This is a genomic window from Stenotrophomonas sp. AS1, from assembly GCF_048957655.1.
In the GTDB taxonomy this organism is placed as follows: Bacteria; Pseudomonadota; Gammaproteobacteria; order Xanthomonadales; family Xanthomonadaceae; genus Stenotrophomonas; species Stenotrophomonas bentonitica_A.
This window is the reverse complement of the sequence record NZ_JARVXM010000009.1, coordinates 227230-342572: the sequence shown is the minus strand read 5'-3', so window position 1 is coordinate 342572 and position 115343 is coordinate 227230. Positions and strand designations below refer to the sequence as shown.

General features: G+C 66.2%; 96 protein-coding genes and 1 pseudogene (2 of these 97 only partly in view). 52 read left to right on the top strand and 45 right to left on the bottom strand.

Features of this window, described 5'->3' with window-relative positions; all coding sequences use genetic code 11:
- The 5 genes from PV764_RS18620 to PV764_RS18600 form a co-directional block, all read left to right on the top strand.
- Window positions 1-300 carry the 3' portion of a hypothetical protein gene (locus PV764_RS18620; protein ID WP_232418926.1) on the top strand. 489 nt of this gene lie to the left of the window's left edge, so only the last 300 of its 789 coding nucleotides appear in the window; its start codon lies off the left edge, out of view; the stop codon is at window positions 298-300.
- Between the two features lie 118 nt (window positions 301-418).
- Window positions 419-892, top strand: a complete 474-nt coding sequence (locus PV764_RS18615) for an NIF family HAD-type phosphatase (protein ID WP_021204601.1) — start codon at window positions 419-421, stop codon at window positions 890-892.
- 619 nt (window positions 893-1511) lie between these two features.
- Window positions 1512-2813 carry a tyrosine-type recombinase/integrase gene (locus PV764_RS18610; RefSeq protein WP_012478638.1) on the top strand — a complete coding sequence of 434 codons (1302 nt, stop codon included), beginning with the start codon at window positions 1512-1514 and terminating at the stop codon, window positions 2811-2813.
- Between the two features lie 90 nt (window positions 2814-2903).
- A complete protein-coding gene (locus tag PV764_RS18605; protein ID WP_421117259.1) occupies window positions 2904-4745 on the top strand; it encodes a hypothetical protein in 1842 nt (613 codons plus the stop codon).
- Window positions 4746-4789: 44 nt separating this feature from the next.
- The gene (locus tag PV764_RS18600; RefSeq protein ID WP_229302253.1) at window positions 4790-6856 is read left to right on the top strand and encodes an integrase; all 2067 of its coding nucleotides are present in this window, start codon (window positions 4790-4792) and stop codon (window positions 6854-6856) included.
- Here PV764_RS18600 and PV764_RS18595 read toward each other — a convergent pair.
- From PV764_RS18595 to PV764_RS18545, 11 genes are all read right to left on the bottom strand, one after another.
- Complete coding sequence (locus PV764_RS18595; RefSeq protein ID WP_146033496.1) at window positions 6819-7244, bottom strand: hypothetical protein; 426 nt, start codon at window positions 7242-7244, stop codon at window positions 6819-6821. The two genes, PV764_RS18600 and PV764_RS18595, sit on opposite strands and share 38 nt — an antisense overlap.
- Before the next feature lie 244 nt (window positions 7245-7488).
- On the bottom strand, window positions 7489-8910 hold the full coding sequence (locus PV764_RS18590; RefSeq protein WP_421117258.1) for a UvrD-helicase domain-containing protein: 1422 nt from the start codon (window positions 8908-8910) through the stop codon (window positions 7489-7491).
- Window positions 8900-10627, bottom strand: a complete 1728-nt coding sequence (locus tag PV764_RS18585; RefSeq protein ID WP_005414983.1) for an ATP-dependent nuclease — start codon at window positions 10625-10627, stop codon at window positions 8900-8902. Before PV764_RS18585 ends, PV764_RS18590 begins: the two co-directional genes overlap by 11 nt.
- Before the next feature lie 686 nt (window positions 10628-11313).
- The gene (locus PV764_RS18580) at window positions 11314-12648 is read right to left on the bottom strand and encodes an MFS transporter (protein ID WP_005414984.1); all 1335 of its coding nucleotides are present in this window, start codon (window positions 12646-12648) and stop codon (window positions 11314-11316) included.
- Window positions 12649-12813: 165 nt separating this feature from the next.
- The gene (locus tag PV764_RS18575; protein WP_005414985.1) at window positions 12814-13053 is read right to left on the bottom strand and encodes a hypothetical protein; all 240 of its coding nucleotides are present in this window, start codon (window positions 13051-13053) and stop codon (window positions 12814-12816) included.
- Window positions 13054-13092: 39 nt separating this feature from the next.
- On the bottom strand, window positions 13093-13731 hold the full coding sequence (locus PV764_RS18570) for a hypothetical protein (protein WP_012478643.1): 639 nt from the start codon (window positions 13729-13731) through the stop codon (window positions 13093-13095).
- 19 nt (window positions 13732-13750) lie between these two features.
- Window positions 13751-14482, bottom strand: a complete 732-nt coding sequence (locus PV764_RS18565; protein WP_012478644.1) for a HupE/UreJ family protein — start codon at window positions 14480-14482, stop codon at window positions 13751-13753.
- Entirely contained in the window at window positions 14479-17616 is a 3138-nt protein-coding gene (locus PV764_RS18560; protein WP_012478645.1) for an efflux RND transporter permease subunit, read from the bottom strand. Before PV764_RS18560 ends, PV764_RS18565 begins: the two co-directional genes overlap by 4 nt.
- A gap of 9 nt (window positions 17617-17625) precedes the next feature.
- A complete protein-coding gene (locus PV764_RS18555; RefSeq protein WP_005411786.1) occupies window positions 17626-18861 on the bottom strand; it encodes an efflux RND transporter periplasmic adaptor subunit in 1236 nt (411 codons plus the stop codon).
- Entirely contained in the window at window positions 18858-20108 is a 1251-nt protein-coding gene (locus PV764_RS18550) for a TolC family protein (RefSeq protein WP_012478646.1), read from the bottom strand. Before PV764_RS18550 ends, PV764_RS18555 begins: the two co-directional genes overlap by 4 nt.
- Window positions 20109-20198: 90 nt before the next feature.
- Window positions 20199-20591 (bottom strand): hypothetical protein, encoded by a 393-nt coding sequence (locus PV764_RS18545; protein WP_229298500.1) that lies wholly within the window; start codon window positions 20589-20591, stop codon window positions 20199-20201.
- A 397-nt stretch (window positions 20592-20988) separates the two neighbouring features.
- On the opposite strand from PV764_RS18545, the gene PV764_RS18540 reads away from it, so the two are divergent.
- The 5 genes and pseudogenes from PV764_RS18540 to PV764_RS18520 all read left to right on the top strand — a co-directional run bounded on the left by PV764_RS18540 (window position 20989) and on the right by PV764_RS18520 (window position 24043).
- A complete protein-coding gene (locus PV764_RS18540; RefSeq protein WP_012478648.1) occupies window positions 20989-21576 on the top strand; it encodes a cyclin-dependent kinase inhibitor 3 family protein in 588 nt (195 codons plus the stop codon).
- A gap of 120 nt (window positions 21577-21696) precedes the next feature.
- Window positions 21697-22551, top strand: a pseudogene (locus PV764_RS18535) (PA0069 family radical SAM protein); the annotation flags it as partial.
- Between the two features lie 100 nt (window positions 22552-22651).
- Window positions 22652-23014 carry a hypothetical protein gene (locus tag PV764_RS18530; protein ID WP_421117257.1) on the top strand — a complete coding sequence of 121 codons (363 nt, stop codon included), beginning with the start codon at window positions 22652-22654 and terminating at the stop codon, window positions 23012-23014.
- Window positions 23015-23379: 365 nt separating this feature from the next.
- A complete protein-coding gene (locus PV764_RS18525; RefSeq protein ID WP_421117256.1) occupies window positions 23380-23589 on the top strand; it encodes a hypothetical protein in 210 nt (69 codons plus the stop codon).
- Window positions 23564-24043: a hypothetical protein gene (locus PV764_RS18520; protein ID WP_421117255.1), complete on the top strand. Its 480-nt coding sequence runs from the start codon at window positions 23564-23566 to the stop codon at window positions 24041-24043. Before PV764_RS18525 ends, PV764_RS18520 begins: the two co-directional genes overlap by 26 nt.
- A gap of 94 nt (window positions 24044-24137) precedes the next feature.
- Here the strand turns inward: PV764_RS18520 and PV764_RS18515 are convergent, their stop codons facing one another.
- The 3 genes from PV764_RS18515 to PV764_RS18505 all read right to left on the bottom strand — a co-directional run bounded on the left by PV764_RS18515 (window position 24138) and on the right by PV764_RS18505 (window position 27344).
- Window positions 24138-24848, bottom strand: coding sequence for a 2OG-Fe(II) oxygenase (locus PV764_RS18515; RefSeq protein WP_121043760.1), 711 nt, complete (start codon window positions 24846-24848; stop codon window positions 24138-24140).
- A gap of 109 nt (window positions 24849-24957) precedes the next feature.
- Window positions 24958-25974 (bottom strand): class 1 fructose-bisphosphatase, encoded by a 1017-nt coding sequence (locus PV764_RS18510; protein WP_046272251.1) that lies wholly within the window; start codon window positions 25972-25974, stop codon window positions 24958-24960.
- Between the two features lie 167 nt (window positions 25975-26141).
- Window positions 26142-27344, bottom strand: coding sequence for an aromatic amino acid transaminase (locus tag PV764_RS18505; protein ID WP_421117254.1), 1203 nt, complete (start codon window positions 27342-27344; stop codon window positions 26142-26144).
- A gap of 176 nt (window positions 27345-27520) precedes the next feature.
- Here PV764_RS18505 and PV764_RS18500 point away from each other — a divergent pair, with 176 nt between their 5' ends.
- A complete protein-coding gene (locus PV764_RS18500) occupies window positions 27521-29647 on the top strand; it encodes a TonB-dependent receptor family protein (protein WP_421117253.1) in 2127 nt (708 codons plus the stop codon).
- Between the two features lie 10 nt (window positions 29648-29657).
- Here PV764_RS18500 and PV764_RS18495 read toward each other — a convergent pair whose 3' ends face one another.
- The gene (locus PV764_RS18495) at window positions 29658-29999 is read right to left on the bottom strand and encodes a hypothetical protein (protein ID WP_284128591.1); all 342 of its coding nucleotides are present in this window, start codon (window positions 29997-29999) and stop codon (window positions 29658-29660) included.
- A 144-nt stretch (window positions 30000-30143) separates the two neighbouring features.
- Between PV764_RS18495 and PV764_RS18490 the strand changes: the two genes are divergently transcribed.
- The 3 genes from PV764_RS18490 to ligD all read left to right on the top strand — a co-directional run bounded on the left by PV764_RS18490 (window position 30144) and on the right by ligD (window position 34171).
- Window positions 30144-30539 carry a hypothetical protein gene (locus tag PV764_RS18490; RefSeq protein WP_019184068.1) on the top strand — a complete coding sequence of 132 codons (396 nt, stop codon included), beginning with the start codon at window positions 30144-30146 and terminating at the stop codon, window positions 30537-30539.
- A 98-nt stretch (window positions 30540-30637) separates the two neighbouring features.
- A complete protein-coding gene (locus PV764_RS18485) occupies window positions 30638-31579 on the top strand; it encodes a Ku protein (RefSeq protein WP_019184069.1) in 942 nt (313 codons plus the stop codon).
- Between the two features lie 6 nt (window positions 31580-31585).
- Entirely contained in the window at window positions 31586-34171 is a 2586-nt protein-coding gene (ligD, locus tag PV764_RS18480; protein ID WP_421117252.1) for a DNA ligase D, read from the top strand.
- On the opposite strand, the gene PV764_RS18475 is transcribed toward ligD, so the two are convergent.
- The 4 genes from PV764_RS18475 to adh all read right to left on the bottom strand — a co-directional run bounded on the left by PV764_RS18475 (window position 34172) and on the right by adh (window position 37734).
- Window positions 34172-34567, bottom strand: coding sequence for a hypothetical protein (locus PV764_RS18475; protein WP_284128589.1), 396 nt, complete (start codon window positions 34565-34567; stop codon window positions 34172-34174).
- 56 nt (window positions 34568-34623) lie between these two features.
- On the bottom strand, window positions 34624-35001 hold the full coding sequence (locus PV764_RS18470) for a DUF779 domain-containing protein (protein WP_421117251.1): 378 nt from the start codon (window positions 34999-35001) through the stop codon (window positions 34624-34626).
- Window positions 35002-35089: 88 nt separating this feature from the next.
- On the bottom strand, window positions 35090-36118 hold the full coding sequence (gene adhP / locus PV764_RS18465) for an alcohol dehydrogenase AdhP (RefSeq protein WP_019184073.1): 1029 nt from the start codon (window positions 36116-36118) through the stop codon (window positions 35090-35092).
- 86 nt (window positions 36119-36204) lie between these two features.
- Window positions 36205-37734 (bottom strand): aldehyde dehydrogenase, encoded by a 1530-nt coding sequence (gene adh, locus PV764_RS18460; protein ID WP_421117250.1) that lies wholly within the window; start codon window positions 37732-37734, stop codon window positions 36205-36207.
- Between the two features lie 240 nt (window positions 37735-37974).
- Here adh and PV764_RS18455 point away from each other — a divergent pair, with 240 nt between their 5' ends.
- Window positions 37975-39858: a sigma-54-dependent Fis family transcriptional regulator gene (locus PV764_RS18455; protein WP_421117249.1), complete on the top strand. Its 1884-nt coding sequence runs from the start codon at window positions 37975-37977 to the stop codon at window positions 39856-39858.
- A 19-nt stretch (window positions 39859-39877) separates the two neighbouring features.
- On the opposite strand, the gene eda is transcribed toward PV764_RS18455, so the two are convergent.
- Together eda and PV764_RS18445 are read right to left on the bottom strand one after the other, a co-directional pair.
- Window positions 39878-40516: a bifunctional 4-hydroxy-2-oxoglutarate aldolase/2-dehydro-3-deoxy-phosphogluconate aldolase gene (gene eda, locus PV764_RS18450; protein ID WP_421117248.1), complete on the bottom strand. Its 639-nt coding sequence runs from the start codon at window positions 40514-40516 to the stop codon at window positions 39878-39880.
- Complete coding sequence (locus PV764_RS18445) at window positions 40503-41519, bottom strand: sugar kinase (RefSeq protein WP_421117247.1); 1017 nt, start codon at window positions 41517-41519, stop codon at window positions 40503-40505. Before PV764_RS18445 ends, eda begins: the two co-directional genes overlap by 14 nt.
- Window positions 41520-41790: 271 nt before the next feature.
- On the opposite strand from PV764_RS18445, the gene PV764_RS18440 reads away from it, so the two are divergent.
- From PV764_RS18440 to PV764_RS18430, 3 genes are all read left to right on the top strand, one after another.
- A complete protein-coding gene (locus tag PV764_RS18440; protein ID WP_026069920.1) occupies window positions 41791-44547 on the top strand; it encodes a TonB-dependent receptor in 2757 nt (918 codons plus the stop codon).
- Window positions 44548-44810: 263 nt separating this feature from the next.
- Entirely contained in the window at window positions 44811-47990 is a 3180-nt protein-coding gene (locus PV764_RS18435) for a TonB-dependent receptor (protein ID WP_341987033.1), read from the top strand.
- A 151-nt stretch (window positions 47991-48141) separates the two neighbouring features.
- Complete coding sequence (locus tag PV764_RS18430) at window positions 48142-51960, top strand: LamG-like jellyroll fold domain-containing protein (protein ID WP_421117245.1); 3819 nt, start codon at window positions 48142-48144, stop codon at window positions 51958-51960.
- Window positions 51961-51987: 27 nt separating this feature from the next.
- Here the strand turns inward: PV764_RS18430 and PV764_RS18425 are convergent, their stop codons facing one another.
- The 5 genes from PV764_RS18425 to PV764_RS18405 all read right to left on the bottom strand — a co-directional run bounded on the left by PV764_RS18425 (window position 51988) and on the right by PV764_RS18405 (window position 57085).
- Complete coding sequence (locus PV764_RS18425) at window positions 51988-52827, bottom strand: PhzF family phenazine biosynthesis protein (protein ID WP_341987031.1); 840 nt, start codon at window positions 52825-52827, stop codon at window positions 51988-51990.
- 80 nt (window positions 52828-52907) lie between these two features.
- Window positions 52908-53498, bottom strand: a complete 591-nt coding sequence (locus PV764_RS18420) for a cysteine dioxygenase family protein (RefSeq protein ID WP_019184082.1) — start codon at window positions 53496-53498, stop codon at window positions 52908-52910.
- Window positions 53499-53614: 116 nt separating this feature from the next.
- Window positions 53615-54478 carry a rhamnogalacturonan acetylesterase gene (locus tag PV764_RS18415; RefSeq protein ID WP_052727457.1) on the bottom strand — a complete coding sequence of 288 codons (864 nt, stop codon included), beginning with the start codon at window positions 54476-54478 and terminating at the stop codon, window positions 53615-53617.
- A complete protein-coding gene (locus PV764_RS18410) occupies window positions 54478-56100 on the bottom strand; it encodes a carboxylesterase/lipase family protein (RefSeq protein ID WP_421117244.1) in 1623 nt (540 codons plus the stop codon). The genes PV764_RS18415 and PV764_RS18410 overlap by 1 nt, the downstream gene beginning before the upstream one ends.
- Window positions 56093-57085 carry an alpha/beta hydrolase gene (locus tag PV764_RS18405; protein ID WP_341987030.1) on the bottom strand — a complete coding sequence of 331 codons (993 nt, stop codon included), beginning with the start codon at window positions 57083-57085 and terminating at the stop codon, window positions 56093-56095. The genes PV764_RS18410 and PV764_RS18405 overlap by 8 nt, the downstream gene beginning before the upstream one ends.
- A 151-nt stretch (window positions 57086-57236) precedes the next feature.
- Here PV764_RS18405 and PV764_RS18400 point away from each other — a divergent pair, with 151 nt between their 5' ends.
- The 10 genes from PV764_RS18400 (at window position 57237) to PV764_RS18355 (ending at window position 67873) form a co-directional block, all read left to right on the top strand.
- Complete coding sequence (locus PV764_RS18400) at window positions 57237-58058, top strand: 2-keto-4-pentenoate hydratase (protein ID WP_083279831.1); 822 nt, start codon at window positions 57237-57239, stop codon at window positions 58056-58058.
- A gap of 37 nt (window positions 58059-58095) precedes the next feature.
- The gene (locus tag PV764_RS18395; protein ID WP_026069922.1) at window positions 58096-59100 is read left to right on the top strand and encodes a TRAP transporter substrate-binding protein; all 1005 of its coding nucleotides are present in this window, start codon (window positions 58096-58098) and stop codon (window positions 59098-59100) included.
- A gap of 12 nt (window positions 59101-59112) precedes the next feature.
- On the top strand, window positions 59113-59643 hold the full coding sequence (locus PV764_RS18390; protein WP_019184090.1) for a TRAP transporter small permease: 531 nt from the start codon (window positions 59113-59115) through the stop codon (window positions 59641-59643).
- A gap of 3 nt (window positions 59644-59646) precedes the next feature.
- Window positions 59647-60930 carry a TRAP transporter large permease gene (locus PV764_RS18385; protein ID WP_019184091.1) on the top strand — a complete coding sequence of 428 codons (1284 nt, stop codon included), beginning with the start codon at window positions 59647-59649 and terminating at the stop codon, window positions 60928-60930.
- Window positions 60903-62060, top strand: coding sequence for a pectate lyase (gene pelA / locus PV764_RS18380; protein ID WP_421117243.1), 1158 nt, complete (start codon window positions 60903-60905; stop codon window positions 62058-62060). Before PV764_RS18385 ends, pelA begins: the two co-directional genes overlap by 28 nt.
- A gap of 38 nt (window positions 62061-62098) precedes the next feature.
- On the top strand, window positions 62099-63679 hold the full coding sequence (locus PV764_RS18375; RefSeq protein WP_102788785.1) for a family 43 glycosylhydrolase: 1581 nt from the start codon (window positions 62099-62101) through the stop codon (window positions 63677-63679).
- A 43-nt stretch (window positions 63680-63722) separates the two neighbouring features.
- Entirely contained in the window at window positions 63723-64781 is a 1059-nt protein-coding gene (locus PV764_RS18370) for a LacI family DNA-binding transcriptional regulator (protein ID WP_046274231.1), read from the top strand.
- Between the two features lie 219 nt (window positions 64782-65000).
- Window positions 65001-65849 carry a 5-dehydro-4-deoxy-D-glucuronate isomerase gene (kduI, locus tag PV764_RS18365; RefSeq protein ID WP_070426314.1) on the top strand — a complete coding sequence of 283 codons (849 nt, stop codon included), beginning with the start codon at window positions 65001-65003 and terminating at the stop codon, window positions 65847-65849.
- 66 nt (window positions 65850-65915) lie between these two features.
- Entirely contained in the window at window positions 65916-66671 is a 756-nt protein-coding gene (gene kduD / locus PV764_RS18360; protein ID WP_019184096.1) for a 2-dehydro-3-deoxy-D-gluconate 5-dehydrogenase KduD, read from the top strand.
- 101 nt (window positions 66672-66772) lie between these two features.
- Entirely contained in the window at window positions 66773-67873 is a 1101-nt protein-coding gene (locus PV764_RS18355) for a GDSL-type esterase/lipase family protein (protein ID WP_421117242.1), read from the top strand.
- A 79-nt stretch (window positions 67874-67952) separates the two neighbouring features.
- On the opposite strand, the gene PV764_RS18350 is transcribed toward PV764_RS18355, so the two are convergent.
- Both PV764_RS18350 and phhA read right to left on the bottom strand, forming a co-directional pair.
- Complete coding sequence (locus tag PV764_RS18350) at window positions 67953-68603, bottom strand: DMP19 family protein (RefSeq protein ID WP_421117241.1); 651 nt, start codon at window positions 68601-68603, stop codon at window positions 67953-67955.
- 31 nt (window positions 68604-68634) lie between these two features.
- Entirely contained in the window at window positions 68635-69531 is an 897-nt protein-coding gene (gene phhA, locus PV764_RS18345; RefSeq protein WP_019184099.1) for a phenylalanine 4-monooxygenase, read from the bottom strand.
- Window positions 69532-69658: 127 nt separating this feature from the next.
- Between phhA and PV764_RS18340 the strand changes: the two genes are divergently transcribed.
- Window positions 69659-70141, top strand: coding sequence for an Lrp/AsnC family transcriptional regulator (locus PV764_RS18340; RefSeq protein WP_019184100.1), 483 nt, complete (start codon window positions 69659-69661; stop codon window positions 70139-70141).
- 125 nt (window positions 70142-70266) lie between these two features.
- On the opposite strand, the gene PV764_RS18335 is transcribed toward PV764_RS18340, so the two are convergent.
- Window positions 70267-71265: a patatin-like phospholipase family protein gene (locus PV764_RS18335; RefSeq protein ID WP_019184101.1), complete on the bottom strand. Its 999-nt coding sequence runs from the start codon at window positions 71263-71265 to the stop codon at window positions 70267-70269.
- Between the two features lie 240 nt (window positions 71266-71505).
- Here PV764_RS18335 and PV764_RS18330 point away from each other — a divergent pair, with 240 nt between their 5' ends.
- Both PV764_RS18330 and PV764_RS18325 read left to right on the top strand, forming a co-directional pair.
- Complete coding sequence (locus PV764_RS18330) at window positions 71506-73773, top strand: TonB-dependent receptor (protein ID WP_421117240.1); 2268 nt, start codon at window positions 71506-71508, stop codon at window positions 73771-73773.
- Window positions 73773-74360: a hypothetical protein gene (locus PV764_RS18325; protein WP_421117239.1), complete on the top strand. Its 588-nt coding sequence runs from the start codon at window positions 73773-73775 to the stop codon at window positions 74358-74360. The genes PV764_RS18330 and PV764_RS18325 overlap by 1 nt, the downstream gene beginning before the upstream one ends.
- Before the next feature lie 34 nt (window positions 74361-74394).
- Here the strand turns inward: PV764_RS18325 and PV764_RS18320 are convergent, their stop codons facing one another.
- Both PV764_RS18320 and PV764_RS18315 read right to left on the bottom strand, forming a co-directional pair.
- Window positions 74395-75243 (bottom strand): acid phosphatase, encoded by an 849-nt coding sequence (locus PV764_RS18320; RefSeq protein ID WP_421117237.1) that lies wholly within the window; start codon window positions 75241-75243, stop codon window positions 74395-74397.
- A 127-nt stretch (window positions 75244-75370) separates the two neighbouring features.
- Window positions 75371-76201, bottom strand: coding sequence for an ABC transporter ATP-binding protein (locus PV764_RS18315; protein WP_421117236.1), 831 nt, complete (start codon window positions 76199-76201; stop codon window positions 75371-75373).
- 151 nt (window positions 76202-76352) lie between these two features.
- Between PV764_RS18315 and PV764_RS18310 the strand changes: the two genes are divergently transcribed.
- The 7 genes from PV764_RS18310 to PV764_RS18280 all read left to right on the top strand — a co-directional run bounded on the left by PV764_RS18310 (window position 76353) and on the right by PV764_RS18280 (window position 84636).
- On the top strand, window positions 76353-77555 hold the full coding sequence (locus PV764_RS18310) for a DesA family fatty acid desaturase (protein ID WP_019184105.1): 1203 nt from the start codon (window positions 76353-76355) through the stop codon (window positions 77553-77555).
- Window positions 77556-77558: 3 nt separating this feature from the next.
- A complete protein-coding gene (locus tag PV764_RS18305; protein ID WP_421117235.1) occupies window positions 77559-77936 on the top strand; it encodes an EF-hand domain-containing protein in 378 nt (125 codons plus the stop codon).
- A gap of 45 nt (window positions 77937-77981) precedes the next feature.
- Entirely contained in the window at window positions 77982-78602 is a 621-nt protein-coding gene (locus PV764_RS18300) for a hypothetical protein (RefSeq protein ID WP_019184107.1), read from the top strand.
- Between the two features lie 36 nt (window positions 78603-78638).
- Window positions 78639-79451, top strand: coding sequence for a bifunctional DNA-formamidopyrimidine glycosylase/DNA-(apurinic or apyrimidinic site) lyase (gene mutM / locus PV764_RS18295; RefSeq protein ID WP_284128571.1), 813 nt, complete (start codon window positions 78639-78641; stop codon window positions 79449-79451).
- A 65-nt stretch (window positions 79452-79516) separates the two neighbouring features.
- Entirely contained in the window at window positions 79517-80080 is a 564-nt protein-coding gene (locus PV764_RS18290; RefSeq protein WP_019184109.1) for an ECF-type sigma factor, read from the top strand.
- 30 nt (window positions 80081-80110) lie between these two features.
- On the top strand, window positions 80111-82942 hold the full coding sequence (locus tag PV764_RS18285) for a protein kinase domain-containing protein (RefSeq protein WP_421117234.1): 2832 nt from the start codon (window positions 80111-80113) through the stop codon (window positions 82940-82942).
- A 92-nt stretch (window positions 82943-83034) separates the two neighbouring features.
- Complete coding sequence (locus PV764_RS18280) at window positions 83035-84636, top strand: glucan biosynthesis protein (RefSeq protein WP_019184111.1); 1602 nt, start codon at window positions 83035-83037, stop codon at window positions 84634-84636.
- A 73-nt stretch (window positions 84637-84709) separates the two neighbouring features.
- Here the strand turns inward: PV764_RS18280 and PV764_RS18275 are convergent, their stop codons facing one another.
- Together PV764_RS18275 and PV764_RS18270 are read right to left on the bottom strand one after the other, a co-directional pair.
- Entirely contained in the window at window positions 84710-85321 is a 612-nt protein-coding gene (locus PV764_RS18275; RefSeq protein ID WP_019184112.1) for a thymidine kinase, read from the bottom strand.
- A 47-nt stretch (window positions 85322-85368) separates the two neighbouring features.
- Window positions 85369-86094: an SEL1-like repeat protein gene (locus PV764_RS18270; RefSeq protein WP_192814281.1), complete on the bottom strand. Its 726-nt coding sequence runs from the start codon at window positions 86092-86094 to the stop codon at window positions 85369-85371.
- A 125-nt stretch (window positions 86095-86219) separates the two neighbouring features.
- On the opposite strand from PV764_RS18270, the gene PV764_RS18265 reads away from it, so the two are divergent.
- Both PV764_RS18265 and PV764_RS18260 read left to right on the top strand, forming a co-directional pair.
- Window positions 86220-88196 carry a UvrD-helicase domain-containing protein gene (locus tag PV764_RS18265; protein WP_019184114.1) on the top strand — a complete coding sequence of 659 codons (1977 nt, stop codon included), beginning with the start codon at window positions 86220-86222 and terminating at the stop codon, window positions 88194-88196.
- A gap of 152 nt (window positions 88197-88348) precedes the next feature.
- Complete coding sequence (locus PV764_RS18260; protein ID WP_070472700.1) at window positions 88349-88879, top strand: GNAT family N-acetyltransferase; 531 nt, start codon at window positions 88349-88351, stop codon at window positions 88877-88879.
- A gap of 119 nt (window positions 88880-88998) precedes the next feature.
- On the opposite strand, the gene PV764_RS18255 is transcribed toward PV764_RS18260, so the two are convergent.
- Window positions 88999-89661: a YceH family protein gene (locus tag PV764_RS18255; RefSeq protein WP_070426331.1), complete on the bottom strand. Its 663-nt coding sequence runs from the start codon at window positions 89659-89661 to the stop codon at window positions 88999-89001.
- 111 nt (window positions 89662-89772) lie between these two features.
- Between PV764_RS18255 and PV764_RS18250 the strand changes: the two genes are divergently transcribed.
- Together PV764_RS18250 and pyrF are read left to right on the top strand one after the other, a co-directional pair.
- Window positions 89773-90696 carry a 5'-nucleotidase, lipoprotein e(P4) family gene (locus PV764_RS18250; RefSeq protein WP_167390349.1) on the top strand — a complete coding sequence of 308 codons (924 nt, stop codon included), beginning with the start codon at window positions 89773-89775 and terminating at the stop codon, window positions 90694-90696.
- Entirely contained in the window at window positions 90693-91418 is a 726-nt protein-coding gene (gene pyrF, locus PV764_RS18245) for an orotidine-5'-phosphate decarboxylase (protein WP_421117233.1), read from the top strand. The genes PV764_RS18250 and pyrF overlap by 4 nt, the downstream gene beginning before the upstream one ends.
- 26 nt (window positions 91419-91444) lie before the next feature.
- On the opposite strand, the gene PV764_RS18240 is transcribed toward pyrF, so the two are convergent.
- Window positions 91445-91570 carry a hypothetical protein gene (locus PV764_RS18240; RefSeq protein ID WP_261798221.1) on the bottom strand — a complete coding sequence of 42 codons (126 nt, stop codon included), beginning with the start codon at window positions 91568-91570 and terminating at the stop codon, window positions 91445-91447.
- Here PV764_RS18240 and PV764_RS18235 point away from each other — a divergent pair.
- Together PV764_RS18235 and plsB are read left to right on the top strand one after the other, a co-directional pair.
- A complete protein-coding gene (locus PV764_RS18235; RefSeq protein ID WP_070427497.1) occupies window positions 91569-92537 on the top strand; it encodes a hypothetical protein in 969 nt (322 codons plus the stop codon). The genes PV764_RS18240 and PV764_RS18235 overlap by 2 nt on opposite strands.
- Entirely contained in the window at window positions 92537-95251 is a 2715-nt protein-coding gene (gene plsB, locus PV764_RS18230; RefSeq protein ID WP_421117232.1) for a glycerol-3-phosphate 1-O-acyltransferase PlsB, read from the top strand. Before PV764_RS18235 ends, plsB begins: the two co-directional genes overlap by 1 nt.
- Window positions 95252-95554: 303 nt before the next feature.
- Here plsB and PV764_RS18225 read toward each other — a convergent pair whose 3' ends face one another.
- Complete coding sequence (locus PV764_RS18225; RefSeq protein ID WP_019184121.1) at window positions 95555-95749, bottom strand: YdcH family protein; 195 nt, start codon at window positions 95747-95749, stop codon at window positions 95555-95557.
- Between the two features lie 105 nt (window positions 95750-95854).
- Between PV764_RS18225 and ttcA the strand changes: the two genes are divergently transcribed.
- From ttcA to PV764_RS18210, 3 genes are read left to right on the top strand one after another with little or no spacing between them, the layout of a single operon-like run.
- Window positions 95855-96766 carry a tRNA 2-thiocytidine(32) synthetase TtcA gene (ttcA, locus tag PV764_RS18220; RefSeq protein ID WP_421117230.1) on the top strand — a complete coding sequence of 304 codons (912 nt, stop codon included), beginning with the start codon at window positions 95855-95857 and terminating at the stop codon, window positions 96764-96766.
- A gap of 50 nt (window positions 96767-96816) precedes the next feature.
- Window positions 96817-97722, top strand: coding sequence for a recombination-associated protein RdgC (locus PV764_RS18215; protein ID WP_019184123.1), 906 nt, complete (start codon window positions 96817-96819; stop codon window positions 97720-97722).
- Window positions 97723-97779: 57 nt separating this feature from the next.
- The gene (locus tag PV764_RS18210; RefSeq protein ID WP_421117229.1) at window positions 97780-98568 is read left to right on the top strand and encodes a M48 family metallopeptidase; all 789 of its coding nucleotides are present in this window, start codon (window positions 97780-97782) and stop codon (window positions 98566-98568) included.
- Window positions 98569-98683: 115 nt separating this feature from the next.
- On the opposite strand, the gene PV764_RS18205 is transcribed toward PV764_RS18210, so the two are convergent.
- Complete coding sequence (locus PV764_RS18205) at window positions 98684-99556, bottom strand: methylglyoxal synthase (protein ID WP_019184125.1); 873 nt, start codon at window positions 99554-99556, stop codon at window positions 98684-98686.
- Window positions 99557-99730: 174 nt separating this feature from the next.
- On the opposite strand from PV764_RS18205, the gene PV764_RS18200 reads away from it, so the two are divergent.
- Window positions 99731-100027: a hypothetical protein gene (locus tag PV764_RS18200; protein WP_046274226.1), complete on the top strand. Its 297-nt coding sequence runs from the start codon at window positions 99731-99733 to the stop codon at window positions 100025-100027.
- Window positions 100028-100110: 83 nt separating this feature from the next.
- Here the strand turns inward: PV764_RS18200 and PV764_RS18195 are convergent, their stop codons facing one another.
- From PV764_RS18195 to PV764_RS18185, 3 genes are all read right to left on the bottom strand, one after another.
- Window positions 100111-101556: an FAD-dependent oxidoreductase gene (locus PV764_RS18195; RefSeq protein WP_070426335.1), complete on the bottom strand. Its 1446-nt coding sequence runs from the start codon at window positions 101554-101556 to the stop codon at window positions 100111-100113.
- 127 nt (window positions 101557-101683) lie between these two features.
- The gene (gltB, locus tag PV764_RS18190; protein ID WP_019184128.1) at window positions 101684-106138 is read right to left on the bottom strand and encodes a glutamate synthase large subunit; all 4455 of its coding nucleotides are present in this window, start codon (window positions 106136-106138) and stop codon (window positions 101684-101686) included.
- 166 nt (window positions 106139-106304) lie between these two features.
- Window positions 106305-106661 (bottom strand): I78 family peptidase inhibitor, encoded by a 357-nt coding sequence (locus PV764_RS18185; RefSeq protein WP_235319035.1) that lies wholly within the window; start codon window positions 106659-106661, stop codon window positions 106305-106307.
- 179 nt (window positions 106662-106840) lie between these two features.
- Here PV764_RS18185 and PV764_RS18180 point away from each other — a divergent pair, with 179 nt between their 5' ends.
- Window positions 106841-107905 (top strand): DNA topoisomerase IB, encoded by a 1065-nt coding sequence (locus PV764_RS18180; RefSeq protein WP_019184130.1) that lies wholly within the window; start codon window positions 106841-106843, stop codon window positions 107903-107905.
- Window positions 107906-107914: 9 nt separating this feature from the next.
- On the opposite strand, the gene PV764_RS18175 is transcribed toward PV764_RS18180, so the two are convergent.
- Window positions 107915-108256 carry a hypothetical protein gene (locus tag PV764_RS18175; protein WP_421117228.1) on the bottom strand — a complete coding sequence of 114 codons (342 nt, stop codon included), beginning with the start codon at window positions 108254-108256 and terminating at the stop codon, window positions 107915-107917.
- A 207-nt stretch (window positions 108257-108463) separates the two neighbouring features.
- Between PV764_RS18175 and PV764_RS18170 the strand changes: the two genes are divergently transcribed.
- Window positions 108464-109585, top strand: a complete 1122-nt coding sequence (locus tag PV764_RS18170; RefSeq protein WP_421117227.1) for an SDR family oxidoreductase — start codon at window positions 108464-108466, stop codon at window positions 109583-109585.
- On the opposite strand, the gene PV764_RS18165 is transcribed toward PV764_RS18170, so the two are convergent.
- Window positions 109542-109763, bottom strand: coding sequence for a hypothetical protein (locus PV764_RS18165; protein WP_421117226.1), 222 nt, complete (start codon window positions 109761-109763; stop codon window positions 109542-109544). The genes PV764_RS18170 and PV764_RS18165 overlap by 44 nt on opposite strands.
- A 155-nt stretch (window positions 109764-109918) precedes the next feature.
- Here PV764_RS18165 and PV764_RS18160 point away from each other — a divergent pair, with 155 nt between their 5' ends.
- Together PV764_RS18160 and PV764_RS18155 are read left to right on the top strand one after the other, a co-directional pair.
- Window positions 109919-110305, top strand: coding sequence for a BlaI/MecI/CopY family transcriptional regulator (locus PV764_RS18160; RefSeq protein WP_019184134.1), 387 nt, complete (start codon window positions 109919-109921; stop codon window positions 110303-110305).
- Window positions 110306-110320: 15 nt separating this feature from the next.
- On the top strand, window positions 110321-112174 hold the full coding sequence (locus PV764_RS18155) for a M56 family metallopeptidase (RefSeq protein WP_421117225.1): 1854 nt from the start codon (window positions 110321-110323) through the stop codon (window positions 112172-112174).
- Window positions 112175-112254: 80 nt separating this feature from the next.
- Here PV764_RS18155 and PV764_RS18150 read toward each other — a convergent pair whose 3' ends face one another.
- The 3 genes in view from PV764_RS18150 to PV764_RS18140 are tightly spaced (at most 48 nt apart) and all read right to left on the bottom strand, a layout consistent with a single transcriptional unit that may run on beyond the window.
- On the bottom strand, window positions 112255-112590 hold the full coding sequence (locus tag PV764_RS18150) for an I78 family peptidase inhibitor (protein WP_019184941.1): 336 nt from the start codon (window positions 112588-112590) through the stop codon (window positions 112255-112257).
- Between the two features lie 48 nt (window positions 112591-112638).
- Window positions 112639-113745, bottom strand: a complete 1107-nt coding sequence (locus PV764_RS18145; protein ID WP_019184940.1) for a ribonuclease H-like domain-containing protein — start codon at window positions 113743-113745, stop codon at window positions 112639-112641.
- On the bottom strand, window positions 113742-115343 hold the 3' portion of the coding sequence (locus tag PV764_RS18140; RefSeq protein ID WP_026070064.1) for a DEAD/DEAH box helicase. It continues 879 nt past the right edge of the window; 1602 of the gene's 2481 nt are visible here — the last part of the coding sequence; the start codon falls outside the window, past its right edge — the gene reads right to left on this strand; it ends in the stop codon at window positions 113742-113744. Before PV764_RS18140 ends, PV764_RS18145 begins: the two co-directional genes overlap by 4 nt.

The following is a 115343-nucleotide window of genomic DNA, read 5'->3' as shown; positions in this document are numbered from 1 at the left end:
GACAGCGACCGCGCAGTCGCTAAGCAGCGCATCCGGACCATCACTCGTCACGAGCCCGACTTCATGGCAGTCGGATTAGGCGGTTTCAGTGAGTACATCGTTTTTGGGTTCACGGGAAGGAATCGATACGTGTTCGAGAGTCCCGAGTCAGGCAATGCCACTTACATCTTCAGGAACGAGTGGGAGGCGGTGTCTCAGCTCACCAAACGCCAGATCCTTCAAGAGCAGCTGCAGGAGACCAGGATCATCCACACCTCGCGTTGGGCCGTAGAGGTCTCAGAAGCAATCCAACGGAAGTGAAGTGGTTGGGCAAAGTTTCAGAGGGGCGTAGCCCGAACCGGTACCCTGTGACCCACGCCATGGATAGCTACCTACCGATGCGTTTACTCAGGCTTAGAAGCTTAGACAGGAACTCCCAATGAAGCCAACCATCCTGGCACTGGACCTCGAAGGCACGCTCATCTCCAACGCAGTCAGTCAGATTCCTCGCCCTGGGCTTCACCGGTTCCTAGAGGATGTCCGATCGCAGTTCGAGGAACTTGTACTGTTCACTACGGTTCCCGAGGCACTTGCAAGAAGAATTGCCGGACTCCTGGCTAGGGAAGGCAGTGTTCCGGCATGGTTTGTCGAGCTTCGATACATCCACTGGTCTGGAAGGACAAAGGATCTTTCCTATGTCTCCCCCCACGTGGGTGAAGCCCTTCTCTTGGATGACCATGGCCCCTATGTGCATGATGGGCAGGAGAGACTGTGGGTCGAGATCCCGCTGTTCGGCTCCCCGTACTCGTCAGACGATGACGGGTTGCAGATCGCAGCTGAACGCCTGACCGATCGCATCATTGAACTGCAGAGTGCATCCGACCTTGGCCACATGATCGCCGATCATGGCTGAGCAGCGCGTTGTCTCGATGGCTCGTTGAAAGAGCGCGTATGCAGCGGCCGTCCTCTCGCACATTCGGCACAGTTAGGGATCAGCACGCGGGCAGCACTCGAGAAACTCTTTGATAGCGTCGCTCCGGAGAACCCGGAGACGGCCAACCAAAGGTTGCCAGCAATCAAAAGTGGTGCAGTGGCGTTGCGGCAACCTTACCTTTGCCGGCAGCAATTGAATCGGTAGCTCCAGGCGTACCCACTGCCCAGCCAACACGCTTCCCTAAAGAACGCGCAGTAGCAACCGCGGCGTCTCCCGATTGATGATGTCAACTCACTGCCAGCCTTGGGTAGCCATTGACCGCGCGCTACCGATTGCCGCGCCAAGCGGACACCAACATTGGTACTGAAGGAGCAAATCTAGCCTGCGCGACGAACGAACCCACCTCTCTGTTGCGCACTTCCCCCGTACCAGCGAGCAGGTCTTCCTTCACACCGAGCGTACCAGTAGGGTCACGATCACGCGTAAATATATGAATCAATGGAAGTAAAAAGTAGGCATGATTCTCATTTCAGTTGTTAACGTACCGTAAGGCTCACAGCAAAAAAAACTTTCCGTATACCTGATAGCTTTCGGCGCCATGGTCTATGACGTCGAAATATGCACCGCACGTGCAATCGCTTCGGAAGCGACAGGAATCAAGTGTGCGCAAGGCGTACCCTTACCCGAAGGCTTCTGCTTTTTGGTCAGCAGGTCTGATGGAACGATCGTTCAGCCCGCTTTTGAATTCTTTGCAGATGCCCATCTAACGATCGGTCCAAAGCCAAAGCTTGCCTGCAGCAAGAACACAACCGCAGCTATCGCGGCTGACCTCACCGACTTCCATCACTTTCTTGACGCAAGAAAAAAGCTCGTTTCCGACGTAGATGAGGATCTCCTCAGATCCTATGCGGACACCTTGACTGACCTGGACTCTGCGGTGACCTTGGATAAGCTCGCCGCCGCGACTATTCATCGAAGATGGTCGACCGTGACCAAGCTAATCGCATTCTGCGTGAAACGGGGATACCTGAGGAAGGCACCAGCGCTGCTGAGCAAGCAGACGAAGCGAGGAACTGTTCAAGTTCTCGACGTTGGCGTCGACCTTCCCGGGCTGAACGACGCTGACGAACTCATCACTGCGCTCCATCCCGAGACCGTCGTCGGTATTCTTGACGAACTAGGTCCAAACCCTGTGCTCGAGCGAAACGGTCTGGTTGAACTGGCATACGCAACCACGGCGCAGCGATTGATGGCTGAGCTTTGCTATCAAGCAGGACTGAGGCGGGCGGAAGTGTGCGATCTCAAAGCGAAAACCATCCTTCAGGCCCGTACGGAAGGGCGCGATCCTCTCACTGCAGTCGCCATCCCCGTGCTCGGGAAAGGTAACAAGAAGCGCAATGTTCCCGTTCCAGTCTGGCTACTCAACGCGTTGAAGCGCTATGCCAAAGGTGTTCGGCAGCGCCTCGTTGACCTCCGACTGGGATACCACAAGCTCGAGGATCACGGCGTCCTATTCGTCCTCGACGCAAACAACCGCAAGCATGCGGGCAATCCGATAACCCCGCAGATCTTCGACCGGCATTTCGCCCAGGCCAAGGACAGGCTGCTCAAACGGCTCTCCAAAGAGCGTGACCTGGCTCGCTACGAATCCACGCAGCGCGAGCGAATAACCATTCACGCCCTTCGACACACCTTCGCCTTGTACACGTACATGGAGAAGCGCGCAAACGGTGACATGGATGCGATCAAGTATGTTCAGTCGGTACTGGGACACAGTCTCAGGGATACGACTGAGTCCATCTACCTGCGAAGCGCGAACGCATTCGAGAGCGAAACCAGGGAATCGATCAGACTGCACCTTGAAGGTCAACCCTTTATGCGAATCGGCGTCGAGGCCTGACGAGTTGGAGCTCACACGGCTCCACGGCCAGCATACGCACTACTCCTCGCATGTGACCGACTCACCTTATCAAATCAGATTGAACACGGATTGGAGCGTTACGTGGCAGGAAGAAGATCCGCCCAGCTGCGGCACGCCGTAGTAGTTGAGGAAAAGGTAGGCAACACAAAGAAATGGGATGTCCGCGAGAGCGCTGGTCGCCTAGAAGTCGCGTTCAGGCGCGCCGGAGACCTGCGCGACAACATCGTTAATCTCAGCCGGTGGAAGGGCATAGGTGCAGCGGCACCGCTCTTCGCCGAGGCGTTCTGCCGAGCTAACAAGAACAGCAGGGAGACGACTAAATCCTCTTCAGCTAACAACATCGTGAGTGGCCTGGTGCAGTACCTAACCGTAAAAGGGGTAAAGATAAGCGGCCCAGACGACACTCCAATGGATCTCGGCGAGTCCTTTCTAACGTATCTGAAAGGTAGGGATACCACGCACCCGACAGTTCTCTCGGTGGAGACCCAGCGCCACTATTACGGGACCTTCAAGAAGGTCGTTCTTGCGCTGCACGAGATGGATCCACGGTGGAAGGTGATCCGTATTCCGCCAAAGCCGTTCGCAGGACTGCCACGGAAGAGCAAGCCGAAAGAGCTGGACCGTGCGGCTTGGGCCAACGTCATGAAGGCGGCGGTCGAAGAATGCATATCGACAATGGACGAAGTGTGGCCGCTTCTAGATAGGGTTCACAGTGCCCTCGCTCAGAAGAAAAAGGGCGACGCTGTATCGCTAAGCGATCCGGCAGAGGCAATTGCTCAAATATTGGCAAACTTTGACGGTCATCTTCCTCGCCAAGGCGCGGTTCACAAGCTCCCAGGCGTAGGAAAGATCAGCGAAAGCGAGTACTTCCGTCTGAGGAGACTAGCGCACCCGATCGGCGGCGATCTGATCCCATTCTTTCTCGTACTAGCCATGCACTCGGGCTTCAACGAGCAGCCACTTAGAACACTCACCCTGAATGGCATATCGGAGCACTACCCGCTTGGACAAAAGCGAACGGTGATCAAGTCCTCCAAGCGCAGGGCTGGAAGTTCCGCTCAGGGCGCGACACAGCGAGCAGCCTTCCCCGCTAGCGATCACCCGCTAGCGCCTGAAAGATTGATCAGTTTCGTTATTGCTTGGACCAAACGAATCAGAGACTACGCTGCTGGTGAGCTTGCCAATGACTTCTTCCTCCACGCAGTTTCCGAAGGCGGGCGGCACAAGCGCCGAGGAATGCACATCGACTCCTACTCAGCCAGAACCGACGACGTGACCACGCGGGTGACCGGTTACATCACGTTGTTCTGCAAACGAAGGGGGCTTAAGTACTCTGGCTCTCAAGCAAACAGGCTTGCGTTCTCCGAAGCGGTTGATGGGCTGACCGACGGCGACGCCTTCGAGCTCCGAGCAATGCTAGGCCATCGGCTACTGTCAACTGGTCAAGACAGTTACCAGACAACCACGATGCAGCATCGGCAAAAGGAACAGCTGGCAGGAGCCATGACCGCACAGGAGCGCTGGGTGACTTCAAATGGAAAGATCGACACACGCTCCGCCCGAAGTGATCGTGAGCAAACGGCAGCCACGCAGGGCTTCTGCTGTGCAGATCCATTCCAAAGTCCTCAACCAGGGCAGCGCCATGGAAAGCTCTGCACCAGCTATGGTTCCTGTCCTGCATGCCCGCTCGCCGCAGCTGATCCAAACGAAGCCTACGCGCTCGCGCGCTTTCTTCAACTGCAGGAGCTATACGAAGAAGCCAGGGCAGAGCTCGGCAGCGAGATCTGGAGGCGAAAGTTCGAGAATGCCTATCTCGCTCTCCGCGATTCATGGATCCCAGCAGTGAGCACAACTGCGAATCGACAATCAGCGATGATGATCATGCTGACGCCCCTGCCTGGACTTGAATAGTCCGGCTGTACCGCCACTAGCGAATCAATTCTAGAGATATGGCTATGCCCGCAGCAAGAAAGGTCGAAACAGCGCAGGCAGCGACCCTGCATCCTTCCTTCCAAGTTGACTATGACAGTGATGTCTGGACCTTTGCCCAGACCACGGTCGGCCAACAGAAGGAGTTTGTCACAGTTGACTGGGCAATCCCTGTGGCACGCGGAGAGTTGCTCACGGACTACAAGCACAGAGGACTGCTCTCTGAGCTGAAGTGCTACCTCAAGACCGCCATCATTGAGGACACCGTACGTATGACGGTTGGGTCTATCCCTGGCACTTACATGGGCATGAGGGAGCTGGTGAAGTTCATGGGAGAGCGGGAGATCCACTCCCTCTTCGATATCACCACGGCGATGAGCTGGGACTACGTCGAAGGTCTCGAAGAGCAGTACATGACGGCCCGAAGTGATGCCGGTCGAGACAGGGCGTGGACGCATGCGACCGCCTACAAACTCATCCATCCACTTACACAGATCTACGAAATCGCGGACAGCTTGCGCGCCAGAGGCGGACAAGCACCGTGCGAAGCGCCGTTTGACGGAAGAAAGACCTACGACGTCGTGACAGAGCCGCTCGGGCTTGCTCGAACGGGTGGATTGATGCCTGTCCCGGACGAGATCTCGGTACCGATTCTTTCCTACGCATGTGAATGGATTGAGTACGGCTCGGAGGATGTGATCAGACTTCAGGCTGAGGTCATCCCGATGCTGATCGACGCAAGAAGTGCTACGGGACCGAGACGAATCGCCTGCTTTCGTCAGATCAAACGGCACATCGAGGAGTTCCAGATGAGCCCGATCCCAGGGACACTGACACCCTGGCATGAGCCATTGGCCACCATAGATCGGATTGATGACGCTGGTGACGAGCGCGAGATTAGCGGAACTCAGGGCCTGAGACGCCTAATACTAATGACTCAAAGCGCATGCAGTGTCTTGCTGCAGGGATGCACCGGGATTCGAGCTCATGAGCTGATTGGCCTCTCCCTGGACCACGATCCGACGCTACAGCACGGTGTGGTCAAGTCAGTGACGTCGCTAGACGGACTAATGGAGGTGTTCTCCATCTGTGGCATTTCCGCCAAAAGGGAAGCGACTCGCCATGAGTGGACTGCCGGACTGCGCCCGTTGGGCACGAATCACCTGCCGATCGTGCTGAAATCCGTCGAGGTGCTGGTGCGGCTAATGGAGCCTTGGCGAGCACTATCGGGCACTAAGTCACTGATGCTCAGCTTCTCCCACGCCAAGTCCCTTCCATCGGGTCCCGATGGAATCGGCCGAATGACAGCATCCAGAAATTCTCTGCTGCAACGTGAGTTTGCCGTCGAAGCCCTCACGAAGAAGCGTGGCATCGAAACGACGCAAGCTGTTTACGAGGTGAGGTACCTACGCCCGCAGCGATGGAGGATCACCTTTGCGCACTATGTGTTCCGATCCAAGCCGGAACTAATGCCAGCGCTACGGACGCACTTCCGTCACATGAGCGAGCAGATCACGGATCAAGGGTACATTGGAAACGATGCGGCTCTGCTCGAGAACTTGGAAGGAGAGAGAGTCATGGAGACCTCTCGGTTCCTAGTTCAAATCACCCTCGGCAGGCCGATCGGAGGTGGACCGGCGCAGCGTCTTCTCATGCAGCATGCCGAATCAATGACCGAGGCACTGTCCAAGATGGACGGAGAGACGCCGATCGATAAGGCCGTGGCATACGTGAAACTCACCGACCTGCGGATATGGACAGGGACCTACGCAAGTTGCCTGATTGATATGTTGCCTGACCGTTCCAGCTGCAACCCACAAGCAAGCCTCCTCACTGTCCGCGCCTCGCCGAACTTCGGCCTACGGTCGCCCGGCCTGTGCGCGGGGTGCAAGTGCTGCATCATCCTGCCAGAGCATAAGGACTTTTGGGAGGATCGCCTCCTGAAAAATCAGGCCATTGTCCAGATGGAGCGGACCAACTCTAGGGATCAGTATTCCAAGATTGCTATGAGCCGTGTTGTTCAGAGTCGAGCAGTGCTGAGGATGATATCCAACGCTACCGGGGACGCTTCCGATCGTTCCGGCGAAAGTTGACGACATTTGCTCCATCGTCTCTCTTGGTACTCTGCTTCTGAAGCCGGGACACTGCGAGTTGGAGAGATGCGTTGTGGATGTTGGTCTTGTAAAGCAGAGCCTTCAACCTTGCGTTCTCAGCCTTAACCCTGGCGAGCTCTTCAGCTACTGAGCCTCGCCTCTCCTCCTCAGCCAGCTCCTGAATTCTAAGCCAGACGTGCCCAAGTCGAGCGTGCCTTGATCCAAAGCTCCCTCTATTTACTCCTGCCTCTGCCGCGACCGCGGTAGGCGTGATGATCCGATGACCTGCGGCCATCTTTGCCTTCAGCAGTTCATTGGTCGGGCGTCGCTTCACCAGGCGGTCAAGAGCGGCCAATGCCTTATCCTCTACTGAGTTGGGTCTGCTCATTCTGCTGTCCGCTGACGCATCATTGGTAAGCAGATAGCCTACGCCACCTTCGCCGCCCAATCATCTAGGTGGGACAAGGAGAACCTTGAAATCAATCCTGATGCAGTCGCTGCCCGGCGAGACCCACGTTCTTCAGACCCAGATGTTCAGCAACGACTTTGGGACAAGGTCCATTGTGACCATTGCAATGATGAAGCGCCGCAAAGCTTCGTGCCTGATAGGGCGCAGAATGGTTAGGTTGAGGCTATGGGGTCGGGGTCAGCGTTGGGGTACTGGAGCAGATCACCAGCCCTTTCGCACCACGCGTGAGGGCTACATAGAGGTTCTGCACGCTCATGCTCTCCGGATAGAGGACCACGGCAATGTCTGCCTCGAGACCTTTCAGAAGGAGAGTGCTGCCGACTGCTCTGCGCGCAATGGGGCGGCTGAGGTGACGATTTCGCTCGCGGGCATGAAGTGCGGCTCCTAATAGATCTTGCTCTCCGTTGATAACGCTTCGCATGGCTGATCGACAGCAGTGCAGAATCTCGGGCCGATAGACCCGAGTGCCTGTCTGTTCGGCCAAAGCGTCCACCAGCCGCAAGGCGCGCGTCATGGTCCGCTCGGACTCAAAGGCGACTGCCTCAGCTTCTACAGGAGTTGGAGGTGTCCTGGCTCTCCCTCTACGAATGGTACCGACACGCGTCACTAGATTCGCCGTGCCGACGCCCGTCATCATGAGAGCGGAGAAGGTGGCCAAGTCTTGCAGCGCACTAGGAGCCTGAAGATTGAATTGCCTGGCGAAGTTGACGAGGTCTCGCATGTCCACGGCTTCTACCGCCATTGCCCCAGGCGTTTGGCTGGTGAGTTGGTGGCGGCCTTGAACATTCATGGACTCGCCAATTACCAGAACCGTTCCTTGGCTACCAGGCGCATTGGTCCGTGCCGCAGTCAATCTTTGCTGCACTTCACTACCGGCAACCAGCTGGATCCAACGAACGGATGACGGAGCCGTAGTTAGATCAATGGGTAAGCCGGCCGTAAGAGCATGCCTTTGGGATAGCAGCCACTGGCCCAGCTCTTCATTACCTGCAATTTGCCAGCGCCAAGGGGTTCGAAGGCTACCCGCTGCTGGGAAGGACGATTGAACGTCTTGTTCCCAGTGAACCAGCCGATTTCCGCCAAATCCGAAGATGGCCTGCAGAGGGTCACCGAGGACGCACGTGGGCAAAAGCGCAGCGAGGGTGGACACGATGGAGTGCTGAACGGTGCTGCAATCCTGATACTCGTCAACCAAAAGCCGGGCGTAAGTGGCTGCGATGGGTGCAGCGATATGCCCCGAGTCCAAGAGTTGCCGGAATGATTCACGGATCGCGGGGTAGTCGCTACCCGCGTTGTTGAGCTCCAAGAGTTGGGGATGATGGCCACTGCGCGCCGGGAACTTGGCGATGAGACGCATAGCGAATCCATCAATCGTCGACAGCCGATAGGCAGAGCTGGGCCCCCCCGCGCGTTTCAAGCGTGTCCTCAACGCGGTGACGCCAGCATTTGTGTGAGTCAGAACAAGGATCGGTCTGTTCCCAGAGTGGGATGCCAGCGCCTCGGCAATCAGCTGGGTTTTGCCGCATCCTGCTGGGGCGGTGATCGATCCGCGTTGGATAGCTAGCAGATCGATTTCAGGCAGCACGGGTAAAGGCCCAGAGTTGGTCTACTACTGCCTTGAAGCTAGCGTCCGCGTTTGCGTAGCCCCGAGAGACGATATCCAGGACGATTGACTGGTAAGTCGTAAGCGACTTGAACCAGCTATTCTTTTTGATACGGGAGACTTCGCCAAGCAGTACGCGAATATCAGGCGGATAGGGTGAATTCGGCCTCAGCGCTTCGATGGACGCCAAAGTTGTTAGACCGTTCGATTTGGCAACCAGCTGTTGGTTCATAAGATCTTCGCCAACACGCTCTTTAGCCTTCAGGAGCAGGGCATCAATCGATGTGTCAGGAAGGCAGAGGAACAGCTCGTCCTCCAACGTCATTCCTGCCCGCCAAGTCACGAGGCTGCCGCCTGATTGAAGATATGCTTCTGCAACACCTGGAGCGGCAGGTTTGTCAGCGTCTATGAAGACGAGGACTCGGTAACCCAGATCCATAAGCGCAGTCGCTCGGGCAAAAGCGTTGTCCGGAGTGCCTCCGCCTGCATTGACGTATGCACCACCTAAAGCCAAGAAAGAGGATTCTTTGCTGGCTACCCCCCATAGATCGAGGCCACGCACAAACCCTACCTCGCTTGCTCCCTCGCACACAATCACAGACTTCGCCAGAAAGGCCTCCGGGTCAGTGCGCAGCGTGCTTTGAATCTCGTCGGTCGAGCCAGCGGAAATGACGACATGGCCAGCCGGTCGTGGCCGAACTACAAGCAGCTGCTCACCTGAAAGCTCACGAAGTGCCACAGGGGAGTGTGTTGTGAGAAACGCTTGGAGAGGCGGCGGCGTCTCCTTGGCTCCCAAGGAATCCAGCAGCCGCATGAGCCGATGGGGCTCTAACCCATATTCCACCTCATCCACCAAGGCAATCGGCGCTGACTCCGCCGCGGCCCGTTGAAGTCCCGTCACCAAGAGTCGAGAAGAACCCGTACCAAGGGACCGAAGGGGGATGCCTGCCTCGCTGTGAAGCGCGATGGCGCCTTCGCCGATGGAGACGGAGTGCGAGTCGAGTAAGGCCTGCGGCATCGATCCGACGTCAACTCCAAGGCTCTGGGCAGTTGTCCGGACGATTCCGAGTGTCTGACTCAGGTGGGGCGATGCTTGAGCGCCAAAGTTGGCGCGCGCCTGACGCGCTGCTAGAGCGAGCTGGGCTCCCAATTCTGCGCGCTCGTCTGTTAGCCGGTTGAGCACCGACCCGCGGCTCCAAGATAAGTTGGAGCTTGTAAAGCTGCCGATGCGTGCCGGAGCTAACACGATGCGTTCTTTCCAAGGCAGGCTTCGTTCCAAGCCTTGTTGAAGCGACCTATCGGAGATCAGCGTCCAGCTGGGCTCAAGGTCCGCCCCGACTTGAAGCAGCAGCGTAAGCACTGTCTCCAACCCCGCGGCGGGTTCGTCTTCTAGGGTGTCAAATACCGAATCGAATCCTCGCAAGAAGTCGCCATAGACATCAATGTCCATCAGCGATGCCGGCAGTTCCCCGAATGTCACGGCAATACGAATGGGCTCTGAGACATCGAGGTCAAAAAAGTCCATGTCGCCGAAGGAAATGCTTCGTCGAGCACCCAAGCACAGGTCGATGGCATCGAGGATGGTGGACTTGCCACTATCGCCAGGACCGATCAAACAGTTGATGCCCGGGGCGGGCGACCAGTCGAGCGCCTTGATGGATCGAAAGTTCCGAATGGCCAAATGGCGAATTCGAGGCATGGGGCGTCCTGTAAGAGGCTTGGTCAACGGTCCGTGTAGGACGCAGACTGACACCAACTCCTACTACGCCCCTGAGGCAATCCTAGCCCTAAAGCGTTCTGCCAGTCATTGGCTCATTGGTGGAACTTGGCGCCACGCCGAGCTGCTTCGCGAACTTCCCTAACCTGTAACGCGGCAACACTGAGAGAGCGGTTCCAGGTCGCTTCTTCCGTGGTCACCTGCCCGCTTGCAGGCGACGGAGGTCCGTTCATCGCCAACAGCGGACTTCCCTGAGCGAAGGAAATTGGTTCGCGAAGCTGAATAGGCTTGAGCTGGTGTCCGCCCGGCGCGCGGCGGTGCTAGGATTCGGCCATGGACATCGGTCGGACAACCTTAACCGTCGGCGTCGCCATAGTCGCGGTTTCTTGCGGCGGGTCCCAGGGGCGCTGGACTGCCTTTGTCTATCCGCCCGGCGCGTCCACTCAGGAAGTCCGTCACGCTGTTTATGGCGATTACGACACCTTCGAGCATTGCCAGGCGGCTGCAATAGCCGCCCTGAGAAATAGCCCTCCACTGCCAGGGGCGCAGGAAGTGGGATCTTACGAATGTGGGCGCGCGTGTCGATATGACGTCGACATGGACTTGTACGTCTGCGACCAAACTCGCAAGTAGGTAGCTCCGTGCTCGCCGCCCGCCTGGCGCCTTGGTCAGCCTGGCCAGCGTGTGTGAAGTTGATCGATGACAAACCGGTGACGGTGCGTGCCATCCACGTCTCGGTGTGCCAAGAGGTGCGGGTCGTCCTCAGCAAGATGTTCGTGCTTATGCGCTATCTCCTCTGGATCGTGCGCCGGCCATCTGCGCCACGCGGCGACCAAACCGAGTGTGGCCAGAATCCCCAAGGCGGCCAAGGCAACATGCAAGCCGTAGCGCGCACCAACCCACCCGGCGAGTGGATAGGCGATCAACCAGCAAACATGCGATAGGGAAAATTGGGCAGCGAAGAGGAATGGTAGATCGGCGGACTCAGCCGAACGCCGCAGCAGCCGCCCGCCGGGGGTAACCAAGCCGGCATACGCCATGCCCAGCAGCGTCCAGGCCGGAATGACCGCCGTCCACCCGGGATGTCCCTTCAGGGCAAACCAGACGCCAAGGAAGGTAACCAGGACAACTGACATGAACAGTCCTGCAGCCAACATTACTGTCCGGTCCGAAATGCGGTCGAGAACCTTCGGAAGAAGAAGTGCGACCAGCATGGACCCGCCTCCGAAGGCCGCCAGCGCCCATGCAACCTGCTCCTCCGCCCCGCCCAGAACGGTGCGGACCATAACCACCGTATTGACGAACACCATCGCGCCGCCGGCTGCGGCGCAGAGGTTCAACGCGAGCAGGCCCTGCAATCGCGGTGTGCGGAGGTAGATTCGCATTCCACGGATGGCTCGGGCATAGGGACCGTCCTTGGAAGAGACCGCAGCGAGGGCCGGGAAGGTGGTGGACGCGACGAGCAGCGCCGAGAGGATGAAACCTACCGAGGTACCAGCGAACAGCCCGTGGAAGCTAATGATCGTCAGCAGTGCGGCAGCAAGCGCCGGGCTCAGCAGGCTTTCAAGGTCATATGCCAATCGGGAAAGTGAGAGCGCACGGGTGTAATCACGCTCTTCTTGAAGAATTTCGGGGATGGTGGATTGAAACAGCGGCGTGAAACATGCCGATGCCGACTGCAGCACAGCGATGAGGACATACACCTGCCAGATCTCGGTGACGAAGGGCAGGCAGACCGCCACAACCGCACGAACCAGATCGAGTGCGATCAGCACCCGCTTGCGCAGCCGTGCAGGGACCAACGCTCCTGAAACGGGCGCCAAGGTCACGTACACGACCATCTTGATCGCCAGCGCGGTGCCCAACACCGCTCCGGCCTGGCTGCCAGCGAGGTCGTAGGCCAGGAGGGCAAGGGCGACAGTCGCCAAGCCGGTTCCGACCAGGGCGACTATCTGGGCACCAAACAGGCGCCGAAACGCCGGGTGACTCAGTACTTCGAGCATGGGATTGTCCTGGTAGCAACGTTCTGACGGCACCAACCCGTGTGCGCCCTTTTGCCCGGATTCAGGGCAGAGGCGGCAGACAGGCGGAGTGTACGCCCACCACTGTTCGGGTCGAGGTGACGACCCCGCCGGAATGGCAGGGTCGTTGGCTAAATCCGAGTGGATTTACTTCTTCTTCGGAGCTGCCTGTGCGTCGCAACGTTCCTTCAGCGCCTTGGTCTGGGCATCCTTGAGGTCCACCTTGTACTTCGAACGGTCGGCAAGCTGTTCGCAAGTCGTCGGCTTGGCCTTGGGAGCAGCCGGGGGAGCCGGATCGGCATGGAGGGCAGGATCATGAGCGGATGCCGTGGTGAAAAGGGACATGCTGAAAAGCAGGCCGGCAATTACTGCGCTATGAGTTTTCATGTTGTTTCTCCTCGGGTTGGGTCGGCGAAGTGCCGGGTGTTACGGCTGATAGATGTCGGCTTGGTAGCCCACAAGTTCGATGCTCACGGTCACCGGCGTGTCGCTTCGGTTCTGCCAGTACCACCCATGAGTTCCTTCAAATGGCGCGACGAAGGTGCCGTGCGCCTCCCGCTGCGCAGCTTCGACGGCGTAGCTGGTCCATGCACCCTTCACGTCGGGCCGCTCACCATGCATATCGACTGCTACATCACCGGTCGCCTTCCAGCTGAACAGAATTCCCGCGCCAGCAGCCATGTGGGATTTGACCTCTTTGCCTTTCCCCGGCTCCAGCGTGATCGTCATCGCGTCCTGGCGAAGCTCACCGTTGGTGAGCGATACCGCGGCTGGATCAAGCGATTGCCCCTTGTTCGCCCCGAACGCAGCCGCAGCCTTTTCCGCCAAGGTGGTCGCTGCGTCCGATGCTGTCGAGGACGTCGGCGTAGCCGGGTCTGCGGCGGTGCTTCCGCCGTCTGCCAGGGCAGTCAGGCCCAGCGCTCGGCCGATCCCGGTGGGATCAATGCCGTACTCCGCCGGCAGAACGGCCGTAACGAGAAGCGCGCCGGCAATGGCGGCAGCGACAAGGGTCGACTTCAGCAGGCGGCCAGTCGTGGGAAGTGGTTGATTGATAGTGATTGACATGATGGGTCTCGGTCAGAAATCAGGAAGCGAAGTAGCCGGTGAGCTGCATGCCGATGAGCACGAAGCCGGCCGTCATCAAGATGGTGTTCACGCCGTAGGCCTGGCGGTTGAAGGAAGGCAGCCGACGCCAGAAGCCCATCACGATCAAGATGCCGGCAAGCGCCAGAAGTTGGCCGAGCTCAACGCCCACGTTGAACGCAAGCATGTTGGGGACCAGCCCGTCCGGCGATAGCGAGAAGTCCTGAAGCTTCGTGGCCAGGCCGAAGCCGTGGAAGAAGCCGAAGACAAGGACTGCAATCTTGGTGTTGGGTTGCACGCCGAACCACCGCTTGAACGCGCCCATGTTGTCCAAGGCCTTGTAGACCACCGAGAGACCGATGATCGCGTCGACCAGATAGGCGTCGACATGAAAGCCGCCGAGCACGCCGAGCAGCAGCGTCGTGCTGTGGCCAATGGCGAACAAGGTGACGTAGATGCTCACGTCCCGCATGCGGTATAGGAAGAAGATCACCCCGAACAGAAATAGAAGGTGGTCGTATCCAGTCACCATGTGCTTGGCGCCAAGGTAGGTAAACGCGATCAGTTGCCTACCGGTGCTTTCTTCAAGGAAGGCCTGGTCTCCCTCGCTTACACCGTGCGCGAACGCCGCAAACGGCAGGAGGACTGCGGCAAGCATCGAAAGCCAAGCAAAGAGCTTGTTGGAAGAAGTCAAAGACAAGTTCCTTGTGCAGAAAGGGGACGGGTGGTTCATGAGGAGCGACTTTCCAGAACAGAATCTTCGCGGTGAACCAATCGATACAGCGCCGGCAGCACGAGAAGTGTCAGCAGCGTTGAAGAGATGATTCCGCCGATAACAACAGTGGCGAGCGGACGCTGAACTTCCGCGCCAGCACCGACGTTCAGGGCCATAGGAAGGAAGCCCAGACTCGCCACCAAGGCCGTCATCAGGACTGGCCGGAGGCGGGTAAGAGCACCTTCGGTGACAGCCTTGTGCAGGGGGACGCCTTCTTCCCGCAGGTTCTTGATGAAGCTGATCATTACCAGGCCATTGAGCACGGCAACGCCCGAAAGAGCGATGAAGCCCACACCTGCGGAGATGGACATGGGAATGTCGCGCAGCCACAGCGCCACCACGCCCCCGGTCAGTGCAAGCGGCACGCCACTGAATACGATCGCAGCGTCCTTCCCTGAGCCGAATGCCATGAACAACAATCCGAAGATCATCACCAGAACCACTGGCACGACGACGGACAGCCGCTTGCTTGCCGAGATCAACTGCTCAAACGTGCCGCCGTACTCGATCCAGTACCCTTCCGGCAGCTGGACCTCCTGTCCGACCTTGGTGCGCAACTCCTCGACAAAGGACCCTAAGTCGCGCCCGCGCACATTGCTTGTGATCACCACCCTGCGTTTACCATTCTCACGGCTGATCTGGTTCGGACCAGGCGCGATCTCGACCTTGGCCAACTGGCCCAGCGGCACGAAGCTGCGCTCTTGGCCTGTGCTCACCCCGGGCGCGACGGCCACAGGTAGTGACGCCAGTGTCCGGACGTCCTGGCGAAGGTTCTCCGACAGACGAACCACGATATCGAAGCGCCGATCGCCTTCGAACACCTGGCCGACCGATTCACCTCCCAGCGCCACCGAGATGGTCTTCTGCACGTCGTCAATGGCTACGCCGTATCGTGCAAGTGCATCCAGGTCCGGCGTGATCGTCATCAATGGCAGACCGGTGATCTGCTCAAGTTTCACGTCGGCCGCTCCCTGGATCTCACTGGCAACGTTCTCTACCTGGCTGCCGATGGTTGCCAGTTGCTCCAGGTCGTCGCCGTACAGCTTGACAGCAACCTCAGCCCGAACGCCCGCAATGAGCTCGTTCATCCGCATCTGCACCGGCTGGGTGAACTCATAGTTGTTGCCAGGAATGGCGCGAACCACTTTCTCGAGCTCGGCAACAAGCTGTGCCTTCGGCTTGCGCGGATCAGGCCATTGGTCCCGATCTTTGAGCATGATGAAGGTGTCGGCTACGGAGGGGGGCATGGGATCGGTGGCCACCTCGGCAGTGCCGATCTTTGCGACGACTTCATCTACCTCGGGGAACTGTTTGATCGCCGCTTCCAGCTGACGTTGCATGCCGATCGCCTGGGTCAAGCTGGTCCCTGGAATTCGAAGCGCATGCAAGGCGATATCGCCCTCATCCAGGTTCGGAATGAACTCGGTGCCGAGGCGACTTGCAAGCAGGCCCGCCAGGACGGTGAGCACCGCAGCAGAGGCCACCACTACCTTGCGTGCATTGACGGCACGCTCAAGCATCGGGCCATACACGTTGGTGACTCGGCGCATGGCTTTGGTTTCCTTCTCCGAAACCTTTCCCGTTACGAACTGAGCCACAGCGGCAGGTACGAATGTCAAGGACAGTGCCATGGCACCGGTAAGCGCGATGACCACGGTAAGCGCCATCGGGTGGAACATCTTCCCTTCCACGCCGGAGAGGGCAAAGATCGGGATGTAGACCGCCGCGATGATGAAAAGGCCGAACAGGCTTGGCTTGATCACCTCTGCACTGGCACTTGCCGCCAAGGAAAATCGTTCTTCCCGAGTCAACAAACGGCCCTGAAGGTGTTGCCGCTCGCCAAAGCGACGCAGGCAGTTCTCTACGATGATGACTGCCCCATCGACGATCAAGCCAAAATCCAGTGCGCCCAGGCTCATCAGATTCGCAGAGACGCGATTCTGGACCATGCCTGTGATCGTCAGCAGCATCGTCAATGGAATGACCGCCGCAGTGATCAGTGCCGCACGAAGATTGCCCAAAAGCAGGAAGAGCACCGCGATGACGAGCAAGGCGCCTTCGAGGAGGTTCTTCTTCACCGTCTCGATGGTCCGATCCACCAGTTCGGTTCTGTCATACACAGGATGCGCCCGAACGCCGTCAGGCAGCGTAGCGTCGATGTCCTTGAGCTTGGCCGCGGTTCGCTGAGCCACGTCCCGGCTGTTTTCGCCGATGAGCATGAACGCCGTACCAAGGACCACTTCGTTGCCATCCTTGGTTGCCGCGCCTGTACGAAGTTCGGTGCCTTCTACAACTTCTGCCAGATCGCCAACACGCAATGGCATGCCATCACGGTTAGCCACTACGATCTTGCGCAAACCCGCCATGTCGGCCACTTGGCCCGGCACGCGTACCAAGTACTGCTCACCGCTTTTCTCGATGTAGCCGGCACCCACGTTAGTGTTGCTGCGGGCCACGGCTTCGAGCACATCCTGCAGCGTCAGTCCGTATGCTTGGAGCTTCTTCGGGTCCGGCGTGATGTGAAACTGGCGAACATAGCCTCCGACGGTGTTGACCTCGGTTACGCCTTTCAAGTGGCGCATCTGCGGTCGGATCACCCAGTCCTGCAGCGTACGAAGCGCCATTGGTGTCCACGTCTCTTCAGCACCGGACTCCGCTTCCACGGTGTACATGAAGATCTCACCCAGGCCCGTCGCTACCGGTCCAAGGCTTGGCTTTAGTCCCACGGGCAATTGGGATCCCGCTTGCTGAAGTCTCTCTGCGACCTGCTGACGGGCGAAGTAGATATCTGTGCCATCTTCAAACACGACCGTGACCTGAGACAGGCCGTAGCGTGAGATGGAACGGGTGTATTCCAGCTTTGCCAACCCGGCCAACGCTGTTTCGACCGGGAAGGTGACCCGTTGCTCGGCCTCCAGCGGTGAGTAGCCCGGAGCTTCGGTGTTGATCTGCACCTGGACATTGGTAATGTCAGGAACGGCGTCGATGGGAAGCTTGCTGTAGTTCCAGATCCCAAGGCCTGAGAGGGCCAGGACCAGAAGGAGCACAAGCCATCTGTGCGCGATAGACGCGCGAATGATTCGCTCTAGCATGGTGCGTCCTTAGTGGTCGTGGCTTGCGCCGGACTTTTCGATGTCGGCACGAATCAGGTAGCTCTGCTCGGAAACGTACCGGGTTCCCGGCTTAAGCCCTTTCAGTACCTCCACGCGATCGCCATCGCGCCTACCCAGTTCAAGCATCCGCACCTCATAGCTGTTGCCCACTTGGGCGAATACCACGGTGAAGTCCCGAAAACGCTGCAGGCCCGATTCCTTTACTGTTAATGGAACCTCCGTTTCCGCGATGACGACTTCGGCGGATACGGCCATTCCTGGTCGCCACCTGCCCTCGCTGTTGGTAAGGGCCACACGTGCCACCACGGTCTGGCCAGCGCTGGCCAACGGAAGGATGCCCTGCAGCTTTCCCGTTGCTTCCAAACCGCCTGTTGCCGAGCGAATGGTCACCATCTGGCCTGGCGACAGTCGCTCGGCATCGCTTCCCAGCGCACGCAGGTCCACCCAGACCTCCGAAAGGTCGGCAATTTCAAACAGCGTGTTGTCGGCAGCGACATCGCCTACCGACGTGCTGCGCGCGAGTACGACTCCACTGAAAGGTGCCGTGACGGAGTAGGTCCGCATGCTGTCATTGCCCTCGACTGTGGCCAACGTCTGACCAGCCGAGACGCGTTGTCCCATCTCGACCGCCACACTGCGGACCACGCCAGGGAAGCGTGCCTTGACCGCAGCAAATCGGCCGGTGTCGACCGCGACGTTGCCCATGAGGGAAACGGTGTCCCGGATGGTCCCCGGTTCGGCGGACTCGACCACGACACCTGCGTCGGCAGCGGCTTTCGGATCTATCGTGGTGCGCCCTTCATAGGAGGCGTAAGACCAGGCGTAGTTCTTTCCACCCACCACCGCATCGGCTTTGACATCAAAGGAATGCGGCTCGACCACCTCCCCGCTGCCGACCAGGTAGTCCTTCTCTGGAATAAAGCTGAAGTTGTTGACTTCGCCGTCCAGACGCTTGAGTTGTATCGTCGCTTTGACTTCTCCAGGTGCCAGCGGTTTGTCGTTGCGATAGGCATACAGCCGGAAATGAGGCGGGGTATTGGTTTCGTAAACAGTTACTTCAAGGGCGAAGTCGCCGTCGCGAAGCATGCGACCGCGATGCGGCCCTCGCTCATAGTCGCCTGCGGTCGCAGCAGTGTCCTCTGGCTTTGCTCGTTGCGACGATTCGTTGCCACCGCACGCAGCCAGGGCAATTGGAAGCAGGATCAGGAATACGTATCGGTTCATGGGCGAATGTCCAAGGCAGAAGCGGTGAGGCGGTCGGCCTCGACCAGGAGACGGAGATAGCGCGCGGCGGCTTCGACTTCCCGTTCGCGAAGATCGAAGAGCCTTTGCTGAGCCTGGCTGAGTACCAGGAAGGAGAAGCGTCCTTCCTCAAAGCCCCTGCGGCTCTGATCAAAGGCCTGCTGGGCCTTTGGCAACTGACGCTGGCGCACTGACTCCACTTCCGATTGCGCTTGCTTGAGCTGTTGGTAGATGCCAAACAGCTCCTGACGCATTTCCAGCATCTGCGCCTGGCGCCGGTATTTGAGAGAGGTGAGTTCGTAGTCCGCTTCAGCCACGGAGAAGTCCGATCGCCGACGGCTCCCCAACGGGACGGAGACGGACATCACCAGGCCGCTGTCCTTGGTGGCTTCCAGTCGGCGGATGCCGAGGCCAACGCTGACATCCGGCTTGGCGCTAGCGCGGGCGATCTCCCTCCTTGCATCTATAACTCCGGCTTGAGCGTCCAAGGCGCGCTGTTGTGGTGTCGTGGCGAGGCGCCGGCTCAGATCATCAAAATCATCCAGAGGGGGAAGGACCGCGGTATCCCCTGCAACCGAGCCGAAATCCGGACTTGGCGCCCCCCACGTGGCAGCCAGCGACATTCGCGCGCTTTCCAGAGCCTGCAATGCCTGCTCCCGCTTCAGCTCGGCATCGAGCAGGGCGATCTCGGCGGATCTCAGGTCCGAGTCGGGATTGCGGGCGGCCGCGACCCAACGGGCCACTTCACGGCGCATGGCGCTGGCCATTTTGATGCGCTCTTCGGCGTGCTCGACATGCTCCTGGGCGGCCAGCACGTCGACGAAACGCCCTGCGGCCAAAGTTGCGATAGCGATACGGGTGACGTCCGCTTCGCTTCGGGCAGCGTCCACCTCGGCGCCGCCGAGCGCTTGGCGCGCAGCCCGCTTCCCACCCAGTTCTAGAACCTTGGAGATGCGGAAGGTGGATTCGGCGGCGTCTAGGCCGCTCAGGCCGCCTGAGCCAGCCACGTTTTCAAGCTCGCCGCCCAGCACGAGCGGCGTAGGCAATGCCTCCCGGCCCGCCCGGCTTCTGACAGCTTCCAGTCGAGCGGTGTCTGCCTGGACGCTGGGATGGGTGCCGAGGGCGCGGGCGACCACATCCTCCAAGCGCAGCACTTCAGCGGCATGGCCAGGCACGGCCACACCGTAGGCGCCGGCTATGGCGAGCGCCCACAAACTACGTAATTTCACGGAAAATCTCCGACGATGGTCATGACGACGCGCTGCCGGCCAACATTGGGTGGACAGCGCGCTCAGGCCGCTACAGCGCGGCAGGTGTCGTCAGACGATCGGAGGTCTGAATGGCGAGCCGCGATGACCAGAGGGCTCATCGACGGAGTGCAGGCCGGGCAGTAAAGATGCCGGCGGAACAGTTGCTAGGTTCAGATTCGAAGACACCAGCATGCCGGCAAAGCTCACATCGGCCTGGTGAAGGACGCTGTGCACGCCCGATGCATGCTTCGGATCTACGTTGTCGCCAGTTCCAGGACCGTGTGAGTGCCCGTGCTCTGCCGTTGCAGCGATGTCGTGCTCGGCAGTATGGAGCTCGCCCTGTTGGATCACGATCGGCCGAACAACGACGCTCAACAGCATCAGCACGAAAAGGCTGAACCGGATGAGTCGACGGTGGCGGGCCGAGAAGGCGGACATGAAAGGAAGAATAGAGGCAGTCAAGCTGAGTTGTCGAGAGCCCTGAGTTGGAGCCCCCCCTGATCCAGTTATGGCTTGGCGCTCGAGGGAGGGCGTCGCTTAAGCCCACTCCGATCAGATCGCATTGCCTCAGGTATCGCCGCGCCTGCTGCCGCTTCTGGCCGATAGCGGCCGCCCAGTAAGGATGGTGCCGGCCAGAGGCTGGAACTGGGCCTCACTGCTCTCTGGAACCGCGTCCTCCAGGCTCGTTCCAACGTCGAATGGGGCCTGGCCCCTCTCTCAGGCGTTGGGCGATTCTGCGCTGCTTATGGGATTCAGTAAGACCATATCCGTACCACTAGGCTCACCGTTGGACTTTCAGGTTAAAAGGGCGCAGCGTTCGCTTCTCGCCCAACAGGGCCATTGATTTCGGAGAGCGCAGGTGAGCAGAACAAGTAATTCTCATCCACTGCAGATTGCGACGCTGCCTATCGGCGTGAATGGCGGTGCGATCGGCGTTACCTTTGCACCGGGAAAATATCAGGACGTCGCAATGACGGGGTCTTGGGCCCGAGACTTGGATATCGATCTGGCGTCGATAGTCGCGTGGGGAGCACAGCATCTGATCACGTTGATTGAGCCGTGGGAGTTCGAAGAGCTACGAATTACCTCCTTGGCAGAGCGTGCCAAAGCGCATGGCTTGATGTGGCACGGCCTACCGATTAAGGATGGTGCGGCTCCTGATGCACGGCTGCTTCTGCCATGGCAATCCACAGGACCCCAGTTCGCAGCCGAGCTCTTGTCCGGAAGCAGGATCGTGGTGCACTGCAAAGGAGGCCTAGGGCGAGCGGGGACCGTGGCGTCGATGCTTCTCATTGACACGGGCTGCGCTCCAGACGGCATCGATGCGATCGCTAAGGTGCGCTCGGTGCGCCCTGGTGCAGTGGAGACTGCGGAGCAGGAAGAATTCATCCTGAATTGGCCTGCTCGCAGAGCCTCAAGTCTGGGGGTAGTCGCAATGCCCGGCTAACCTACCCTTTACCGCCTTGGGCTGGAATACAAGAGGACGGAACTCCGCAGGTAGTCTGTAGGGAAGCCGCCGTAGGGGACGCAGTGCTGAACACTTTTCCTCGAACACATATAGTGTTGGTGCTCGTACTGTTTTGCCCGACCCTCGCACGCCTATCTCAATCTCTCGCCCGGTCTGGACTTCGAGACCAAGCTGTTCGCCAAGACCAATGCGCCGCAGCTGCTGCGCAAGGAGTTCTCGCGCCCCGGCTACGTGCCGCAGCCGATCGCGCTGGGCATCAATACCGATGCCTACCAGCCGATCGAGCGCAAGCTCAAACTGACCCGCCAGCTGATCGAGGTGATGCTGGAAACCCAGCACCCCTTCTCGTTGATCACCAAGAACGCGCTGGTCGAGCGCGACATCGACCTGCTTGCGCCGCTGGCTGAAAAGCACCTGGTCAGCGTGCACTTCTCGGTGACCTCGCTGGACCCGCATCTGTCGGCCAAGCTGGAGCCGCGCGCCTCGGCCCCGCATGCACGGTTGCGCGCGATGCGTCGCCTGAGCGATGCCGGCATCCCGGTCGGGGTGATGGTCGCGCCGGTGATCCCGTGGATCAACGATGCCGAGCTGGAAGCCGTGCTCGAGGCCGCCCACGATGCCGGTGCCACCACGGCCGGCTACGTGCTGCTGCGCCTGCCGCTGGAAGTGGCGCCCCTGTTCCGCGACTGGCTCGACACCCACCATCCGGACCGCGCCACGCACGTGATGAGCACCATCAACCAGCTGCGTGGCGGCAAGGACTACAACAGCCAGTTCGGCACGCGCATGCGCGGCGAAGGCGTCTACGCCGACCTGCTGTCAAACCGCTTCAAGCTGGCCCGCAAGCGCCTGGGCTTCGACGCGCAGCACAGCCACTGGCCGAAGCTGGACTGCACCCGCTTCCTGCGGCCGTTGCCGCCGCGGGCGGAGTCACCGCAGGGCTCGTTGTTCTGATCAGCAACCGGTGGACATTGGGGCGCGCCCGACCAACAATCGGGGCAAGGCACCGCGCCGCGGTGGCCTGACGTCCATATCGGATATCCAGGGGAACCACATGTCATCGGCAGCCACCTCGGCCGCGTCGAACGCGGCCAACATCGCGATCAACGCCGCCATCACCGCCGCGGTGCAGCAGCAGCGCGACGCGTTGATCGCACACTTCACCGGCCATCAGGCGCTGTCGCCGCAGAGCGCGATCGCGGCGGACAGCATCGACCCTGCATTGCAGGTAGCGCTGAAGTACTACCGCGACAACGGCGTCATCCGCGACGCGGGCGGTGATCGTCTCTATCTCGATCTGGACGTGCTGGCCGGGTTGAAGGCGAAGGCGAAGCGCACCGGGCGCAATGTGCTGATCACCGTGATGGTGTTGGCGGTGCTGGTTGCAGCCGTAGTGGTTGTGCTGGCGACTTGGTAACGCATGGGTCGCCCGTGTCACCCGGTGCCTGCGACTGCAAGGAGACCGCGTTGGGATGAAATGGATTCATCGACTTGGGATCGCCTACCTGTGGATGCTCCCAGTGAACTTCGTGGTACTTACGGGGCTGAAAGTTGCCTACCGTGTTCCTCTAGGCGAACAGGAGCTGGTTGGGTTGTCGTTGGCGATCCTTGGAACTGTGGGAGCGACGGTTTCCACTCGCCGAGGCCGCGCGAGTCGTTCCGATACGGCCGGTGATCGATGACGCGGGTTGGAGCGAAGCTTTGCTCAACCGGCAAGCATTTGGACGGATAGAGTGGAAGGGCGTTGATCGAGACGTTGAACTCAAGCCAAGGAGCAAGCACATGCTGGACCATCACTGGAGGATGGTAAATCTCGTGGTATTCGTCCTGATCACGATTGCGACGGGAGTGAATGCTCTCTGCAGGATTGCAGACGGGAAATTTACCGGCGTGCACCAGTACGCGCTGGCTTTCTTCGGCTTGTTCACTTTGTTCCTGAGTGTCGTCACCATCATGACGATGCTGCGTGCAAGCGCGCACCGCCGAAAGTGATCCAGGCTTCGGAGAGCATCGCGTCGCTTTCAAGATAAGGACAGGTCAATCCGTGGTTGACGAGTACTTCACCGTGTCACTCCGGATATGGCATCCGACACTGTCGGGTGACGCGATTACCGGGGCGCTATGCTTGATACCAGAGGTCAGTCACAGCGTTGGAACGCAGAGGACGACTCCGTTTGGCGATCCCCTTGAGGGCCTCTACCGCTGCACCTACTGGAGCTTTCCGCTCGTCGAGAAGACACCGGGTGTCTTTACGGATGGGCTGAGTGAGCTGCTGAGGCGCATTGAGCGGTATCGCGGATTCTTCGCGCAGACCGCGCTCGACGGTGGCCGCACGGAACTCTTTGTCGGTGTCTTCAAAGAGGATTCGGTCGGGTTCACCCTTGAGCCGCACGTGATGATCGAGTTGGCCAGTCTTTCGTTGGAGCTGTCTGTCGATATCTACTGATATCGGCAACGACGCGCGGCTCGCCCTTTCGCACAGGTTCTGTCCGCTCACGTGATGATTGAACGCGGCAAGAGGCGATCGCCAGGCAGGGCGCTCAATTCCCACCAAACAATTTCTGCGCACTCTGGAAAAGAACCCAGCTCGTTGCAATGAACTTGTCCCCGCCCTGCGGCCGGTTGCCCCGGTGCGTGTGGGTAAACGCCGTCGGTGCGATCAACAGGCTGCCCGTGCGCGGTGCGACCTTGCGGCCCTGGAACAGGAACTCGGTTTCGCCGGCGTCGAAATCGTCGTTGAGGTAGAGCGTCCACAGCAGGTGGCGGTGCAGCGTTTCGCCAGCCGGATCGCGTGGGTACAGCTCGCAGTGCCAGTACGGATAGCCACCCTCGCCCGCGGCATACCATTGCAGATTGATGGCACCGGGCCGCAGGCAGGTGCGGGCCAGGTCGGACAGCGTGGCGTCGTCCATGTCGGGAAAATCCTCGGCTGCCAACCGGCGCGGTTGGCCGTCGCTGTCCTGGATCTGCAACATCAGCGGCGAGATCAGGGCCTGTGGATAACGGCGTAGATAAGTCAGCAAACCCTTGAAAACCGCCTGCTGCAGCACCGCTTCGGCCTGCCGCCACTCGGGGCGCCCGCTGATGCGAAGATCCTTGCTGTGCTTGAGTTCCGGGAACACACCGCTGCCCACTTCGCCCGGCTGCAACTGCGCACTGGATCGCATCTGGGCCTGCAGGGCCGCGCAGACCTCGTTGGGGACGGCGTTGTGGATTACTTCGATGAAATCGAGCGGCGCGTCGGCAGTCATGGGGTCATCCGTGGGCACGAATGGCCGATGGTGACCGCTGCCGTGGCCGATGTCACGCCGTTGCCACGTAGCAACAGGGCTGACCAGGCGGCCAGCCCTGCGTAGGAAATCACCCTGCCGCGCTGTCGTGTTCGCGGTGGTAACGGGTGGCTTCTTCCACTTCATTGCGCGAGCCGAGGAAGACCGGCACGCGCTGGTGCAGCTGATCGGGCTGGATGTCGAGAATGCGCTCGCGGCCGGTGGTGGCGGCGCCGCCGGCCTGTTCGACCAGCAGGCCCATCGGGTTGGCTTCGTACATCAGGCGCAGCTTGCCGGCCTTGGAGGGATCCTTCGTGTCCCACGGGTAGATGAAGATGCCGCCGCGGGTCAGGATCCGATGCACGTCGGCCACCATGCTGGCGATCCAGCGCATGTTGAAGTTCTTGCCGCGCGCGCCTTCCTTGCCGGCCAGCAGGTCCTGCACGTAGCCCTGCATCGGGGTTTCCCAATGCCGCTGGTTGGACATGTTGATCGCGAATTCCTGGGTGTCCGCCGGAATCTGCATGTCCGGCGTGGTCAGCACGAACTCGCCCTTCTCGCGGTCCAGGGTGAACGCGTGCGTGCCGTGGCCGACGGTGAGCACCATCTGCGTGCTCGGCCCGTAGATGCAGTAGCCGGCCGCGACCTGCGCGGTGCCCGGCTGCAGGAAGCTGGCATCGTTGGGCTGTTCGGTGCCCGGCGGGCAGCGCAGCACCGAGAAGATGGTGCCGACCGAGACGTTGACGTCGATGTTGGAGCTGCCATCGAGGGGATCGAACAGCAGCAGGAAGTCACCGCGCGGGTAGGTGTCCGGCACCGGCTGGCAGTGATCCATTTCTTCCGAGGCGCAGGCCGCGAGGTGGCCGCCCCAGGCGTTGGCTTCCAGCAGGATCTCGTTGCTGATCACGTCCAGCTTCTTCTGCGCTTCACCCTGCACGTTGCCGGTACCGGCTTCGCCGAGCACACCGCCCAGCGCGCCCTTGCTGACCGCGATGGAGATGCTGGTGCAGGCGCGGGCAACGACAGCGATCAGCTGGCGCAGATCGGCGTTGATGCGGCCGGCATGTTGCTCTTCGATCAGATAGCGGGTCAGCGACGTCTGGGACATGGAATCAGGCGGCCTTCAAAGGGGAAGCGCCTATTGTCGCCCTTCCCCGGAGCCATTACGAGGCGCGGGCCGCCGTAACCGTTCCCACCGCGCGCAACGCGCTGCCGGCGCGGCAAAGAAAAACGGCCGCACAGGGCGGCCGTTCTTCCTCACGGGGGCGATGCCGCTCAGCCCTTGCTGACGGTCGCCACGGCCTTGGCCACGTACGCCAGGTTGCCCTGGTTCAGTGCGGCCACGCAGATGCGGCCGGTGCCCACCGCGTAGATCGCGAACTCGTCGCGCAGGCGGTCCACCTGGGCGCGGCTCAGGCCTGAGTACGAGAACATGCCGGCCTGGTCGTTGATGAAGGCGTACTCCGGTGCGCCGGCGGCGACCAGGTTCTCCACCAGGCCATGGCGCAGGGCATGGATGCGCTCACGCATCTCGGTCAGTTCCGCTTCCCACAGCTGGCGCAGCTCGACGCTGTTGAGCACGCCGGCCACCAGCGCCGCGCCATGGTTGGACGGGCTGGAGTAGATCGTGCGGATGATGCGCTTGACCTGCGACTGCACCGCCTTGGCCGCGTTCGCATCCGGGGCGACCACCGACAGCGCGCCAATGCGCTCGCCATACAGCGAGAACGACTTGGAGTACGAGTTGGCGACCACGAAGCTGTCGATGCCGGCCTCGGCGATGATGCGCACGGCGGCGCCATCTTCGCTGATGCCCTTGTCGAAGCCCTGGTAGGCCATGTCGATGAACGGGAACAGCTGGCGGTCCTTCAGCAGCTCGGCCACCTGCTTCCACTGCGCGACGGTGAGGTCGGCACCGGTCGGGTTGTGGCAGCACGCGTGCAGCAGCACCACGGTGCCCGGCTGCAGCTTGCCGAGGTCGGCCAGCATGCCGTCGAAGTCCACGCCATGGGTGGCGGCATCGAAGTAGGTGTAATCGACCACGTCGAAGCCGGCCGCGCCGAACACCGCGCGATGGTTTTCCCAGCTCGGATTGCTGATGGCGATGGTGGCGTGCGGCAGCAGCTTGTGCAGCAGGTCCGCGCCGACGCGCAGCGCACCGCTGCCGCCGATGGTCTGCGAGGTGGCCACGCGGCCAGCGGCCAGCAGCGGCGAATCCTTGCCGAAGACCAGCTCGCGGGTGGCCTGGTTGTAGGCCGGCAGGCCGTCGATCGGCAGGTAGCCGCGCGGTTTGGCGTCATTGGCCAGCTGCTGTTCGATCCTGTTCACGGCGCGGAGCAGCGGGATGCGGCCGCTCTCGTCGTAATAGATGCCCACGCCCAGGTTGACCTTGGTCGGACGGCTGTCGGCGTTGTAAGCCTCGGTCAGGCCCAGGATCGGGTCGCCTGGGACCAGTTCCACATTTGCAAAGAAGGACACGGCGGTACTCATTCGGATGACGGAAGGGGGAGGGTGGCGCGACGCAGGATTGGCGGCAGAATCAGCCAAAACCGACCCATCGTAACAAAGCCCTGCCAAGGGCGCCGAGGCCGTCGTCACGTCATCTTCCGTACCATGGCGTGCGGCACGCCCATTTACCGAGGATCCCGCCCCGCATGCTCCGTCTTACCCCGCTGGCCCGCCATTGTGCGCTGGCCTCGGCCGTGTTGCTGCCGTCGCTGGCGCAGGCCCAGAACACCCCCGCTCCCACCGCCCCGATCGAGCGGCTGCCCACGGTCCAGGTCCAGGCTGCGCGCGTGGCGCAGGTGGCCGATATCGACCTGCCCGCCTCGCTGACCACGGTCTGGGTGGATGAAGACCGTACCGGCCCGCTGGCCCAGCTCTCCGAGGCGCTCAACGGCATCCCCGAGGTGGTCGCACGCGATCGTCAGAACTACGCGCAGGACACCCAGCTCTCGATCCGCGGCTTCGGCGCGCGTTCGACCTTCGGCGTGCGCGGCGTGCGCGTGCTGGTGGACGGTGTGCCGGCCACCATGCCCGACGGCCAGGGCCAGCTCTCCCACGCCAGCCTGCTCTCGGCGCAGCGCGTGGAGGTGCTGCGCGGGCCGTTCTCGGCGCTGTACGGCAACTCCTCCGGTGGCGTGGTCCAGGTGTGGAGCGCGGACGGTGCCGAAGGCGACCCGTGGCGCCTGCGGCTGGATACCGGCAGCGACAACACTGTCAGCGCCGGCGCCCAGCTGCGTGGCGTGCAGGGCCCGATCCGCTACAACGTGGCCGCCAACCACTTCCGCACCGATGGCTGGCGCGACCACAGCCAGGCCCGGCGCGAATCGGTCAACGCCCGCTTGGGTACGGATGTCGGCGGCGGCCAGCTGGATCTGGTGCTGAACTACTTCGATGCGCCCGACGCGCAGGATCCACTCGGCCTGACCCGCGCCCAGGTGCGCGAGAACCCGCGCCAGGCCACCGCGGTGGCCACCCAGTACAACACCCGCAAATCCGTGCGCCAGGCCCAGGCCGGGCTGGTCTTCACCCGCACCGAAGGGGCGCAGACCTGGCGTGCGATGGGCTACGCCGGCCAGCGCAGCGTGGAGCAGTACCTGGCGATCCCGCCGGGGCCGCAGGCCAACCCGCTGCATGCCGGCGGGGTGATCGATCTGGACGGCGATTACGGTGGACTCGACGCGCGCTGGGCCTGGCACGGCGACTGGGCCGGACGCCCGCTGGACGTGGTGATCGGCGCCAATGCCGACCGTCAGCAGCAGGATCGCCGCGGTTACGAGAATTTCGTGGGTGATCAGGTGGGCATCAAGGGCCGCCTGCGCCGTGACCAGAGCGACCGGGTCGAGAACCTGGACCAGTTCGCGCAGGCGTGGTGGCAGTGGGCGCCGCGCTGGTCGCTGTTGCTTGGTATGCGCCACAGCACCGTCCGCTTCCGCTCCAACGACCACTACATCACCGCCGGCAATCCCGACGACAGCGGGTCGCGTCGCTACGAAGCGACCACCCCGGTGGCCGGCGTGGTGTTCCGCGCCAGCGATGCGTGGCGGCTGTATGCCTCGGCCGGGCGTGGCTTCGAGACCCCGACCTTCAACGAGCTGGGCTACCGCGCCGATGGCCAGGCCGGGCTGGCGCTGGATCTCTCGGCGGCCCGCAGCCGCAACCTGGAAGTGGGCAGCAAGTGGCACGGCCAGAGTGGCGCACAGGTCGAGGCTGCGCTGTTCCGCGCCGATACCGATGACGAGCTGGCGGTGGCGAGCAACAGCGGCGGCCGCAGCACCTACCGCAACATCGGCCGGACCCGCCGCCAGGGGGCGGAAGCCAGCTATGTACAGCCGCTGGGTACGCAGGCGGATCTATCGCTGGCCTACACCTGGATCGAGGCCACCGTGCGCGACCCGTATGCGCTGTGCGCGGCCAGCGGCTGCAACACGGTTGCGGCCGGGTCACGCCTGCCCGGCGTGCCCAGTCAGCAGTGGAACGCGCGGGTGCAGTACCGACCGGGCCCGTGGCAGTGGGCGGGCGAGGTGGTGGCCTCCAGCGATACCGTGGTGAACGACCTGGCGACGGAACGCGCGCCGGGCTACGCGCTGCTCAACCTGGAAATGTCACGGCGCTGGACCACCACGCAGGGCACGCTGCGTGCCTTCGCGCGGATCGACAACGCGCTGGACCAGCGCTACATCGGCTCGGTGATCGTCAACGATGGCAACCAGCGCTTCTTCGAGCCCGGCCCGGATCGTCGCTACAACGTGGGCCTGCAGTGGCAGTGGGCGCCCTGATCGGAGCGGCTTACCTGGGCGGCTTGGCCGGCACGAACGGTGAGGTCGGGTCGCTGGCCGGGAAGGTCTCTTCCAGCGCCTCGTCCTGGTTGTCGCTGGCGTGTTCCTTGCGCTGGCGGCGCTGGTATTCATCTTCGCGGCGATGATGGCCGGCGGGGCCTTTCTCGCCGGCCGCCGAATCCTTGCGGTCGCGCGGGACGGGATCGGACGTGACGGCCACCGGCAGGTGATCGGGTTCCTCGTCGGGCACGGACATGCCGGCGCCGCGGTCTTCGGCGTCCTGGTTGTCATGTTTGGCGCGCTGCTCGCCGGGGACCGGGGCGGTGGCATCGCGCAGGGGATCGCGGGGCATGGGAGTTCTCCAGTTGCTGTGCAGCCCACTACAGCGCGCGGCGGGTGAAGTCGCTGCGAATCCCGGTGCGTCAACGAATCTGTCACGGCTGGATAACGGCGGCGGGTCTATTCCTGCCTCCCCCACCGCTGTCGGAGTCGTGTCATGCCCCGCCTGGACCGCCGTGCCGCACCTGCGTTGTTCAACGCCTACCTGCAGCCGGAACGGAGCGGGCGCCGCGCGCGCCGCGACCGCGCCGAAGACGCGCAGGCGGTCGCCCAGGACTACCTGCAGTACATGCGCAGTGACTACGAGCAGCGCCGCAGCCAGGGGCGCCGCAGCTGGCGCGACCTGTACCCGGCCTATGCCTTCGCCCTGACCACGCATTACGCCGACTGGCCGCGCGGCGCCGATGACACCGACGGCGAGCTGGCCGAGCACTGGGAACAGATGCGCGGCCAATCGCGGCTGGGCTGGCACCAGGCACGGGCGGTGGTCGAGGATGCCTGGCTGGCGCTGGACCACATGCCGGCGGCGGCGGTGCACGGCCTGCTGCAGTAACCGCGGGCGTGCAGCCACGGCCTGCACAGGCCGGACACAGGCGTTTCACGTGCGCCGCGGTACAGCTGCCCTCCCTGTAGTGTTGGAGTGGCGCCACCATGGCCCGACCGATCTGGACCGGCACGCTGTCATTCGGGCTGCTCAATGTCCCGGTGTCGCTGATGTCCGGCGAACGCAATGTCGACCTGCACTTCCGCATGCTGGATTCGCGCGACCGCAAGCCGATCCGCTTCGAACGGGTCAACGCCGATACCGGTGAGGAAGTGCCGTGGAAAGAGATCGTCAAAGCCTACGAGTACGACAAGGGCAGCTATGTCGTGCTGGAGGAAGACGACATCCGCTCGGCCGCGCCGCAAAGCCATGAGGCGGTCGAGGTGGAGACCTTCGTCGACGCCGCCACCATCGATCCGCGGTACTACGAGAAGCCCTACCTGCTGGTGCCCGCCAAGAAAGCCGAGAAAGGCTACGTGCTGCTGCGCGAAACGTTGCGCAGCACCGGCAAGGTCGGCATCGCACGGGTGGTGGTGCGTACGCGCGAATACCTGTGCGCGGTGATGCCGCACGGCGATGCACTGGTGCTGATGATCCTGCGTTATCCACAGGAACTGGTCGACCCGGACGAGTACAAGCTGCCCAGCGGCAGCCTCGCCGAGTACCGCATCAACAGCAAGGAAACGGCGATGGCCGAGCAGTTGATCGCCTCCATGTCCGGCGAATGGAAGCCGGATGAGTACCACGATGAATTCCGCGAGCGCCTGCACACGCTGCTGAAAAAGCGGATCAAGGCCAAGGGTGGCACCACCAAGGTGGAGGAAGAGCCGGCCCCGCGCGAGGACGATGCGACCAACGTGGTCGACTTCATGTCGTTGCTGCAGAAGAGCCTGGATGCCAAGAAGCGCACGCCGGCCGCCAAAAAGTCAGCGGCGAAGAAGGCCACGGCGAAGGTCGCCAAACCCACTGCGGCCAAAAAGGCGACCAAGACTGCGGGCAAAGCGGCCAAGAAGACCACCAAGCGCGCGCCCGCGCGCAAAGCCGGGTAAGCCGACGTGTCCCTGCAGGAATACCGCCGCAAACGCCGTTTCGACGGCACCCCCGAGCCGGATGCCGAGCGTCGCGGCGCGCCGGCGCGGCGGCCGATCTTCGTCGTGCAGCTGCACCACGCCAGCTCGCGCCATTACGACTTCCGGCTGGAAGCCGATGGCGTGCTCAAGAGCTGGGCGGTGCCGAAAGGCCCCTCGCTGCGCGTCGGTGAAAAACGGCTCGCGGTGGAGGTTGAAGATCACCCGCTGTCCTACGCGACGTTTGCCGGCGATATCCCCAGCGGCCATTACGGCGCCGGGCATGTGGACGTCTACGACCACGGCACCTGGGCCTGCGATGGCGACCCGCTGGAGGCGATCGCGGCCGGCAAGGTGGACTTCGTCCTGCACGGTGAACGGCTCAAGGGCGGGTGGAAACTGGTGCGCACCGCGATGAAGGGCAAGCAGCACCAGTGGTTGCTGATCAAACGCGATGACGAGGAGGCCAGGGATATGGAGGCTGATGATCTGTTGGAGGGGGCGCCGAAGGCAGCCAAGCGCACGAGCGCGAAGAAGGTTGCCGCTGCCAACGCCAGCAAAGCTGCCCCGGCAAGGAAGACCGCGCCGGCCAAGGCCGCGACAGGGGGCCCCGCACGCAAGGCCGAACGCAAGGCCGACGCGCGCTGGTCCAAGCGCGCGCTGGCCCTGCAGGGCGCTCGCACAACGCCCTACCCGCACGACTTCAAGCCCCAGCTGACCGATCACCGTGCCACCGCACCGGACGGCGAGCAGTGGCTGCACGAGATCAAATGGGACGGCTATCGCCTGCTGGCCGATGTGCGCGATGGCGTGGTGTCGCTGCGCTCGCGCGGCGGGCTGAACTGGACCGACGATTTTCCCGAGGTGGTGCAGGCGATCGAGCGGCTGCCGGTGCGCGATCTGCGCCTGGACGGTGAGCTGGTGGTACTGGATGCGCAGGGCCGCAGTGACTTCACTGCATTGCAGAAGGTCATCGATGGCACCGCCAAACAGCCGCTGCGCTATGTGGTGTTCGACATGCCCGGCATCGCCGGGGTGGACCTCAGCCGGGTGCCACTGCTGGAGCGCAAGACCCTGCTCAAGGACCTGCTGGGCGCCACGCCGGGCACCCTGGCCTACAGCGACCACGTGCGCGACCACGGCCCGGCGGTGTTTGCCGCCAGTGGCGAGGCCGGCTTCGAAGGCATCATCAGCAAGCGGATCGACGCGCCCTACGTCAACGCGCGTTCGCGCGACTGGATCAAGATCAAGCACGAGAACACCGATGAGTTCCTCATCGTCGGCTATACCGAACCGAAGGGATCGCGCAGTGGCTTCGGCTCGCTGCTGATGGCGACCCCGGACAAGCGCGGGCTGCGCTATGTCGGCCGCGTCGGCACGGGCTTCGACGATGCCGCGCTGCGCGCGTTGACCAGGCAGCTGACCCCGCTGACGGTGAAGGACGCGGTGGTCGAGCTGCCTTCGCATGTGCCGTTCACCGCACGCAGCGTGCACTGGGTGAAGCCGGTGCTGGTGGCGGAGGTCGCGTTCCGTGGATGGGCCAAGGAAGGGTTGCTGCGCCAGGCCAGCTTCAAGCGGCTGCGCGAGGACAAACACGCCGAGGATCTGGGCGCCACAGCTACGGCCGTCTCCCCTACCGCCTCCACTACCGCGGCCTCCGCCACCCCGGCCGGCACGCGCGGGCGAAAGAAGGCAGCTGCGGCCGCGCAGGACGAGAGCACGGTGACGATCAGCCACCCCGAGCGCGTGGTGTTCGCCAAGGCGAAGATCACCAAGGGCGAGGTGGCCGACTACTACCGCCGCATGGCGCGCTGGATCCTGCCCGAGGTGGCGCACCGCCCGCTGTCGGTGCTGCGCTGCCCGGACGGGGTGGACAAGCCCTGCTTCTTCCAGAAACACCACGGCACCGGCCTGGGCGGTGCGGTCAAGGCGATTCCGCTGGAGCAGAAGAGCGGGCGCGAAGACTACCTCTACATCGAGGACGTGGAGGGCCTGCTGCAGCTGGTGCAGATGAACACCCTGGAGCTGCATCCCTGGGGCGCCACGGTCGATGACCCAGAGCATCCGGACCGGTTGGTGTTCGATCTGGATCCCGGCGAAGGCGTGAACTGGACGCAGATCAAGGCCGCCGCACGCGATGTGCGCGCGCGTCTGCAGGAAGCCGGGCTGGAGAGCTTCGTCCGGCTCTCCGGCGGCAAGGGCGTGCACGTGGTGGTGCCGCTGCAGCCCAAGGCCGACTGGGCGCAGGCCAAGGACTTCTGCGAGGCGTTTGCGCAGGCCATGGCCACCCAGGCACCGGAGCGCTATGTGGCGACGATGAGCAAGGCCAAGCGCGACGGGGTGATCTTCATCGATTGGCTGCGCAATGCGCGCGGCGCCACCAGTGTGAGCTCGTGGTCGCTGCGGGCGCGGCCCGGAGCCGGCGTGGCGGTGCCACTGCGCTGGGAAGAGCTGGGCCGCATCGCGGCGCCGGACGCCTTCCCGATGGCGAAGGCGCTGCAGCGCGCGGAGCGGCTGAAGCAGGACCCGTGGGAAGGCATCGAGCAGGTGAAGCAGGTGCTGCCCGGCAGCTGATCAGGCGTGCGCTGGCCGGAACCGCGTGCCCACCCACAGGCCCACCAATGCCTGCACCGGCAGCGACACCAGCAGGATCACCACGAACCAGAACGGGAAATCGCTGCCGAAATCCCAGGCGGTGTAGATCGAGGCGGCCGCGATCACCGCCCACACCACGCCGCCGTGCACACGTGGCCAGGTGGGCGCATAACGGCTGGCGAAGGCGATCGCAGCGATGCCGCTGAGGATCGTCCAGGCCAGGTCCCAGGCCAGCTGCGGCTCGCCGCCCGGCGGAATGCGCAGCAACGGCACCAGCCAGGAACCGAGGCTGTTGACCAGCACCATCACCGCGAACGCGAACACGACGGCCAGCACGGACAGCAGTGGATTCTTCAGGGCGGACCACACAGGCATGGCAGGGGCGTCACGGCGGGAGAGCCGCCATTATGGACGGGTTGCCGCGGCGTGGTTCAGACCCGGCCGGCGGCCTTGAGCTGCGCGAACTCCTCATCGCTGAACAAGCGCGAGCGGACCAGGAAGCGCACGCCCTCGCCGTTCTCCAGCGAAAACATGCCGCCCCGGCCGGGCACCACGTCGATGATCAGCTGGGTGTGCTTCCAGTATTCGAACTGCGCGGGGCTGATGTAGAACGGCGCTCCGCCGATCTCGCCCATGCGCACGTCGCGGTCGCCCACGATGAAATCGTCCTGGGCAAAACACATCGGCGAGGAGCCGTCGCAGCAGCCACCGGACTGATGGAACAGCAGGTCGCCATGGCGGGCCTGCAATGTCTCGATCAGCTGCAGGGCCGGGAGCGTGGCCATTACCTGGAGCGGGAGGTCGGGCATGGTCGGGATTCTCCGGGAGCCGGCCAGCGAGGCCGGCACTACCGTGGAACAGGCGCTGCCGAGGTACATCGGCAGCGCGCCGTGTGTTCTACGCGTTCATGTCGAGCACCACGCGGCCTTCGATCTTGCCTGCGTGCATGCGCGCGAAGATGTCGTTGATGTTCTCCAGCGAATCGCTGGTGACCGTCGCGGCGACCTTGCCCTGCTCGGCGAATTCCAGCGATTCCTGCAGGTCCAGGCGGGTGCCGACGATCGACCCACGCACGGTGATGCCGTTGAGCACCATGCCGAAGATGTCCAGTGGGAAGTTGCCCGGCGGCAGGCCGTTCAACGAGACCGTACCGCCCCGGCGGACCATGCCCAGTGCCTGCTCGAAGGCCTTCGGCGAGACCGCGGTGACCAGTGCGCCGTGCGCGCCGCCGATCTCCTTCTTCAGGAACGCGGCCGGATCGGTATTGCGCGCGTTGACGGTGATCGTCGCGCCCAACCGCTCGGCCAGCGCCAGCTTGCCGTCATCGATATCCACCGCGGCCACGTTCAGGCCCATCGCCTTGGCGTACTGCACGGCCATGTGGCCGAGCCCGCCGATGCCGGAGATCACCACCCACTGGCCGGGCTTGGTATCGGTGACCTTCAGGCCTTTGTAGACGGTGACGCCGGCACACAGGATCGGCGCGACCTCGATGAAGCCGACGCCCTTCGGCAGCAGGCCGACATAGGCCGCATTGGCCAGCGCATATTCGGCGAAGCCACCGTTCACCGAGTAGCCGGTGTTCTGCTGCGCTTCGCACAGGGTTTCCCAGCCGCCCAGGCAGTGCTCGCAGTAGCCGCACGCCGAATACAGCCACGGGATGCCGACGCGGTCGCCCTCGCGGATGTGGCTGACACCCGCACCCACCGCAACCACGTGGCCGACCCCTTCATGGCCGGGAATGAAGGGCGGGTTGGGCTTGACCGGCCAGTCACCGTCCACCGCATGCAGGTCGGTGTGGCACACGCCACAGGCTTCGATCTTCACCAGGATGTCGCCGGGCCCCGGACGCGGCACCTCGACCTCCTCGATGCGCAACGGCTTTCCGAATTCGCGGACGACAGCGGCCTTCATGGTCTTGTTCATGCGTGGATCTCCGTGGATTGCCAATGACAGCACTGTGGCGCCGGCCGCATGCCGGCGCCTTGATCGGGATCAAGCCCGGCGCGGGCTCAGAAGAAGCCCAGCTTCTTGGGCGAATAGCTGACCAGCAGGTTCTTGGTCTGCTGGTAGTGGTCGAGCATCATCTTGTGGTTCTCGCGGCCGATGCCCGACTGCTTGTAGCCACCGAACGCGGCATGTGCCGGATAGGCGTGGTAGCAGTTGGTCCACACGCGCCCGGCCTGGATGCCACGGCCCATGCGGTACAGGCGCGACGCATCGCGGCTCCACACGCCGGCGCCGAGGCCGTACAGGGTGTCGTTGGCGAGCTCCAGCGCGTCCTCCTCGGTCTTGAACGTGGTCACCGAGACCACCGGTCCGAAGATTTCTTCCTGGAACACGCGCATCTTGTTGTGGCCCTTGAACACGGTGGGCTTCACGTAGAAGCCGCCGGCCAGGTCGCCGTCCAACTTGGCCTGCTCACCGCCGATCAGCACCTGCGCACCCTCCTGCTTGCCGATGTCGAAGTAGGAGAGGATTTTCTCCAACTGCTCGGAGGAGGCCTGCGCACCGACCATGGTGTTGGGATCGAGCGGATTGCCCTGCTTGATCGCGGCCACGCGCTTGAGCGCGCGTTCCATGAATTTCTCGTAGATCGATTCCTGGATCAGCGCGCGCGACGGGCAGGTACACACCTCGCCCTGGTTGAAGGCGAACAGCACGAAGCCTTCGATGGCCTTGTCGAGGAAGTCGTCGTCCTCGGCCATGACATCGGCGAAGAAGATGTTCGGGGATTTGCCGCCCAGCTCCAGCGTCACCGGGATCAGGTTCTGGCTGGCGTACTGCATGATCAGCCGGCCGGTGGTGGTCTCGCCGGTGAAGGCGATCTTGGCGATGCGCGGGTTGGACGCCAGCGGCTTGCCCGCCTCCAAACCGAAGCCATTGACCACGTTGAGCACGCCCTTGGGCAGCAGATCGCCGATCACCTCCATCAGCACCAGGATCGAAGCCGGGGTCTGCTCGGCCGGCTTGAGCACCACGCAGTTGCCGGCGGCCAGGGCCGGGGCCAGCTTCCAGGCGGCCATCAGCATCGGGAAGTTCCACGGGATGATCTGCCCGACCACGCCGAGCGGCTCGTGGAAGTGGTAGGCGATGGTGTCCTTGTCGATCTCCGACAGGCTGCCTTCCTGCGCGCGCACCGCCCCGGCGAAATAGCGGAAGTGGTCGGCCATCAGCGGCACGTCGGCGTTGAGCGTTTCGCGGATCGGCTTGCCGTTGTCCCAGGTCTCGGCATGCGCGAGCAGCTCGAGGTTTTCCTCGATGCGGTCGGCGATCCTGTTGAGGATATTGGCGCGTTCGGTGGTCGAGGTCTCGGCCCAGGCGGTCTTGGCCGCGTGGGCAGCGTCGAGCGCCGCTTCGATGTCCTCGGCGTTGGAACGGGCGACCTCGGTGAACACCTTGCCGGTCACCGGCGTGGTGTTTTCAAAGTACTGGCCGCTGCGCGGCGCCACCCATTCCCCGCCGATGTAGTTGCCGTAGCGCGGCTTGAAGATGGACTGCGGATCGGTGGCGTGCGGCTTGGCGGACGTGACGGCATTCATGGGTGCATCTCCGGATGGCAGTGGACAGGCCCGGTAAGGGGTCTGTTCCATGGCGCAAGGACGATGCCAGGTTCGGTGTGGTGCAGTGCGGCATGGCGCTACACGGCGCACGGACTGGAGAGGGCCACTGAAACTGATGCAGTGCACCACGGCCGGTCATTGCGCGGTAACCCCGGGTGTGGTGTTTATCGGAACAGGCCCCGCTACAACTGTCGCAGATTGCGACACTGGAGAGTCCAGGTGTCCCAGCTTCCGCTCCAGCACCGTGTCGGCAATGCGCGCCGCTCGTTCTTCGAACGTGGCGCGGCACCGGTCGGTATCGTGCCCGACACCATCCTGCAGTCCTGGCAACGCTGCCAGCGCGGTGGGCTCTCGGTGGATGCGCAGCCGGAGGTCGAGCCGCTGCCGGACGCGCGCCTGCGCGAACTGCGGCAGCGCCAGGAAACGCTGTGGCGGCTGGCGCGCCCGGAGCTGGATGGCCTGGCCGCCGACATCGCCGCGACCGGCAGCATCGCACTGCTGACCGATGAAGCCGGCTGGATCCTGGATGCCGAGGGCAACCCGGCGTTTCTGGACAAGGCCGGGCGCGTGGCGCTGATGCCCGGCGTGCGCTGGGATGAAACCACGGTGGGCACCAATGCGATCGGCACCGCGATCGTCGAAGGCCGCTCGGTGGAGGTGCGTGGTGGCGAGCACTACTTCGCCCCACACGCGATCCTGACCTGTTCGGCGACGCCGATCTTCGATCCCTACGGGCAGCGCGTGGGGGTACTGGATATCTCCGGCGATGCGCGCCAGCAGCACCTGCATGCCCGCGTCCTGGCGCGGCAGGCGGTGGCGCACATCGAACACCGTTACTTCGAGGCAGGGCTGGGCGACTGCGAGGTGGTCCGCCTGCATCACGACGCCGGGCTGCTCGGCACCGCGCGCGAAGGCGTGCTGGGCTTCCGCAATGGCCGCCTGGTGGCCGCCAACCGTGCCGGGCTGGCTCTGTTCGGCCTGGACCACGGCGACATCGGCAGGGCGCCCTACGAGGCGTTGTTCGATGGCCCGCTGGCGCGGCTGCACGATGATGGCGCGCTGGTCGACCGCCAGGGACGTGCGCTGTATGGCCACGTGAGCCCGTCCGGTGGCGCCACGGTACGCTCGCCACTGCCCGCGCGGCCGGCCCCCGCGGCACCCGCGCGCGCCGCTGCAGCTGCGGTGCGGGTGGACGCCACGCCGCTGTTCGATGCGGCCCAGCAGCAGGTGCTCGAGCGCGCCTGCCGCGTGCTGGATGCGCAGCTGCCGGTGCTGCTGCAGGGTGAGACCGGTACCGGCAAGGAAGTCTTCGCGCGTGAGCTGCACCGGCGCAGTACGCGTGCCGACAAGCCGTTCGTGGCGGTCAACTGTGCGGCGCTGCCGGAAGGCCTGATCGAAGCCGAGCTGTTCGGCTACGAGGAAGGTGCCTTCACCGGCGCGCGCAAGAGCGGCAACACCGGCCTGCTGCGCCAGGCCCAGGGCGGGGTGCTGTTCCTCGATGAGATCGGCGACATGCCGCTGGCGCTGCAGCCGCGGCTGCTGCGCGTGCTGCAGGAGCGCACGCTGTCACCGCTGGGCGGCGGCAAGCCGGTGCAGCTGGATTTCGCCTTGATCTGCGCCACCCACCGCGATCTGGACCAGGCAATGGCCGCCGGTGACTTCCGCAGCGATCTCTACTACCGCATCGCCGATCACAGCGTGCGCCTGCCGGCCCTGCGCGAGCATGCCGAGCGTGCAGCGCTGGTGCGTGGCCTGTGGCAGCGGCTGGGCCAGGGCCGCGAACTGGAGACCCCGGCGCTGGAGGCGCTGGCTGGATACACCTGGCCGGGCAATGTGCGGCAGCTGTGTTCCTGCCTGCGCACGCTGGTGGCGCTGAGCGATCCGGGTGACGTGATCCGGCACGGCATGCTGCCGGCCTATCTGCAGGCGGCGCCTGCGCCGGTGATGCCGTCCACGGCCGAGGGTCTGGAGGCGATGACCGAAACCGCCATGCGCGATGCGCTGCGCGCCAGCCATGGCAATGTCGCCCAGGCCGCGCGCGCGCTGGGCATCAGTCGCAGCACCCTGTATCGCCGCGTCGGGGCGACGGCCCGCCGCCACTGAGGCGGCAGGCCGTGCGGGCTCAGCCGACCAGCGCGGCCGAATCGCGCGCGAGCTGCTCGATGCCGGCCCAGTCCCTGGCCTGCAGCAGCGCCCGCGTCGTGAGCCACGAACCGCCCACGCACAGCACGTTGGGCAGATGCAGGAAATCGCGCGCGGTCTGCGCGCTGATGCCGCCGGTCGGGCAGAACCGCACATCGCCGAACGGGCCGTTCCATGCCGACAGCATGGCCGCGCCGCCGGCCTGCACCGCCGGGAAGAACTTGAAGGTATCCAGGCCCTGCTCCAGGCCGAGCATCAGCTCCGACGAGGTCGCCACGCCCGGCAGGAACGGCAGAACGGTATCGCGCGCGGCGGCGTACAGGCGCGGGGTCGCGCCCGGCGATACCGCAAAGCGCCCGCCCACCTGCTTGACCTTCTCCATCTGCGCGGCCGTCAACACGGTACCGGCGCCGACCACGGCATCGGGCACGGCCTCGACCATCGCCTGGATCGCCTCCATCGCCATCGGCGTGCGCAGCGTCACTTCGATCACCGGCAGGCCGCCGTTGAACAGGGCACGCGCGACCTCGACCGCATCCTCGACATTTTCCGGGGTGAACACCGGAATCACCGGGGCCAGTTTCAGGACTGCGCGTACGCGCGGATCAGCGCCGGACATCGAATCGCTCCTCGCCCGTGAGGGCCATGATGTCAGCCTCGCTGACAGGGTTGAAATCGCCGGGGATGGAATGCTTCAGGCAGCCTGCGGCCAGGCCGAAGCGCACGATCATGTCCGGCGCGAAGCCGCGCATCATGCCATGCAGGATGCCGGCGGCGAAGGCATCGCCACCGCCAATGCGGTCCACGATGCCGATCATCTCGCGGGTGGGTGCCACGGCGCGGGTGCCATCGCGGCCGATCAGCATCGCCCCGAGCGAATGGGTGTCCACACTGTGCGGGGTGCGCTGGGTGCAGGCCATCCACTGCAGCCGCGGGAAGGCCGCGAAGGCCTGCGCGGCGGCTGCATCGACCCGCTCGTGCACATCGGCCTGCCCGAATTCACCCCCGAGCACCACCCCGATATCGCGGTAGTCCGCGAAGACCAGATCGGCGCAGGCGAACAGCTCGCGCAGGATGCCGGGTGCATCACCCTGCCAGCGCGCCCACAGCGACGGGCGGAAGTTGCCATCGAAGGACACCTTCACGCCCCGCGCGCACGCCGCACGCGCGGCGGCCAGCGTGGCCTGGGCCATGGCCGGGTTGAGCGCCGGGCTCACCCCGGACAGGTGCAGCCAGTCGGCACCGGTCAACAGCGTGTCCCAGTCGTAGTCGGCGGCGCTGCTGTTGGCGAAGGCCGAATCGGCACGGTCGTAGACCACTTCGCTGGCACGCTGCACGGCGCCGGTGGTCAGGAAGTACAGGCCCATGCGGCCCTCGGTGCGGCGCACCGCCGCGGTGTCCACGCCGTGCCGGCGCAGTTCGCCCACGGCGTACTCGCCCAGCGGGTTGGACGGCACCGTGCTGACCGCGGCCACTGCATGCCCCAGATGGGCCAGGGAGACACCCACATTGGCCTCCGCACCCCCGGCGTGCACGGCCAGCTGCGGGCTCTGCAGCAACAGCTCCCGGCCGGGCGCGCTCATGCGCAGCAACAACTCTCCGAAACAGACAACACGACTCATGGTCCTGGATCCTTGTGAGGGCCGCGGACGCCGCGAGGACGTCCAGCAGCAATGGCTAGCGGTGTCATTCTAGCGATGGACGCCGCCCCGTCCACCTGTCCCGAATGTCGGAACCATTGTCCTGCAAGCGTCTGCGGGACATTGAAAGTCTGCTGCGGTGCAAGATGCCGGATCAGTAACGGGCTGTTAACGTCCGCCCTGACCAGCGGTGTCATTGCACTGACATGTCGTTGGATAGCTGTTTCATGTAGCACCTTGGGAGAGGGAAAACATGCAAGTCCAGAACACGCAGAAAAAGACACCGGTTACCTTGCTCGCATTGTCGATCGGCCTGGCGCTGAGTGGTACCGCGCTGGCCCAGGATGCGGGAACCAACCCCACCGATCTGGATACCGTCGTCGTCACCGGCTACCGCGCCAGTGTCGAGAAGGCGCTGGACATCAAGCGCGGCGAAGCCGGCGTGGTCGACGCCATCGTCGCCGAGGATATCGGCAAGTTCCCGGATCTGAACCTGGCCGAGTCGCTGCAGCGCATCCCCGGCGTGGTCATCACCCGCGAAGCGGGCGAAGGCCGCAACATCTCCGTGCGTGGCCTGGGCCCGGATTTCACCCGCGTGCGCATCAACGGCATGGAAGCGCTGACCACGGTCGGTGCCGGTGACCAGAGCGGCGGCACCAACCGCGGCCGCGGCTTCGACTTCAACGTGTTCGCCTCGGACCTGTTCTCGCAGCTGATGGTGCGCAAGACCGCCTCGGCCGACGTCGAGGAAGGCTCGCTGGGGGCCACGGTCGACCTGCGCACCGCGCGCCCGTTCGACTATGACGGCTTCACCTTTGCCGCCAGCGGCCAGGCCGGTTACAACGCGATGGCCGAAAAAGCCGACCCGCGCATGGCCGCACTGATTTCCAACACCTTCGCCGATGGCACCTTCGGTGCGTTGCTGTCGGTGGCCTACTCCGAGCGCCAGGCGCTGGAAGAGGGCTCCAACACCGGCCGCTGGGCCAACGGCCCGAGCAACGGCAACTTCAACGCGGCCTCGCCGTTCGCCGCCGCCCGTTCGGCCGACGTCTACCACCCGCGCTTCCCGCGCTACGTGCAGATGGAGCATGAGCAGAAGCGCCTGGGCGTGACCGGCACCCTGCAGTGGAAGCCGAGCGATGCCACCGAATTCTCGCTGGATGCGCTGTATTCCAAGATCGATGCGACCCGCGACGAGCACTACATCGAAGCGATCTCCTTCAGCCGTGGCACCAGCACCACGCCGCGCTTGGTCGGCAAGCCGGCGATGATCGTCAAGAACGGCGTGATCGAGAACAATGCGCTGGTCTACGGCGAGTTCGACAACGTCGATATCCGCACCGAAAACCGCCATGACGAGTGGAGCACCGAGTTCAAGCAGCTCAGCCTCAATGGCCAGCACCGCTTCGGCGATGACTTCACCTTGTCCGGCAAGGTCGGCATCTCGCGCTCCAAGCACGAGAACCCGGTGCAGACCACGATCATCATGGACAAGTACGACGTCGACAATTACAGCTACGACTACCGGGGCAACAGCCGGTTCCCGACGCTGAACTACGGCATCGACCCGACCAACCCGGCGGGCTGGGAACTGGCGGAAATCCGCCTGCGCCCGCAGTACGTGGACAATGACTTCGATACCGGCCAGCTCGACTTCAACTGGAACATCAGCCCGGGCTTCCGCCTGAAGGGCGGCGTGCTGGCCAAGGACTACACCTTCAAGACCACCGAGCTGCGCCGTGCCAGCGAACTGGCCGTGCCCAACTTCGCCGATGGCACCAAGATCGTGCCGGTGGACATGACCGAGCAGGCCGGCCTGAAGGGCATCAACGGCAGCCCGTCCAACTGGGTGGTGCCGGACCTGAACGCGATTGCCGATCAGTTCGACATCTACAGCAACAGCGGCATCTTCGCCGTCGCCCCGCGCGCCAACAACGTGCGCAGCGTCGAAGAGAAGGACCGTGGTGCCTACCTGATGGGCGAGTTCTCCACCGAACTGGGCAGCCTGCCGCTGTCGGGCAACGTGGGCGTACGCTACGTGCGCACCAAGCAGAGCTCCACCGGCCTGTCCACGTTGGCCACCGGTACGGTTTCCACCACCGAGAACCGCACCTACAACGACACCCTGCCCTCGTTCAACCTGGTGGCTGAAGTCACCCCGGACTTCCTGATCCGCCTCGGCGCGGCCAAGGTGATGAGCCGCCCGGGCCTGGGCAGCCTGACGCCGGGCGCAACGGTGGCCGTGGCCGGTGGTGCGCGCACCATCTCCAGCGGCAACCCGGACCTGGAGCCGATCCGCGCGACCAACGTCGACCTCGGCTTCGAGTGGTACTTTGCCGAAGGCGCGATGGCCGGCATCGGGCTGTTCTACAAGGACATCGAGAGCTTCGTGCAGACCACCCGCGAAGTGCGTCCGTACTCCGACAGCGGCCTGCCCGCCTCGCTGCTGATCGGCACCGGTGCCTCGCCCGCCGATGACTTCACCTACAGCCGCCCGGTCAACACCCCGGGCGGTGAACTGCACGGCGTGGAAGCCAACTACACCCAGCCGTTCACCTTCCTGCCGGGCAAGTGGTCCAACCTGGGCGTGCAGTTGAACTACACCTGGGTGGAATCGCAGATCCAGTACCTCAACGCGGCCGGCCAGCCGGTGATGAAGACCGACCTGACCGGCCTGTCCAAGTCGTCCTGGAACGCCACGCTGTTCTACGAAGGCAAGGTCTTCTCCGGCCGTGTCTCGGCGACCAACCGCGATGACTACCTGACCCAGGCGCCGGGTACGGAAGCCGGCTTCAACCTCGACGGTTACCACGGCATGACCGGCACCACCGTCATCGATGCCTCGATCCGCTACACGATCAGCGACCAGCTCGAACTGAGCCTGGAAGGCATCAACCTGACCAACGAAGCCTCCGACGAGTGGGTCTACTCGCCGGCCACCGGTCGCCTGCCGCTGCAGTACACCGAAACCGGCCGCCAGTTCCTGCTCGGCGTGCGCTACAAGTTCTGATTCAACGGCAGTACCCGCCGGCGGCGTGAGTGATCACGCCGCCGGCTGCGCGCGCGCCGCCATCGTTGCCATCCCACGACTCTCTCCAGCGAATGCACGCTGCTGCGGCGCAAGATGCCGCCGCGTGAAGGGTTTGTTACGTTTCGGATGACCAGCGGTGTCACCGCGGCAATGCGCGCTGGACGCTCCGGGGGAGGCCGGACGTCATGACTCATCAACATCACGGTCGCATGGCGGCGAACCCTGGGAGGGGCTTACACACGATGGAACGACTCGACACCCGTAAAAAGACACCGGTTACCTTGCTCGCGGTATCGATCGCCTTGGCGCTGCAGGGCGTGGCTGGCATCGCCGCGGCACAGCAGACGCCGGAACAGGCCGCGTCACTCAACGCGGTCGATCTGGACAAGGTGGAGGTCAAGGCGACCTACCGCGAAAGCCTGCAGCAGTCGCTGGATGAAAAGCGCTACAGCGTCGAGCAGGTCGATGCGATCTACGCTGAAGACATCGGCAAGTTCCCGGATCTGAACCTGGCCGAGTCGATGCAGCGCATCGCCGGCGTCTCGATCGACCGTGAAGGCGGCGAAGGCCAGCAGATCTCCGTGCGCGGCCTGGGCTCGGACTTCACCCGCGTGCGCATCAACGGCCTGGAAGCGCTGTCCACCGCAGGCAGCGGCACCACCGGCGTCAACCGCAGCCGCGGCTTCGACTTCAATACCTTCGCCTCGGAGCTGTTCAGCCGGGTCAAGATCAACAAGACCCAGTCGGCGCAGACCGATGAGGGCTCTCTCGGCGCCACTGTCGACCTGCGCGGCTCGCGCCCGTTCGATTTCGAGGGCTTCCAGGCCTCGCTCGGCGGCCAGTACGGCTTCAACGAACTCTCCAGGAACAAGGACCCGCGCATCTCCGGGCTGATCAGCAACACCTGGGCCGACGGCCGGGTCGGCGCGCTGATGTCGGTGGCCTACAGCAAGCGCACCATCTTCGAAGAAGGCTACAACCCGGTCCGCTGGGAGCACGGCAACTACCGCAACTCCAACCAGAGCACCGCGGCCAACAACGGCACCTACGGCTTCTGCAGCCCGGCCGGCTACGACCCGCAGACCCCGCGCAACCCGCTGGCCAATGAAACCGCCGCCGGTGTCGGCAGCGCCGCCAACCAGGCGCGCAGCAACGGCTGGGGCAGCTACGGCATCGATGCGACCCACTGCGGCCCCGGCCTGGATCGCCCGGCCGCGACCGCCGAGAACATCGCCGCCTACGAGACCGCGACCAACGCCTGGATCCCGCGTTACCCGCGTTATATCCGCACCGAACATGAGATCGAGCGCCTGGGTGTCACCGGCGCAGTGCAGTTCAAGGTCAGCGACGACACGCAGTTGAACCTGGACATGCTGTACTCCAAGCTCGACAAGAACGTGCGCGAAGACTCCATCGGCGCCAACCTGCATCGCACCGCGCAGTACGGCGGCAAGACCCAGATCGTGGTCCGCGAAGCGCAGGCCGATGAGCAGAACCGCCTGACCTACGGCGTGTTCGACAACGTCGACTTCCGCACCGAATCCACCGCCATCGAAGAAAGCACCGAGTTCAAGCAGTTCAGCCTGAACCTGGAGCATCGCTTCAACGATGCGGTGCGCCTGGATGCCGTGGTCGGCCACTCCGAGTCGAACTATGAGCGGCCGGTCTTCTCGATGGTCAGCTTCGACAACAGCAACCTGGACGGCTTCGTGCTGGACATGCGCAACGGCAAGGTGCCGGCGATGTCCTTCCCGTTCGATCTCAACGCCGTGGACAACTGGAAGTGGCTCGGCTACGGCAGCACGCCGGTCAACGCCAACGGCACCGCGCGTGGCGGCAACATCAGCGAAGTGCGCTTGAATCCGCAGTACGTCGACAACGCCTTCGACACGGCCAAGGTCGATCTGACCTTCGATATCAGCCCCACCTTCACCCTGCGCGGCGGTCTGGCCTACAAGGACTACGACATGAGCACGCAGGAGTTCCGCAACATCAGTTACGGGCGCCTGTCGCAGGCACTGCCGGCCGGCGTCACCGTGGGTGACCTGAGCGATACGCTGAGCGGCTTCGGCAAGGGCATGGACGGCAACCTGCCCAACAGCTGGCTGGTGCCGGACTTCAACCAGATCGCCAAGCTGCTGGACATCTACTGCAACTGCGACACCGGTACCCTGGGCGGCGACTACCGCCTGGCCAGCGTGGGCCACTTCGGCGCGTCCAACAACAACTTCGACGTCAACGAGAAGAGCTACGGCAGCTACCTGCAGCTCGACTTCAACACCGATCTGCTGGGTCGTGCGTTCCGTGGCAACCTCGGCGTGCGCTATGTGCAGACGCGGATCACCGCCGATGGCTATGCGCCGTGCACCGCGGCCAATGCGACCGATCTGTCTTCGGCCTGCGCGCCGTTCTTCGGCGTGGCCAGCGCCACCGCCGATCCCGGCGAGCGCCTGCAGGTCGCCACCCGGGTCGGCCACAAGTATGACGACTGGCTGCCCTCGCTGAACCTGGCCTGGGACCTGAGCGACACCTTCGTGCTGCGCTTCGGCGCGGCCAAGACCATGGCCCGCCCGACCCTGTCCAACCTGTCGCCCAGCGTCAGCGGGGGACCCACCGCGTACTTCGATGACGACCGCAGCTACTCGATCAACCTGGGCAACCCCAAGCTCGATCCGTTCCGCTCGACCAACTACGACCTGAGCGCGGAGTGGTACTTCGAGGAAGGGGCGCTGCTGTCGGCGGCGCTGTTCTACAAGGACATCGACAGCTACGTGCAGCGCACGCGCCTGCTCACCACCTGGGCGGACATGGGCTACTCGCTGGACCTGCTGCCGACCGGCTTCAGCCCGGACACCGTGTTCAACGTACAAAGCTACTTCAACACCCCGGGCGGCCCGCTCAAGGGCTATGAAGTGTCCTACCAGCAGCCTTTCAGCTTCCTGCCCGGCTTCTGGAAGAACTTCGGCGTGCAGCTGAACTACACGCACGTCGAGTCGAAGATCAAGTACATGTTCAGCTCGGGCACCGGCAGCACGATCGTCACCACCTACACCGAGAACGACCTGCTGAATCTCTCGCCGAACTCCTACAACGCCACCCTGTACTACGACGACGGCCGCTTCAGCGCCCGCGTCTCCACCAGCTACCGCGACGCGTACATCAGCACGATCCTCTCGCAGGAGAACGTGTGGGACCTGGACGGCAACCAGTTCGCCACCGCCGACGTGCAGGGCAAGTACAGCGTGGAGAACGTGGACTTCAACATGTCCTACAAGGTCAACAAGAACCTCTCGCTGACCTTCGAGGCGATCAACCTGCTCGACACCGCCGACGAGCGCTACGTCGATTCAGCGCTGTCGCTGCCGGATCGCTACACCCATACGGGCCGCCAGTACTACCTCGGCCTGCGTTACAAGTTCTGACCGTGCTGCGTCTTCCGCCACAGGTATCGCGTCCGCTTGCATCCTTCTCTCCGGGATGGCGGGCGCGGTGCCGGGGCGGGAGGCCACCTTGAGCGGCTGACCCCCGCTGCTGGTTCCGCTGTACTGTTTCTGCTGTCGAAAGGAAGGTCTCATGCATCGCGTTGTCGCCGCCTCGATCCGCCCCTCCCGCCTGTCCGCCAGCCTGCTGGCGCTGCTGCTTGCGGGCAGTGGCACCGCCTGGGCGCAGACCGCGCCCCAGCTGCTGTTCCACGTGTCGGCCGACCAGGGCCTGCAGGCCGATACCGCCGCGGGCGACCCGGTCCCCAACTTCGTGGACAAGGTGAAGCGGGTTCCCGACGGGGCGCGTGGCAGTGCGATCGAATGGGCCGATGACGGCGTGCTGTCGTGGAATGCCCCCGGCAACATCCAGGCCCAACGCGGTACGCTGGGCTTCTTCTGGCGTTCGCGCTACGCGGTGGGTGAAGCACCGTTCGTGATCTTCCGGGTTGGTTATGCCGACCACAGCAGCTGGGACATGGCCTGGCTGCGCATCGACTGGAACGGCCACGGCTTCGATGCCTTCGTCACCGATGCCAACCTGGCGCGCACCCGCGTGTCGTTCAAGCTCGACCAGAACCCCTCGCCGCAGCAGTGGCAGCACATCGCCTTCGGCTGGGACGAAAACCACGGCGTGCGCCTGTACGTGGACGGCAAAGAGGTTGCCCGCCAGGAGACCACCGCCGACTACGACGCCGCACTCGATCAGCTCGGCCTGGCCGGACGCGTGATGGCGCCCTACCAGGTGCAGAGCCGCTACAACTTCCTGCGTGGCAGCGATTTCGACGAGATCCGCGTCTACGACCGTCTGCTCGATCCGGCCGGCATGGCCGCACTGGCCCGGAATGCTGCCCCGACCACGGCCGTGGCCGCGCCTGACCCGATGCGCGCCTGGCGCCATCGCCATGGGTGGGACGCCACGCCGCCGCCGGCACTGAGTGCCCCGACCACCACGATCCGCAAAATCGAATTCGCCGATACCAAGGACCACAAGCAGTGGATGTGGAAGGCGACCGACGGCATCGCCGAGACCACCTGGCCGGGCGTCTACAACCGCTCGCGGCTGGCCGGGCGGGATGATTACTTCCAGCTGCCGGACTGGAATACCTATGTCGAGGGTGGCCAGCAGCTCGACCTGACCCTGCCGGCCGGTGAAACCGTCAACCGCATCGAAGTGCGCGGTGCAGCGTTTGGCGGGCTCAGCCACAGCGTGGACGGCCAGCCGGCACAGACCCTGTTCCAGCGCCCGCAGGGCGTGGTCCGCAGCGTCAACAGCATTCCAGCCCAGGACGGCGGCGTGCTGCACTTCCGCAATACCGCGCAGGAAACCCCGATCCAGGAAATCTGGGCCTACCAGGTCAGCGACGCCGCCGAGCCGGAGGGCACGGTGAAGCAGCGCTACCTGATCGACAGCCAGGCGCTGCCGGATTACACCAACATCGCCGCACTGCGCGAGTACATCGACGGCCGCTACCCGGCGGCCGAACGCAGCACGGTGATGGCGCTGCCCAAGGGCGCCGGCTCGCGCAAGCGCACGGCCGACACGCTGCCCGCGCAGCCGCTGCCGATCGTGCACGTGCTGATTCCCTCCGGCGTGAGCGACGCGCCGGCCGCGCAGCCGCTGATCCGCAGCTGGGCACACAGCTGGGAGAACATGCATGACGGCCTGGATGGCATCGCCATCGATCTGCCCAAGCTGGATCTGCCGGCCACGCAGGACGGCCTGATCCCGCTCAACATCCGCATCAAGGACCCGATCTGGCCGGCGCGCGACATGATCGACGTGTCGGTCTCGGTCAAGCCGGGCCAGAAGCGCACCCTGTGGCTGGACCTGCGCGATCGCATCCTGACCGCCGACAGCCTGTGGATCTCCATCGCCTCTGCGGCGCCCGGCTTCAACGCGACCTCGCTGGATGGGGCGGAAATCCGCATGGTCTACAAGGACCGCGAGGAGGCGAAGAAGGAACACATCGCCGACCGCTTCAATCAGGTACGCGACAACTGGGGCTTCCTGGTCGAAGAGCACACCACCTCCAAGCGCCAGCGCCTGTATGCGCGCGTCTATGCCGACCTCAGCGATCTGCTGCGCGTCGATCCGGACCACGAACTGGGCCGGCTGTACTGGAACTACATCAGCTACAACAGCCAGGGCAAACCGCCGTTCACCCAGCCCGACGCGCCCAAGGGCGTACCGCTGTGGGCCTTCCGCCAGACCGAAGACCTCAAGTACGTACGCCGCTTCATCGACTGGTGGATCGACAACCGCCAGATCGCCTATGGCGACTTCGGCGGCGGCATCTCCGACGACTCCGACCTGACCCAGCAGTGGCCTGGGCTGGCGCTGATGGGCGTGCAGCCGGACAAGCTCAACGCCTCGCTGACCGCACTGTCCGACGCGGTGTACCGCAATGGCATGTTCAGCAACGGCTTGAGCACCATCGAGACCGACGAGCTGCATGCCTACGAGGAAGGCATCAACACCAACAGCGCGATGCTCTACCTCAACTGGGGCGATCCGCTCACCGTCGAGCGCCTGATGGAAACGGTGAAGGCCTTCGATGAACGCATCATCCTGCCCAATCCGCAGGGGCATCTGCTGTTCTCCAGCAACTGGTTCGGCGGCAACAAGGTCTACCGCGAGCCGAACTGGCAGTGGCAGAAACCGTACTCCTTCCCGGTGCTGCACCCGGCGTTCCTGATCGGGCAGTACAACGCCGACCCGACCGGCCGAAAGCTGGTCACCGGCCTGGCCGACAGCTACCTGGCCCACGCCTACACCGACGACAAGGGGCGCTGGGCGCTGCCGAACGAGATCCACTGGGCGACCGGCAAGACCCGCGGCGGCGAGCTCAACAACGGCTCGGGCAGCGGCGACATCATGCACACCTTCTGGGCGGCATGGCGCTGGACCGGCGATGACAAGTACCTCAAGGCGCTGGACTACCGCGTGGAGCGCGGTGGCCCGGGTGCCTTGTCCAACCTGGGCGAGAACTACGTCGAGGCGCTGGGCCGCGGTGCCGAGTGGAACCCGCGCTTCATCAGCGATGCCGACGGTGGCAACACCGGCTTCTCCAGTCTGATGGCGTGGCAGGCCACCGGCGACAAGAAGTACCTGGAGGCATTGCACGCTGATGGCATCCAGGCCAAGGCCCAGCGCGAGTACATGAACACCGAAGGCCACTGGTGGTCCGACCGTGTCGAGGCGCCGAGCGAGTTCCTGCAGCGCGCGCGGTTGGGCGGTATCGCGCTCAAGCGCAACCAGAGCTGGCCCGGCCACACCGTGAGCTGGCGCTTCGCCCAGCCGGACGCGGCCGAACAGGTGGCGCTGCTGGTGCACGCGCCTTCGCCGGACCGCTTCAAGGTGATCGCCTACAACCTGGGCACGCGCGCGGTGGACGCGGAGATGAGCACCTGGAACGTCACCGCCGGGCAATGGCGGATGACCAGCGGCGTGGACCGCGACGGCGATGACCGGATCGACGGCAAGGCGACCACGCGCGATCTGGCGCTGGAACGCAGTGCCTCGACCACGCTGCGCTTCGCGCCGGGGCAGAGCCAGGTGTTCGAGTTCGAGCTGGTGCAGTCCGGCACGCCGGTCGAGCAGCGTGCCGACCTCGGGATCGGGCGGAGCGATGTCCGCGTGGAGGGCGGCCAGGTGCAGGTGACCGTGCACAGCCTGGGCCACGTCGCGACCAGCGTGGGCGTGGCGGTGCTGGAAGATGCCAAGGGCCGTGAGCTTGCCCGGGTGGAGATTCCCAGCCTGCCCGCGCCGAGCGATCTGGTGCCGAAAACCACCACGATCAGCCTGCCGCTGCCGGCCGGGGATCACCGTGGGCTGCGCGTGCGTGTCATGCAGGCCGATGGCGCCGCCGAGGTGACCCAGCGCAACAACCTGGTGGTGCTGGACCGGTAGTGCCATGCCATGCATGGCAGCGACGGATCACAGCGTGACCTGCCCCTCGATGCAGGTCACGCAGTCCCCGCCGATCCATAGTGCTTCGCCTACGCGTTCTACCCGCAGCCGTCCAGCACGGCCCATCGCGGTGCCCTGGCTGATCACATAGCGCTCCGGCGCCTCGCCGGTGCTCAGCAGCCAGCGCGCGATGCCGGCATTGAGGCTGCCGGTGGCGGGGTCCTCCGGTGCGCCGTCACCGGCAATGAAGGCGCGGCTTTCGTACTGGGCCTCGTCGCCATCGCTGGCCTGCCACGGCCCGAACACGCCGACCTTCAGCCCCTGCAGCTGCGCGTAGTCCGGCTGGATCGCCAGCACCGCGGCGCGGTCACGCAGGCGCAGGGCCAGCCAGCCGGTGCCGTTGTCCGCCCAGCGCGCGTCCACCACGTCCTGCGTTGCCACGCCGAGCCCGCGTCGCACCTGTTCGCGCAGGTCCGGCGCCAATGCGTCGCCCCGCAGCAGCGGCGGCGCCAGGAACGCCAGGCCCGCCGCGCTGCGGCGGATCCGCACCAGGCCGATGCCGCACTCCTGCACGATCTCTTCGCCCTTGGGCACGCCGCCATGGGCCAGCCAGGCATGACAGCTGCCCAGGGTGGGATGCCCGGCGAACGGGAGTTCTTCCAGCGTGGTGAAGATGCGCACGCGATAGTCTGCCTGCGGATCGGTAGGCGGCAGCAGGAAGGTGGTCTCGCTCAGGTTGGTCCAGTGCGCGAACGCGGCCATGCGCGCCGCGTCGATGCCTTGGGCGTCCAGAACCACGGCAAGCGGATTGCCCCGCAGGGGATCCTGGCTGAACACATTGACCTGTTGGAACGGCAGCGTAGGCATGGCGGAACGTCGGTAACCGGGTGCAACGCGCATGATGCGCGCCACCGCGGCGTCGGGTCGAGCGGTGCGCCCGTCGCGCCCTAGGCCGCGTCGGTTTCCATCACCTGCACGCGGCGCTGGTACCAGCCATCGGCCTCGGGTTCGAAGATGGCACTACGGGTCATCTCGCCCTGGTAGACGTGCACCGAGATCGCCAGCTCCGCATCGCTGGTATTGCGGATGGTGTGGTACTCGTGCGGCGGGATCAGGCTGCCGGCGCTGCCACAGTCGCCCACCACGGCCGCTTCGGGGCGGAAGCGGAACCGCTCGCCATCACGCTCCAGCAGCTGGTACTGGGTGATTTCCAGCTGGCCCAGCCACACGCCCTCCACGCACCACAGCCCGCTGTGGTCATGCAGCGGCGTGCCCTGCCCCGGCCCCCAGCTCATCGCCACGATGCTGTAGCCGTGCACGGGGCTGCGGTACAGCTCGCGGCGCGCGTAGTGGTCCTGGATGGGGCGATGCACGCAGGCCGGCAGCTGGATGCGGCTGTCGGCGATCGCCTCACGCAACGCCGAGCGCAGCGTGGTGGCGATCTGGTGCGCGTGCTCGTGCTGCACCGCATGGTCGACCGCGGCGATCAATCGATCGCGGCCATGGAACGGCGGAAACGGGTTGCATTGGTCTTGCATGCCCCGAGTCTAGGCGATCCGGGTGAACAACGTGTTTGACCTGGATCACATCCGTTTGCCCCACGATCTCCGACATACCCCGCCATTCGAAAGAAATCGTCGGACTTGCCTATTGATCAGGGAATCAGCAGCGTCCGCAACGAGGGAACCTGACGGGCAAGTTCCTCGGTGACCAGTGTGGCGAACAGCGCCGCGCCGTCCGGGCCCAGATGGGTGTAATCAAAGGCGACCTTGGCCTGCCCCATGGGCTCGGTGGCGGCGTTGTTCTGCGCGACGGGTGCGCCAGCGACGGGCGCTGCACCCACGGTCGTACCGCCCAGCGCCGCACTCACCTGCGCAGACGTGGCGGCCGCCTGTGCCAGCGGCATCGAGGCTACCGGCCCAAGCGCCTGCACCACCGCGCGGCTGCGTGCGTGGAGGTCGACCAGCGGCACCTCCAGTTCCCGCGCAACAGTGCGCACGGCCTCGGCCCACGGGGCCAGATCATCGATCAGCACGCCGTCGGCGAACTGGCGGCGGGTCAACGGGGTCAGCAGCACCGGCTGTGCACCGGCGGCGCGGACCTCGCGCACGTAGCGGCGCAGATTGTCCGGGAACTCGCGCTGCAGATCGGTGGAGCGGCCCGGCTTGCCTGGCTGGTCGTTGTGGCCGAACTGGATCAGTACCCAGGTCTGCGCATAGCCCGGCATGCGCATCTCCGCCTCGGCCAGCGCCCACGAGCCTTCGGCACGGTAGTTGTAGGTGCTGCGGCCGCCGCGGGCGAGGTTGGTGCAGGTCAGGAACGAGGTCACGTGCCGTGCGCAGAACGCCGGCCCCCAGCCGCCCTGCACGGCCGTGGTGGAATCGCCGACCAGCACGATCTTGCTGGCGCGGATCGGGGTCGGTGCCGGGCGGTCCATCACCGCCGGATCCACGGCGGCCTGCGCCGCGCTCATCAGGGCGAACAGTGCGCTGCCGAGCAGCCAGGACGTACACCGCATCAGAATGTGCCTCGTTGGATGAAGGGTGCCTGCTGATAGAGACGACGCTCGCCACCGCGCGGGTCGTCGGCCTGCTGTGAGGTGGCATCGAACAGCATCGTTTCGCGGCGGTTGATCGAATAGGTCTGCCAGCGTGGCAGTCCGCCATGATTCGGATCGCCATTGCGGGCGAAGGCGATCAAGGCCTCGCTCATCGTGGCCGCCACGCGGCTGGCTTCCTCGCCGTTGCCGGTGCGCGAACCGGGGCGGTCGATGTTGTCGAACACCAGCGGGATATCCAGGGTGTGGAACGCACCGAACCTGCCGCCGTCCAGCGGCGAGCCCCAATCGAGTTGATAAGCCCAGGTGGGTGCGCCCTGGCGTGCACGCGCTTCCAGTTCCTCCACCGCACCGCGCCATGAACGACCGGCGGTGGTGGCGGCGAAGAACACCTCCGAAGGCGTGTAGTGCGGATACAGGCGGCGGTACTCGGCGATCACCACCGAGGGCAGCAGGTCCACGTACTGCTCTTTTTCCAGCTTGGCCGGCAGCGTCTCCCAGGTCAGGGCGAAGTTGGCCGGGTCGTTGCCGAGGAAGGCGCGGGTTTCATCGTGGGTGTTGCCGATCACCATCGGGATTCCGGCGGACTGTGCCGGCGCCTCCGGCCAGAACGGATGCACCGGCAGCGAGCGACCGTCCAGCACGGGGCCCACGTACAGGCTGCTGTTCTCCACGCGCGAGGGATCGCGTGCACGGGTGGCGGCCAGCAGCGCTTCCATCGGCATCGTGCGCAGCGCCTCGGCATCGGCCGCCCCCACGGCCTGCATCGCGATCTGCGCGCGCTGGGTGGCCGCACGCGGGCCGGCAGCGGTGACCTGCTGCCCGCTCATCGTCCACGCGCGCTGGAACAGGCCGCGTGCGGCCGGCATCGCCATCAGCGTGGCGATCTTCGCCCCGCCACCGGATTGGCCGACCACGGTGATGTTGCCCGCATCGCCACCGAACTCCGGCGCGTGCTGGCGTACCCACTGCAGCGCCTGGACCAGATCGAGCTGGCCGACATTGCCCGAATCGGCGAAGCGCGCATCGCCCAGCTGCGCCAGGTACAGGTAACCGAACACGTTGAGCCGATGGTTGACCGTGACCACGACCACGTCGCCACGCCGGCACAACGCGCTGCCGTCATACAGCGGGTCGCTGCCCGAGCCGTTGTTGTAGGCACCGCCATGGATATAGAACACGATCGGCCGCTTGCCGCCGTCGCGCAGCGCCGGGGTCCACACGTTGAGGTAGAGGCAGTCCTCGCTGCCCGGCCCTTCGTTACCGCCCTGCGGCGCGGCATTGCCGTACGCCAGTGCATCACGCACGCCACGCCAGGCCGATTCCTGCACGGCCGGCTGGAAGCGTCGTGGCGCGGTATCGGCGCCGTAGGGAATGCCGCGGAACACATTCACGCCCTGCTCGAGCTGCCCGCGCAGGCGCCCGCTGCGTACACGCGCCAGCGGCGCGGCATCGTGGCGCGGGCCGGGCACCCCGGCAAAGGCCGGCAACAGCGGCAGGCTGGTAGCACCGAGCATGAGTGCGTAGCGCGCACTGTCGCGCAGGAAACGACGCCGTTGAAGATCGGCGGGGGTATCAGTCATGGCGCGCGGGCTCCGTGTGGCGCGAGGGGATCCAGCGCAGGGCCAGCTCGGGCCACTGCGCGGCGGTCAAACCGGCCGGGATGCGCACGCCGAAGCCGTGGCCGCCGAACGGGAACAGATGCATTTCGGTGGCGACGCCGGCGCGCCGCAGCGCCTGGTAATACACCAGGCTGTTGTCGACCGAGACCACTTTGTCGTCCTGCGCATGCACCAGGAAGGTCGGCGGCGTATCGGTGCGGACCTGCTCCTGCATCGAGAACCGCGCCTGCAGCGCGGCATCGGGGTGCGGGCCAAGCAGGCGCGCACGCGAGCCGGTATGCGCGTGCGCGCCCATGTCGATCACCGGGTAGATCAGCAAAGCGACATCCGGGCGTGCGCTGAGTGCATCGATGGCATCGCGATGGGGATAGACCGGTGCATCGAAGCCATTGCTCAGCCGTGCCGCGACGTGGCCGCCGGCCGAAAACCCCATTACCCCGACGCGCTGCGGATCGATCTGCCAGCGCGTGGCATCGGCGCGGATCACCCGCATCGCACGCTGCGCATCGGCCAGGGCGGCCTGGCGATCACTGCGGCCGGCGGGCAGCCGGTAGCGCAGCACGAACAGGGTCACCCCGCCCTGCTCGACGAAGGCCGGCACCAGGGCAGTGCCTTCCTTGTCGAGCACGATGCGCTGGTAGCCGCCGCCGGGCACCACCAGCAGCGCGCTGCCGTTCGGGCGTGGTGGCCGGTACACCACCAGGTAGGGCGCACTGACGTTGTCGATGTAGCGATCCGGCAGGGCGGGATCATGGCTGCGCTCCACCACGTTGGGCACGCTGGCCGGGCCGGCTTCGCCCGGCACCTCGCCCGCCGGCCACAACGCGATCCGGTCCGCCGCGCCAGCGGCCGGCTCGGTGTCCGGCACGGCATGCTCGGCCGCGTGCACCAGGCCGCAGGCCAGCAGCAGGAAAGGCAACAATGACAACACTAGGGGGCGGCGCATCGGCGGACGTCCTTCCGGCAGGGGAACAGGCATCGTGCCTGACCGGCAGCCGTTCTGATGCGCTGCACATTGCCAATGACACCGGTTTACCATATACAGCACATCCAACCGCTGTCGATTGGCAGTGCAACAATTTTTCCGGGAGACCCGCTTGAGCAACGACCACGGCAAACAGGACCTGCCCGACCAGGGGTTGGGCGAGATCGCCCGGCACTTCGTCAGCGCCCGCCAACACGGCCAATCCCTGCCGGATTTCCCGGGCACCATCCCGGAAGACCTCGTCACCGCCTATCAGGTACAGGACCAGGCCATCGCGCTGTGGGACGACCAGGTGGTCGGCTGGAAGGTGGGCTACATCGCCGCCGAGCGCCGCGATGTCTCCGGCGACGATCGGCTGCTGGGCCCGATCTTCTCGCGTCAACTCTGGAATGCTACCGGTGGAACAGTAGAGATTCCGGTGTTCGTCGGGGGCTTCGGCGCGGTCGAGGCCGAGTACGTGATCCAGCTGCAGGAAGACGCCCCGGCGGACAAGCTGCAGTGGACTCCGGAAGAAGCCGAGGCCCTGGCCGCCAAGCTCTTCATCGGCGTTGAAGTGGCCAGCAGCCCGCTGGCGACCATCAACAAGCTCGGCCCGCGCGTGGTGGTGTCGGACTTCGGCAACAACAATGGCCTGGTGCTGGGCCCGGAAATCCCGGACTGGACCCGCCTGGACGATGCCGACCTGCGTGCGGAAACCCGCATCGAGGGCGAGGTCGTCGGCACCGGTGGCGCGACCCTGCTGCCCGGTGGCCTGCGTACCGCCTATGCCTTCGCCCTGGGCCGCTCGGCGCAGCGTGGGCGGCCGTTGAAGGCCGGCGACCTGATCGCCAGTGGCAACGCTACCGGCATCCACGATATCGCCGTGGGCCAGCAAGCATTGATCCGTTTCGTCGGCTACGGCGACATTACCTGCAAGGCCATCGCCGCCGGTTGACCGCGCGGACATGGCGAGCACGCTTGGGAGGGCGCAGATGTTCACTCGCAGAAGTTTCCTGGCCACCAGTCTGGGCGCGCTTGCCGCGCCCGCGCTGACGGCTTGTTCGCGGTCGTCCAACGCCGCACCGGCTGGTGCGCAGTTGCTGACCGCCACCGACGTCCACGTCGCCGACTATCCCACCGTCACGGCGGTGAAATGGATCGGGAAGACGCTGGAAGAAAAAACCGGCGGCCGGCTGCGCCTGCGCCAGTACCACTCCGGCCAGCTCGGCCGCGAGTCCGAGGCGATCGACATGGCCCGCTTCGGCGCCATCGACATCACCCGCGTCTACTCCGGCGCGCTCAACAACGCATTTCCGCTGACCCAGGGCCTGTGCCTGCCGTACGTGTTCGAGTCGGTGGCGCACATGCGCCGCGCCCTCGATGGTGGCGTTGCCGATACGGTCCTGCAGGGCTTTGAAACCCGCGATCTGGTCGGCCTGGCCATCTACGACTCCGGCGCGCGCTGCTTCTACAACACCAAGCATCCGATCGTGGAACCCAAGGACCTGCATGGCCTGAAGCTGCGCGTGGCGTCTTCGGACATCTTCATCCAGTTGATGCGCCTGCTCGGTGCCAACCCCACCCCGATGTCGCTGGGCGATACGTTCTCGGGCATGGAAACGCACATGATCGACGGTGCGGAAAACAACATGCGCAGCTTCCACTCCAGCCGCCACTTCGAGGCCGCGCACTACTGGTCGCAGAGCGATCATTCCTACGCGCCGGACGTGCTGCTGATGTCGCGCCAGAGCTTCGATGCGCTGAGCCCGGCCGACCGCACCCTGGTGATCGAGACCGCACGCGAGTCGGTGCAGGTGATGCGCGAGCAGTGGGATGCCTCGGAAAACACCGCCCGCCAGGCCGTGGCCGACTTCGGCATCAAGTTCAACGAGGTCGACATGCCGGCCTTCCGCAAGGCCGCCGACCCGCTGCTGCAGCGTTACCTGCAGCAGCCGGAGCTGGCCGCCCTCACCCGTCGCATCCGCGACTTCGCCTGAGGCCCCGACGCGATGTCCGACTCGACTTCCGAAACCGTCATCACCCCGACCGCGCCGCAGCGCCTGCTCAACGTCATCGCCGATGTGGCGATCTACATTGCCGTCATCGCCCTGCTGGGCCTGGTGGTGGTGCAGGGCTGGCAGGTGTTCGCCCGCTATGTGATCAATGATTCGCCCAGCTGGACCGAGCCGGTCACGCTGCTGCTGCTCGCCACCGCGATGAGCCTGGGCGCGGCCACCGGCGTGCATACCCGCCGCCATTTCGGCTTCTTCCTGCTCGCCGCGCACATGGGCCCGGGCCTGCGCCGCGCGGTCGATGTGTTCGCCGCGCTGGTGGTGGCCGTGCTGGGCGTGGTCATCGCCTGGTGGGCGGCCGTGCTGCTGATGGACGGCCTGGACATCAAGGCCGCCGGCGCCAACCTGCCGCAGAGCATCAACTACCTGCCCCTGTCGATCGGTGGCGCCTTGATGGCGATCTTCGCCGTGAACCAGATGGCGCTGGCTGTACGGCCGGCCGATGCCGTTGCCGAGGGAGATCGCTGAGTCATGGGTATCACCATTCTTTTCACCGTGTTCGCGGTGCTGTTGCTGCTCGGTGTGCCGGTCGCGTTCGCGCTCGCCGCCGCCGCCCTGGCTACCTTGTGGTACCTGGATCTGCCGACGCTGGTGCTGGTCCAGCAGATCTCGGCCGGTACCGGCTCGGCCTCGCTGATCGCCATTCCATTGTTCATCTTCGCCGGCGAAATCATGATGCGCGGCGGCATCTCCGAGCGCCTGATCTCACTGGCGTCTTCGCTGGTCGGGCGCATGCGCGGCGGCCTGGGCCAGGTGTCGATCCTGTCCTCGCTGTTCTTCGGCGGTGTATCCGGTTCGGCCATCGCCGATGTCTCGGCGGTCGGCGGCACGATGATTCCGCAGATGGTCAAGCGCGGCTATGACCGTGACTTCGCGGTCAACGTCAGCATCACCGCCGCGCTGGTCGCGCTGCTGGTGCCGCCCTCGCACAACCTGATCCTGTTCTCGGCCGCGGCCGGGGGGGGCCTGTCGATCGCCGATCTGTTCGCGGCCGGCATCGTGCCGGCGCTGCTGATGACCGTCGCCCTGATGATCACCGGCTACGTGGTCGCGCGCCGTCGCGGCTATGGTGTGGAGATCTTCCCGGGCTGGCGCGCGGTGCTGCTGCGGCTGGTCTCGGCCCTGCCCGGCCTGGGCCTGGTCGCGCTGATCTTCATCGGTATCCGCGCCGGCATCTTCACCGCGGTGGAAAGCGCGGCGATCGCCGTGGTCTACGCCCTGCTGGTGACCACGGTGCTGTATCGCCAGCTGGACTGGCGCGAGTTCCTCGGCACGGTCACCCATGCCGCGCGCAGTACCGGCGTGATCCTGTTCGTGATCGCGACCGCGGCGGTGTTCGGCTGGCTGCTGGCCTATCTGGAAGTGCCGTCGGCGGCGGTCAATTTCCTGCAGTCGTTCGCGCACAGCCAGTTCATGGTGCTGTTGATGATCGTGATCATGCTGTTGCTGCTGGGCACCTTCATGGACCTGGCGCCGATGATCCTGATCTGCACGCCGATCTTCCTGCCGGTGGCCAAGGCCTACGGCATCGATCCGATCCACTTCGGCCTGGTGCTGGTGCTGACCGGTGGCCTTGGCCTGGTGACGCCGCCGGTGGGCTCGGTGCTGTTCATCGGTACCGCGATCGGCAAGATCAGCGTGGGTGAGAGCATGCGCTCGATCTGGCCGTTCTGGTTCGCTGCCCTCGGCGTGCTGCTGATCGTCACCTTCTTCCCGGAAATGTCGCTGTGGCTGCCCGCCCTGCTGCGCGCGTAAGCGTGCGGCGGCTGGCTGCCCTGCTGTGGATCGCCCTGCCCTGCGCCGCCATGGCGCAGGGCCAGGACATCGCGCTGCGCGGCTTCCAGGACGGCATCAACCATTGGCAGAGCGGCCACGGCACGGACTACCCGCGCTATCGGCCCGATCAGTACCGGCAGATCGCCGACAACCTGGTCGCGCTGCAGCGGCGCGGTGGTGGCTGGGCGGTCAACCAGGATCCCCAGCGGATCCTCGACGAGGCCGCCAGGGCCCAGGCATCGGCCGACCAGGCCACGCCCGGCGGCAGCTTCGACAACCGCAACATCTACACCCAGGTCAGCTACCTGGCCGAGGCCTTCGCGCGCAGCGGGGAGGCCCGCTATCGCGATGCGGCCGTGCGCGGCCTGGACTTCATCCTCGCCGAGCAGATTCCAACGTGTGGCGGCTGGCCGCACTCGGTGCCGTCGCGCACCTCCTACCATGGCCATATCACCTTCGCTGACGACGTCACCAGCGGTGTGCTGACCACGCTGCGGCGGGTGCAGCGCGAGCCGGTGTTCGGCTTCATCACGGCCGATCAGCGTGCCCGCGTGGACGCGGCCGTGACCGCCGGCGATGCCTGCCTGCTGCGCCTGCAGGTGCGCCAGGACGGCGTGCCGACGATCTGGGCCGGCCAGTACGACCGCACCACCCTGCAGCCCGCGCAGGGCCGGAAGTTCGAACTGCCGGCGCTGGTCACCGACGAGAGTGTCGGCGTGGTCCGCTACCTGATGTCGATCCCGGATCCATCGCCGGAGGTGGTCGCCTCGGTCAACGCCGCCATGGCGTGGTTCCAGGCGCACGCGCTGACCGGCTGGCGGCTGGAGACCTTCCAGACCACGCCGGAACAGTTCCAGTTCCATCGCACCACGGTGGATCGCCGCCTGGTCGCCGATACGGATGCCCCACTGCTGTGGGGGCGCTTCCATGACCTGCGCGACAGTTCGGTGGTGCTGGCCAACCGGGAGGGCGAACGCGTGGCCACCTTCGATCAGATTCCGCGCGAGCGCCGCACCGGCTACCACTGGTACGGCACCTGGCCGAAGGCCCTGATCACCACCGAGTACCCACGCTGGCAACAGCGTCTTGCCGGGCCCGGGGCGCGCTGAGCGCGGCCGGCCCACGATACGTTCAAGGGAGAGAGACGATGCACTTGAGGAAGACCCTGGCGAGCTTCGCCACCGCCTGCCTGCTGCTGGCCGGCGCCGGACACGCCGCCGAGCCGGCCACCGCCTGGAAGCGCGGGATCGAGAACCAGCGCCAGGCCGACCTGGGCAACGGTACCTTCCTCAACCCGGTGTTCGCCGGCGACCGTCCGGACCCGTCCGTGCTCAAGGATGGCGACGACTATTACCTCACCCTGTCCTCGTTCGATGCCTACCCCGGCCTGCCGATCTGGCACTCGCGCGACCTGGTCAACTGGCAGCCGCTGGGCCATGCGATCACCAGGAACGTGGGGGCGATCTGGGCCCCGGATATCGTCAAGCACGGCAGCCGCTACTACATCTACTTCCCCGCCCGCACCGGGGAGACCCGCAGCAACTTCGTGGTCTGGGCCGACAACATCAAGGGCCCGTGGAGCGAGCCGATCGACATCGGCCTGGGCAGCTACATCGATCCCGGCCATGCGGTAGGCGAAGACGGCAAGCGCTACCTGTTCCTCAGCGGCGGCGACTATGTGCAGCTGGCCGACGACGGCCTGAGCGTGGTCGGCACGCCGAAGCACGTCTACGACGGCTGGAAGTACCCGGAAAGCTGGGACGTGGAGGCCTATGCGCAGGAAGGCCCGAAGATCAATTTCCGCGATGGCTGGTACTACATGACCACCGCCGTGGGCGGCACCGCTGGCCCGCCCACCGGCCACATGGTGATCACCGCGCGCTCGCGCTCGATCCACGGCCCGTGGGTGAACGCGCCGAACAACCCGATCATGCGCACCCAGTCGGCCGCCGAGCCGTGGTGGTCGCGCGGCCACGCCACGGTGATCGAAGGCACCGACGGGCGCTGGTGGATGATGTATCACGGCTACGAGAACGGGTACTGGACGCTGGGCCGCCAGGCCCTGCTGGAGCCGATCGAATGGACCGCCGATGGCTGGTTCGTGGCCAAGGGCGGCGACCTCGGCCAGCCGCTGGCCATGCCTTCGGGCACATCGGTCGGCCAGCACGGCATGGCGTTGTCCGATGACTTCCGCGGCAAGACCCTCGGCGCACAGTGGTCGTTCTTCAACCCGGCCCAGGACGAGTACAAGCGCCTGGGCTTCACCGGCAAGGGCATGGTGCTGCAGGGCAAGGGCAGCACCCCGCGCGACAGCTCGCCGCTGACCGCCATCGCCGGCGACAAGGCCTACCAGTTCGAGGTGGAGATGGAGATTGCCCCGGGCGCAGTGGGCGGTGCCCTGCTCTTCTACAGCGACCGCCTGTACGTGGGCGTGGGCAGCAACGGCGAGAAGTTCATCATGCACCGCTACGGCGAGGAGCGCCCCACCCGGCTGGCCCCCAGCGCCACCGGTGGCACGCTGTGGCTGCGGGTGACCAACAACCGCCACATCGTGACCATCCACTCCAGCACCGATGGCAAAACCTGGCAGAAGTACCCGGTTCAGATGGAAGTCTCCGGCTACCATCACAATGTGGCGGGCAAGTTCCTGGCCCTGAAGCCGGCGATCTATGCTGCCGGTGACGGCAAGGTCCAGTTCCGGAACTTCCGCTACCGCGCCCTTGATTGAGCTCCCCGCTAGAATCCCCTGACTCATCCCCGGTTTGAACGACATGTCATTGCGCAGCAAAACCGATCCGTCGCCGCACGGATTGACCAAAGGCAAGGCCGCCACGATCAACGACATCGCGCGTCTGTCCGGGGTATCGAAGAAGACCGTTTCGCGGATCATCAACAACTCGCCGCTGGTGCGCAAGGACACGCGCGAGAAGGTCGAAGCGCTGATGCGCGAGGTCGGTTACACGCCGGACCCGCTGGCCCGGGGGCTGGCGTTCCGGCGCTCGTTCCTGATCGGCATGGTGTACGACAACCCGACCGCGCAGTACATCGTGGACATGCAGTACGGCGCGCTGGACGCGCTGCGCGGCTCCAGTTTCGAGCTGGTCGTGCACCCCTGCGATTCGCGCAGCCCCGGCTACATCGAGGGGGTGCGCCGCTTCGTGCAGCAGCAGAAGCTGCACGGCGTGATCCTGGTGCCGCGTGCCTCCGAAGACCAGGCGCTGGTGGACATGCTCGATGAGATCGGCTGCCGCTTCACCCGGATCGCCTCGCTGCCGCTGGATGACACCTCGCAGATGGTGGTCACCCACGATCGCGACGGCGCGGCCGAAGCTGCCGATTACCTGCTTTCCCTGGGCCACCGCGACATCGCCCTGGTGACCGGCCCGAGCGCGTACCGCTCGGCGCACGAACGCACCGCCGGCTTCATCGATGCGCTGGCCAAGCGCGGCATCGAGCTGCCCCCCGCTCGCATCGTCGAGGCCGGCTACACCTTCGAATCCGGCGTGGCCGCGGCCGAAAAGCTGCTGCTGGGCAAGCAGCGCCCGACCGCCATCTTCACCGGCAACGATGAAATGGCCGCCGGTATCTACAAGGTCGCCCTGCGGGCCGGCATCAACATTCCGCGCCAGCTGTCGATCATCGGCTACGACGACAGCCCGCTGGCATCGCGCCTGTGGCCGTCGCTGACCTCGGTGCGCCGCCACACGCGCGATACCGGCCGCACCGCCGCGGCCATGCTGATCCAGCCCGATGGCCAGGCGGTGATGCAGCACGCCAGCGTGCGCCCGCACCTGATCGTGCGCGACTCCTGCCAGCCGCCCGAGGATTGACGCGCGCCGCGATGGCAACGACGCGCGTTCATGATGAACGCGTCGCCACGCACCCGTGCACTCCGTTGCCGATCACACGGCTTTTCTGACATGGACACCACGCCGGGCCCGCCCCGGTCTATCGTGCGCTGCAAAATGACACCGGTTTACCAAATCGCTACAATCCCTTGAAATCGCGCCGGGGCCGACGCATCGCCCCACCCCTGCTCTGGAGACGCCATGTACTGCAAGACCCACTACGCCACCCATCCCGACGCCATCAAGGGCGCCAGCAATGACGACCTGCGCGAGCTGTATCTGCTCGACGGTCTGTTCAACGCCGATGCGGTGACCCTGAAGTACACCCATTACGAGCGCTTCGTGCTCGGCGGTGCGGCCCCGGTCAACGGCCCGGTCTCGCTGCCCAAGCAGACCGAGCCGGCCTCGGCTGCCGGCCACGCGTTCCTGGAGCGCCGCGAGCTGGGCGTGATCAACGTCGGCGCCGGCAGCGGCACCGTCACCGTAGACGGCACCGTGTTCACGCTGGGTCCGAAGGACGGCCTGTACGTGGCCATGGGCAGCACCGAGGTGGTGTTCGCTTCCGATGACGCGGCCAACCCGGCGCAGTTCTACCTGGCCTCGACCCCGGCGCATGCGCGCTTCGAGACCAAGGCGCTGTCGATCAAGGACGCCGTGGCACTGGACCGTGGCGCGCTGGAAACCAGCAACGAACGCACCATCTACCAGTACATCGTGCCGGCCACCTGCCAGTCCTCGCAGCTGCTGCTGGGCCTGACCGTGCTCAAGCCGGGCAGCGTCTGGAACACCATGCCGCCGCACCTGCACGACCGCCGCAGCGAAGTCTATTTCTACTTCGACCTGGGCCAGAACGACCGCGTGTACCACTTCATGGGCGAGCCGGACGCGCAGCGCCACATCGTCATCCAGAACAACGAAGCCGTCGTCTCGCCGCCGTGGTCGATCCACATGGGCGCGGGCACCAGCAACTACGCCTTCATCTGGGCGATGGGCGGCGAGAACCTGGATTACACCGACATGCACGTGCTGGACATCTGCCAGCTCAAGTAACCCCGACACGCCGCCGGCATCGCGCTGGCGGCGTCTGTTATGCATTGGACAAGGACCACATACGCAATGGCTAATCCGTTCAGTCTGGAAGGCAAGGTCGCCCTCGTCACCGGTGGCAACACCGGCCTGGGCCAGGGCATCGCGGTCGCATTGGCGCAGGCCGGTGCCGACGTCGCCGTGGCCGGCATCGCGCCGCCCACCGAAACCATCGCCAAGATCACCGCCCTGGGTCGCCGCTGCCTGGCGATCGAAGCGAACCTGATCAGCATCGAGCCGGTCGAGCGTGTCATCCGCGAAACCATCGAAGGCCTGGGCGGCCTGGACATCCTGGTCAACAACGCCGGTCTGATCCGCCGCGCCGACGCGGTGGAGTTCAGCGAGCAGGACTGGGATGACGTGATGAACGTCAACATCAAGTCCGCGTTCTTCATCTCGCAGGCCGCCGGCAAGCATTTCATCGCCCAGGGCCGCGGCAAGATCATCAACATCGCCTCGATGCTGTCCTTCCAGGGCGGTATCCGCGTGCCGTCGTACACCGCGAGCAAGAGCGGCATCGCCGGCATCACCCGCCTGCTCGCCAACGAGTGGGCCAGCAAGGGCATCAACGTCAACGCGATCGCCCCGGGCTACATGGCCACCGACAACACCGCCGCACTGCGCGCCGATGAGGACCGCAACAAGTCCATCCTCGACCGCATCCCTGCAGCGCGCTGGGGCACCCCGGAAGACCTCGGCGGCACCGCCGTGTTCCTGGCCTCCAGCGCCTCGGACTACGTCAACGGCGCAGTGCTGCCGGTTGATGGTGGTTGGCTCGCCCGGTAACACCCTCGCTACGCGCTGGCGCGCCCACGATCTGCGCTGCGGATCGTGGGCTCCGGTCGTGCCGGCCGCTGGCCGGCAGCTCTCCATCCAGGAGCATGACCATGCTGCGTTTGCTGTTGTCCCTGTCGTTCCTGCTCGCGGCCCCCAGCGCGCTGTGCGCCCCGCACCGCATCTTCATTGCCGGGGATTCCACCGCCGCCGAGTACGGCCCGGAGCGCGCGCCACAGGCCGGCTGGGGCCAGGCCTTGCAAAGCTATCTCGATCCCGCCGTGTGGGAGGTCCGCAACCACGCCAAGGGCGGCCGCAGCACGCGCAGCTTCATCGACGAAAAGCGCCTGGATGCGATCGCCGCCGAACTCCAACGTGGCGACGTGCTGCTGATCCAGTTCGGCCACAACGACGCCAAGTTCGAAGACCCCACGCGCTATACCGATCCTGCCGTTGCCTACCCGCAGTTCCTGAAGCGCTACGTGCAGCTGGCGCGCGACAAGGGCGCCACGCCGGTGCTGATCACCCCGGTGGCGCGGCTGCTGTACGACTTTGGTTCGCTGCTGGACACGCACGGTGTGTACACCCAGGCCGTGAAAGCGCTGGCGACCCGCGAGCAGGTCGCGCTGATCGATCTCAACGACAGCTCCACGCGCTGGATCCGCGGGCTGGGCGAGCAGGGTGCCAGGCCCTATTTCATGTTCGTACCCGAGCAGAACAAGGCCGACGGCACGCACTTCAGCGTGGCCGGTGCGACGGCGGTGGCGTGCCTGGTGATGCGTGACTGGGTGGCGTTGCAGCCGGAACTCACCTCGGCGCTGAAGCGCGATATCGACTGCGAGGTGCGCAGTGCAGGGCGGGGTGGTGAGGCCACCAAACCCTCGCGCGTGGTCCACGAGCGTGACATCGCGGTGACCCAGCCCGGCCCGCATGGTGGAGCGGGGCCGACCACGGCGTATCCGTTCTTCGCCGGGGATGACCTCCCGTTCGTGCTGCGCAAGCGCGTGCTGCACAAAGGCGCGGGGATCGGCCTGCATCCCCAGCACAAGGACGAGATCTACTACATCGTCAGCGGGCAGGGCAGCTACGTACTGGATGGGAAGCAGTACGACGTGGCGGCGGGGGATGCGCTGCTGACGAAAACGGGCAGTTCGCATGCGCTGCAGCAGGTGGGCGAGGAGGATCTGGTGGTGCTGCTGGCGTACCCGCGGTGATCGAAACCCAGCCGAGCACGGGCTCGGCGCTACACGGGCTGCGTTGCGCTGTAGCGCCGGGCCTACGCTCGGCCTGGCCCTACAACGGCTCCGGGCCGAAGTGCTGCAGCCCCAGCCGCGCCAGGTCTTCCGGGCGCTCGAAATAGGCTTCGTCGAAGGCGTGCAGGGCGGCCTGCTCCTCATCGGTCATCGCGCCGTACAGGTCGGTCAGTTCCTTGATTTCCGGGTCGTCCTCCAGCCGGTCCAGCAAGCCACGCATCCCTGCCAGGATCGCGTGGGTCTGCACCGCACCCATTGCCTGCAGCGCGCGCAGCGCCAGCTGGCAGGTCGGGTCGCCCCAGTTGCACAGGAACTGCATGAAGCCCCCGTTGTTGATGTCCGCCTCCATGCGCCACAGCGCCACCAGCTGCTGGTCCTCATCGGACAGCGCATCCAGCGACCATCCGGCCGATTTCAGCCGCGCCAGGGCCGCCTCGTAGCGGTCGTCCCACACTTGGTTCGGCACATCGACCACGCCCTTCTTGCGCGCGGGAAGCAGTGCCGGCCAGTTCACGCCCAGCCCATCGGGCGTGAGCACCCACTGCGCGCGCTGCAGGGCATCGGCCTCGTGCAGCGCAGGTGCCCAACGTAAGGGTTGCCGGGTGCGCCGGCCATCGGCGAGGGCCAGCAGGACGAAGTCGTCGTCGAAATCGACGGTGGCCACGCGCAGGGAAGCGAAAACATCGGTCATGCGGGTCAGGATACCGGACCGGCCAGCGCGCTCACACGTCGCCGCCGTCTTCCCAGCCTTCGCCCGTACCCTTCTGGAATACGCGGTCGCCGTCCTGCACCTCACCGGCTGGCAGATGGTCCTTCGCCTCCAAGGCGGCATAGATCGGGGTGAAGTCCGGCGCGGTGGCCTGCATCAACTGCTCGAAGCTGTCGATGACGAAGTAGGTCTTCTGGAAGGTGTCGATCCGGTAGCGGGTGCGCATGATCCGCTCCAGATCGAAACCGATCCGGTTCGGTGCGGCCGACTCCAGCGAGTACAGCGATTCGCCCTTGGACGACACGATGCCGGCGCCGTAGATGCGCAGGCCCTCATCGGTGTTGATCAGCCCGAATTCCACCGTGTACCAGTACAGGCGGGTGAGGTGCTGCAGCGCCTCCGGGCCGATGGCATGCGCCTTGACGCCGCCGCGGCCGTAAGCGGCCATGTAATCGGCGAACACCGGGTTCATCAGCAGCGGCACGTGCCCGAACAGGTCATGGAACATGTCCGGCTCGGCGATGTAGTCGATCTGGTCCGGGCGGCGGATCCACCAGGTGACCGGGAAACGGCGGTTGGCCAGGTGGTCGAAGAAATCCAGTTCCGGCAGCAGCCCCTCCACACCCACCAGGGTCCAGCCGGTGGCGGCGCCGAGCACCTCATTGAGCTGGTCGAAGCGCGGGATCATGTGCGCGCTCATGCCCATCTCATCCTGCGCATGCAGGAACTCCTTGCTGGCGCGGCCGACCAGCAATTCGCGCTGGCGCTGGAACAGGGTGCTCCAGGTCGCGTGGTCGTCGGCGGTGTAGCTGTCCCAGGGCTGTTCCACGATGGCAGTGGTATAGACCGGCACGTATCCCTTGTCGGTCTGCTGGTGTTCGACGCGGCGGGGGGCGGTGGCGGTTTCCATCGTGGTGGTCTCCTGGGAAGTCATCTGCCGATGCTAGGGCAGGGCGCGCGCAAGAGGTTTGCAAAGTTGCGCGGATATGGCCTGTTGGCGCAATATCATTGCGTCCACATCATGTTGCGGGGCAGCAATGACCGGAGATGCCCAGTTCGACCGCACGGATCTGCGCTTGCTGGCGGAAATCCAGCAACACGGTCGTGCCACCAACGCCGAGCTCGCCGCCCGGGTCAACCTGTCTCCGTCGGCCTGCCTGCGGCGGGTCCAGCGGCTGGAAAGCGAGGGCGTGATCGCCGGGTATGGCGCCCGCCTTGAGCCGCGTCAGATCGGCCTGGGCCTGCAGGCCTTCGTCCGCGTGCAGCTGGAGAAACACGACCAGCACGCCATCGGCGTGTTCGCCGACAGCGTCGTGGAATGGGATGAGGTGGTGGCCTGCCACGCGCTCACCGGCGACATGGACTACCTGCTGCACATCTATGTGCGCGACCTGGAGCACTTCTCCAGCTTCCTGCTCGACAAACTGCTCAATGCCGCCGGCGTGGCCGACGTCAATTCCAGCTTCGTGCTGCGCACGGTCAAGGAATTCCGCGCGCTGCCGTTGTCGCAGCTGGAATGACGCCGATCGCCCTCGCGATCGCACGGTAGAGCCGACCGTTGGTCGGCTGCCCCAACCCCATGGCCCCGCGGCAACGTCGCTCGAACGGCAGCCGACCAACGGTCGGCTCTACCGATGGCGGGGTTTCAGCCCTCGCACTTTTCCTTGCGCCCCATCAGCCGGCCCACGCGCGAAGGCGCATCACACTTGGGCGTGGCCGGCGGCGGGGCCAGCGCGGCGGCACGCGCCTTCTGCAGCTGCTGCACCTTGGCGCGGATCTGCGGCATCGCCGCCATCGCGGCCTTCTCGCCTTCCAGGATCGCGTTGTTGCGCTGGCCGAAATCGGCCGCGCCGATGTCCAGCACCTTGGGCCTGATGATCACGTCCGCGCGTGCCAGTTCCTGCTCGCCCAGGCGCTGGCCCATGATCGAGATCGACTGGTTGACGATGCCGAGCATGCCGGTCGGCGCCTTGCCGCTGGCCTTGCTGGAGATGTCCACGGCGATCACGATGTCCGCGCCGAGCTGGCGCGCCGCATCGACCGGCACCGGGCTGACCACGCCGCCGTCGATGTAGTTGTACTTGCCGATCTTCACCGGCTCGAACACGCCGGGGATGCTGCTGGAGGCGCGCACGGCCTGGCCGACATTGCCACGCACGAACACGGTGCGCTCGCCGGTTTCCAACTGGGTGGCGACCGCGGCGAACGGCTTGCTCAGCTTCTCGGCGGGGCGGTTGTCGACCTGGGCGTTGACGTAGTCCTGCAGCTTCTGGCCCTGGACCAGGCCACCGGAGAACAGGCGCACGTCGCGGATGCTGGCTTCATCCAGGGCGACCGCCTTGGACTGCATCTGGAACGCATCCATGCCGCTGGCATACAGCGCGCCGACCACGCTGCCGGCGCTGGTGCCGGACACCACCACCGGCTCGAAGCCGTTGGCCTCCAGCATCTTGATCACACCGATATGGGCGAAGCCCTTGGCCGCGCCGCCGCCGAGCGCGATGCCGATCTTGACCGGCTTGGCCGGGGTCACCGGCACGGCCGCCGGCGGCGGGGTGGGGCGCACGGGATCACCGCCGCAACCGGCCAGCAGGCCGAGCAGGGCAACGGACAGCGTCAGGCGGGTACGGCGCAGTGAGGTCATCGGCGTGGCAACGTGAATGGGCATCGAGGGCCGCCAGCATACCGAAGCGCTGGCGGACCCGGCAGGGCGGCAGGGCAGGGCATTCAGGCGATGACCGGGGATGTCGGGACGCGATCGCCGTCACAACGCGCAGGCTCGGGAGCAGGTAATGAATAGCCGTTGTTTGCGGCTCTGTTGCTGTACTGCAACAATTGTCTGGTAGCGCCGGTCCACCACCCCTCCCAACACAGCCTAAACGCCATGTTCCCGAACCGCACTGCCCACGGCCGTTTCCCGTCCGTGCACCCGCTCGTTGTCGCGCTTGCCGCCCTGCTGCCATTGACGGCCGCAGCCCAGGACGCCCCCGCCACCAAGGATCCGGTCGCCCTCGATACGCTGCAGGTCACGGCGCAACGCCGCGTCGAAAACGCCAAGGACGTGCCGGTCTCGATCTCGGCCATCCAGGGTGAAAAGCTCGACGTGCTCGGTTCGGCCGGCGATGACATCCGCTTCCTGTCGGCGCGTGTGCCCAGCCTGAACATCGAATCGTCCTACGGCCGTGCCTTCCCGCGTTTCTACATCCGCGGTCTGGGCAACACCGATTTCGACCTCAATGCCTCGCAGCCGGTCTCGCTGGTGTATGACGATGTGGTGCAGGAAAGCCCGCTGCTGAAGGGCTTCCCGCTGTTCGACCTGGCCGGTGTGGAAGTGCTGCGCGGCCCGCAGGGCACGCTGTTCGGCCGTAATACCCCGGCCGGCGTGGTGAAGTTCGATTCGGCGCGTCCCTCGCAGGATGCCGACGGCTACATCAAGGTCGCCTACGGCAGCTACAACACCTGGAACACGCAGGGCGCCTACGGCGGCCCGCTGACCGACCGCTGGTCGGCCCGCGTGTCCGCGCTGTACCAGCGCCGCGACGACTGGGTCACCAACACCCGCCAGGGCGCCCCGGCGCAGGGCTTCGAGGGGTATGACGAAGCCGCTGCCCGCGTGCAGTTCCTGTACGAAGGCGATGATGTCGAAGCGCTGTTCAACCTGCACAAGCGCAAGCTCAACGGCACCGCGCGCCTGTTCCGCGCCAACATCATCAAGCCGGGCACCAACCAGCTGGTCGAGAACTTCGACCGCGATGAAGTCTCCACCGATGGCCAGAACTTCTCCGACCTGGAAACCTGGGGCGGCAGCGCGCGCCTGAAGTGGGACCTGGGCCGCGTGACCCTGCACTCGATCACCGGTTACGAGACCGCCGAATCGCTCAACCACGGCGACATCGACGGCGGTTACGGTGCCAGCTTGCTGGGCGCCGGCAACTACGGCCCGGGCAACATCCCGTTCGCCTCCGAATCGGCCGATGGTCTGCCGCACCACCGCCAGTGGACCCAGGAATTCCGCGTGGAATCCAATGAATGGGGCCGCTTCGACTGGCAGGCCGGCGTCTTCTACTTCGATGAAGACGTCACCATCGACAGCTTCAACTACGACTCGCTGACCCCGGGCAACCCGCAGACCGGCCATGCCGTGCAGCAGCAGCGCAACAAGGCCTGGGCAGCGTTCGCCTCCGGCGATTTCGACGTGACCGAGCGCTTCAAGCTGCGCGGAGGCGTGCGCTACACGCAGGACAAGAAGGACTTCAGCGCCAGCGTGCTGCAGGCCGTGCCGTTCGGTACGCCGGTCAGCGGCCCGTACATCGCCAAGACCGACGTCAACGACGTCAGCTGGGACCTGAGCGGCGTCTACCAGATCACCGACAACCTCAACGCCTATGCCCGCGTGGCGAAGGGCTTCCGCGCGCCGTCGATCCAGGGCCGTCTGGCCTTCGGTGGCGTCTCGCAGGCGGATTCGGAGAAGGTGATCTCGTATGAAGCCGGCATCAAGGCCGACCTGTTCGACCGCCGCGCACGCCTGGGCTTCAACGTGTTCCGCTACAACGTCGATGGTCAGCAGCTGATCGCCGTGGGTGGCAGCAACAACACCGCGACCCTGCTCAACGCGGACAAGACCATCGGCCAGGGCGCCGAGCTCGACTTCGAGGCCTACCTGACCGACCACGTCCTGCTGACCCTGGGCAGCAGCTACAACGACACCGAGATCAAGGACAAGGATCTGGCGGTGGCGATCTGTGGCGGCGGCTGCACCATCACCGACCCGACCACGGTCATCGATGGCGGCACCTACGCACTGGTCAACGGCAACCCGCTGCCGCAGGCGCCGAAGTGGATCCACAACCTGACCCTGCGCGCCGGCTTCCCGGTCAACGATGCCAGCGAGTTCTATGTCTACACCGACTGGGCCTACCGCAGCGAAGTGAACTTCTTCCTGTACGAGTCCCCGGAGTTCCGCAGCCGCTCCTCGCTGGAAGGTGGCCTGCGCCTGGGCTACAACTGGGATTACGGCCAGTACGACGTGGCCGTGTACGGCCGCAACCTGACCGACCAGGTGCGCGTGGTCGGCGCGATCGACTTCAACAACCTGACCGGCTTCCTCAACGAACCGCGCACGTTCGGCGTGGAGTTCACCGCGAAGTTCTGATGGTAGGTACCCACCGTTGGTGGGTACGCTGTGGAAACGAAAACGGCGCGGAGAAATCCGCGCCGTTTTTTGTTGCATTGCCGTCTAATCGCGGCATTCGACGTAAGATCAAAGGCATGGACGTAACGGACTACAAGCGATCTACACGGCGATGGGCGTTCCTGTTCTGGGCGACCATGGATGCGGTCCAGGTCGCTTTCTACGCCTTGTCGGCACTGCAACGCGGACGGACTCCCTACGTCGATGATGTTCATGGGTCGCTGGCCGTTCTGCAAAGCCATGGGTACGCCACCCTGCTGATGCTGGTGCCAAGCTGGATGCTGCAGGCAAGCCTGATTGCATCGGCTGTACTGCTGCTGCGCCATAGCCGATATGGCGTGCTTCTGGCGTACGCGCAGATACCGTTGCGGCTGATGTTTCTAGTGCCGTCGGTGCCCTTTGCGTTGTCGGCGCTTCAGGGCCTCACCATGGCCCCGGCCGCCAGCGTGCTGATGGCGGTGGGGCTGATGTTGGTGATCGAGCTGCTCAAGATGGGGACGTTGCGTCGAAAGCCTGGTCTCCCTGCTGTCCGCGGCAACGTCCAGTAACGTCCAGTAAGGTGTCGCGTTGTGACTGGCCGCCTTACAACGCGCTCGCCGGCCGCACCTTCAACACCGCTTCTTCGGCCGCACAATCCCGCGCCGAATGCAGCCCTGCCTTGCGTGCCGCGGCGATCTCCTTGCGTGCCGCCAGCAGGTCACTGTTGAACGCGGCGTTGTCATGCAGGCGTGCCACGGCGGCAGCGCCCATGAAGCGGCCTTCGAGGATATCGCTCTGCCAATGCACGTTGCAGACCAGGCGGCTCTCGCCGTAGTTGCGGCCGCGTGCCTGGATCGCGTCGGCGCGGTCCGGGGCGATCTCCGAGAGGATCAGGGCCCAGGCCCAGCCGATCGAGGTATGGCCGGACGGATACGAGCCATTGCCGCGCAGGTCCTGCTCGTCTTCCGGCGAGCAGGTGGGCTCACCATTGACCATGAACGGCCGCGCGCGCTGGTAGTGCTTCTTCGCCGTGCGGGTGGCCGCGCTGGCATCGATCCGGCTGCGTTCCAGCAGGCGGTACAGGGCAGGCGTCTTGACCGCATCCACGTCGACATCGATCGCGCAGGAGAACTGATTGGCCCCGGCCGGGAAGGCGAGTTCGGCGTCGCGGTGGGCCTGTTCGAAGCGTGGGCTGCCGCGCAGGGCACGGGCTTCACGGCTGACCTGCTCATCCAGCGCGAAGCCGGCCGAACCGGCGGCCGGCGGTGCCGGTACCAGTGCCAGGCTGTCCGGCACGGCGCTGCCCTGCAGGTAGCCGACCGCCTTGGTGGTGACCGACGCTTCCACCGCCGTGGTGCGCGGTGCCGCCGTTGACGAACAGCCGGCAAGGGCGGTGAGCAGGGCGGTCACCAGCATCGGGCGAACGGCAGCAGAGCGCAGGAACGACGACATCGGCAGGTCTCGAAGAGGGGGAGCCGCATGATCGCAGCTTCATCCGGCCACGGGAGCGGCCGGGCGGCATCCGGCCAGATCCGGCATGGCCGTGCCGCAGTAGGGGGCCGCGGGCCCCCTTTTGCGTTCACCCCGCGAACGCGCTCAACCGGCCGGCCTGATCCACCACGCGGATCGGGCCGCCGAACAGCTCGGACAACGGTCCGTCCCGCAGCAGTTCCGCGCGCGTGCCATCGGCGAGGATCTTGCCACCGCGCAGCATCACCACCCGCTCGATCTCGGGAATGATCTCCTCGATGTGGTGGGTCACCAGCACCAGCGTGATGCCCTGGCGGGCAAGCTCGCGCATGGTGGCGATCAACTGCTCGCGGGCGATCAGGTCCAGCCCGGTCGAGGGCTCATCCAGCAGCAGGGCCTGCGGCCGGTTCACCAGCGCCCGGGCGATCAGCACGCGCCGGGTCTCGCCGGCCGACAGCTCGGCATAGCCACGCTGCAGCAGGGGCAGGGCGCCGGTCATGGCCAGGGTTTCACGCGCGCGTTCGCGCATCTCCGGGGTCACTTCGCGGAAGGCCGGCACCACGAAGCTGGCGAAGAAGCCGGTCAGCACCGCCTCTTCCACGGTCAGCCCGGGCATGTCCGAGAGGTTGCTGCTCAGGTCGCCGGTGACGATGCCCAGCTGCGAGCGCAGCCGGTCCACCTGCCAGCGGTTCTGGCCGAGCACGCGCACCGCCACCGTGCCATCGCCATGCGCCAGCGGGTACAGCTCGCGGGTGATGAGCTTGATGAAGGACGACTTGCCGCAGCCATTGGGGCCCAGCAGGGCGGTGTGCTGGCCCTGTTCGATGCGAAGGCTGAGATCGTGCAGGACCCGGACCTGGCCGCGGATGACACAGGCGCGGTCGAGCTCGATCAGGGGGACGGAGGAGGCCGGCACCACCGGCGAGGCTGCGACTGTCATGAATGCGGGGGGCATGCTCACGAAGGTAAGGGAGGAACTGAATGACTGCGCAAAAATGGCATCGAAGGGATGAAGTTTGCAACGTCAGGCCCCATCATGTCCGAAGGTGTACCCGTTTCCTTGCTGGCCGACTGCGGCCCGGAGTTCTGCGATGCTCGATACGCTCCTCAACTTCCTGACCGGCGGTGTCGTCGGCCTTGGCTGGTGGGGCATGGCGCTGGTGCTGCTGGTGTTCACGCAGCTCACCATCTTCGCCGTGACCCTGTATCTGCATCGCAGCCAGGCGCACCGGGGGGTGGATTTCCATCCGGTCATCGCGCACTTCTTCCGGTTCTGGACCTGGCTGACCACCTCCATGATCACCAAGGAGTGGGTGGCGATCCATCGCAAGCACCACGCCAAGGTGGAAACCGATGAAGACCCGCACAGCCCGGTGACCAAGGGCATCGGCATGGTGTTCTGGCGCGGCGTGGAGCTGTACCGCGAGGCCCGCGCGATGCGTGCGGACATCGAGCAGTACGGCCGCGGCGCCCCGGATGACTGGATCGAGCGCCACCTGTACACCCCGCACGCCAATCTCGGCCCGGTCGCGCTGCTGGTCATCAACAGCGTGCTGTTCGGCCTGCCCGGCGTGGCCCTGTGGGCGATCCAGATGGCCTGGATCCCGTTCTGGGCCGCCGGCGTCATCAACGGCCTGGGCCACTGGTGGGGCTACCGCAACTTCGAATCGGCCGATACTTCCACCAACCTGACCCCGTGGGCGTTCTGGGTGGGTGGCGAAGAGCTGCACAACAACCATCACGCCTTCCCCAGTTCGGCGCGCTTCTCCATGCGCCGCTGGGAGTTCGACATCGGCTGGGCGGTGATCCGCGGCCTGCAGGCCCTGCGCCTGGCCAAGGTGCTGCGCGTAGCACCGAGCATGGACGTGCGCCCGAACATCGCCGTGCCGGATGCGGAAACCCTCAAGGCCCTGCTGTCGCACCGCTTCCAGGCGATGACCGATTACCAGCGCAACGTGTTCGTGCCGGCCCTGCGCGAAGAGGCCGCGATGGCTGGCGCCAAGCTGCGCAAGCTGCTGCCGCGCCGCATGCGCCGTGGCCTGGTCAACGACGGCCGCTGGCTCAAGCCGGATTGCCGCGCCCAGCTCAGCACGTGGGTCGAACAGCGACCGCGCATCCGCGTGCTGGTGGAACACCGTGCCCGCCTGGCGGCCCTGCTGGAAGCGCGTGGCAACGACGCCGCCGAGCGCCTGAAGCTGCTGCAGGCGTGGTGCCACGAGGCCGAAGCCAGCGGCATCGCCGCGCTGCAGAACTACGCCGCGCGCCTGAAGGGCTACGCACTGACGGCGCACTGATCGATGCGCCTCCCGACCGGGAACGTCTCCGCGAAACGCCGCCTTGTGCGGCGTTTTGCGTGTCTGGGCCTGGCCGTTGGCGTGCTGGGCGCGACGGCACAGGCGCAGGTCACCGATACCGGCAGCTACCTGCAGCGCATGGACACCGACGGCGACGGCCGGGTCAGCGTGGAGGAATACGTGCAGTGGCTGCTGTACGCCTTTGATCGCATGGACCGCAACGGCGATGGCGTGCTCAGCGTCGATGAGCTTCCCGGTGGCAAGGGCCCGCCGATCACCCGCGAACAGCAGCGGCAGACCCTGATCCAGCGCTTCCACAAGCAGGACGCCAACGGCGATGGCTACCTGAGCGCGAAGGAACTGGCCGCGCCGCCGCGGTGAGTCTGGTCTGGCCGCCAGGTGGAGCGTTGGGCGATCATGCTCCGCATGGACGATCTGATCGACGAATGGTGTGAATTCTGCGCGGGACGCAGCGAACAGGAAACGTGGTACTTCTCCGGGCTGCTGCAGGGCGTTACCGAGGCGGAGGTCCTGACGCAGGTGTTCGCAGCCTTTCCTCACGCCGATGCGCTGGAGGCGCGCGCCTTGGACGTGCTCCAGGCCGGTCGCTGGGGCAATCATCTCTACCTCCAGCCCGCCCACGAAGGGAATGCACAGGCCCGAGCCGCCGCCGCGCGTGCGTGGCTGGACGAACTGGCGCGCGTTGCCGGCGCGAATGGCGAACCGGCGTTGCAGGCAACGCTGCTCAGCGTCCCGGTTGTCAGTACATCGTCTGATCGACTGGAAGCGGCTCGGTCCACGTCCGAACCGTCGGGCTACCTGCACGATGTGATCTGCGAGGTGGTGAGGGATGCGCGCACGCTGGACACCGCGCAGGTGGCCGCACTGGACGAGGCGCTGTACCACGTCGCTTCGGATCTGTATTTGGGCTGGTACATCTCCCAGCCGTTGGCACCTGACGCCATCGATTTCGCGCCCTATCTGGCGCTCTGGCGTTTAGGGGGAGGCAGCGCGCTGGTCCAGGATGCGTTCTTGGTCCAGGAATGAACGGAGCGCGCGCGACGCGTTGAGTAGAATTGCCCCATGCCTGAACTGCCCGAAGTAGAAACCACCCGCCGCGGCCTGGCCCCGCATCTGGAAGGCCGCAGTGTGCACGGCGTGATCCTGCGCCGGCCCGACCTGCGCTGGCCGATTCCGCCGGAGGTCAGCGAGCAGCTGCCCGGCCAGGCAATTGAAGCGGTCCGCCGTCGCGCCAAGTACCTGCTGCTGGATACCGCCATCGGCAGCGCGGTGCTCCACCTGGGCATGTCCGGCAGCCTGCGCGTGCTGCCCGGCGATACGCCGGTGCGCGCGCACGACCACGTGGACATCAGCCTGGACAACGGCCGGCTGCTGCGCTTCAACGACCCGCGCCGCTTCGGCAGCCTGCTGTGGCAACCGGCCGGGGAAACCCATGCCCTGCTGGCCGGGCTGGGTCCGGAGCCGCTCGACGACGCCTTCGATGGCGACTACCTGTTCGCCCGCAGCCGCGGCCGCAGCGCGTCGGTGAAGACGTTCCTGATGGACCAGGGCATCGTGGTCGGCGTCGGCAACATCTACGCTGCCGAAAGCCTGTTCATGGCCGGGATCAATCCGCTGCGCGAGGCCGGCAAGATCTCCCGCGCGCGCTACCAGCGCCTGGCCGATGCGGTGAAACGGATCCTGGCCTATGCCATCACCCGGGGCGGCACCACCCTGCGCGATTTCATCAATCCGGACGGGGCGCCGGGGTACTTCGAGCAGGAGCTGCTGGTCTACGGGCGTGAAGGCGAGCCCTGCCGGCAGTGTGGCCGCCTGCTCCGCCACGCCACCATCGGCCAGCGCGCCAGCGTCTGGTGCGGGCACTGCCAGCGCTGAATCGTCGCGCGCCTGTCGCCCATCGGGCGGTATAGTCCGGCCAACGTCACCGGCGGGGGTGTGCGATGGACGAAGGACCGGATATCACCGTGTGGCTGGATTCGGCCCGGGCGGGCGACCGCGCCGCGCTCGACCGGGTCCTGACCCTGCTCTACCAGGAGCTGCACAGCATGGCCCGCCGGCAGCTGGCCGGTCAGCAGGGCCGCACCCTGGATGCCACCTCGCTGGTGCACGAGTCGTACCTGAAGCTGCTCGGCTCGCGGGGCGCCGCGCGCTTCGAGGACCGCGCGCATTTCTTCGCCTACGCCGCCTCGGCAATGCGCAGCGTGGTGGTCGATTACGCGCGCAACCGGCTGGCGCGCAAACGCGGCGGTGACCTCAAGCGGGTGGAGCTGCCCGAGAACAGCAGCAGCGGCGTGCGCCTGGATGAAGATCTGCTGGCGCTGGATGTCGCGCTGGCGCAGCTGCACGCGGTGGATGCACACCTGGCCAAGGTGGTGGAACTGCGGTACTTCGCCGGCCTGTCCGAGCAGGAAATCGCCGACCTGTGCCAACGCTCGGAGCGCAGCATCCGCCGCGACTGGCAGAAGGCGCGCATGTTCCTGCTGGCGTCGGTCGGGGAGCCCTGAAAGCCCACGCATCGTCCGGGGAGAGGACCGATGGAGGCGTCACGCTGGCGGCAGCTGTCCTGCCTGCTGGATCAATTGCTGGAACTGCCCGAACCGGAGCGTGAGCAGCGGCTGTCGCGCCTGCGTGTGGAGGATCCGGGCCTGGCCGAGGATGTGGAGCGCCTGCTCGCCCACGAGCGCGACAGCCACGAGTTCCTGGCCCAGCCGTTGTGGACCGCCGCGCCGGAGGACAGCCGGGTAGGCACGCGGGTCGGGCCGTACCGGCTGCTGCGCCCGCTCGGCGAGGGCGGCATGGGCGAGGTCTGGCTGGCCGAGCGTGCCGATGGCCTGTACGAGCGCCAGGTCGCCCTGAAGCTGCTGCGCAGCGGCTATGCCGATCCCGGCCTGCGCCAGCGCTTCAGCCGCGAACGCGAGATTCTGGCGCGGCTGCAGCACCCGAACCTGGCCCATCTGCTGGATGCCGGCGTGGATCTGCAGGGGCAGCCGTACCTTACGCTGGCCTACGTGGAAGGCGAGCCGATCACCGAGCACTGCCAGCGCCTGGCGCTGCCGCTGGAGCGGCGCCTGCAGCTGATGCTGCAGGTCTGCGCGGTGGTCAGCCATGCGCATGCGAATCTGATCGTGCATCGCGACCTCAAGCCCTCCAACATCCTGGTCACCGCCGAGGGCGAGGTGAAACTGCTGGACTTCGGCATCGCCAAGCTGCTTGACGATGACGAGGGCAAACCGCCCGTGCATCCTCCCACCGAAGCGCGGGCGTTCACCCTGCACTACGCCGCGCCGGAACAGGTCCGCGGCGAGCCGGTCTCCACGCTGACCGATGTCTATTCCCTGGGCGTGGTGTTGTTCGAGGTGATCACCGGGCAGAAGCCCTATCGCCTGCGCCGGCACAGCGATGCGGAATGGGAGCGCTCGATCCTGGAGGTGCAGGCCCCGCGCGCCTCGGCGGTGGTGGCGCGCGTGGCGGCCGCCGGGGGTGAGCAGGCGGTGGCGGCCAGGCGCCTGTCGCGGCGGCTGCGCGGCGACCTGGATACCATCCTGCTCAAGGCCCTGCAGAAGGAACCCGGGCAGCGCTACGCCTCGGTGGAAGCGCTGGCCCAGGACCTGCGCCGCTTCCTCGAAGGCCGCCCGATCCATGCCCGGCCGCAGCACGTGGGTTACCGGCTGCGCAAATACCTGGGCCGCCACCGCTGGGGCGTGGCGCTGGGCAGCATGGCGGTGCTGGCCCTGCTCGCACTGGCGCTCACCGCGCTGTGGCAGATGCAGCAGGCCCGCCGTGAAGTGGCGCGCGCCCAGGCGATGGAGGATTTCACCGTGGGCTTGTTCGACCGGGCCGCCGGCGTGCGCCACGGCAGTTTCGATCTGCGCCAGCTGCTGGCCACCGGACAGCAGCGGGGCGAGGCGGAACTGCGCGATCAGCCACTGTCGCTGGCCGAACTGGAAGGTGTGATCGGCCGCCTGCGGATCGGCATGGGCGACTACCAGCTGGCGCTGCAGACGCTCGATCACCAGCGCGCGCTGCTTGAGCAGGCCGGCGAGGTGCCACCGGCGCTGCAGCTGGAAGCGGTGACCCAGCGTGGGCGGGCCCTGCGCATGCTGGGGCGCTCGCGCGAGTGCGTGACCCACCTCACGCCGATGCAGGCACTGGCCACACAGCAGCGTCTGCGGCTGCCGACGGTCGTGGCCGAGTACCACACCCAGTTGGGGCGCTGCCAACAGCTGCTGGGCTACCGTGACAACGCCCGTGCCTCCTTCGAGCAGGCGCGGGTGCTGCGCCGTGATGTGCTGCGTGATACGCAGGGCACTGCGGAGAGCCTGGCCGACCTGGCCGCGCTGGACAGCGACGATGGCCGTGCGGCGGCCGCATTGGCCGGCTACCGGCAGGCGCTGCAGCTGCTGCAGGCCAAGGCCAGCGCGCGCAACCCGCAGTTGATCGCGCTGCGGCGGCACATGGGCGAGACGCTGGCCGCACAGGGCGACCTCGACGCTGCCGGGCAGGCGCTGCAATCGGCCGGCGCCGATGCGGTGGCACTGTACGGGCCGGATCACCCGGAAACCCTGTCGATCCGTCGCCTGCGCGCGCTGCTGGCGCTGCAGCGCGGTGACCTGCAGCAGGCGCAGGCCCAGTTGCAGCAGGTGCATCGCCTGACCCGTCAGGCGCTGGGTGAACAGCATCGCGATACCGGCCTGACCTGGCATGCGCTGGGGCGGCTGGCGCTGGAGCGCGGTGACAGTGCCACCGCGATCGATGATCTGGGCCGCGCCGTGGCGATCTGGCGCCAACCCGATTGCGTCGGCCTGCTGCCGCAGGGCCTGTACGACTATGCCGCTGCCCTGGCCCAGGGCGGGCGTTGGCAGGCCGCCCTGGCCGCCCTGCATGAGGGACGCCAATGGCAGGCCGCGCAACGCGGCGACGACGATGCGTCCGTGCAGCAGGCCGATCGGCAGATGGCAGAGATCGTCAGTGCGCAGGGTGATCCACGCCAGGCCGGCGAGCAGTTGGCGGCGCTGATGCGTCGGGTGGACCGTGCCGGGCCCTCCAGCCCGGCGCTGCAGCGCGCGTTGCAGCTGGCCTGGGGCCGCAACCTGGGCCGGATGGGCCAGACCGTGGAAGCGCGCCGCGCGCTGGCGCCCTTGCTGGTGGGCGACGCCGCCGACCTGGACAGCCGTGCCCTGCGCTGGCGCGCGCGCGCGGCGATGGCGCAGCTGGACTGCGGCACCTCCCCGGCGCGTGCGCGCGAAGCACTGGGCCAGCTTCGGCAGGAGCTGCAGGCACAGTGGCCGCAGGGCGGGCAGTTGCTGCAGGAGGTGAACCGGCTGCGCCAGGACTGCGTGCCGGCGCAGGTCGCCGCCGGGCCCTGACCGTGCTGGCTGAACGCCGCCGCGCATTCACCTCGGCGAATTAACGTCTGCGTGCCTATGATGGCCGGCCCTTCCCTGCCATCGCTGCCTGCATGCAACGACGCGACTTCCTCCGCAATGCCTCCGTGGCCCTGGCCGCTTTCGGCCTGCCCGCACTGCCGGCCTGCGCCGCGCAGGGCAACCAGGTCGGCCTGCGCCGGCTGGGCCAGCCGCAGCCGTTCGATTTCGCCTCGCTCAAAGGGCAGGCCCGCGCGCTGTCCCAGGCCGCCTACCAGAGCCACAAGCGCACGTTGCCGGGCCCGGTGGAAGGGCTGGACTGGGACCAGTACCAGTCCATCCAGTACCGTCAGGACCACGCCCTGTGGGCCGACCAGCCCGGGCGTTACCAAGCCAAGTTCTTCCACCTGGGGCTGTACTTCCATTCCCCGGTGCGGATGTTCGACGTGACCGACGGCAAGGCGCAGGAACTGGCCTATGACGGCGCCGCCTTCGATTACGGCAAGAGCGGCCTGAAGGGCAGCCACCTGCCGGCCGACCTGGGCTTTGCCGGCTTCCGCCTCAATACCCGCAAGGACACCGACCGCGACTTCGCCGCGTTCCTCGGTGCCAGCTATTTCCGCGCGGTCGGCAAGGAGGGCCAGTACGGCCAATCCGCGCGCGGCCTGGCGATCGACACCGGCATGGGCAAGCCCGAGGAATTCCCGGATTTCATCGCCTACTACCTGGAGCAGCCGGCAGCGGACTCGAACACGCTGGTGGTCTACGCCCTGCTGGATTCACCCAGCACCACCGGCGCCTACCGCTTTGCGATCACCAACGGCGATGTGCTGTTGATGGACATCGACTGCGCGCTGTACCCCCGCAAGGCGATCGAGCGCCTGGGCATCGCCCCGTGCACCAGCATGTACCAGGTCGGCGAGAACGACCGCCGCATGGCCTGGGACTGGCGCCCGGAAATCCACGATACCGACGGCCTGTCGATGTGGACCGGCGCCGGCGAATGGATCTGGCGCCCGCTGTGCAACCCGTACAACCTGCGCTTCAACATGTTCGTGGACAACAACCCGCGCGGCTTCGGCCTGCTCCAGCGCGACCGCAACTTCGACCATTACCAGGACGACGGCGTCTTCTACGAGAAGCGTCCGTGCCTGTGGGTCGAACCGAAGGGGCAATGGGGCAAGGGCTCGGTGCAGCTGGTTGAGATCCCGACCGTGGATGAGACCTTCGACAACATCGTGGCGTTCTGGAATCCCGAGGCCAAGCCGCAGCCGGGCCAGGAGCTGCTGCTCGGCTACCGCCTGTTCTGGGGCGCGGAGCCGCCGGCGCGCCCGCCGCTGGCGCACTGCGTGGCCACCCGTACCGGCCTGGGCGGGGTGATCGGCAAGAAGCGCGAGTACTTCTCGTGGCGCTTCGCGGTCGATTTCGAAGGGGGCGAACTGGCCGCGATGATCGACAAGGGCGAAGTCGAGGCCGTCGTGCAGGTCAGCCGTGGCCGCACCGAGATCGTTTCGGCGCGCCCGCTGCGCGAGATCAGGGGCTACCGTGCGATGTTCGACGTGGTGCCGCCGGATGACTCGACCGAGCAGATCGACATCCGCCTGTACCTGCGCAGTGGCGGGAAAACGCTGACCGAAACCTGGCTCTATCAGTACAGCCCGCCGCCGAAGGGCGCGGCGGAGCGCACGTTGTACTGAGGCGCCGGCAACCGCCGACCCACCTCACCCGGCGCGCGGACAGGCGCCCGGGTGAAGCTGACGGGGAGGCGGGTCAACCGGCCTGCAACGGGTCGATACGGCCTTCACCGCGCATGATCTTTTTGAACTCTGCGCGGCTTACCGACACATAGCGCTCGTTGCCGCCGATCTCCACCTGCGGCCCGTCCTGCACCGCGTGGCCGTGCTCGTCCACGCGCACGGTCATCGTGGCTTTCTTGCCGCTGTGGCAGATCGTCTTGATCTCCTGCATCTCATCGGCCCAGGCCAGCAGGTACTGGCTGCCTTCGAACAGCTCACCGCGGAAATCGGTGCGCAGGCCGTAGCAGAGCACCGGGATGCGCATCTGGTCGACCACCTCGCTGAGCTGCCACACCTGGCTGCGGCTCAGGAACTGCGCCTCATCCACCAGGACGCAGCCCAGCGGGCCGTGCGTGCCGATGTCCTCGGCGATCAGCTGCTGCAGGTCGGTGTCGGGGTGGAACGCGATCCCGTCCGCCTTCAGGCCGATCCGCGAGGCGACCACGCCGTGCCCGGCGCGATCATCCAGCCGCGGGGTCAGGATGGCCACGCGCATGCCCCGCTCGCGGTAGTTGTGCGCCGACTGCAGCAGGGTCGTGGTCTTGCCGGCGTTCATCGCCGAATAATAGAAATAGAGCTTGGCCATGCCGGGATTTTATCCGTTCGGCGGCCCCGGCATGGCGCCGGATCGGTTCAGTCCCACAAGCCCGGTACCGTGGTCGGCATGCCGACCTCCACGCTCCCGGTGCCGATGGCACGCCCGGCCGCCTCCAGCTGCCGCGCCTGCCATTGCCAGTACTGGGCCGGCTGCCAGTATTCGTCCCGATAGAACACGTCCGGCTCCACGTAGCGCTGGCCGCGATCATCGCGGACCAGCATGCGCATGCCGCCGACCGAGCCGGTTCGGCTGCCGGTGACCTCACTCAGCCCGCGGCGGAGCTCACGCTCCAACCGGGGCTGGGCCACCGTGTCGCCAAACTCGGCGTACAGGGCCTGGCCTTCCTGCACCGCACGGGTCTGCTCGTCCGGGGTCAGCGCAGCCCAGTAGCGCTCACGCAGCACCAGCAGGAACTCGGTCCCGCGCTCGGCGGCCAGGTCCATCCAGGCATAGGCCAGCGCCCGGTCCTGCCCGCCGCCCTGGCCGTTCCACCACATCTCGGCCAGCGCGGCCTGGGACAGTTTGTCGGCATGGCGGGCGCCGAGGCGGTAGAAACGCCGCGCTTCCTCGAGGCGGCCGCGCGCCTGGGCCTCCTTGCCGAGCTTGCGGTAACGCAGGTCGGGGTGCCGGTTCAGGAAGGCGTCGGTGTCCTGTGCATCCTGGGCACGCAGGTCCGGCTGGCTCGACTGCCCCCAGGCGGGCAAGGCCGCGAGGGCCGCGACCAACATCCACACCCCGCGTCCTTTCCTGCTCATTGCCATGCGTCGCGTCCTCTGCGTCGATCAGGACAATGGATACCCCACCCCCGTGAAGGCGTCAATCCGGGCGGTGGCGCGTCGATGCGGGCCGACCAAGGCCGGTACAATGCCCCTCCCCTGGAGATGGCATGCACGGTCTCAATCCTCCCCAACACGCGGCAGTGATGCACTGCGAAGGTCCTCTGCTGGTGCTCGCCGGCGCGGGCAGCGGCAAGACGCGCGTGATCGTGGAGAAGATCGGCCAGCTGATCGCCAGCAAGCGCTACCCGGCGCGGCGGATCGCGGCGATCACCTTCACCAACAAATCGGCCAAGGAAATGCGCGAGCGCGTGGCCAAGCGCCTGCGCGGTGACGATGCCGATGAAGTGACGATCTGTACCTTCCACGCGCTGGGGCTGAAGTTCCTGCAGATCGAACACGCTGCGGTGGGGCTCAAGCGCGGGTTCTCCATCTTCGATGCCGACGATTCGACCGCACAGGTCAAGGACCTGATGTACGGGGCCAAGCCGGACGACATCGAGGACGTGAAGAACCTGATCTCGCGCGCCAAGAATGCCGGTCTCTCGCCCGAGCAGGCGATGGCCGCGGCACGCAGCACGCGCGAGAAGGAAGCGGCCAGCGTCTACGAGCGCTACCAGCTGCGGCTGACCGCGTTCAACGCGGTCGATTTCGATGATCTGATCCGCCTGCCGGTGCAGGTGCTGGAAGAAAACCCGGAGATCGCACTGGCCTGGCGCGAGCGCATCGGCTACCTGCTGGTGGACGAATGCCAGGACACCAACGATGCCCAGTACCGACTGCTCAAGCAGCTGGCCGGCAGCAAGGGCAACTTCACCTGCGTGGGCGATGACGATCAGTCGATCTACGCCTGGCGCGGTGCGAACCCGGAAAACCTGCAGCAGATGGCGCGCGACTACCCGGCGCTGGAAATCATCAAGCTGGAGCAGAACTACCGCTGCTCCAACCGCGTGCTGCGCGCGGCCAACGCACTGATCGCCAACAACCCGCACGAACACCTGAAGAAGCTGTGGAGCGACCAGGCCGACGGCGAGCGCATCCGCGTGTGGGAGTGCCGCAACAGCGAGCATGAAGCGGAAAAAGTGGCCGCGGAGATTTCGTTCCTGGCGACGTCCAGGAAGATTCCGTGGAGCGATTTCTGCATCCTGTTCCGCGGCAACTTCCAGTCGCGGCCGCTGGAAAAAGCGCTGCAGCTGGTGCGCGCGCCGTACCACATCACCGGCGGCACCGCGTTCCTGGAGCGCCAGGAGGTCAAGGACACGCTGTCCTGGCTGCGCCTGCTGGTGAACCCGGACGACGATACGGCGTTCATGCGTGCGGTGCAGTCGCCCAAGCGCGAAGTGGGGGCCGGCACCCTGGCCAAGCTGGCCGAGCTGGCCTCGGAAAAGGATCTGCCGATGGCGCATGCCGCCGAAGCGATCGGTGCGCTCTCGCAGTTGCCGCCGCGCGCGGCCAATGGCCTGAGCCGCTTCACCGACATCCTGCGCGACCTGCGTGCGGAGATGCCCAAGCTCAGCTCCGGCGACCTGGTGCGCAAGCTGGTGAAGGAATCCGGGCTGGTCTCGGATCTGCGTAGTTCGTGCAAAGAAGAATCGGTGTACCAGCGTCGCCTCGGCAACCTGGAAGAACTGGCGCAGTGGTTCGAGGGCGGCCCGCGCGGAGCCTCCACCGCCGATCTGGCCGCGCAGCTGGCACTGCTCTCGCGCAACGACAAGGACGACGGTGGCAACCAGGTGCGGATGATGACCCTGCACGCCTCCAAGGGCCTGGAATTCCCGTACGTGTTCATCATCGGCTGCGAGGACGGCGTCCTGCCGCACCAGGTCAGCCTGGACGAAGGCAACCTGCAGGAAGAGCGGCGCCTGCTGTACGTGGGCATCACCCGCGCCAAGGTGCAGCTGTGGATGAGCTACAGCAAGCTCACCCGCAAATTCGGCGAGCACGTGCGGCTCAAGCCCAGCCGCTTCTTCGATGAGATACCGGCCGAGGAAATGCAGCGCGATGGCGCCGATCCCGTCGCCGACGCCGCGCGCAAGAAAGAGCGCGCCAACGCAGGCCTGGCCGCGATCCAGGCCCTCTTCGACTGACCCACCGCCGGGGTAGAGCCGACCGTTGGTCGGCTGCCCAAAGCGCGTCGGTTGCCGTATCCCGCCTCGAAGCGCAGCCGACCAACGGTCGGCTCTACCGGGTTCGCGGCGCGCATTGCACAATCGAGGTATCACCTTCCACCGGTACCCGCATGTCCGCCGTGATCCAGACCGACCGTTTGCACCTGCGCCTGATCGACCCTGACCACGATGCCGCCGACATGCTGGCCCTGCTCAACGAGCCGGGCTTCATCCGCAACATCGCCGACCGCGGCGTACGCACCCTGGCGCAGGCGCGCGACTACACCGCCGAGCGCGTGCTGGGCAGCTACACGCTCAACGGCTTTGGCATGTACGCCATCGTCCGCCGCGAAGACGGCGCATGGTTGGGCAATGCCGGCCTGGTCCGGCGCGCCGGGCTGCCGGCCCCGGATATCGGCTATGCACTGCTCTCGCAGTACGAAGGCCACGGCTACGCGTTCGAGGCCGCGCGCGGGGTGATGCACTACGCGCGCGATGTGCTCGGTCACACCGATCTGTACGGCATCGTGTCCCCGGACAACGTGCGCTCGGCCGCGCTGCTGCGCAAACTGGGCATGGAAGATCGTGGCGACCTGCTGCTGCCGCCGCCACACGAGGAGGTGGTGCTGCTGTTCGCCACCCCGGGCGCCCCGGCGCCCTGACACCGGCGACGTGCACGGCGCCACACCCACCCGCCGGTAGAGCCGACCGTTGGCCGGCTGCCCGTCACCAGCGAATCAATCAGCGACACAGGTAGAGCCGACCGTTGGTCGGCTGCCCCTCACCCGCCCAACTGCGCGCGCAATTCCGCCAGCTGTTCCTGCAGTTCGGCCACCGTGGCCTCCAGCTGCTGCACGCGTGCTTCCAGCGCGGGGCTGCCACCGCCGCCGCTCGACGAAGACCCCTTGTAGCTCTCCGCCAGGGCCTGCACATCCACCGGGCCACCCAGCAGGTGCATGTAGCGGTCTTCGCGCTGGCCGCTGGCGCGCGGCAGTTGTACGGCCAGCCCGCGCTGGATCATGCGTTCGATGTGGTGGCGCAGTTCCTCCGCGTCCTGGAACTGGAACAGCCGCTCGCTGCGGGTCAGCAGCTCGTTCACCGTCTGCGGGCCGCGCAGCAGCAACAGGCCCACGATGGCCAACTGTTGCCGGGTCAGGTCCAGCGCACTGCCGGCGCGATGCTCGTAGCGCTCGGCGCGCGAGGAAAACTGCTGGCGGGCCAGGCCCATGCTTTCCAGCTGGCGCAGCGCATGGTGCACATCACCGGCGGACAGGGCCATCACCGGCTCGCGCGCGGTCTTCTGGTTGGCCGCCACCTGCGCGGCGTTGACCGTGAGCGGGTAGGCGTCCGGGGTGGTCGCCTCCTTCTCGATCAGGCAGCCCAACGCGCGGGCCTGGGCCGCGCTGAGCACGGGCAGGGCAGGGGTCTGGGTGTCGTCGGTCATGGGGCGCTCCGGGGTGTTTCAGGGGCGTGCAGCATAGCCGAGCCCTGCCTTGCGCATGAATGCCGCCGGACAAGCCGGTAAACTGGCGCGAATCTGTTGCCGGTGAATGCCATGCGTCGTAGTGCTGTTTCCCTGTCCGTGCTTGCCTGTGCCGTGCTGGCACTGAGTGCCTGCAAGCGCACCGAAACCCCGGCCGATGCCGCCCCGCCGGCCGCTGCGGCTGCCGCGAGCGCCCCGGCCGCCACCGGCGATGCCGCCGTGGCCGCCAATGACAACCTCAATGCCGTGCTGTGGATGCAGCGCGCGCAGGAATACCGCGCGATCACCGAGCAGACTTACCGCGCCGCCGCCGATCACCTGGACAAGGCGCTGAAGGAACCCAACTGGGACGCGCTGGTGCCGGAAGAACGCGGCAACGCCGCCAAGGGCCTGAAGCCGGCCGTGGTGCTGGACGTGGATGAAACCGTGCTGGACAACTCGCCCTACCAGGCGCGCCTGGTGCGCGATGGCAAGGAGTACGACGAGCTGAGCTGGGACCAGTGGGTGGCCGAAAAGAAGGCCAAGGCGATTCCGGGTGTAGTCGATTTCGCCAAGGCCGCCAACGCCAAGGGCGTGACCCTGCTGTACATCTCCAACCGCGCCGTGCATCTCAAGGAGGCCACGCTGGCCAACCTGCGCGAGCAGGGCCTGCCGGTGGCCGACGACAGCGTTTTCCTCGGCCTGGGCACCGTGGTGGACGGCTGCGAGCAGGCCGGCAGCGAGAAGAACTGCCGCCGTCGCCTGGCTGGCCAGAAGTACCGCGTGCTGATGCAGTTCGGCGACCAGCTGGGCGACTTCGTGGAAGTCACCGCCAACACCAACGACGGCCGCGACGCGCTGCTGCAGCAGTACCACGACTGGTTCGGCGAGCGCTGGTGGATGCTGCCCAACCCGACCTACGGCGGCTTCGAGCCGGCCCAGTTCAACAACGATTACAGCCAGTCGCGCCAGGCCCGCCACGACGCCAAGCGCGCCGCGCTGGATTACGCACCGTGAGCCGCGCGCCGCTGCCGCTGCGGGACGACGAGCGCCTGATCTTCGCGCTCGACGTGCCCGGCCGCGATGACGCGCTGGCCTGGGTCGATCGCCTGGGCGATGCGGTGTCGTTCTACAAGATCGGCATGGAACTGCTGGCCTCCGGCGAGTACTTCGAGGTGCTCGATGCGCTGGCCGCGCGCGACAAGCGCGTGTTCGTCGACCTGAAGTTCTTCGACATCCCCGCCACCGCCGCTGCGGTGATCAAGCGGCTGTCGCAGTGGCCGGTGAGCTACGCCACCATCCATGGCTGGCACCCGGCGATGATGGAAGCCTGCGCGGCCGCCAACGGCAGCGACATGCGCCTGCTGGCGGTGACCGTGCTGACCTCGATGGGCCGCAGCGACCTGGCCGGCATGGGCATCGACCGCGAGCCGGTGGAGGTGGTGGTCGAGCGCTCGCTGGCCGCCCAGGCCGCCGGCATCGATGGCGTGATCGCCTCCGGCCAGGAGGCCGGCCCGATCCGCGCGGCCACCGGCGCCGGCTTCTCGATCGTGTGCCCTGGGATCCGCCCCGGTGGCCCGGTCGGTGATGACCAGAAGCGCACCGTGGGCGTGGCCCAGGCCTTTGCCGACGGCGCCGACGCGATCGTGGTCGGTCGCCCGATCCGGCTCGCCAGCGACCCGCAGGCCGCCGCCCGCGCGATCCAGGCCGAGATCGCCCAGGCGCTCGCCGCGCGCTGAGGCAGTGACGGGGCGGAGCGGCCCCGTCACCGCCGGTTTTTCTGTACATTCAAGGGCTTGCGCATAAAGCGCAGGGTCGGCAGGTCTGCCGGCTTGCCGCTGTCACCGAACAGGCCGCAAGATGCGGACCGGTCCGGGGAGTCCGAATTCATGTCCATGTCGTTGAAGCCGTGGCAGTACCGAGGGCAGGTGTTGGCGCTGGCCCTGTGCGGGTTGGTGCTGCTCAGTGCCTGCAAGGACAAGCAGATCGATCCGGACGCGCCGGCGTCCGAGCCGGTCGCGGCCCTGCAACAGCTGGCCCAGCGGGTCGCCGACAACGATCTGGTCGGGTACGCCAAGGCAGCGGTGCCGCCGAGCCAGTACGCACGCCTGCAGGGCGCGTGGAGCCAGGGCCACAGCCGCTGGCCGCTGACCGAGCTGCCGCTGGATGGGCAGTTGCTGCCGATGCTGGCCGCGCTGTCGCGGCCGGATGCGCCGCAGCGGCTGCAGCGCTCGTTCGATACCCAGATCGCCGGCCAGGCGACCCAGGTCCGCCAGGCTGCCCACTCGATGGGACTGTTCGGCGAGCAGTACCTGCGCAACCAGAGCGAGTACAGCGACAGCGAGCGTGCCCATTACACCCAGGTGGTGAACGCGCTGAGCCGCTGGGCTGCCGCCGCGCCACTGACGGACAAGCAGCGGGCCAGGACCACCATCACCCTGCTGACGGCCACCGCGCGCACCGCCGGGCTGTCCACCGATGCGGAGCTGCAGGCGGCCGGCATGGAAGAGAGCCTGCGCCGGCTGAGTCCCTTCATCAAAGCCTTCAAGACGGCCCTGGCCAGCTACGGGCTGTCCCTGGATGAGGCGCTGACCGGGCTGCGCGGCGAGCTGACCTCCGAGCTCGGCGACGACGCCGTGGTGCGCATCCAGTACACGTTGGCCGGCGAGCAGATCGAAGCGCAGGTGCGGATGACCCGGCGCGAAGGCCACTGGTATGTGACCCGCACGCTGGAAGACACCGACGCGCTGCTGCAGGCCGCCGACGCCGCACAAGCTGAACATGACGCCCGCCAGGCGGCCGAGGCAGAAGCCGCTGCAGCGGTCAAGGACGATGCTTCCGCATCGGCTAAGCCATAATGAAGCCGATGCCGAACCAGAATCCCCTGCCTTTCCCCGGCGAAGAGCCGCCCAAGACGCCGGACGCCACGTCCTCGTCGCCCGCTACCGTGCCGTCCGACGGTGCTGCCGCTCCGGTCCCGCCGGTCGCTGGCGCGCCCGCGGAGGCCGTTGCCGTCGATGCGGAGCCGGCGGCCATCGTGCCGTCGGCGATCGTGCCCGGCACCCGCGCGCCCAGCGGCCGCCCGCCGTGGTGGGCGCGCCTGCTCGGCCGCCTGGTCGAGCCGTGGCTGTCGCTGAAGATCGAACCCGAACATCCCGGCCAGTACAACGATGGCCGGCCGGTGGTCTACGTGCTGGAGGACTACGGCCTGTCCAACGCGCTGATCCTGGACAAGGCCTGCCGCGAGGCCGGCCTGCCGTCGCCGCTGGTGCCCATCGCCGGTGACCCGACCGGTCGCAAGCGCGCCTACCTGGCCCTGTCGCGCCGGAGCAGCAGCAACTCACTGATCCCCGAGCAGCGTGGCGCCAAGACCCACTCCGACTCGCTGGCCAAGGTCCTGCAGGCGCACCGCGCCCGTGGCGAGCTGGACGTGCACCTGGTGCCGGTCTCGATCTTCGTCGGCCGCGCGCCGGACAAGCAGAGCGGCTGGTTCGCGGTGCTGTTCTCGGAAAACTGGGCCCTGGTGGGTCGTTTCCGTCGCCTGCTGGCGGTGCTGCTCAACGGCCGCAGCACGATCGTGCGCTTCGCCCCGCCGATCTCGCTGCGCACCACGGTCGATGAGGGGCTGGACCCCGAGCGCACCGTGCGCAAGCTGCAGCGCGTGCTGCGCACCCATTTCCGCCGCATCCGCGAGTCGGTGATCGGGCCGGACCTGTCGACCCGCCGCCTGCTGGTGGACAAGGTGCTCGACGCGGACACCGTGCGCGAAGCGATCGCCTCGCAGGCCAAGCGCGACAACTCCAAGCCGGCCGATGCCTGGAAGAAAGCCCACGCCTACGCGTGGGAAATCGCCGCGGACTACTCCAGTCCCGTGGTGCGTTCGGCCAGCTTCATGCTCAGCCATGTCTGGAACCGCATCTACGCCGGCGTGCTGGTCCACCACCTGGACAAGTTCAAGGCCGCTGCGCCCGGGCACGAAGTGGTCTACGTGCCCAGCCACCGCAGCCACATGGATTACCTGCTGCTGTCCTACCTGCTGTACGACCGCGGCATCGTGCCGCCGCACATCGTGGCCGGCATCAACCTGAACCTGCCGGTGGTCGGCACGCTGCTGCGCAAGGGCGGTGCGTTCTTCATCCGCCGTTCGATCCGCGGCAACGCGCTGTACTCGGCGGTGCTCAGCGAATACGTGGCGCAGCTGGTCGCCGGCGGTTACTCGATCGAGTACTTCGTCGAAGGCGGCCGCTCGCGCACCGGGCGCCTGCTGCAGCCCAAGGGCGGCATGATCTCGATGACGCTGCGCGCCTTCCTGCGCCAGCCGCGCAAGCCGGTGCTGTTCCAGCCGGTCTACATCGGCTATGAAAAGCTGATGGAAGGCGGCAGCTACCTGGACGAACTGTCCGGCCGGCCGAAGGAGAAGGAATCGATCTGGTCGCTGCTGTGGTCGATCCCCAAGGTGCTCAAGCAGAACTACGGCCAGGTGGTGGTGAACTTCGGCGAGCCGATCGCGCTCAACGACGTGCTCGCCCAGCGTGCGCCGGAGTGGAACGGCCAGCCGGTCGGCGAAGACGAGAAGCCCTCGTGGCTGTCCGGCACGGTGGATCACCTGGCCGAACGCATCCAGGTGCATATCAACGGCGCCGCCGACGTCAATCCGATCAACCTGCTCGCGCTGGCGCTGCTGTCCACGCCCAAGCATGCGATGGGCGAGGCGGACCTGATCGCGCAGATCGAACTGTGCAAGACCCTGCTGGTGGAGATGCCGTACTCGGACCGGGTGACGGTGACCCCGCACTCGCCGGAGCGGATCATCGCCCACGCCGAGGAGATCAACGTCCTCACCCGCATCAAGCATCCGCTCGGCGATGTGCTCAGTGTGAGCGGCGATACCGCGGTGCTGCTGAGCTACTTCCGCAACAACGTCATCCATCTGTTCACCGCCTCCTCGTGGGTGGCCTGCTGCTTCCAGAACAACCGCCGCATGAGCCGCACCGGGCTGGTCCAGCTGGGCCGTACGGTGTACCCGTTCCTGCAGGCCGAGCTGTTCCTGCCGTGGACCGAAGACGAGTTCGCCCAGCGCATCGAGCAGACCATCAACGTGTTCGTGCGCGAAGGGCTGCTGCAGAACATCAACGACGACGACGGCGGCATCCTGGCGCGCAACACCGGGCAGACCGATGAAGTCTTCCGCCTGCGTGCGATCGGCCATTCGCTGCAGCAGGCGTTCGAGCGTTATTACATCGCGATCTCGGTGCTGGTGAAGAACGGCCCCGGCACGCTGGGCGCAGCCGAGCTGGAAAGCCTCTGCCAGCAGGCCGCGCAGCGCCTGAGCCTGCTCTATGCGCCGGCCGCGCCGGAATTCTTCGACCGCACCCTGTTCCGCGGCTTCATCCAGAAGCTGCGCGAGCTGCGCCTGGTGTGGCCGGATGAAAACAGCAAGCTGCTGTTCGATGCGCGCCTGGATGCGTGGGCCAAGGATGCGAAGTTCATCCTCGGCCGCGAACTGCGCCACACCATCGAGCGTGTCAGCCCGGAAGCGGCAAAGCCGGAAGAGCCGGTCAGCACGGATTGACGACGGCACATCGTCGATCCGACGTATCCGACGTATCCGACGTATCCGACGTATCCGACGTATCCGGCCGTATCCGGCCGTATCCGACGCATCGGGCGCATCCGGACGTATCCGGATCTTGTTGCGTTCGCCAGCAATTCGTAGGTACCGACCGTTGGTCGGTACCCGCGCGCAAGCGCGGCACAAGCGTCCGGAGACCGGGCAACACGGCGTGCCCCGGCTGACCGACGCTGACCACCGTCCGAAGCCTCACGCCAAGGGTTCATGCCGCCGGGAGCAACAGCAGCCGACCAACGGTCGGCTCTACGCCGGCTCGTCTGGAATCAACATGTCTTCGAGCTTGGCGATGCAGTCCTTCAGCTGCAGCTTGCGCCGCTTCAGGCGCTTGGCCTCCAGCTCATCGTCGCCGTTGGCGGCCATGCCCAGGATCTGCTCATCCAGCGCACGGTGCTCCTGCCGGAGCGCGGCAAGGCGGGCACTGATATCGGTGGGTGTCATGGTGTCCACAAGCGCTGAGCATACACATCTGCGGTGACCGCCGGGAGTGAACGCAGTCACTTCCCGGCCCCTGTGAGGGTGCGCCCCAGCCGGTAGAATGAAGGGATGAGCGCTGCTGTCATCCGTCTGCCCGATCCCGTTCCGCGCGCCCGCGATCCGCGCGCGTCCGGCGGCGTGCAGGACCGCCTGGCACGGCAGCTGCGGCGCCAGGTGGGCCAGGCGATCGCCGACTTCGGCATGATCGAGGCCGGCGACAAAGTGATGGTGTGCCTGTCCGGTGGCAAGGACAGTTACACCCTGCTTGACATCCTGCTGCAGCTGCAGAAAAAAGCGCCGGTGCCGTTCGAACTGGTCGCGGTGAACCTGGACCAGAAGCAGCCGGGCTTTCCCGAGCAGGTGCTGCCCACCTACCTGGCCTCGATCGGCGTGCCGTTCCAGATCATCGAGCAGGACACCTATTCGGTGGTCAGCCGGGTGATCCCGGAAGGCCGCACGATGTGTTCGCTGTGCTCGCGCCTGCGCCGTGGCGCGCTGTACCGGCACGCGGCCGAACATGGCTTCACCAGGATCGCGCTGGGCCACCACCGCGACGACAGCGTGGCCACGTTCTTCCTCAACCTGTTCCACCACGCCAAGCTCTCGGCGATGCCGCCCAAGCTGCGCAGCGACGACGGCCAGCACATCGTGATCCGCCCGCTCGCCTATGTGAGCGAAGCGGATATCAGCGCCTACGCGCAGGCGCGCGCGTTCCCGATCATTCCGTGCACCCTGTGTGGCAGCCAGGACACCCTGCAGCGCCGCCAGGTGGAGCAGATGCTGCAGCAGTGGGAGCGCGACCAGCCCGGCCGCATCGACCAGATCGCACGCGCGCTGGGCAACATCCATCCTTCGCAGCTGGCCGATCCGGCGCTGTTTGATTTCATGGCATTGGGGCGCGCTGCGGCCGCCCCGTTGCCCGACCCGCCGGCCTGGGCCGGCACTGCCCACGACCCCGGGCACGCCACCGGCCCGGCCTGAGCCACGCCGGTGCGCCCGCCCTTCCTTTCACGCTCTTACCCTGGACGTCCATGTTCTTTCGCAACCTGACGCTGTTCCGCTTCCCGACCGCCACCGATTTTTCCGACGTGGACACCCTGCTGCCGCAGGTGCTGCTCAAGCCGGTCGGTCCGCTTGAAATGAATTCGCGCGGCTTCATCTCGCCGTTCGGCCGTGAAGAAAAAGCCGTGTTCTCGCACCGTGTCGGCGATGCGCTGTGGCTGACCGTTGGCGGTGAGGACAAGATCCTGCCGGGCGCGGTGGTCAATGATCTGCTGGCCCGCAAGCTCGAGGAGATCGAAGAGAAGGAAGGCCGCAAGCCCGGCGGCCGCGAGCGCAAGCGCATGAAGGACGACCTGCTGCACGAACTGATGCCGCGCGCCTTCGTGAAGAGCTCGCGTACCGACGCGCTGATCGACCTGACCCACGGCTACGTGGCGGTGGACTGCTCGAGCAGCAAGAAGGGCGAGAACATGATGTCCGACATCCGTGGCCTGCTCGGCAGCTTCCCGGCGATGCCGTTGAACGCCGAAGTCGCCCCACGGTCGATCCTCACCGGCTGGATCGCCGGCGAACCCCTGCCGACCGGGCTGAGCCTGGGCGAAGAGTGCGAGATGAAGGATCCGGCCGAGGGTGGCGCGGTGGTCAAGTGCCAGCACCAGGAACTGCGCTGCGACGAGATCGACAAGCACCTGGATGCCGGCAAGCAGGTCACCAAGCTCGCCTTGGTGTTCGAGGACAACCTGTCCTTCGTGCTGGGCGATGACCTGATCGTGCGCAAGCTCAAGTTCCTGGATGGCGCGCTGGACCAGCTCGAGCATGCCGACGACGACGGCCGCCGCGCCGAACTGGACGCCCGTTTCGCCCTGCAGAGCGGTGAAGTGCGCCGCCTGTTCCTGCTGCTGGAAGAGGCCTTCAAGCTGAGCAAGGCGGACTGACCGGTACCGATCAGTCCCCAGTCATGCGCCGGTCACGGCCGGCGCTATGCTGTACCCATGTCCGGATTCCTCCGCCGCCTGATTTCGCCGGCTGTCAGCACGCTGCAGCGCGATACGGTACGGCTGCGCCTGGAGGATGCCGAGATCGACGTGCTGCGGGTGCGCGATCCGCGGGCGCGCCGGATCAAGCTCAGTGTCGATGAGCGCGGTGTCCGGCTGACCCTGCCGCCGCGCGCCAGCCTGGTGATGGGCGAGCGTTTCCTCGAGCAGCATCGCGGCTGGTTGTCCGAACAGCTGCGCGGCTACCAGGCCACCAACCTCCCGCCACCGCTGGTGATCGGCGAGCCGGGTATGCTGCCGTTGCGCGGCGAACTGCTGCCGCTGCGCTGGGAAGCGGGCCGCTACGCCACGCTGCGCGCGGACGAGCGCGGTGCCTGCCTGCACTGGCCCGCGCGCGGGACCGACGCCACCCTGCGCCGCACCCTGCGCGAGTTCTATGAAGCACAGACGCGTGCCGACGTCGGCCAGTGGCTGCCGCGCTACCTGCCCGGCCTGCCACGTGCACCGGCGCGGCTGCGGCTGAAGGTGATGTCCTCGCAATGGGGCTCGCTGGCGCCGGACGGCAGCATGGCGCTGGATCTGGCCCTGGTGCTGGGGCGGCCCTCGGCCTTCGAGTACGTGCTGGTGCACGAGCTCTGCCACCTGATCCAGGCCAATCACTCCCCGGCATTCTGGGCCGAAGTGGAGAAGCGCTTCCCGGCGTGGCGCGCCGAGCGGGATTACTTCCAGCTCGAAGGGCGGCGCCTCAAGGCCACGCTGCGGCAGCTGCTGACCCCGACACCATAACGGCCGCGGCAACGCGTGCTCTACCGGGTAGTGCCGGCCGCTGGCCGGCTCCTCATCAAACCCACCCTCGCGCGATTGCCGGCCAGCGGCCGGCACTACCGGTGCGACGGTTCCGTCAGTTCCCCATCCGCAACGCGGCCGCCTGCGCCCAGCGCGCCGCCACGCGCGGCGCGGTGATGCACACGGCCTGATCGGTCACGGTGGTGACGGCACGCTCCAGCAGCTGGATGTCAGCTTCGTGCTGGCGAGCCACGTGCGGGTCCTCGAAGAAGATCGCGCGCTGGCAATGGCCTTCCAGCACGCGGTCGGCGATCTGCGCATCACCGCCCATCGGGCCGCTCTGGTAGCGCGTCACCCATTCCTCGCCCTGTGGCCAGCCGCGGCTCCACGCCAGTTCATTGAGGCGCTGGCCGGTAGTGCCGGTGCCGACCCGGTTGCGGAAGCGTGACAGCACCTGGAAATGCTCGTCGGCGAAGGCCAGCATCGCCGGCTTCATCGCGTCGTGCGCGATCAAGGCCAGCGTGTGCTGCTCGAAAGCGTGCAGATCATCGGCGCCCGGGTCCGGCGCGAGGCCGGCGTGCAGGCGCTCGACTTCCACCCAGTCGCGCGCGGTGGCGACGGTGGAGATGAAGGGTTTGCCGTGGATCACGCACTGGCGCTTGAGCGCGGTCGCTTCGGGAAAGACCGAGGACGGGTCGACCGGGTCCATCAGATAGATGGCACCGTCCAGGGTGCGCTCCGGCGTGCCCATGCCCACCACCTCGGCGACCAGCTTCATCAGGCCGCCCTCGCGCCCATTCGGGTAGCGGCGCAGCGGCGCGAAGTCCTGCAGGAAGCCCAGCCGCTGGATCGCATCGAAGGTGCGCCCGACCGCATGCAGCTCGACACCCAGTTCGCGCAGGCCGGTATCGCTGGCGCGCAGCCAGCGGAACAACGCGGCGTGCTTGTCGTGGTGGTGCAGGCGGTTCGCGGCCAGGCCGATGCGCATGAGGGCAGTCCAGAGAAAGGCCGCGCCAGTGTAATCCGCCCAGGTTGCGGGGAAGCAAGCGTCGAACAGTGATGGAGATCACGCGTCTTCACGCAGTTTCGTAGTTGTTGCATGGTCTCGGGAGGGGCCGTATCCGACAGTGGTGGTCGTCCGTCAATCAGGAAACCCCCTGCCATGACCCTCCCCCCTTCCCCCGCCGTCTCCTCATCTTCGCCAGCCGCCTCGGAGACGGGCCGCCGCATCCGCGCGCTGGCCACGGTGCTGCGCGAGGCGCCCCAGGCCGATGCCGAGGTGCTGCTGGCCGGGCTGGCGCGCATGCTCGATGCACACATGGGCCGCGGCCACGATGATGTGGTCAGCAACCGCCGCATCCGCGACCAGCTGGACAACATCGAGCTGCTGATGGCACTGGAGATCGAGCGCGCCGGCGTGCGTCAGACGCCGGTACCGGCGGTATCGCGCGCCGCCTGAGCGGCCGCACGCGCAGTACGTGAGGGCCCGGGCGCGAGGCGACGCGCCCGGCATCGCCTCACCCCGGCACCGCAACGGCGCCGTTACGCCGAGAGCAGCTGCACGATGCTGCCGGCCGCGTCGCGGCCCTCGGCCACGGCCGTCACCACCAGGTCCGCGCCGCGCACTGCATCGCCACCGGCGAACAGGCGCGGGTGGGCGGTCTGGAACGGCAGGCGACCACTGCCACCGGCCACGATGCGGCCGTTGTTGCCGGCCTCCACGCCCTGCTCGGTCAGCCAGCCCGGCGCACTCGGCGAGAAGCCGAAGGCGATGATCACCACGTCCGCTTCCAGCAGCGATTCGCTGCCGGCGATCGGCACCGCGTTGCGGCGGCCCTGTGCATCCGGTTCGTCCAGATGCGTTTCCACCACCATCACGCCGATCACTTCATCGTCCGCGCCGGCCTCGATCGAGAGCGGCTGGCGGTTGAACAGGAAGCGCACGCCTTCCTCGCGGGCGTTGGCCACCTCGCGCGCCGAGCCGGGCATGTTGGCCTCGTCGCGGCGGTAGGCACAGGTCACCTTGGCCGCGCCCAGGCGGATCGCGCTGCGCACGCAGTCCATGCCGGTATCGCCGCCGCCCAGCACCACCACGCGCTTGCCTTCCAGGTCGGGCAGGGCGATCTGGTCCTCCCAGCCGGCGATCGGCCGGCCGTGTGCGTCGCTGCCACTGACGATGCGGCTGTTCTGCACCAGGAACGGCAGCGCCGGCAGCACGCCCTTGAGGTCCTGGCCGAGCAGGCCACCATCGGTATAGCGGTAGGCACCGGTGCCGACGAACACCGCGTCGTACTCGGCCAGCAGGTCATCGATGCTCACATCGCGGCCGATCTCCACGCCGAGGCGGAACTGCACGCCCATGCCTTCAAGCACGTTGCGGCGGCGGCTGATCACCGATTTGTCCAGCTTGAAACTGGGGATGCCGAACTGCAGCAACCCACCGATCTGTTCGTAGCGGTCATACACCACCGCCTGGATGCCGGCATGCGCCAGCTTGTCGGCACACGCCAGCCCGGCCGGGCCGGCACCGATCACCGCCACGCGCTTGCCGGTGGCTTCCACCGCGCTCATGTCCGGGCGCCAGCCGGTGGCCAGCGCGGTATCCACGATGTACTTCTCGACCGCGCCGATGGTGACCGCGCCGAATTCCTCCAGCGTGCAGCTGCCCTCGCACAGGCGGTCCTGCGGGCACACGCGGCCACACACTTCCGGCAGCGGATTGGTCGAGTGGCACAGCGTGGCCGCTTCGTGGATGCGGTTCTCCTGCACCAGCTGCAGCCACTGCGGGATCGCGTTGTGCACCGGGCACTTCCAGCTGCAGTAGGGGTTCCCGCAATCCAGGCAGCGCCCCGCCTGGAACTGCGCGTCTTCCTTGCCGAACTTGCCGTACAGCTCGCCCCAGTCGCCGGAGGTGCGCAGTTCGACCGGGATGCGCTGCGGCATCGTCCGGGGCAGATCGAGGAACTGGAAAGCTTGCTTGCGGCTCATGGGTGGGCCCTGCGGTGATGAGTTGCCGGCCAGCGGCCGGCACTGCAATGTGAGGTTGCCGGCCAGCGGCCGGCACTACAGCGGTGGGATGTGCGGCGCCGGCGCGGGGCCGGCGCCTTGACCCCGGTCAGGCGGCGCGGCGCAGCGAGTCGGTCAGCGATTCGATGCTGGCGGCCTTGGGTTTGACCAGCCAGAACTTGCCCACGTAATCGCGGAACTCGTCGAGGATCTGCTGCGCCCAGATGCTGCCGGTCAGTTCGCGGTGGCGGCTGATCAGCGTATGCAGATGCTGGCGATGGTTCTCGAAGCCCTCGGCCGAGATGCGGTGGATGTCGATCAGCTCGTGGTTGTAGCGGTCCACGAAATCACGGTCGATATCCAGCACGTAGGCCAGGCCGCCGGTGAAGCCGGCGCCGAAGTTGAGCCCGACCTTGCCCAGCACCAGCACGATGCCGTCGGTCATGTATTCGCAGCAGTGATCACCGGCGCCTTCGATCACCGCCAACGCGCCGGAGTTGCGCACGCCGAAGCGCTCGCCGGCGCGGCCCGCGGCGAACAGCTCGCCGCCGGTGGCGCCGTACAGGCAGGTGTTGCCGATGATCGCGGTGTTGCGCGCCTCGAAGCGTGCGCCACGGGGCGGACGCACCACCAGGCGGCCGCCGGCCATGCCCTTGCCGACGTAGTCGTTGGCTTCGCCTTCCACCTCCAGCTGCAGGCCACCGACGTTGAACGCGCCGAAGCTCTGCCCGGCGGTGCCACGGAAGCGCAGCGTCAGCGGTGCATCGGCCATGCCCTGGTTGCCGTGCGTGCGCGCGATCTCGCCGGACAGGCGGGTGCCGATCGAGCGGTCGGTATTGTGGATCAGGAAGCGGTGTTCGCCGCCGAGCTTGCCGGCGATCGCCGGGGCCAGCAGGCCATCCATCTGCGTGGCCAGGCTGTCCGGCGATTCGTACAGGCGCTGCGCGGCGCAGTGGCTGCCGGCGTACTCGGCCGGGTTGAGCAGGCGCGACAGATCCACCTTGACGCCCGGGCGCGGCGAGACGTCCAGCTGCTGCAGCAGGTCGGTGCGGCCCACGATCTCGTCCAGCGAGCGCACGCCCAGGTAGGACAGCCAGCCACGCACTTCCTCGGCCAGCAGGCGGAAGAAGTTCTCCACGCGCTCGGGCAGGCCGGTGAAGTACTGCGCGCGCAGGCGCTCGTCCTGGGTGGCCACGCCGGTGGCGCAGTTGTTGAGGTGGCAGATGCGCAGGTACTTGCAGCCCAGCACGATCATCGGCGCGGTGCCGAAGCCGAAGCTGTCCGCGCCCAGCAGCGCGGCCTTGATCACGTCCAGGCCGGTCTTCAGGCCACCATCGGTCTGCAGCAGGGTACGCCCGCGCAGATCGTTGGCCACCAGTGCCTGGTGCGATTCGGCCACACCCAGTTCCCACGGCACGCCGGCATAGCGGATCGAACTGACCGGGCTGGCCCCGGTGCCGCCGTCATGGCCGGACACGGTGATCAGATCGGCGCCGGCCTTCACCACGCCCGCGGCGATGGTGCCGACACCGGCATGGCTGACCAGCTTCACCGAGACCAGCGCGGTGGGGTTGACCTGCTTGAGGTCGTAGATCAGCTGGGCCAGATCTTCGATGGAATAGATGTCATGGTGCGGCGGCGGCGAGATCAGGCCGATGCCCGGCTTGGCGTAGCGCAGCCGCGCGATCAGTTCGTTGACCTTGTGCCCGGGCAGCTGGCCGCCTTCGCCGGGCTTGGCACCCTGGGCGACCTTGATCTGCAGCACTTCGGCGTTGACCAGGTACTCGGCGGTGACGCCGAAGCGGCCCGAGGCCACCTGCTTGATCTTGCTGCGCTTCTCGGTGCCGTAGCGCACCGGGTCTTCGCCGCCTTCGCCGGAGTTGCTGCGGCCGCCAAGGCGATTCATCGCGATCGCCAGCGCTTCGTGCGCTTCCGGTGACAACGCACCGAGGCTGATCGCGGCGGTATCGAAGCGGCGGAACAGGTCTTCGGCCGGGGCCACCTGGTCCAGCGGGGTGGGCGTGGGCGCGGCCTTGAGCTGCAGCAGGTCGCGCAGCGCCGACACCGGCCGGCCATGCACGGCTTCGCAGTAACGCTGCCAGTCCGTGGCATCGCCACTGCGCGCGGCGCGCTGCAGGGTCATGACCACGTCCGGGTTGTACATGTGGTATTCGCCGCCGTGCACGTACTTCAGCACGCCGCCCACATCCGGGCGCAACAGGTCGTTCCAGGCGCGCACGGTGAGCTCGCGGGCCTCATCGTCCAGACGGGCGAAGCCGACGCCGGCCACGCGCGAGGCGGTGTCCGGGAAGCACAGGTCCACGACCTCGTCATCCAGCCCGACGATCTCGAACAGCTGCGCGCCGCGGTAGCTGGCCACGGTACAGATGCCCATCTTGGAGATGATCTTGGACAGGCCCTTGTAGATGCCCTTGCGGTAGCGGCGGCCGATCTGCGACTGCTCGCCGCCCTTGCTCAGCTGCAGGATGCCGCGCCGGCCCAGGTCGAACAGGGTCTGGTAGGCCAGGTACGGATACACCGCGGTGGCACCGAAGCCGAGCAGGCAGGCCATGTGGTGCGGGTCGCGCGCGGTGCCGGTTTCCAGGATCAGGTTGACGTCGCAGCGCAGCCCGGCGTTGGAGAGGTGGTGATGCACCGCGCTGGTGGCCAGCAGGGCATGCACCATCGGCCGGTCGGCCACCGGATAACGGTCGCTCAGCAGCAGCATGACGATGCCTTCGCGTGCAGCCGTTTCAGCCTCGGCGCAGATGCGCTCGATGCCGGCCTTCAGGCCCTCGTCCAGGCTGTAGGACAGATCGATCAGGCGGTTCTTGTCGGCGTACTGCTCCATCTTGATCAGCTGGCGCAGCTTGCGCTGGCTGAGCACCGGCGAATTGAGGATGACGTGGTTTACCGTCTCCGCGCCGGCATGGAAGATGTTGGTCTCCTTGCCGAGCTGGGTGGACAGCGACATGACGCAGTCTTCGCGCAGCGGATCGATCGGCGGGTTGGTGACCTGCGCGAACGCCTGGCGGAAATAATCGTAGAGCGGTCGGCTGTGCTGGCTCAGCACCGCCATCGGGGTGTCATCGCCCATCGAGCCGGTGGCTTCCTGCTCGGTCTCGGCCAGCGGGCGCAGGATCTGCTCGACTTCCTCGGTGCTGAGCTGGAACAGCTTGTGGTAGCTGCGCAGGGTGCGCTCGTCGAACGGCTCTTCCACCAGCGACGGATCGATCAGCTCGGTCTGCAGGTAGGTCACGCCCTGCTGCAGCCACTGCTTGTACGGCGCGCGGCCACGGTTGATGCGGTCGATGGCGTCCGAATCGAGCAGGTCACCGCGCTTGAGGTCGATGGCCATCATCTCGCCCGGCCCCAGCTTGCCCTTGCGTACCACGCGCTCGGCCGGCACTTCCCACACGCCCGCTTCGGAGGCCACCAGGAAGTGACGGTCGGAGGTGAGCATCCAGCGCGCCGGGCGCAGGCCGTTGCGGTCCAGGGTACAGGCGGCATAGCGACCGTCGCAGGCCACGATGCCGGCCGGGCCGTCCCACGGCTCGCTGTTGAGCCCGTAGAACTCGTAGAAGGCGGCCAGGTCGGGATCCTTGAACTCCAGCGATTGGGTCGCCGGCGGCACCAGGATGCGCAGTGCCTGGATCAGCTCCATGCCGGCGCTGACCATCAGCTCGAGCATGTTGTCCAGGCTCTGCGAATCCGAGCCGTGCATGGAGATCACCGGATCGAACTCGGCGATATCGAAGCGCGGGGTCTTCCACACCTTGCTGCGCGCCTGGGCCCAGCGGCGGTTGCCCTCGATGGTGTTGATCTCGCCATTGTGCGCGAGCATCCGGAACGGATGCGCCAGCGGCCAGCGCGGCAGCGTGTTGGTGGAGAAGCGCTGGTGGAACACGATCGCACTGGAGGCCAGGTCGTTGCGCTGCAGGTCCACGTAGAAGCGGCTCAGCTTGTCCGGCAGCACCATGCCCTTGTAGCTGATCGCATTCGGGCTGAGCGTGGTGACGTAGTAATCGGCGTGGTCACGCAGCTGCTGTTCGCTGCGGCGGCGGGCCAGGAACAGGGCCAGGGTGAAGGCAGCCTCGTCCTGCGTGGCACCGGCATCGACGAACACCTGTTCGATATGCGGCAGCGTGTCGCGGGCGAGCTGGCCGCAGACGCTGGGATCGGTGGGCACCACGCGCCAGCCGACCGGCTGGCAGCCGGCGTCGCGCAGCTGCTGTTCCAGCGTGTCGCGGCAGGCCTGTGCGGCGGTGGGGTCGTGCGGCAGGAACACCACGCCGGCGGCGAACCGCGCGCCAAGGGTGAGGCCAGCCTCGGCGGCGAGCGCGTTGAGAAACACGTCGGGACGGCGCAGCAACAGGCCGCAGCCGTCACCGGTAACACCGTCGGCGGCGACGCCGCCGCGGTGGGTCATGCGCGATAGCGCGGCGATAGCGGTGTCGACCAGCAGTCGGGACGGCTGGTCGTCGAGCTGGGCGACCATGCCGAAACCACAGGCATCTCGCTCATCTTGCGGGTCGTAAAGCCCTTGGCGGTTGCGGGGGGCCATCTCTGCCTCAATGTCGGGTGAGCGGCGACACTCGTCCCCGCTCAATCCGTTGAGCGCATCTGGAGGCACCGGATGTCTCGACTAGAGCATAGTTGCTGCAACGCCGCAATACACGGTTGCAGGCGCAACCAAACCCTTGTGTTTCAGGGGTTTCCGCAGCGCCTGTTCAGCCGCAACGGACGCCGGCCACGACGTTCTTGGCATCCACTTCCACGTTCAAGCGCTCGCCGATGAACTCCATCGTGGTCATGTCGTTGGGCTTGAGTACGCGCAGGCTGCTGGCACCGGCATCCTGCTGGGCCTGGCTGCCGATCTCGTCGGTGTAGGGCTGGCCGACCAGGCTCTGCACCTGGGTGGCATCGCAGTTGCCGACCGGCGGGGCTTCGGTGGCTTTGCCGGCTTCGTCGGTCGGCGCGGCAGCCGCTTCGGCGGCCTTCTGTGCATCGGTGGCGACCGCTTCCTGTTCGTCCATGGGCGGTGCGCTGCAGGCACCGAGGACCAACAGGGCGGGGAACAGGGCCATCAGCCCGAAAGAACGCCGCAGGCGGCGGAACGACAAGGACGACATCGGTACTCCAGGAAGCGAGCCAGTAAACCGGGGAGGATATCGCCAAGCGCGGTGTGAGGTGTTTGTGTTGCGTTATTGACGCGGTGCCGCACCGGCAGCGGCGACACTGCGCTTCCCTGATCCGCGTCGCGTCCATGAGCCCGAGCCGCACCGTCACCCCCGAAGCCGCCGCTGCCCGCCAGGCCGGCCTGCGTTACGTCAGCGATGAACTGCCCGGCATCGCCCGCCGCAAGGCCGGCAAGGGCTTCGCCTACCGCGATGCCGACGGCGCGGCGGTGCGCGATGCGGCCACCTTGGCCCGGATCCGCGCGCTGGCCATTCCGCCGGCCTACACCGACGTGTGGATCTGCGCGCTGCCCAACGGCCATCTGCAGGCCACCGGCCGCGATGCACGAGGGCGCAAGCAGTACCGTTACCACGCTGATTGGGCACGGGTGAGGGGCGATGGCAAGTTCGATCGCATCATTGCCTTTGGTACCGCCCTGCCCACGCTGCGCCGGCGCCTGCGCCGCGATCTGAAGCTGCCCGGCTTCCCACGCGACAAGGTGCTGGCGATCGTGGTGGCGCTGCTGGCACAGACGCTGGTGCGCGTTGGCAATGAAGTCTATGCACGTGACAACCGCTCTTACGGGCTGACCACGCTACGCAACCGCCACCTCGCGCTGGTCAAGGGCGGCCGGGCGCAGATGCGCTTCCGGGGCAAGTCCGGGCAGGCGCATGAGGTGGATGTGGATGATCGTGAACTGGTCAAGCTGATCCGTGGCTGCCAGCAGCTGCCTGGGCAGGCGCTGTTCCAGTATCGCGATGACGATGGCGCGGTCCAACCGGTGGACTCGGGCATGGTGAACGACTATCTGCACGATGCGATGGGCGAGGATTTCAGCGCCAAGGACTTCCGCACCTGGGGCGGCACGCTGGAGGCGATCCGTCAGCTTGCCGTGACCGAGCTGCCCGAACCCTCCAGTGAGCGCGCGCTGGCAGCATTGCAGAAACAGGTGGTATGCGAGGTCGCCAACCTGCTGGGCAACACCCCATCGGTGTGCCGCAAGGCGTATATCGATCCTTGCGTATTCGATGGCTGGCGGGCCGGCTCATTGAAGGCCCTTGCCGGCCTGCGTGGCGAGCGCCAGTGGGAGCTGGCCACGCTGAAAGTACTCAAAGCCGCGCGGCGCACCGTCCGGCGTGCCCGCGCGGGATGAGCGTAGCGATCAGCCGCAATAGATCGCGGTGATGTTGTTGGTATTGCCGGTTTCGATGGTCAGCCGCTCGCCACCGCTTTCCGCACCGGTGGTGGATGGCACCGCGCCGCTGGCGGTCGGGCCGCTTTCCAGGCGCTGACCGCGCAGCACGATCACTTCCAGGCTGTCGCTGTCCACGCGCGCCCTTTCGACGGTTGCCGCCGACGCCGCCAGCCCGGTCGCACCGCGGACCTTGTCGATATGGCACTGGCCGGAAATGACGCCGTCGATCGGCTGGACCTGCGCGACGGGGGCGCTGCTGCAGGCGGACAGAGCGAGGACGGCCACAGCCGCGGACAGGTAACGAAGCATGCGACGCACTCCATGGGAATTGCGCTCAGGGTGCATCGGCGCCCGTATGCAGCGGATGAATCCTCTACACGGTGTGGGCACGCTCCATTCACCGTGCCTGGCCGCCCGGTTGACCATAGTGGAGGTGCGCACTGCCGACACGGGATCCCCGACACGGCGCGCATTCGAGTTTGATCCACGCATCTGATCCGGCAACAGGAGTCGAGCATGGCCACGGCCAAAACCCGTAAGACCACCAAGACCCCCCCCTCCCGCAAGCGCCCGCGCCCGGCCGAAGCAGCCGCGACCGCGGCCGAACCGCGCACCCGCACCCCGGTCGTCAAAACCGCGACCCGCAAGGCCGGCGCCACCGATCCTCGCGCTGCGCGCGTGGCGGCCCGCCAGCGCCGTCTGCAGGACCAGGAAAAGGCCAAGGACGCGCGGGCGGCGAAGAAGGCCGCCAAATCCACGACCAAGAAGGCGACCCAGGCAGGCCCGCGCCGCCAGCCGGAGAAGATGCCTGCCGAACAGTTGGCCAAACCCGGCAACGAACACGCGATGCAGCTGGCCCCGCGCTTCCTCGCGCCGGATTACCAAGGCAGCGGCAAGCTCAAGGGCAAGCGCGCCATCATCACCGGCGCCGATTCCGGCATCGGCCGCGCGGTGGCCGTGCTGTTCGCCCGCGAAGGCGCCGATGTCGCCGTGCTGCATCTGGATGAAAAGAAGGACGCCAGGATCACCCGCGAGCACGTCGAGAAAGAAGGCGCCCGCTGCCTGGTGATCGCCGGCGACGTGCGCGACCCGGCGTTCTGCAACAAGGCGGTCAAGCAGGTGGTCAAGGCGTTCGGTGGGGTGGACATCCTGGTCAACAACGCCGCCTTCCAGCTGCATTGCGACCGCCTTGAAGACCTTGAGGACGAGCACCTGCAGGAAACCCTGCAGACCAACATCGGCGGTTACATCCAGATGGCGCGCGCGGTGCTGCCGCACCTGGGCGAAGGCGCCTGCATCATCAACAGCGGCTCGGAGACCGGCCTGTTCGGCAGCAAGTCGCTGGTGGACTATTCGGCGACCAAGGGCGCGATCCATGCCTTCACCAAGGCGCTGGCCAGCCAGCTGCTGCCGCGCGGCATCCGCGTCAATGCGGTTGCGCCCGGCCCGGTCTGGACCCCGCTGAATCCCGCCGACAAGAAGGCGCCGGACGTGGCCGAGTTCGGCCAGGACAGCGACATGGGCCGACCGGCGCAGCCGGAAGAGCTCTCGCCGGCGTACGTGTTCCTCGCCTCGCCGATCACCGCGAGTTACATCAGCGGCGTGATCCTGCCGGTGATGGGCGGGCCGCGCGGCTGACCGTCGGCACCGGCGCACCCGCGCCATAGAACGCGGCGATCTGCGGAATGAAGTTCTGCGGGTTGGCCCCGACCAGGTTGGTCAGCACCACGATGGCCAGCCCCTGGTCGGGGTAGACAATGAACGCCGAGCGCGCGCCGCCCATGCCGGCCACCTGGCGTTGCGGGGCTCCCTGCAATACCGCCCAGCCGTCTCCCCAGGCGGAAAGGTTTAACGCCCCGCGCGGGAGACATCACTCCCGAACGACCGTTCGTCGGCGCGCGCCATCCGGCACTTGACGACACCTGTAGTCACTGGCACGGTAGCGACACGTGTAGTCATAGGGAGTGCGCCATGCGCGGCAAGACCATCGGGGACCAGGAACTGGCCCTGCTGCAGTACATCGCGGAACAGGACCGCCCCAGTGTCGGGGAGGTCGCCACCGGCTTCGGGGAGCCGCGCGGGCTGGCACGCTCGACTGTGCTGACCATGATGGAGCGCCTGCGCGCCAAGTCGTACCTGAGCCGCAAGCAGGTGGACGGCGTGTACCGCTATGCCACCACCAGTGGCCAGGACAGCGTGGTGCAGGGCGCCGTGGCCAGCTTCGTGGAGAAGACGCTGCAGGGCTCGGTCTCGCCGTTCGTTGCCTTCATGTCGCACAAGGTGGATGTCAGCGATCAGGAACTGGCCGAGCTGGAAGCGCTGGTCGCACAGTTGCAGTCACGCAAGCGGGAGGGCTGAGCCATGGACACGATGATGAGTGAGCTGTTGATGCGGCTGGGCTGGACCAGCGTGCAGAGCGCGGTGCTGGTGGCGCTGGTGTGGGGCGTGTGCCGCCTGCTGCCGCAGCTGCCGGCAGCCACCCGCTGCCGCCTGTGGTGGCTGGTGGCCGCACAGGCGGTACTGGGCCTGGTGTGGAGCAGCCCGCTGGAGTTGGCCGTGCTGCCCGCACCCGCCACCATGACGGCACCCGCGGTGGCGTTGCCCGCGTTCGATGCCGCCGTGCAGGCGGCCCCGGTCGCCTACGCGCCGGCCGCGGTCGAGACGGCGACGATGGCGTGGTCCTGGCCCTCGCTGCTGCTGGCCTTGTGGGCCGCCGGCGTGCTGTTGATGGTGGCGCACAGCCTGCGGGGCTACCGCGCCAGCCGCGCGCTGGTGCGCAGCGCCACCGAGTGCACCGACGCCGGGCTGCAGCAGGCATTGCAGTTGGCTGCCGAAGCCCACGGCCTGCGCCGTGCGCCGCGCCTGAAGCTCTCCGCGCAGATCCGCTCGCCGCAGTTGATCGGCCCCTGGCGGCCGGTGCTGCTGTTGCCAGCGCGCGAGCTGCCGGCGATGTCGGCCGACGACCTGGACATGGCGCTGACCCATGAGCTGATCCATCTGCAGCGCCGTGACCTGTGGTGGGGCCTGCTGCCGGCGGTGTCGCAGCATCTGTTCTTCTTCCACCCGCTGGTGCACGTGGCAGCCCGCGAGTACGCGCTGGCCCGCGAAGAAGCCTGCGATGGCGCCGTCGTGGCCGGGCATGGCCATTGCCGCCATGACTATGGCCGCCTGCTGGTGCAGCTCGGTGTCGCGCCGCGTCCTGCGGTGGGCGTGGCCAGCGCCTCGCCCAACCTGCGCAGTCTCAAGCGCCGCCTGGTGACCCTGCAGCAGACCCGCAACGTGCCGCGCGTGGTTTCGTTGGCGATCACTGCGTTGTTCGTGGTGGTCGGCGTGGCGCCGCTGCGTCTGGTGGCTGCGCCGCCGCCGCCGCCGGCCGCACCCCAGGCACCGATCGCGCCCAGCGCACCCACCCCGCCGGCAGCGCTGCCGGCACCGGCACCGCGACCGGCCCCTGCGGCGCTGCCCGCGCCTGAGCCTGCTCCCGCGCCGGAACCGCTGTCGGCCCCGGAACCGCCGGCCGCGCCTGCCGCACCCCGTGCGCCGGAGCCGCCGAAGGATCTGGACGACGGCATGTCCTACGTCACCCACGGCCGGCTCGACATCAGCCGGCAGCCCGCGCAGGCCTTCGTGCTGATGGGCGGCGACGACAACTTCGTCGATGCGTCCGTCGCCGACCTCAAGCAGGCCCGACGCGACGTGGGCGGCAGCGCGCCGGCGCTGTGGGTACGCCGTGGCCAGGCGCGCTATCTGATCCGCGATCCTGCCGTGCTCAGCCAGCTCAGCCGCAGCCAATCCGACGTGGCCGCGCTGGGCAACGCACAGGCTGAACTGGGCGACCGCCAAGCCGTGATCGGGCAGCAGTTGGCCAACGTCTCGATGCAGGTCACCGCAGATGCTCTGGCGGCGGTGGATGTCGAGGCGGTAGCCGATCACGTCACCCGCCAGGCCGGCCTGGATGCGGCCGCCGAGGCCAACCAGGCCGCTCGGCAGGCGGGTGCGGCGTCAGCCAGCGCCAGCCAGGCAGCACGCCAGGCGCGCGTCGCCACAGCCAAGGCGGTGGATGCCCGCCAGATCACCCTGGTGGCACGCGAGCAGGCGCAACTGGGCCGCGAACAGGCGCGTCTGGCGCAGCAGCAGAGCCTGGCCTCGGCCCGCGCCGTGCGCGAGGTCCGCACGGCCATCGATCAGGCGCTGGCCAGCGGCAAGGCCGAGCGCCTGCGCGACTGACCCCGCCTGCCTGGCACGGCGGCCCGCAGATGATGGCGGGCCGCCGCCTTCAGTCGCAGCACGCGGCAGGGTTCAGCCGGTCACCCGCAGTTGGCGCGCACGATCCTGTTCTGCGCGTCCACTTCGATGCTGAGCCGGTCTTCGCGGAAATCCATCGTCATCGCCATGCCCGGCTTGAGCACGCGGGCGTTGCGCGCACCGCTGTCCTTCACCGCTTTCTGGATCACCGCCTCGGTGGCGGTCTGCCCGGTCAGGCCGGTGAGTTTTTCCGGGTCGCATTGGGAGGCGCTGCCGGCCACCGCGGGCGGCGCGGTGGAGGTGGGGCTGTCAGCCGGCGTCGCGGCCGTCTTGCCGGGATGGCTGCACGCGGCCAGCGGCAGGGCGCAGCCCAGGGCGAACAGAAGGTTCAGACGCATGTGGTGGTCCTCCCACGGTAAGGACCCGCAGTGTCCGTGGGCCGGCCTTTACACCGCGTCAATGGCCTGCAGCGCCAACGTCTCCCGGTCACGCTGTTCCTCGGCCACCAGCCGTCGCATCAACAGCGCCAGGGTCACCACGTCCTGGTGGTTGTGCTCGGCCACGCGGCGCAGGTTCACCGCGCTGCCGCCGCGCAGGTAGTTCAACCACGCCGCCGGGGCTTCCGAGCCGGGCAGGTCGTCTTCGCGCACGATCTGCAGCAGCTGGCGTTCGATCGTGGCCAGCCGGCAGTTTTCCCAGGTACCGCGATAGCGGCGGCGGGTCGGGAACAGCAGGTCGACGTGATCCAGCGGGGTGATCGGGCAGCGCTGCCGCGCCAAACGGTAGCGGGTCTTGAGCAGCGGGGCGTCGTAGCAGCGGCCGTTGTAGCTGGAGAACACCGTGCTCGGCCGCAGCCACCCGGCGAACTCGCGCAGCATCGCGGTTTCGGCGGCCATCGTGGTCATCAGCAGCTGGCGGATGCGCAGGCCATCGCCGCGCTCGGGATGGGCGTGCCAGTCCGCGGCGCCGATCATGAAGGCGCGGGTGCCGGTACCGCCGGCCAAGCCAGTGGTTTCGGTATCGAAGAACAGCAGGTCCTGTGGCTGCACCTGTTCGCCCTCGCGCTTGGCGAAGGCGAGCGACAAGGGCTCGGTGGGAATGGCCTGGGCGACGAACGACTCGATCAGGAACAGGCCCGGCGCGATCTCCTCGCCCGGTACATGGCGGTCCTTGGCGTCCTCACGCGGGTGGGCGGTGCTGAGGCTCCGCTCGCGCAGGCCGAGCAGCCGGCGCAGGCCACCGATCTCGGGCTTGCGCAGCGCGGGCGCCGGGAGGGCAGGCGCTGCCGGTGCGGTATGGCGTGCGGCCTCACCGGTGGGCTTGTGGCGGATTTCCTGCTCCACCCAGCCGAACACGGAGGCGGGCGCGGGCGTGCGCGCGCGCGCGTCGTTGGCGGCGGCCGGGAGGGGCGCGGGGGCGGCGCCGCCGGTAGCGATGGTGTCACCCGCATCGGATCGGCCCGCAGTGGCGATGGACGGATCACGGGCCGGCGCGGGCGTTGCATCACCGGCCTGCCGGCGCAGCAGGCGCAGCTTGTCCAGGCTCAGGCTCACGGGGCGACCATCTCGGCGCTCTGGCGCTCACGCTCGGCGGCAGACGGCAACGCCGCGCTGTCGAACAGCGCCAGCACCTTCAGGGCCAGTGCCTTGGGCGTGGTGGCATCGTCTTCCTGGCCGGCCAGGACCGGCCCCACGCAGGCGGGGCAGCCGGCCTTGCAGTCGCAGCCCTGCACCAGCTCGCGCGCGCGCAGCAGCAGCTCCGCCTGGCGCAGCCACAGCGGCTCGCTCAGGCCCACACCGCCGGGGAAGTTGTCGTACAGATACACCGTCGGCACGAACTGCTGCTGCAGCTCGATCGCGCTGGCATCGAACTCGGCGCCCCGCAGCTGCCCGCGGCCACTCTGGTCGGCCACCGCGAACCACGCGCCATCGCCATTGCCGACCGCCTTCTGCAGGTCGCGCGCATCGGCCATCACCGCCACCGTGGCGACGATGTGCAGCGCGTAGGCCGCGCCGAGGAAGCCGTCCAGCGCTTCCTGCTTGCTGTCGAACGCGGTCAGCAGCAGCGCCTGCGGCAACTGCCACCACACCGCCGTGGTGTGCAGCTCCTGGTCGGGCAGGTTGACCGGGCCGTAGCCGATGTTTTCATGGGTGTAGTAGCGGATCTTCTTGTAGCCGGCCACGCGGCGCACCACGTGCACTTCGCCGTGGTGCGAATCGCCGCGCCCGGCAATGCAGCCATCGAAGCGGTCCAGCACCTTGAGCTTGGTGAAGTCGATGCTGTCGGTGTAGTAGTCCACGTGGGTACGCGTGACATAGGCCTTGCGGCCTTCCCAGTCCAGCCGCTCCACCTGGTAGGGCGTGGACTGCACCATGTGGATGGCACCTTCGTACAGCGTCAGCGCGGCGGCGGAGTAATCCACCTCGGCGATGATCTGCTGCTTGCCGTCGCTGCGGTCCACCACCACGAAGTTGCCGTCGGCGACCGAGCGCAGGCTGACCGCGTTGGCCGGGTAGCTGTCGGCGATCCACTCCCAGCGGTCGCCCTCGCGATGCACGACCTCGGTTTCGGCCAGCGCTTCGAGGAACACCAGCGGGTCGATCGGCCCGAACGGATCGCCGGCCAGGAAGGGCAGCTCGAAGGCGGCGCAGCGGATGTGGTCGAACAGGATCAGCGGCTGGTCCGGTGCGATGCGCGCATGCTCGGGCGAGGCCTCGGCGAAGAAGTCCGGATGCCGCACCACGTACTGGTCCAGCGGCTGCGAGCTGGCCACCATCACCCCCAGCGCGGGCTGCTGGCGACGACCGGCGCGGCCAAAGCGCTGCCAGGTCGCGGCGACGCTGCCCGGATAGCCGTTGAGGATGACCACGTCCAGGCTGCCGATATCCACGCCCAGCTCCAGCGCCGAGGTGCTGACGATGCCGTCGATGTGCCCGGCGCGCATCGCCCGCTCGGTTTCGCGCCGTTCGGTTGGCAGGTAGCCGCCGCGGTAAGCGCGGATGCGGGCCGGCTTGCGCGGGTCGTGGTCGAAGATGTCCTTGAGGTACTTTGTCAGCACTTCGACCATCAACCGGCTCTGCGCGAAGATCAGCGTCTTCAGGCCGGATTTGATCGCGATGCGGGCAATGCGGTTGCTCTGCGAGCGGGCGGA

What these genes read in the sequence shown, in the direction of transcription:
- PV764_RS18610 (WP_012478638.1), top strand. Translation starts at nt 1,512, where the DNA reads ATGGTCTATGACGTCGAAATATGCACCGCACGTGCAATCGCTTCGGAA.
- PV764_RS18160 (WP_019184134.1), top strand. Translation starts at nt 109,919, where the DNA reads ATGCGCGGCAAGACCATCGGGGACCAGGAACTGGCCCTGCTGCAGTAC.
- PV764_RS18475 (WP_284128589.1), bottom strand. Translation starts at nt 34,567, where the DNA reads ATGCCTGTGTGGTCCGCCCTGAAGAATCCACTGCTGTCCGTGCTGGCC.
- PV764_RS18305 (WP_421117235.1), top strand. Translation starts at nt 77,559, where the DNA reads ATGCGCCTCCCGACCGGGAACGTCTCCGCGAAACGCCGCCTTGTGCGG.
- PV764_RS18350 (WP_421117241.1), bottom strand. Translation starts at nt 68,603, where the DNA reads ATGACCGATGTTTTCGCTTCCCTGCGCGTGGCCACCGTCGATTTCGAC.
- PV764_RS18300 (WP_019184107.1), top strand. Translation starts at nt 77,982, where the DNA reads ATGGACGATCTGATCGACGAATGGTGTGAATTCTGCGCGGGACGCAGC.
- kduD (WP_019184096.1), top strand. Translation starts at nt 65,916, where the DNA reads ATGGCTAATCCGTTCAGTCTGGAAGGCAAGGTCGCCCTCGTCACCGGT.
- PV764_RS18210 (WP_421117229.1), top strand. Translation starts at nt 97,780, where the DNA reads ATGTCCGGATTCCTCCGCCGCCTGATTTCGCCGGCTGTCAGCACGCTG.
- kduI (WP_070426314.1), top strand. Translation starts at nt 65,001, where the DNA reads ATGTACTGCAAGACCCACTACGCCACCCATCCCGACGCCATCAAGGGC.
- PV764_RS18530 (WP_421117257.1), top strand. Translation starts at nt 22,652, where the DNA reads ATGTCATCGGCAGCCACCTCGGCCGCGTCGAACGCGGCCAACATCGCG.
- PV764_RS18355 (WP_421117242.1), top strand. Translation starts at nt 66,773, where the DNA reads ATGCTGCGTTTGCTGTTGTCCCTGTCGTTCCTGCTCGCGGCCCCCAGC.
- PV764_RS18320 (WP_421117237.1), bottom strand. Translation starts at nt 75,243, where the DNA reads ATGTCGTCGTTCCTGCGCTCTGCTGCCGTTCGCCCGATGCTGGTGACC.
- PV764_RS18430 (WP_421117245.1), top strand. Translation starts at nt 48,142, where the DNA reads ATGCATCGCGTTGTCGCCGCCTCGATCCGCCCCTCCCGCCTGTCCGCC.
- PV764_RS18425 (WP_341987031.1), bottom strand. Translation starts at nt 52,827, where the DNA reads ATGCCTACGCTGCCGTTCCAACAGGTCAATGTGTTCAGCCAGGATCCC.
- PV764_RS18180 (WP_019184130.1), top strand. Translation starts at nt 106,841, where the DNA reads ATGAGCCCGAGCCGCACCGTCACCCCCGAAGCCGCCGCTGCCCGCCAG.
- PV764_RS18270 (WP_192814281.1), bottom strand. Translation starts at nt 86,094, where the DNA reads ATGGCAATGAGCAGGAAAGGACGCGGGGTGTGGATGTTGGTCGCGGCC.
- PV764_RS18325 (WP_421117239.1), top strand. Translation starts at nt 73,773, where the DNA reads ATGGTAGGTACCCACCGTTGGTGGGTACGCTGTGGAAACGAAAACGGC.
- PV764_RS18315 (WP_421117236.1), bottom strand. Translation starts at nt 76,201, where the DNA reads ATGACAGTCGCAGCCTCGCCGGTGGTGCCGGCCTCCTCCGTCCCCCTG.
- PV764_RS18335 (WP_019184101.1), bottom strand. Translation starts at nt 71,265, where the DNA reads ATGACCTCACTGCGCCGTACCCGCCTGACGCTGTCCGTTGCCCTGCTC.
- PV764_RS18440 (WP_026069920.1), top strand. Translation starts at nt 41,791, where the DNA reads ATGCAAGTCCAGAACACGCAGAAAAAGACACCGGTTACCTTGCTCGCA.
- PV764_RS18395 (WP_026069922.1), top strand. Translation starts at nt 58,096, where the DNA reads ATGTTCACTCGCAGAAGTTTCCTGGCCACCAGTCTGGGCGCGCTTGCC.
- PV764_RS18215 (WP_019184123.1), top strand. Translation starts at nt 96,817, where the DNA reads ATGTTCTTTCGCAACCTGACGCTGTTCCGCTTCCCGACCGCCACCGAT.
- PV764_RS18410 (WP_421117244.1), bottom strand. Translation starts at nt 56,100, where the DNA reads ATGACTGATACCCCCGCCGATCTTCAACGGCGTCGTTTCCTGCGCGAC.
- PV764_RS18330 (WP_421117240.1), top strand. Translation starts at nt 71,506, where the DNA reads ATGTTCCCGAACCGCACTGCCCACGGCCGTTTCCCGTCCGTGCACCCG.
- PV764_RS18255 (WP_070426331.1), bottom strand. Translation starts at nt 89,661, where the DNA reads ATGACCGACGACACCCAGACCCCTGCCCTGCCCGTGCTCAGCGCGGCC.
- PV764_RS18495 (WP_284128591.1), bottom strand. Translation starts at nt 29,999, where the DNA reads ATGCCCCGCGATCCCCTGCGCGATGCCACCGCCCCGGTCCCCGGCGAG.
- PV764_RS18260 (WP_070472700.1), top strand. Translation starts at nt 88,349, where the DNA reads ATGTCCGCCGTGATCCAGACCGACCGTTTGCACCTGCGCCTGATCGAC.
- mutM (WP_284128571.1), top strand. Translation starts at nt 78,639, where the DNA reads ATGCCTGAACTGCCCGAAGTAGAAACCACCCGCCGCGGCCTGGCCCCG.
- PV764_RS18435 (WP_341987033.1), top strand. Translation starts at nt 44,811, where the DNA reads ATGGAACGACTCGACACCCGTAAAAAGACACCGGTTACCTTGCTCGCG.
- PV764_RS18575 (WP_005414985.1), bottom strand. Translation starts at nt 13,053, where the DNA reads ATGAAAACTCATAGCGCAGTAATTGCCGGCCTGCTTTTCAGCATGTCC.
- PV764_RS18420 (WP_019184082.1), bottom strand. Translation starts at nt 53,498, where the DNA reads ATGCAAGACCAATGCAACCCGTTTCCGCCGTTCCATGGCCGCGATCGA.
- gltB (WP_019184128.1), bottom strand. Translation starts at nt 106,138, where the DNA reads ATGGCCCCCCGCAACCGCCAAGGGCTTTACGACCCGCAAGATGAGCGA.
- PV764_RS18595 (WP_146033496.1), bottom strand. Translation starts at nt 7,244, where the DNA reads ATGAGCAGACCCAACTCAGTAGAGGATAAGGCATTGGCCGCTCTTGAC.
- adhP (WP_019184073.1), bottom strand. Translation starts at nt 36,118, where the DNA reads ATGAACAAGACCATGAAGGCCGCTGTCGTCCGCGAATTCGGAAAGCCG.
- PV764_RS18515 (WP_121043760.1), bottom strand. Translation starts at nt 24,848, where the DNA reads ATGACTGCCGACGCGCCGCTCGATTTCATCGAAGTAATCCACAACGCC.
- PV764_RS18225 (WP_019184121.1), bottom strand. Translation starts at nt 95,749, where the DNA reads ATGACACCCACCGATATCAGTGCCCGCCTTGCCGCGCTCCGGCAGGAG.
- phhA (WP_019184099.1), bottom strand. Translation starts at nt 69,531, where the DNA reads ATGGAAACCGCCACCGCCCCCCGCCGCGTCGAACACCAGCAGACCGAC.
- PV764_RS18340 (WP_019184100.1), top strand. Translation starts at nt 69,659, where the DNA reads ATGACCGGAGATGCCCAGTTCGACCGCACGGATCTGCGCTTGCTGGCG.
- PV764_RS18375 (WP_102788785.1), top strand. Translation starts at nt 62,099, where the DNA reads ATGCACTTGAGGAAGACCCTGGCGAGCTTCGCCACCGCCTGCCTGCTG.
- ttcA (WP_421117230.1), top strand. Translation starts at nt 95,855, where the DNA reads ATGAGCGCTGCTGTCATCCGTCTGCCCGATCCCGTTCCGCGCGCCCGC.
- PV764_RS18200 (WP_046274226.1), top strand. Translation starts at nt 99,731, where the DNA reads ATGACCCTCCCCCCTTCCCCCGCCGTCTCCTCATCTTCGCCAGCCGCC.
- PV764_RS18565 (WP_012478644.1), bottom strand. Translation starts at nt 14,482, where the DNA reads ATGAACCACCCGTCCCCTTTCTGCACAAGGAACTTGTCTTTGACTTCT.
- PV764_RS18555 (WP_005411786.1), bottom strand. Translation starts at nt 18,861, where the DNA reads ATGAACCGATACGTATTCCTGATCCTGCTTCCAATTGCCCTGGCTGCG.
- plsB (WP_421117232.1), top strand. Translation starts at nt 92,537, where the DNA reads ATGAAGCCGATGCCGAACCAGAATCCCCTGCCTTTCCCCGGCGAAGAG.
- PV764_RS18580 (WP_005414984.1), bottom strand. Translation starts at nt 12,648, where the DNA reads ATGCTCGAAGTACTGAGTCACCCGGCGTTTCGGCGCCTGTTTGGTGCC.
- PV764_RS18470 (WP_421117251.1), bottom strand. Translation starts at nt 35,001, where the DNA reads ATGCCCGACCTCCCGCTCCAGGTAATGGCCACGCTCCCGGCCCTGCAG.
- PV764_RS18485 (WP_019184069.1), top strand. Translation starts at nt 30,638, where the DNA reads ATGGCCCGACCGATCTGGACCGGCACGCTGTCATTCGGGCTGCTCAAT.
- PV764_RS18585 (WP_005414983.1), bottom strand. Translation starts at nt 10,627, where the DNA reads ATGCCTCGAATTCGCCATTTGGCCATTCGGAACTTTCGATCCATCAAG.
- PV764_RS18235 (WP_070427497.1), top strand. Translation starts at nt 91,569, where the DNA reads ATGTCCATGTCGTTGAAGCCGTGGCAGTACCGAGGGCAGGTGTTGGCG.
- adh (WP_421117250.1), bottom strand. Translation starts at nt 37,734, where the DNA reads ATGAATGCCGTCACGTCCGCCAAGCCGCACGCCACCGATCCGCAGTCC.
- PV764_RS18510 (WP_046272251.1), bottom strand. Translation starts at nt 25,974, where the DNA reads ATGTCCCAGACGTCGCTGACCCGCTATCTGATCGAAGAGCAACATGCC.
- PV764_RS18490 (WP_019184068.1), top strand. Translation starts at nt 30,144, where the DNA reads ATGCCCCGCCTGGACCGCCGTGCCGCACCTGCGTTGTTCAACGCCTAC.
- PV764_RS18250 (WP_167390349.1), top strand. Translation starts at nt 89,773, where the DNA reads ATGCGTCGTAGTGCTGTTTCCCTGTCCGTGCTTGCCTGTGCCGTGCTG.
- PV764_RS18280 (WP_019184111.1), top strand. Translation starts at nt 83,035, where the DNA reads ATGCAACGACGCGACTTCCTCCGCAATGCCTCCGTGGCCCTGGCCGCT.
- PV764_RS18415 (WP_052727457.1), bottom strand. Translation starts at nt 54,478, where the DNA reads ATGCGGTGTACGTCCTGGCTGCTCGGCAGCGCACTGTTCGCCCTGATG.
- PV764_RS18290 (WP_019184109.1), top strand. Translation starts at nt 79,517, where the DNA reads ATGGACGAAGGACCGGATATCACCGTGTGGCTGGATTCGGCCCGGGCG.
- PV764_RS18185 (WP_235319035.1), bottom strand. Translation starts at nt 106,661, where the DNA reads ATGGCCCTGTTCCCCGCCCTGTTGGTCCTCGGTGCCTGCAGCGCACCG.
- PV764_RS18560 (WP_012478645.1), bottom strand. Translation starts at nt 17,616, where the DNA reads ATGCTAGAGCGAATCATTCGCGCGTCTATCGCGCACAGATGGCTTGTG.
- PV764_RS18390 (WP_019184090.1), top strand. Translation starts at nt 59,113, where the DNA reads ATGTCCGACTCGACTTCCGAAACCGTCATCACCCCGACCGCGCCGCAG.
- PV764_RS18445 (WP_421117247.1), bottom strand. Translation starts at nt 41,519, where the DNA reads ATGAGTCGTGTTGTCTGTTTCGGAGAGTTGTTGCTGCGCATGAGCGCG.
- PV764_RS18240 (WP_261798221.1), bottom strand. Translation starts at nt 91,570, where the DNA reads ATGAATTCGGACTCCCCGGACCGGTCCGCATCTTGCGGCCTGTTCGGT.
- eda (WP_421117248.1), bottom strand. Translation starts at nt 40,516, where the DNA reads ATGTCCGGCGCTGATCCGCGCGTACGCGCAGTCCTGAAACTGGCCCCG.
- PV764_RS18615 (WP_021204601.1), top strand. Translation starts at nt 419, where the DNA reads ATGAAGCCAACCATCCTGGCACTGGACCTCGAAGGCACGCTCATCTCC.
- PV764_RS18285 (WP_421117234.1), top strand. Translation starts at nt 80,111, where the DNA reads ATGGAGGCGTCACGCTGGCGGCAGCTGTCCTGCCTGCTGGATCAATTG.
- PV764_RS18155 (WP_421117225.1), top strand. Translation starts at nt 110,321, where the DNA reads ATGAGTGAGCTGTTGATGCGGCTGGGCTGGACCAGCGTGCAGAGCGCG.
- PV764_RS18310 (WP_019184105.1), top strand. Translation starts at nt 76,353, where the DNA reads ATGCTCGATACGCTCCTCAACTTCCTGACCGGCGGTGTCGTCGGCCTT.
- PV764_RS18275 (WP_019184112.1), bottom strand. Translation starts at nt 85,321, where the DNA reads ATGGCCAAGCTCTATTTCTATTATTCGGCGATGAACGCCGGCAAGACC.
- PV764_RS18170 (WP_421117227.1), top strand. Translation starts at nt 108,464, where the DNA reads ATGGCCACGGCCAAAACCCGTAAGACCACCAAGACCCCCCCCTCCCGC.
- PV764_RS18570 (WP_012478643.1), bottom strand. Translation starts at nt 13,731, where the DNA reads ATGTCAATCACTATCAATCAACCACTTCCCACGACTGGCCGCCTGCTG.
- PV764_RS18600 (WP_229302253.1), top strand. Translation starts at nt 4,790, where the DNA reads ATGCCCGCAGCAAGAAAGGTCGAAACAGCGCAGGCAGCGACCCTGCAT.
- PV764_RS18175 (WP_421117228.1), bottom strand. Translation starts at nt 108,256, where the DNA reads ATGCTTCGTTACCTGTCCGCGGCTGTGGCCGTCCTCGCTCTGTCCGCC.
- PV764_RS18370 (WP_046274231.1), top strand. Translation starts at nt 63,723, where the DNA reads ATGTCATTGCGCAGCAAAACCGATCCGTCGCCGCACGGATTGACCAAA.
- PV764_RS18150 (WP_019184941.1), bottom strand. Translation starts at nt 112,590, where the DNA reads ATGCGTCTGAACCTTCTGTTCGCCCTGGGCTGCGCCCTGCCGCTGGCC.
- PV764_RS18205 (WP_019184125.1), bottom strand. Translation starts at nt 99,556, where the DNA reads ATGCGCATCGGCCTGGCCGCGAACCGCCTGCACCACCACGACAAGCAC.
- PV764_RS18385 (WP_019184091.1), top strand. Translation starts at nt 59,647, where the DNA reads ATGGGTATCACCATTCTTTTCACCGTGTTCGCGGTGCTGTTGCTGCTC.
- PV764_RS18265 (WP_019184114.1), top strand. Translation starts at nt 86,220, where the DNA reads ATGCACGGTCTCAATCCTCCCCAACACGCGGCAGTGATGCACTGCGAA.
- PV764_RS18405 (WP_341987030.1), bottom strand. Translation starts at nt 57,085, where the DNA reads ATGCGCCGCCCCCTAGTGTTGTCATTGTTGCCTTTCCTGCTGCTGGCC.
- PV764_RS18500 (WP_421117253.1), top strand. Translation starts at nt 27,521, where the DNA reads ATGCTCCGTCTTACCCCGCTGGCCCGCCATTGTGCGCTGGCCTCGGCC.
- PV764_RS18525 (WP_421117256.1), top strand. Translation starts at nt 23,380, where the DNA reads ATGCTGGACCATCACTGGAGGATGGTAAATCTCGTGGTATTCGTCCTG.
- PV764_RS18195 (WP_070426335.1), bottom strand. Translation starts at nt 101,556, where the DNA reads ATGAGCCGCAAGCAAGCTTTCCAGTTCCTCGATCTGCCCCGGACGATG.